Annotated in this window: 114 protein-coding genes and 1 riboswitch (2 of these 115 cut by a window edge); of the genes, 16 read left to right on the top strand and 98 right to left on the bottom strand. The window is 50.7% G+C overall.

Annotated elements, in window-relative coordinates:
* The 22 genes from AB9R92_RS12790 to AB9R92_RS12685 form a co-directional block, all read right to left on the bottom strand.
* Positions 1-1,023, bottom strand: partial view of a glycosyltransferase gene (locus AB9R92_RS12790; RefSeq protein WP_370669807.1) — the 5' portion only. It extends 78 nt beyond the left edge of the window; only the first 1,023 of its 1,101 coding nucleotides appear in the window; it begins with the start codon at positions 1,021-1,023; the stop codon falls past the left edge of the window.
* Positions 1,020-1,742, bottom strand: a complete 723-nt coding sequence (locus tag AB9R92_RS12785) for a WecB/TagA/CpsF family glycosyltransferase (RefSeq protein WP_370669806.1) — start codon at positions 1,740-1,742, stop codon at positions 1,020-1,022. The genes AB9R92_RS12790 and AB9R92_RS12785 overlap by 4 nt, the downstream gene beginning before the upstream one ends.
* 60 nt (positions 1,743-1,802) lie before the next feature.
* Positions 1,803-3,080 carry a nucleotide sugar dehydrogenase gene (locus AB9R92_RS12780; protein ID WP_370669805.1) on the bottom strand — a complete coding sequence of 426 codons (1,278 nt, stop codon included), beginning with the start codon at positions 3,078-3,080 and terminating at the stop codon, positions 1,803-1,805.
* A 766-nt stretch (positions 3,081-3,846) separates the two neighbouring features.
* Complete coding sequence (locus tag AB9R92_RS12775) at positions 3,847-5,268, bottom strand: alanine/glycine:cation symporter family protein (RefSeq protein WP_370669804.1); 1,422 nt, start codon at positions 5,266-5,268, stop codon at positions 3,847-3,849.
* Between the two features lie 95 nt (positions 5,269-5,363).
* A complete protein-coding gene (locus tag AB9R92_RS12770) occupies positions 5,364-6,455 on the bottom strand; it encodes an amidohydrolase (RefSeq protein WP_370669803.1) in 1,092 nt (363 codons plus the stop codon).
* Positions 6,456-6,554: 99 nt separating this feature from the next.
* Positions 6,555-8,168 carry a M20/M25/M40 family metallo-hydrolase gene (locus AB9R92_RS12765; RefSeq protein ID WP_370669802.1) on the bottom strand — a complete coding sequence of 538 codons (1,614 nt, stop codon included), beginning with the start codon at positions 8,166-8,168 and terminating at the stop codon, positions 6,555-6,557.
* Between the two features lie 42 nt (positions 8,169-8,210).
* Positions 8,211-9,125: a DMT family transporter gene (locus AB9R92_RS12760; protein ID WP_370669801.1), complete on the bottom strand. Its 915-nt coding sequence runs from the start codon at positions 9,123-9,125 to the stop codon at positions 8,211-8,213.
* A gap of 44 nt (positions 9,126-9,169) precedes the next feature.
* Positions 9,170-10,645, bottom strand: coding sequence for a sodium/pantothenate symporter (gene panF / locus AB9R92_RS12755; protein WP_370669800.1), 1,476 nt, complete (start codon positions 10,643-10,645; stop codon positions 9,170-9,172).
* The gene (locus tag AB9R92_RS12750) at positions 10,642-10,914 is read right to left on the bottom strand and encodes a YhdT family protein (RefSeq protein ID WP_370669799.1); all 273 of its coding nucleotides are present in this window, start codon (positions 10,912-10,914) and stop codon (positions 10,642-10,644) included. The genes panF and AB9R92_RS12750 overlap by 4 nt, the downstream gene beginning before the upstream one ends.
* Before the next feature lie 164 nt (positions 10,915-11,078).
* Entirely contained in the window at positions 11,079-12,386 is a 1,308-nt protein-coding gene (locus AB9R92_RS12745; RefSeq protein ID WP_370669798.1) for an efflux RND transporter periplasmic adaptor subunit, read from the bottom strand.
* Positions 12,383-12,997, bottom strand: a complete 615-nt coding sequence (locus AB9R92_RS12740; protein ID WP_370669797.1) for a hypothetical protein — start codon at positions 12,995-12,997, stop codon at positions 12,383-12,385. Before AB9R92_RS12740 ends, AB9R92_RS12745 begins: the two co-directional genes overlap by 4 nt.
* Before the next feature lie 1,276 nt (positions 12,998-14,273).
* Positions 14,274-14,504, bottom strand: a complete 231-nt coding sequence (locus tag AB9R92_RS12735; protein ID WP_058382988.1) for a DUF2187 family protein — start codon at positions 14,502-14,504, stop codon at positions 14,274-14,276.
* A 78-nt stretch (positions 14,505-14,582) separates the two neighbouring features.
* The gene (locus AB9R92_RS12730; protein ID WP_101191228.1) at positions 14,583-15,545 is read right to left on the bottom strand and encodes an ABC transporter ATP-binding protein; all 963 of its coding nucleotides are present in this window, start codon (positions 15,543-15,545) and stop codon (positions 14,583-14,585) included.
* Positions 15,542-16,480, bottom strand: coding sequence for a C40 family peptidase (locus AB9R92_RS12725; RefSeq protein ID WP_370669796.1), 939 nt, complete (start codon positions 16,478-16,480; stop codon positions 15,542-15,544). Before AB9R92_RS12725 ends, AB9R92_RS12730 begins: the two co-directional genes overlap by 4 nt.
* A 1-nt stretch (position 16,481) precedes the next feature.
* The gene (locus AB9R92_RS12720; protein ID WP_370669795.1) at positions 16,482-17,588 is read right to left on the bottom strand and encodes a dipeptide epimerase; all 1,107 of its coding nucleotides are present in this window, start codon (positions 17,586-17,588) and stop codon (positions 16,482-16,484) included.
* 1 nt (position 17,589) lies between these two features.
* Complete coding sequence (locus tag AB9R92_RS12715) at positions 17,590-18,513, bottom strand: S66 peptidase family protein (RefSeq protein ID WP_370669794.1); 924 nt, start codon at positions 18,511-18,513, stop codon at positions 17,590-17,592.
* Between the two features lie 138 nt (positions 18,514-18,651).
* On the bottom strand, positions 18,652-20,289 hold the full coding sequence (locus AB9R92_RS12710) for a peptide ABC transporter substrate-binding protein (RefSeq protein WP_370669793.1): 1,638 nt from the start codon (positions 20,287-20,289) through the stop codon (positions 18,652-18,654).
* A gap of 59 nt (positions 20,290-20,348) precedes the next feature.
* Positions 20,349-21,485 carry an ABC transporter ATP-binding protein gene (locus AB9R92_RS12705; RefSeq protein WP_370669792.1) on the bottom strand — a complete coding sequence of 379 codons (1,137 nt, stop codon included), beginning with the start codon at positions 21,483-21,485 and terminating at the stop codon, positions 20,349-20,351.
* Between the two features lie 4 nt (positions 21,486-21,489).
* On the bottom strand, positions 21,490-22,410 hold the full coding sequence (locus AB9R92_RS12700; RefSeq protein WP_370669791.1) for an ABC transporter permease: 921 nt from the start codon (positions 22,408-22,410) through the stop codon (positions 21,490-21,492).
* Positions 22,410-23,345 carry an ABC transporter permease gene (locus AB9R92_RS12695; protein WP_058382981.1) on the bottom strand — a complete coding sequence of 312 codons (936 nt, stop codon included), beginning with the start codon at positions 23,343-23,345 and terminating at the stop codon, positions 22,410-22,412. The genes AB9R92_RS12700 and AB9R92_RS12695 overlap by 1 nt, the downstream gene beginning before the upstream one ends.
* Positions 23,346-23,357: 12 nt before the next feature.
* On the bottom strand, positions 23,358-24,182 hold the full coding sequence (locus tag AB9R92_RS12690; protein WP_370669790.1) for a M55 family metallopeptidase: 825 nt from the start codon (positions 24,180-24,182) through the stop codon (positions 23,358-23,360).
* 733 nt (positions 24,183-24,915) lie between these two features.
* Positions 24,916-25,380 (bottom strand): hypothetical protein, encoded by a 465-nt coding sequence (locus AB9R92_RS12685; RefSeq protein WP_058382979.1) that lies wholly within the window; start codon positions 25,378-25,380, stop codon positions 24,916-24,918.
* A gap of 182 nt (positions 25,381-25,562) precedes the next feature.
* Between AB9R92_RS12685 and AB9R92_RS12680 the strand changes: the two genes are divergently transcribed.
* Entirely contained in the window at positions 25,563-27,095 is a 1,533-nt protein-coding gene (locus AB9R92_RS12680) for a hypothetical protein (protein WP_370669789.1), read from the top strand.
* A complete protein-coding gene (locus tag AB9R92_RS12675; RefSeq protein WP_370669788.1) occupies positions 27,092-29,815 on the top strand; it encodes a DEAD/DEAH box helicase in 2,724 nt (907 codons plus the stop codon). Before AB9R92_RS12680 ends, AB9R92_RS12675 begins: the two co-directional genes overlap by 4 nt.
* Positions 29,816-29,868: 53 nt before the next feature.
* On the opposite strand, the gene AB9R92_RS12670 is transcribed toward AB9R92_RS12675, so the two are convergent.
* Positions 29,869-30,012, bottom strand: a complete 144-nt coding sequence (locus tag AB9R92_RS12670) for a hypothetical protein (protein ID WP_167358041.1) — start codon at positions 30,010-30,012, stop codon at positions 29,869-29,871.
* 20 nt (positions 30,013-30,032) lie between these two features.
* Positions 30,033-30,443 carry a single-stranded DNA-binding protein gene (locus AB9R92_RS12665; RefSeq protein WP_370669787.1) on the bottom strand — a complete coding sequence of 137 codons (411 nt, stop codon included), beginning with the start codon at positions 30,441-30,443 and terminating at the stop codon, positions 30,033-30,035.
* 329 nt (positions 30,444-30,772) lie between these two features.
* On the opposite strand from AB9R92_RS12665, the gene AB9R92_RS12660 reads away from it, so the two are divergent.
* Positions 30,773-31,213, top strand: a complete 441-nt coding sequence (locus AB9R92_RS12660) for a YwpF family protein (RefSeq protein WP_370669786.1) — start codon at positions 30,773-30,775, stop codon at positions 31,211-31,213.
* Between the two features lie 55 nt (positions 31,214-31,268).
* Here the strand turns inward: AB9R92_RS12660 and fabZ are convergent, their stop codons facing one another.
* From fabZ to AB9R92_RS12495, 33 genes are all read right to left on the bottom strand, one after another.
* Complete coding sequence (fabZ, locus tag AB9R92_RS12655) at positions 31,269-31,706, bottom strand: 3-hydroxyacyl-ACP dehydratase FabZ (protein ID WP_101191249.1); 438 nt, start codon at positions 31,704-31,706, stop codon at positions 31,269-31,271.
* 58 nt (positions 31,707-31,764) lie between these two features.
* Positions 31,765-32,028 carry a DNA-directed RNA polymerase subunit beta gene (locus tag AB9R92_RS12650; protein WP_370669785.1) on the bottom strand — a complete coding sequence of 88 codons (264 nt, stop codon included), beginning with the start codon at positions 32,026-32,028 and terminating at the stop codon, positions 31,765-31,767.
* Positions 32,029-32,131: 103 nt separating this feature from the next.
* A complete protein-coding gene (mreB, locus tag AB9R92_RS12645) occupies positions 32,132-33,127 on the bottom strand; it encodes a rod shape-determining protein MreB (RefSeq protein ID WP_370669784.1) in 996 nt (331 codons plus the stop codon).
* 538 nt (positions 33,128-33,665) lie between these two features.
* Positions 33,666-34,964: a UDP-N-acetylglucosamine 1-carboxyvinyltransferase gene (gene murA, locus AB9R92_RS12640; RefSeq protein WP_370669783.1), complete on the bottom strand. Its 1,299-nt coding sequence runs from the start codon at positions 34,962-34,964 to the stop codon at positions 33,666-33,668.
* Positions 34,965-35,337: 373 nt separating this feature from the next.
* The gene (locus tag AB9R92_RS12635; RefSeq protein WP_211655005.1) at positions 35,338-35,571 is read right to left on the bottom strand and encodes a DUF1146 family protein; all 234 of its coding nucleotides are present in this window, start codon (positions 35,569-35,571) and stop codon (positions 35,338-35,340) included.
* A gap of 166 nt (positions 35,572-35,737) precedes the next feature.
* Complete coding sequence (locus AB9R92_RS12630; RefSeq protein WP_370669782.1) at positions 35,738-36,142, bottom strand: F0F1 ATP synthase subunit epsilon; 405 nt, start codon at positions 36,140-36,142, stop codon at positions 35,738-35,740.
* A gap of 24 nt (positions 36,143-36,166) precedes the next feature.
* On the bottom strand, positions 36,167-37,582 hold the full coding sequence (gene atpD / locus AB9R92_RS12625; RefSeq protein ID WP_370669781.1) for a F0F1 ATP synthase subunit beta: 1,416 nt from the start codon (positions 37,580-37,582) through the stop codon (positions 36,167-36,169).
* Positions 37,583-37,778: 196 nt separating this feature from the next.
* Positions 37,779-38,636: an ATP synthase F1 subunit gamma gene (gene atpG / locus AB9R92_RS12620; protein WP_370669780.1), complete on the bottom strand. Its 858-nt coding sequence runs from the start codon at positions 38,634-38,636 to the stop codon at positions 37,779-37,781.
* Between the two features lie 48 nt (positions 38,637-38,684).
* A complete protein-coding gene (gene atpA, locus AB9R92_RS12615) occupies positions 38,685-40,193 on the bottom strand; it encodes a F0F1 ATP synthase subunit alpha (protein ID WP_370669779.1) in 1,509 nt (502 codons plus the stop codon).
* 28 nt (positions 40,194-40,221) lie between these two features.
* Positions 40,222-40,752: a F0F1 ATP synthase subunit delta gene (locus AB9R92_RS12610; RefSeq protein ID WP_370669778.1), complete on the bottom strand. Its 531-nt coding sequence runs from the start codon at positions 40,750-40,752 to the stop codon at positions 40,222-40,224.
* Entirely contained in the window at positions 40,749-41,270 is a 522-nt protein-coding gene (gene atpF / locus AB9R92_RS12605; RefSeq protein ID WP_101191263.1) for a F0F1 ATP synthase subunit B, read from the bottom strand. The genes AB9R92_RS12610 and atpF overlap by 4 nt, the downstream gene beginning before the upstream one ends.
* A gap of 276 nt (positions 41,271-41,546) precedes the next feature.
* Positions 41,547-41,759 (bottom strand): F0F1 ATP synthase subunit C, encoded by a 213-nt coding sequence (gene atpE, locus AB9R92_RS12600; RefSeq protein ID WP_008433003.1) that lies wholly within the window; start codon positions 41,757-41,759, stop codon positions 41,547-41,549.
* Between the two features lie 58 nt (positions 41,760-41,817).
* Positions 41,818-42,528: a F0F1 ATP synthase subunit A gene (gene atpB, locus AB9R92_RS12595; protein WP_101191265.1), complete on the bottom strand. Its 711-nt coding sequence runs from the start codon at positions 42,526-42,528 to the stop codon at positions 41,818-41,820.
* A gap of 28 nt (positions 42,529-42,556) precedes the next feature.
* Positions 42,557-42,928 (bottom strand): ATP synthase subunit I, encoded by a 372-nt coding sequence (locus tag AB9R92_RS12590; RefSeq protein WP_058382964.1) that lies wholly within the window; start codon positions 42,926-42,928, stop codon positions 42,557-42,559.
* A 3-nt stretch (positions 42,929-42,931) separates the two neighbouring features.
* Complete coding sequence (locus tag AB9R92_RS12585) at positions 42,932-43,153, bottom strand: AtpZ/AtpI family protein (RefSeq protein WP_058382963.1); 222 nt, start codon at positions 43,151-43,153, stop codon at positions 42,932-42,934.
* Positions 43,154-43,774: 621 nt separating this feature from the next.
* Positions 43,775-44,893, bottom strand: a complete 1,119-nt coding sequence (gene wecB, locus AB9R92_RS12580; protein ID WP_370669777.1) for a non-hydrolyzing UDP-N-acetylglucosamine 2-epimerase — start codon at positions 44,891-44,893, stop codon at positions 43,775-43,777.
* Positions 44,894-44,912: 19 nt separating this feature from the next.
* On the bottom strand, positions 44,913-45,542 hold the full coding sequence (gene upp, locus AB9R92_RS12575) for a uracil phosphoribosyltransferase (RefSeq protein WP_058382961.1): 630 nt from the start codon (positions 45,540-45,542) through the stop codon (positions 44,913-44,915).
* A gap of 134 nt (positions 45,543-45,676) precedes the next feature.
* Positions 45,677-47,851 (bottom strand): bifunctional diguanylate cyclase/phosphodiesterase, encoded by a 2,175-nt coding sequence (locus tag AB9R92_RS12570; RefSeq protein ID WP_370669776.1) that lies wholly within the window; start codon positions 47,849-47,851, stop codon positions 45,677-45,679.
* A gap of 104 nt (positions 47,852-47,955) precedes the next feature.
* Positions 47,956-49,191 carry a serine hydroxymethyltransferase gene (locus tag AB9R92_RS12565; RefSeq protein ID WP_370669775.1) on the bottom strand — a complete coding sequence of 412 codons (1,236 nt, stop codon included), beginning with the start codon at positions 49,189-49,191 and terminating at the stop codon, positions 47,956-47,958.
* A complete protein-coding gene (locus AB9R92_RS12560) occupies positions 49,178-49,762 on the bottom strand; it encodes a TIGR01440 family protein (RefSeq protein WP_370669774.1) in 585 nt (194 codons plus the stop codon). The genes AB9R92_RS12565 and AB9R92_RS12560 overlap by 14 nt, the downstream gene beginning before the upstream one ends.
* A gap of 12 nt (positions 49,763-49,774) precedes the next feature.
* Positions 49,775-50,212: a ribose 5-phosphate isomerase B gene (gene rpiB / locus AB9R92_RS12555; RefSeq protein WP_370669773.1), complete on the bottom strand. Its 438-nt coding sequence runs from the start codon at positions 50,210-50,212 to the stop codon at positions 49,775-49,777.
* A gap of 198 nt (positions 50,213-50,410) precedes the next feature.
* Positions 50,411-50,845 (bottom strand): low molecular weight protein arginine phosphatase, encoded by a 435-nt coding sequence (locus AB9R92_RS12550; RefSeq protein WP_370669772.1) that lies wholly within the window; start codon positions 50,843-50,845, stop codon positions 50,411-50,413.
* An 859-nt stretch (positions 50,846-51,704) separates the two neighbouring features.
* The gene (locus AB9R92_RS12545) at positions 51,705-52,694 is read right to left on the bottom strand and encodes an L-threonylcarbamoyladenylate synthase (protein WP_370669771.1); all 990 of its coding nucleotides are present in this window, start codon (positions 52,692-52,694) and stop codon (positions 51,705-51,707) included.
* A gap of 88 nt (positions 52,695-52,782) precedes the next feature.
* On the bottom strand, positions 52,783-53,658 hold the full coding sequence (gene prmC / locus AB9R92_RS12540; protein WP_370669770.1) for a peptide chain release factor N(5)-glutamine methyltransferase: 876 nt from the start codon (positions 53,656-53,658) through the stop codon (positions 52,783-52,785).
* Positions 53,645-54,724, bottom strand: coding sequence for a peptide chain release factor 1 (gene prfA, locus AB9R92_RS12535; protein ID WP_370669769.1), 1,080 nt, complete (start codon positions 54,722-54,724; stop codon positions 53,645-53,647). Before prfA ends, prmC begins: the two co-directional genes overlap by 14 nt.
* A 280-nt stretch (positions 54,725-55,004) precedes the next feature.
* The gene (locus tag AB9R92_RS12530) at positions 55,005-55,598 is read right to left on the bottom strand and encodes a thymidine kinase (RefSeq protein ID WP_370669768.1); all 594 of its coding nucleotides are present in this window, start codon (positions 55,596-55,598) and stop codon (positions 55,005-55,007) included.
* Between the two features lie 153 nt (positions 55,599-55,751).
* Positions 55,752-55,967: a 50S ribosomal protein L31 gene (rpmE, locus tag AB9R92_RS12525; RefSeq protein WP_058382951.1), complete on the bottom strand. Its 216-nt coding sequence runs from the start codon at positions 55,965-55,967 to the stop codon at positions 55,752-55,754.
* 150 nt (positions 55,968-56,117) lie between these two features.
* Positions 56,118-57,401 carry a transcription termination factor Rho gene (rho, locus tag AB9R92_RS12520; protein WP_370669767.1) on the bottom strand — a complete coding sequence of 428 codons (1,284 nt, stop codon included), beginning with the start codon at positions 57,399-57,401 and terminating at the stop codon, positions 56,118-56,120.
* A 116-nt stretch (positions 57,402-57,517) separates the two neighbouring features.
* On the bottom strand, positions 57,518-58,483 hold the full coding sequence (gene glpX, locus AB9R92_RS12515; protein ID WP_370669766.1) for a class II fructose-bisphosphatase: 966 nt from the start codon (positions 58,481-58,483) through the stop codon (positions 57,518-57,520).
* A gap of 73 nt (positions 58,484-58,556) precedes the next feature.
* On the bottom strand, positions 58,557-59,855 hold the full coding sequence (locus AB9R92_RS12510) for a UDP-N-acetylglucosamine 1-carboxyvinyltransferase (RefSeq protein WP_370669765.1): 1,299 nt from the start codon (positions 59,853-59,855) through the stop codon (positions 58,557-58,559).
* Between the two features lie 26 nt (positions 59,856-59,881).
* Positions 59,882-60,532, bottom strand: coding sequence for a fructose-6-phosphate aldolase (gene fsa / locus AB9R92_RS12505; protein WP_370669764.1), 651 nt, complete (start codon positions 60,530-60,532; stop codon positions 59,882-59,884).
* Positions 60,533-60,589: 57 nt separating this feature from the next.
* Positions 60,590-61,453, bottom strand: a complete 864-nt coding sequence (locus AB9R92_RS12500; RefSeq protein ID WP_370669763.1) for a class II fructose-bisphosphate aldolase — start codon at positions 61,451-61,453, stop codon at positions 60,590-60,592.
* An 87-nt stretch (positions 61,454-61,540) separates the two neighbouring features.
* Positions 61,541-61,900 carry a response regulator gene (locus AB9R92_RS12495; RefSeq protein ID WP_370669762.1) on the bottom strand — a complete coding sequence of 120 codons (360 nt, stop codon included), beginning with the start codon at positions 61,898-61,900 and terminating at the stop codon, positions 61,541-61,543.
* 69 nt (positions 61,901-61,969) lie between these two features.
* Here AB9R92_RS12495 and AB9R92_RS12490 point away from each other — a divergent pair, with 69 nt between their 5' ends.
* The gene (locus AB9R92_RS12490; RefSeq protein WP_370669761.1) at positions 61,970-62,455 is read left to right on the top strand and encodes a DUF2529 family protein; all 486 of its coding nucleotides are present in this window, start codon (positions 61,970-61,972) and stop codon (positions 62,453-62,455) included.
* Positions 62,456-62,547: 92 nt separating this feature from the next.
* Here AB9R92_RS12490 and AB9R92_RS12485 read toward each other — a convergent pair whose 3' ends face one another.
* The 28 genes from AB9R92_RS12485 to AB9R92_RS12350 all read right to left on the bottom strand — a co-directional run bounded on the left by AB9R92_RS12485 (position 62,548) and on the right by AB9R92_RS12350 (position 92,404).
* Positions 62,548-64,146, bottom strand: a complete 1,599-nt coding sequence (locus AB9R92_RS12485; RefSeq protein ID WP_370669760.1) for a CTP synthase — start codon at positions 64,144-64,146, stop codon at positions 62,548-62,550.
* Between the two features lie 278 nt (positions 64,147-64,424).
* Entirely contained in the window at positions 64,425-65,027 is a 603-nt protein-coding gene (gene rpoE / locus AB9R92_RS12480; protein WP_370669759.1) for a DNA-directed RNA polymerase subunit delta, read from the bottom strand.
* Positions 65,028-65,088: 61 nt separating this feature from the next.
* Positions 65,089-65,262 (bottom strand): hypothetical protein, encoded by a 174-nt coding sequence (locus tag AB9R92_RS12475; protein WP_370669758.1) that lies wholly within the window; start codon positions 65,260-65,262, stop codon positions 65,089-65,091.
* An 894-nt stretch (positions 65,263-66,156) separates the two neighbouring features.
* Entirely contained in the window at positions 66,157-69,408 is a 3,252-nt protein-coding gene (gene icmF / locus AB9R92_RS12470; protein WP_370669757.1) for a fused isobutyryl-CoA mutase/GTPase IcmF, read from the bottom strand.
* Positions 69,409-69,413: 5 nt separating this feature from the next.
* The gene (locus tag AB9R92_RS12465; protein ID WP_370669756.1) at positions 69,414-70,055 is read right to left on the bottom strand and encodes a TetR/AcrR family transcriptional regulator; all 642 of its coding nucleotides are present in this window, start codon (positions 70,053-70,055) and stop codon (positions 69,414-69,416) included.
* Positions 70,056-70,070: 15 nt separating this feature from the next.
* The gene (locus AB9R92_RS12460; RefSeq protein ID WP_370669755.1) at positions 70,071-71,210 is read right to left on the bottom strand and encodes an acyl-CoA dehydrogenase; all 1,140 of its coding nucleotides are present in this window, start codon (positions 71,208-71,210) and stop codon (positions 70,071-70,073) included.
* 17 nt (positions 71,211-71,227) lie between these two features.
* A complete protein-coding gene (locus tag AB9R92_RS12455; RefSeq protein WP_370669754.1) occupies positions 71,228-72,364 on the bottom strand; it encodes an acyl-CoA dehydrogenase in 1,137 nt (378 codons plus the stop codon).
* An 18-nt stretch (positions 72,365-72,382) separates the two neighbouring features.
* Entirely contained in the window at positions 72,383-73,234 is an 852-nt protein-coding gene (locus AB9R92_RS12450; protein WP_370669753.1) for a 3-hydroxybutyryl-CoA dehydrogenase, read from the bottom strand.
* 2 nt (positions 73,235-73,236) lie between these two features.
* Positions 73,237-74,430: an acetyl-CoA C-acetyltransferase gene (locus AB9R92_RS12445; protein ID WP_370669752.1), complete on the bottom strand. Its 1,194-nt coding sequence runs from the start codon at positions 74,428-74,430 to the stop codon at positions 73,237-73,239.
* A gap of 198 nt (positions 74,431-74,628) precedes the next feature.
* Positions 74,629-76,770, bottom strand: a complete 2,142-nt coding sequence (locus tag AB9R92_RS12440; RefSeq protein WP_370669751.1) for a (Fe-S)-binding protein — start codon at positions 76,768-76,770, stop codon at positions 74,629-74,631.
* Positions 76,771-77,070: 300 nt separating this feature from the next.
* Entirely contained in the window at positions 77,071-77,748 is a 678-nt protein-coding gene (locus AB9R92_RS12435; RefSeq protein ID WP_370669750.1) for an alpha-ribazole-5-phosphate synthase, read from the bottom strand.
* Positions 77,745-78,218, bottom strand: coding sequence for an ECF transporter S component (locus AB9R92_RS12430; RefSeq protein ID WP_370669749.1), 474 nt, complete (start codon positions 78,216-78,218; stop codon positions 77,745-77,747). Before AB9R92_RS12430 ends, AB9R92_RS12435 begins: the two co-directional genes overlap by 4 nt.
* 2 nt (positions 78,219-78,220) lie before the next feature.
* Positions 78,221-78,811 carry a cob(I)yrinic acid a,c-diamide adenosyltransferase gene (locus AB9R92_RS12425; RefSeq protein ID WP_370669748.1) on the bottom strand — a complete coding sequence of 197 codons (591 nt, stop codon included), beginning with the start codon at positions 78,809-78,811 and terminating at the stop codon, positions 78,221-78,223.
* Positions 78,783-79,202, bottom strand: coding sequence for a bifunctional adenosylcobinamide kinase/adenosylcobinamide-phosphate guanylyltransferase (locus tag AB9R92_RS12420; protein ID WP_370669747.1), 420 nt, complete (start codon positions 79,200-79,202; stop codon positions 78,783-78,785). The genes AB9R92_RS12425 and AB9R92_RS12420 overlap by 29 nt, the downstream gene beginning before the upstream one ends.
* A complete protein-coding gene (locus tag AB9R92_RS12415) occupies positions 79,154-79,738 on the bottom strand; it encodes a histidine phosphatase family protein (RefSeq protein WP_370669746.1) in 585 nt (194 codons plus the stop codon). The genes AB9R92_RS12420 and AB9R92_RS12415 overlap by 49 nt, the downstream gene beginning before the upstream one ends.
* Entirely contained in the window at positions 79,711-80,481 is a 771-nt protein-coding gene (gene cobS / locus AB9R92_RS12410) for an adenosylcobinamide-GDP ribazoletransferase (RefSeq protein ID WP_370669745.1), read from the bottom strand. Before cobS ends, AB9R92_RS12415 begins: the two co-directional genes overlap by 28 nt.
* An 11-nt stretch (positions 80,482-80,492) precedes the next feature.
* Positions 80,493-81,041 (bottom strand): bifunctional adenosylcobinamide kinase/adenosylcobinamide-phosphate guanylyltransferase, encoded by a 549-nt coding sequence (locus tag AB9R92_RS12405; RefSeq protein ID WP_370669744.1) that lies wholly within the window; start codon positions 81,039-81,041, stop codon positions 80,493-80,495.
* The gene (locus AB9R92_RS12400) at positions 81,023-82,099 is read right to left on the bottom strand and encodes a pyridoxal phosphate-dependent aminotransferase (protein WP_370669743.1); all 1,077 of its coding nucleotides are present in this window, start codon (positions 82,097-82,099) and stop codon (positions 81,023-81,025) included. Before AB9R92_RS12400 ends, AB9R92_RS12405 begins: the two co-directional genes overlap by 19 nt.
* The gene (gene cbiB / locus AB9R92_RS12395) at positions 82,086-83,039 is read right to left on the bottom strand and encodes an adenosylcobinamide-phosphate synthase CbiB (RefSeq protein ID WP_370669742.1); all 954 of its coding nucleotides are present in this window, start codon (positions 83,037-83,039) and stop codon (positions 82,086-82,088) included. Before cbiB ends, AB9R92_RS12400 begins: the two co-directional genes overlap by 14 nt.
* Entirely contained in the window at positions 83,036-84,496 is a 1,461-nt protein-coding gene (locus AB9R92_RS12390) for an adenosylcobinamide amidohydrolase (protein WP_370669741.1), read from the bottom strand. Before AB9R92_RS12390 ends, cbiB begins: the two co-directional genes overlap by 4 nt.
* Complete coding sequence (locus AB9R92_RS12385) at positions 84,497-85,489, bottom strand: FecCD family ABC transporter permease (protein ID WP_370669740.1); 993 nt, start codon at positions 85,487-85,489, stop codon at positions 84,497-84,499. It lies immediately after the preceding gene.
* Positions 85,482-86,459: an ABC transporter substrate-binding protein gene (locus AB9R92_RS12380; protein WP_370669739.1), complete on the bottom strand. Its 978-nt coding sequence runs from the start codon at positions 86,457-86,459 to the stop codon at positions 85,482-85,484. Before AB9R92_RS12380 ends, AB9R92_RS12385 begins: the two co-directional genes overlap by 8 nt.
* Positions 86,460-86,643: 184 nt before the next feature.
* On the bottom strand, positions 86,644-86,910 hold the full coding sequence (locus tag AB9R92_RS12375) for a hypothetical protein (protein WP_370669738.1): 267 nt from the start codon (positions 86,908-86,910) through the stop codon (positions 86,644-86,646).
* 89 nt (positions 86,911-86,999) lie between these two features.
* Positions 87,000-87,183, bottom strand: a riboswitch (cobalamin riboswitch).
* A 44-nt stretch (positions 87,184-87,227) separates the two neighbouring features.
* Positions 87,228-88,889: an arginine--tRNA ligase gene (gene argS, locus AB9R92_RS12370; protein WP_370669737.1), complete on the bottom strand. Its 1,662-nt coding sequence runs from the start codon at positions 88,887-88,889 to the stop codon at positions 87,228-87,230.
* Complete coding sequence (locus AB9R92_RS12365; protein WP_370669736.1) at positions 88,886-89,296, bottom strand: YwiB family protein; 411 nt, start codon at positions 89,294-89,296, stop codon at positions 88,886-88,888. The genes argS and AB9R92_RS12365 overlap by 4 nt, the downstream gene beginning before the upstream one ends.
* Positions 89,297-89,753: 457 nt before the next feature.
* The gene (gene speB, locus AB9R92_RS12360; protein WP_370669735.1) at positions 89,754-90,626 is read right to left on the bottom strand and encodes an agmatinase; all 873 of its coding nucleotides are present in this window, start codon (positions 90,624-90,626) and stop codon (positions 89,754-89,756) included.
* 1 nt (position 90,627) lies between these two features.
* Complete coding sequence (gene speE / locus AB9R92_RS12355; RefSeq protein WP_211655052.1) at positions 90,628-91,461, bottom strand: spermidine synthase; 834 nt, start codon at positions 91,459-91,461, stop codon at positions 90,628-90,630.
* A gap of 427 nt (positions 91,462-91,888) precedes the next feature.
* The gene (locus AB9R92_RS12350; protein WP_370669734.1) at positions 91,889-92,404 is read right to left on the bottom strand and encodes a YwhD family protein; all 516 of its coding nucleotides are present in this window, start codon (positions 92,402-92,404) and stop codon (positions 91,889-91,891) included.
* Positions 92,405-92,468: 64 nt separating this feature from the next.
* Between AB9R92_RS12350 and AB9R92_RS12345 the strand changes: the two genes are divergently transcribed.
* Positions 92,469-92,654 (top strand): 2-hydroxymuconate tautomerase, encoded by a 186-nt coding sequence (locus AB9R92_RS12345; protein WP_274843321.1) that lies wholly within the window; start codon positions 92,469-92,471, stop codon positions 92,652-92,654.
* 51 nt (positions 92,655-92,705) lie between these two features.
* On the opposite strand, the gene AB9R92_RS12340 is transcribed toward AB9R92_RS12345, so the two are convergent.
* From AB9R92_RS12340 to lipL, 3 genes are read right to left on the bottom strand one after another with little or no spacing between them, the layout of a single operon-like run.
* On the bottom strand, positions 92,706-93,212 hold the full coding sequence (locus AB9R92_RS12340; RefSeq protein ID WP_370669733.1) for a YwgA family protein: 507 nt from the start codon (positions 93,210-93,212) through the stop codon (positions 92,706-92,708).
* Positions 93,213-94,517 carry an HD domain-containing protein gene (locus AB9R92_RS12335; RefSeq protein WP_370669732.1) on the bottom strand — a complete coding sequence of 435 codons (1,305 nt, stop codon included), beginning with the start codon at positions 94,515-94,517 and terminating at the stop codon, positions 93,213-93,215.
* 48 nt (positions 94,518-94,565) lie between these two features.
* On the bottom strand, positions 94,566-95,387 hold the full coding sequence (gene lipL, locus AB9R92_RS12330) for an octanoyl-[GcvH]:protein N-octanoyltransferase (protein WP_370669731.1): 822 nt from the start codon (positions 95,385-95,387) through the stop codon (positions 94,566-94,568).
* A 172-nt stretch (positions 95,388-95,559) separates the two neighbouring features.
* On the opposite strand from lipL, the gene hemQ reads away from it, so the two are divergent.
* Positions 95,560-96,309, top strand: a complete 750-nt coding sequence (gene hemQ / locus AB9R92_RS12325; protein ID WP_370669730.1) for a hydrogen peroxide-dependent heme synthase — start codon at positions 95,560-95,562, stop codon at positions 96,307-96,309.
* A 166-nt stretch (positions 96,310-96,475) separates the two neighbouring features.
* On the top strand, positions 96,476-97,498 hold the full coding sequence (locus AB9R92_RS12320) for a beta-carotene 15,15'-monooxygenase (RefSeq protein ID WP_370669729.1): 1,023 nt from the start codon (positions 96,476-96,478) through the stop codon (positions 97,496-97,498).
* 72 nt (positions 97,499-97,570) lie between these two features.
* On the opposite strand, the gene AB9R92_RS12315 is transcribed toward AB9R92_RS12320, so the two are convergent.
* The 4 genes from AB9R92_RS12315 to AB9R92_RS12300 form a co-directional block, all read right to left on the bottom strand.
* On the bottom strand, positions 97,571-98,662 hold the full coding sequence (locus AB9R92_RS12315; protein WP_370669728.1) for an acyltransferase: 1,092 nt from the start codon (positions 98,660-98,662) through the stop codon (positions 97,571-97,573).
* 186 nt (positions 98,663-98,848) lie between these two features.
* Positions 98,849-99,226, bottom strand: a complete 378-nt coding sequence (locus AB9R92_RS12310; RefSeq protein WP_370669727.1) for a DUF423 domain-containing protein — start codon at positions 99,224-99,226, stop codon at positions 98,849-98,851.
* Between the two features lie 20 nt (positions 99,227-99,246).
* Entirely contained in the window at positions 99,247-99,513 is a 267-nt protein-coding gene (locus tag AB9R92_RS12305; RefSeq protein ID WP_370669726.1) for a YwdI family protein, read from the bottom strand.
* A gap of 59 nt (positions 99,514-99,572) precedes the next feature.
* Positions 99,573-100,247, bottom strand: a complete 675-nt coding sequence (locus tag AB9R92_RS12300; protein ID WP_370669725.1) for a uracil-DNA glycosylase — start codon at positions 100,245-100,247, stop codon at positions 99,573-99,575.
* Between the two features lie 130 nt (positions 100,248-100,377).
* Between AB9R92_RS12300 and AB9R92_RS12295 the strand changes: the two genes are divergently transcribed.
* Positions 100,378-100,632, top strand: coding sequence for a hypothetical protein (locus tag AB9R92_RS12295; RefSeq protein ID WP_370669724.1), 255 nt, complete (start codon positions 100,378-100,380; stop codon positions 100,630-100,632).
* A 60-nt stretch (positions 100,633-100,692) separates the two neighbouring features.
* The gene (gene pdxK, locus AB9R92_RS12290) at positions 100,693-101,526 is read left to right on the top strand and encodes a pyridoxine/pyridoxal/pyridoxamine kinase (RefSeq protein WP_370669723.1); all 834 of its coding nucleotides are present in this window, start codon (positions 100,693-100,695) and stop codon (positions 101,524-101,526) included.
* Positions 101,527-101,642: 116 nt separating this feature from the next.
* On the opposite strand, the gene AB9R92_RS12285 is transcribed toward pdxK, so the two are convergent.
* Together AB9R92_RS12285 and AB9R92_RS12280 are read right to left on the bottom strand one after the other, a co-directional pair.
* Positions 101,643-102,653, bottom strand: coding sequence for an ABC transporter permease (locus AB9R92_RS12285; RefSeq protein WP_370669722.1), 1,011 nt, complete (start codon positions 102,651-102,653; stop codon positions 101,643-101,645).
* Positions 102,654-103,517 (bottom strand): ABC transporter permease subunit, encoded by an 864-nt coding sequence (locus tag AB9R92_RS12280; protein WP_370669721.1) that lies wholly within the window; start codon positions 103,515-103,517, stop codon positions 102,654-102,656. It abuts the gene before it with no gap.
* A 134-nt stretch (positions 103,518-103,651) separates the two neighbouring features.
* Here AB9R92_RS12280 and AB9R92_RS12275 point away from each other — a divergent pair, with 134 nt between their 5' ends.
* From AB9R92_RS12275 to AB9R92_RS12265, 3 genes are all read left to right on the top strand, one after another.
* On the top strand, positions 103,652-104,002 hold the full coding sequence (locus AB9R92_RS12275; protein ID WP_370669720.1) for a YojF family protein: 351 nt from the start codon (positions 103,652-103,654) through the stop codon (positions 104,000-104,002).
* Positions 104,003-104,014: 12 nt separating this feature from the next.
* A complete protein-coding gene (bshB2, locus tag AB9R92_RS12270) occupies positions 104,015-104,695 on the top strand; it encodes a bacillithiol biosynthesis deacetylase BshB2 (RefSeq protein ID WP_370669719.1) in 681 nt (226 codons plus the stop codon).
* A 277-nt stretch (positions 104,696-104,972) separates the two neighbouring features.
* Positions 104,973-106,325, top strand: a complete 1,353-nt coding sequence (locus tag AB9R92_RS12265) for a YjiH family protein (protein ID WP_370669718.1) — start codon at positions 104,973-104,975, stop codon at positions 106,323-106,325.
* A 53-nt stretch (positions 106,326-106,378) separates the two neighbouring features.
* On the opposite strand, the gene AB9R92_RS12260 is transcribed toward AB9R92_RS12265, so the two are convergent.
* Entirely contained in the window at positions 106,379-107,323 is a 945-nt protein-coding gene (locus tag AB9R92_RS12260) for an L-threonine 3-dehydrogenase (RefSeq protein WP_370669717.1), read from the bottom strand.
* 240 nt (positions 107,324-107,563) lie between these two features.
* On the opposite strand from AB9R92_RS12260, the gene AB9R92_RS12255 reads away from it, so the two are divergent.
* Genes AB9R92_RS12255 through AB9R92_RS12245 form a run of 3 tightly spaced genes read left to right on the top strand, consistent with a single transcriptional unit; the run spans position 107,564 to position 109,851 of the window.
* A complete protein-coding gene (locus AB9R92_RS12255) occupies positions 107,564-108,382 on the top strand; it encodes an amino acid ABC transporter substrate-binding protein (protein ID WP_370669716.1) in 819 nt (272 codons plus the stop codon).
* A complete protein-coding gene (locus tag AB9R92_RS12250) occupies positions 108,369-109,070 on the top strand; it encodes an amino acid ABC transporter permease (protein WP_370669715.1) in 702 nt (233 codons plus the stop codon). Before AB9R92_RS12255 ends, AB9R92_RS12250 begins: the two co-directional genes overlap by 14 nt.
* 31 nt (positions 109,071-109,101) lie before the next feature.
* Positions 109,102-109,851, top strand: a complete 750-nt coding sequence (locus AB9R92_RS12245) for an amino acid ABC transporter ATP-binding protein (RefSeq protein WP_370669714.1) — start codon at positions 109,102-109,104, stop codon at positions 109,849-109,851.
* Positions 109,852-109,896: 45 nt separating this feature from the next.
* Here AB9R92_RS12245 and AB9R92_RS12240 read toward each other — a convergent pair whose 3' ends face one another.
* Entirely contained in the window at positions 109,897-111,309 is a 1,413-nt protein-coding gene (locus AB9R92_RS12240; RefSeq protein ID WP_370669713.1) for a YfcC family protein, read from the bottom strand.
* Positions 111,306-112,430 carry a mandelate racemase/muconate lactonizing enzyme family protein gene (locus tag AB9R92_RS12235; RefSeq protein ID WP_370669712.1) on the bottom strand — a complete coding sequence of 375 codons (1,125 nt, stop codon included), beginning with the start codon at positions 112,428-112,430 and terminating at the stop codon, positions 111,306-111,308. The genes AB9R92_RS12240 and AB9R92_RS12235 overlap by 4 nt, the downstream gene beginning before the upstream one ends.
* A 149-nt stretch (positions 112,431-112,579) precedes the next feature.
* Here AB9R92_RS12235 and AB9R92_RS12230 point away from each other — a divergent pair, with 149 nt between their 5' ends.
* Positions 112,580-113,779 carry a M20 metallopeptidase family protein gene (locus tag AB9R92_RS12230; RefSeq protein ID WP_370669711.1) on the top strand — a complete coding sequence of 400 codons (1,200 nt, stop codon included), beginning with the start codon at positions 112,580-112,582 and terminating at the stop codon, positions 113,777-113,779.
* Positions 113,780-114,844: 1,065 nt separating this feature from the next.
* On the opposite strand, the gene AB9R92_RS12225 is transcribed toward AB9R92_RS12230, so the two are convergent.
* A protein-coding gene (locus tag AB9R92_RS12225; protein ID WP_370669710.1) for a glycine C-acetyltransferase crosses the window boundary here: on the bottom strand, positions 114,845-115,343 show its 3' portion. The gene runs 692 nt beyond the window's last position; 499 of the gene's 1,191 nt are visible here — the last part of the coding sequence; the start codon falls outside the window, past its right edge — the gene reads right to left on this strand; it ends in the stop codon at positions 114,845-114,847.

Genomic DNA, 115,343 nt, shown 5'->3' with positions numbered 1-115,343 from the left:
AAAGATGCGAAGCATGCTTCCCATCTCTTGGGTATCCGCATCGAGCGCTTTTTCCATGACGTGTTTGAGTGCATCAGAACGCCCCGGTTCAACGATCCATCCGGTTTTCCCGGGATCAACAAGCGCTGGCACGCCGCCGACATTGGTCGCGATTACTGGCGTTGCCATATCCGCGGATTCCAACAGCACGAGTGGAAAGCTTTCGCTATGCGAAGTCAGTAACGACACATCCGCTGCATACAATAATTGATCCACGTCATTCCGCGCTCCCAAAAATTGAACTCGCTCCGAGACGCCGAGTGCCGCTGCCTGTTCTGTTAATTTTTCGCGCAGGCTGCCTTCACCAATGACCCAAAGTTTACAAGGCCGGTCAATCTGGGCGAAAGCGTCAAGCAAGATATCATGCCCTTTGACAGGATGGAGCCGGGCGACAATTGCAAAGACGAATTCATCTTCTCCAGTATCAAGTGACTGGCGGATGGCGTGCTTATCGAAGTCCGGCAAGGTGTCATGGAAATTGATGCCGTTGAACACCGGGGTGATTTTCTTCCGTTCGACACCCATTTTGACGAGCATATCCTTGAAATTCTCCGAGACGGCAAACAAATGGTCCGCACGGCGCATCGCCCGCTGGTTCAAAATGGTGAATACTTTGGCAAGCGGCTTCGGCTGATGGAGAAAATCGAGTGTCGGATCGCTGTGAACCGTGATGAACCACGGCATCCCCAGTTTTTTGTAGACCGAATCGATCAGAAAATTGGCACGTGCCCCGTGGGAATGAACGATAGTGAATCCGCCCTTTTTCAAGACCATCAAAATTTTTCTGGGAGCCGACCGGTCGAGACGGCTGTTTTGTTGGACGACCGTCACTGGAATCCCGGCTTTTCTCGCATCTTCCGCAAACGCGCCTTCTGTCAACAACAGCAACTCTGCTTCTACGGGAGAGTTGGTCAATAGCTGCAATAGATGCTTTTTCGAGCCGCCCGTCTCTCCCCCGCTGATCACATGAAGTACTTTCATCATTGTTTTCCGCCCTTATCGCGCACGGCTTTGATGAGAAATTGCGGAAGCGCCATTTGGCGTTTGATGCGCGAAGGCTGGCTGGCAAGACGGTAGAGCCATTCGGTCCCGGTGTTCAAGAACAATTTTGGCGCACGTTTGACATTGCCGCTGTAGACGTCGAAACTGCCGCCGACACCCTGGAAGATGTTGACGTCCAACCGCTCCATGTTTTCGCGGATGAACAGTTCCTGTTTCGGGCTGCCGAGCGCGACAAATAAGATCTGGGGTTTTGCTTCATTGATGGCCTGGATGATTCTTTCGGGATCTTTTTCATAGCCGTCGAGCGTCCCGGCAACGATGAGATTCGGGTATTTCGCTTGGATGTTTTGGGCCGCCAGTTCCACCGTCGCTTTTTTCGCCCCGTACATGAAAATGCGGTGGCCGTGTTTATTCGCGAGCTGAAGCAGCGCATCCATCATGCCGATTCCCGTGACCCGTTCACGGATTTCGCCGCCGCGCATGCGGGATGCGATTTTAATGCCGACTCCGTCCGGAATCTGGTAGGTCGATTCATTCAACAAGGTCCGGAGCGCAGGGTCTTTTGAAGCCATCATCACTTTTTCAGGATTGATGGCGACGATGCGCGATTTACGTCCCACTTCGATATCGGTTTGGATTTTATCCAGCAATTGCTGTTCGGTCTCTTTATTGACCGTGACGCCTAAGATTTCTTCTTTCATGTAGTTCGTGCCTCCATGCAAAACCGCATTTCCAATAGCTTGAAAATGCGGCCGTTTATTTTATTTCTTGGGATTGCCTTTGCCGTCGCCGAGACGGTAAACCGTGAATCCAGCCTCTTCGTAGGCTTCACGGCTGATGGCATTTTTCGTGTCGAAAATAGCTTTATGGCGCATCGTACCGCCAAGGTTTTTCGGATTGTATTCCTTGAATGCTTTATGGTCGGTCAAGATGACGATCAAGTCTGCGCCTTCGACCGCTTCATCGTAGGATTGCGTCTGGAACGGCGCTTTGTTTTCTTTGACATGCGGGTCAAAGGAAGAAATGCGCAGGTTTTTCGCTTTCAAGCGCTCCAGCACTTCCATCGACGGGCTCTCGCGGATATCGTCGATATTGCCTTTAAAGGCCAAACCGAAGACAGCGACTTTCGCATCGGCCACGTCTTTCAGGATGTCGTCGATTTTGTCTGCCGTGTACTGCGGCATGCCGTCGTTCGTATTGCGCGACAGGTGGATGATCTGCGAAAGATCCTTCTCTTTTTCAACCAAGAACCATGGATCGACTGCGATGCAATGCCCGCCAACACCTGGCCCTGGCAAGTGGATATTGACCCGCGGGTGGTGGTTGGCGAGACGGATGGCTTCCCAAGCATCGACACCGACGTTATCGGAGATTTTCGCGATTTCATTGGCGAATGCGATGTTGACGTCGCGGTATGTGTTTTCCATGACTTTGACCATTTCAGCAGTGGTTGCATCTGTCAAAATGAATTCGCCTTTAACGAATGATTCGTAATAAACTTGCGTGCGCTTTGAAGATTCCTCGTTGATGCCGCCGATGATGCGGTCATTTTTCACGAGTTCTTCGAAGACTTTCCCTGGAATGACGCGCTCCGGGGAATGCGAAACAAACAGTTCTGTCCCGATTTCCAAATTGCTTTTCACGAGGATCGGCATCATGACATCAAGTACAGTACGCGGTGGTACGGTCGATTCCAAGACGACCAAATCGCCCTTTTTCAGGAATGGCACGATCGATTCTGTCGCTGCACGGATGTAGTCCATGTTGGCAGTTTTGTCTTCCGCAATCGGAGACGGCACGGCGATGATAAACATGTCTGCTTCTGCAGGTTTTGTCGAAACCGAGAAAGTGCCTTTTTCCAATGCTTTGTTCAAATAATCTTGAAGAAACGGTTCTTCAATGTGGATTTGGCCGCTAGACAGCATGTCCACCGCTCTTTGATTGACGTCCACGCCATGAACCTCATAACCATGGTTTGCGAACATGACCGCTGTCGGCAAGCCGATATATCCTAATCCAACTACACAGATTTTTTCCATTTCGTTAATTCTCCTCAATCGCCAGTAATTTTTTATCTCCTGCTTTGCAAGCAGAGATTTGGTTCAATAGTTTTGCTAAATAAGTTGAACTAATACGTTGTCTTTAAGACTTCATTGCATACGATATTCCGCAAAACAGCTGAAAAGCTTTGCTCAACTCTCACGCTGTTCGAGCATCGCAAACGAATTAATTTAGCTACGCTTCACTAATTCGCTTCCTGGGGGCTTACGCTGAACTAATTCGGGCTTACTGCCCGAATGGATTTCAGCACTTCGTCGAAACGGAGTTGGAAAGCCCCCTCCGTTTCTGCTCCCCAAGGAGTCTGCGCTATTTTGCTCCATATCTATTGATATAATCCAGATATTAAGAGTGCAAGGCAGCGAAGGGCAAAGATGTGCTCCCACATCGCTGCGCTACTGCGTCGCAAACGAATCGTGTCAAGCACGATTCGCTTCCTGCGGGAGCAGTGACGGAGCATCGCGACGGAGCGACATGAGTCTTGAGACCCCACAGGAAGCGCAGCGACCGAGGAGGCTCAAGCCATGCCCGCGGAAAGCGTCTGCCTGTAACGATTGCATCGCTCTCTTTGACTGATTCATTTTTTGTTCAACTCACATATTATCAATAGTTCATTCTACCATAGCATGGCCTTAGGCAGAAATCGTTTTGGTGTATTTTTCATTACGGTTTCGTTACAGGACGCAAGGCAGCCCGGCGGGGTTCCCAAAGAAAAACCTCTTCCGCTGATGCGGAAGAGGCTAGAAGTTATTCGTCGTGACGATGTGCTTCTTCTCCCCAGCATTCCGTGTTTTTCAGGCCAGGTAAATTTTTCGCATAGAACACGGGATTCTTGCCGGCTTTCCTTTGCCCCATATAATCGTCGAGGACGCGGAAGGCAATCTTCCCGAGCAATGCGATGACGACCAGGTTGATGACCGCCATCATGCCCATGAACAAATCAGCCATGTTCCAGACGAGCTGGACTTGCGCGATCGAACCGAACATGACCATTGCAAGCACGCCGAAACGGTAAGCCGTCAGCCACATGCTGTGGGCATTGATGAACTCGATATTCGTTTCGCCGTAATAATAGTTCCCGACGATCGAACTGAAAGCGAAGAATGTGATCGCCACTGCCAGGAAATACGGTGCCCATGCGCCAACGTGCATATCGAGCGATGCCTGTGTCAGAAGGATCCCTTCCTGTTCGCTTGTGCGGTACAAGTCCGCCAGAATGATGACGAACGCAGTCGCCGAACAGATGATGATGGTGTCAAAAAACACCCCAAGGCTTTGGACAAGCCCTTGCTTTGCGGGATGCGATACGTTCGCAGAAGCGGCAGCGTTCGGAACAGAACCCATGCCGGCTTCGTTCGAGAACAAGCCCCGGCGTATCCCTTGCATGATAGCTGCGCCAATACCGCCGCCGACAACTTCCTCAAGCCCAAATGCATTTTGGATGATCAGGGTGAAGACCGCCGGGATTTCGGTAAAGTTCAAAATGGATATGTACAGCACGACGAGTAAATAGGCAGTCGCCATGACCGGCACGACCACTTGCGTCACGTGTGCAATGCGGCGAACGCCGCCGAAGATGACGATTGCTGCCAATACGACCAAGCTTGCGCCAACGACCCAGTTCGGGATATTAAAAACATCGCCGACCGATTGGGCAATCGTGTTTGATTGCACCGAGTTGAAGATGAAGCCGAATGCGAGTGTTAGGAGAATGGCGAAAATGATCCCAAGTTTCCGTGTGCCGAGCGCTTTCTCCATGTAATACGCCGGCCCGCCTCGGAATTGCTCACCGTCTTTGATTTTGTAGACTTGGGCGAGCGTGCTTTCGATGAATGCCGTCGCCATCCCGATGAGGGCAACGACCCACATCCAGAACACGGCGCCCGGCCCGCCGATGGCAATCGCCAAGGCAACGCCGGTAATATTTCCGGTCCCGACGCGTGATGCGGTCGAGATCGTGAATGCCTGGAACGCCGAGACCCCGCCTGTGCCGTCTTTCTTTTCCGCGATGACACGGAACATTTCACCAAATAAACGCACTTGCACAAAGCGTGTGCGGATGGTGAAGTAAAGCCCTAAACCGAGCAGGAGCCCGATCAATATGTATGTCCAAAGTAAGTTATTGCCTTCGTCGACGATCCACGTCAACCCATTAAAAATCGCATCCATCTTGATGACCCCTTTGAAATTCTATTGTATAAACCATTGTTCCATACCCTTAAACATGGGTATGGAAACAAAAAGATTCAGCTGTGGCAAGGCATTCATGCCAGTCGCAGCGTTTCCGCCAACACGCGTGCACCGATGTCGAGCGCTTCCCGGTTGAACTTCATGTCCGGATGATGCAGCCCCGGCGTTAAGTCAGCTCCAATCCCGACCATCGCCGCTTTCAGGCTCGGCTGCTTGATTGTGTAGAAATGGAAATCATCCGCACCGGTCGTCTGGATCGGATCCGCGAAAGCTTCTTCTCCGAGTACATTGCGGATTGCCCGCGCGGCAATTTCCATCGCCTCGTCCGATACTTCAGCAGCCGGCGTGTAATCGTCCCATTTCAAGTCGATTTTGACGCCGTGAAGCGCGGCGATCGCCCGCAAGCCTTCTTCGAGGCGAACTTTCATCGTGTCCATCAAGGCATTGGACTGTGAGCGTACATCCAGCGCGAATGTGGCGCTTCCCGGAATGATGTTCAAGCTTTCCCCGCCGGTCTGGATATTCGTCAGTTTAGCCGAATAGGATTCGAATGGCGAGAAATAAATCGTTTTCACGAATTGATGGATCGCCGCGATGACATCGATGGCATTTTTCCCTTGATGCGGCCGCGCACCGTGCGCATCTTCCCCTGTGATCTTGCCTTTCAGGAAAATGCCTGACCCGTGATGAAGCGCCGGCGTCACCTTGCCGAACGGCAGCTCTTCTTGTGGGCGCAAATGGACACCGAACAGATGCGTCACGCCTTCTAACGCACCACGTTCAATCATTGCAAGCGACCCGTTGCCCTGCTCCTCGGCCGGCTGGAAAATAAAGCGGATGCGCTTATTCAAGGATTCGTCTTTCAAGCGCAGGAGCGCTCCGAGCACCATTGACATATTGGCATCGTGGCCGCAGGAATGATTGGCTTGTACTTTGCCGTTCACTTCCTGCCATAAGGCATCGATATCCGCACGGACGGCGATCACTTCTTCCCCTTTGCCGATCTCTGCGAACAAGCCCGTGACATCATCGAATGTCCGGTACTTCACCCCGAGCTCTTCCATGATTTGCGCGAGCTTCTTCGTCGTCTCGACTTCCTTGAAGCTGACTTCTGGATGCGCATGGAAATGATCAAAATAAGTTTCGGCCTGTTGCTTGAATTCCATAAAAGATCCGCTCCTTTACATTTTTCATCTTGTTGAATTGTACCTTTCTTCTCCATCCAAAACAAACCGGATTGTGAGAAGCGATTTCATTTCACAATACTAATCCGCTTGTTTTGCGATGTGCAAAATCAAGCTTGCGATGATTTCCGGAATTTCCTCGAATGCATTTTTGATATGGAGCCGTTCGGTGCGTTTATGCGGATCTTTGCCAAAGGGACCGATGTTCAAAACAGGCGCCTGGAGCTGCTGCATGGCTTGGAACGGTATGCTGTAGGGATCGCCGTAAACCGGCGTGTTGTCCTCGTAGCTGACCCAGCCGCTCGAGGTGTCCTGGTAATTGACATAGCTGAGATCAGAAATGCCGTTGAAGAAATGGACTTGCTCGAGCTCCAAACCGAAACGGTCGAAGGCATTTTGCGTGACGTGTGCCACACACTCTTCGATGAACGGGTCTTCGCTTGAATTGACCGCCGGGTAATAAGGCGGCGCAAATAACAAGACGATGCCCGGCGTCAACTCCTGGCAATTGAGCAGCAGGATGTCCGCAATATGGAATGATTTATCGCGGACGTCGCGTTCCGGGTCCATCAAGGTGTCGCGAATCAATTGATTGATATAATCGATCCCGAATTTCTTTTTGGCGTATTCCACCAATTCTTCGTAACGGATGACGCGGATCTCATCAAACCGCGGTGCCATGCCGACATTTTCGCACAATGCATGGTAATCTTTCATGCATTCCGCAGCGGACTCCTTCGCCAAGCCCTCAAAAATATCCATGATGTCTTCTGCATTTCTATCCATGGTGAAGACGTTGTAGAGCGCTTTGGTGCGATAAGGCGTCTGGACCGAGTATTCCGCTTTCATATCCCCTTGCGTCAGGGTTACCGGAAGCGGTGTCTCTTCTCCGTGAACGGTCTCGGAAAATGCCGGATTCCATTCCATTTTCCGCGTCAAATACGTGGAGAGGTAGCTTGAGGTCATGCCGGCAAGCGGCTCGCCTGCATGCGTTTCCTTTCCGTAGAACAAGGCGCTTGGCATGATTTTCCCGATCGACCCGGTGTAGATGTAGTGTGATTCATCGCCTGGCGATTTTGCGAATACCGGCTCGCCGTTCAAAAACAATACATACTCCAAGCCGTATTGGCGTTCGAGATCGAGCAGCTTCGATACGCCGTAGCGCATGCCTGCCGAGTTGATTTCCTCGTCCGGCACTGACATCAACAGGATGTTGATCGGCCAATCTTCAAGACTTGCCCGTTCGATCAGCGCCATATGGATCGCCAGCCCCGACTTCATGTCCATGATGCCGCGGCCGAATAAATAGTCGCCCGACGCAAGATCGGCCTGCACCTCCGGCTTGAATTCGCTTTTGATATTTTGGAAAGCCTTCTCCAGTTCCGCCGGTTGATAGGCGAGCGGCGCCAAATCCCCGTATTCATGCACGGCCACCGTATCGAAATGGCTGAGCAGCACAACGGTTCGAGAGGCTTGTTCATGCTTGTACAAAGCCGTCAAATAACGCCGCTCCCAATTGACTTCTCCCAATGACACAAGTTCCGGGTGATTGCGGAAATATGCCATTTCCATTAACTTGGCTTTTAATCGTTCAGGGAACTTCACTTCCCCTTCTGTCAGCCCTTGTGATTCCCAGCCGACCAATTGTTCCGTCAACTGGCGCAATTGTTCGGGTGTACCCCATAAACCTGTCATCATATATTCTCCTTTCGCTATTCCACTATAGAAAAAAACGGCTCATACGGGGAGCCGTTTCTTGCGTTTCCGGAGCAAATCCTCCGCTGCCCCTGATCCGAAGATCACGCCGATGACAATGAGCACCAGGCCGACCAAATGACCCGGCGTAATCGTTTCACCGAGAATGAGGCTTGCTGCCACGAGCGAAAACAGCGTATTCAAATTCATGAAAATTGCCGCTTTCGTCGGTCCCGCTTGGCCGATCGAGTAATTGTAAAGCATATGCCCCACCGCTGTCCCGAGCATGCCCGAAAAGAAGAAGGCGAGCCAGAACGATGACGGAACATCCCGAAATGCTGCGATTTCTCCCGGTTCCTGGATGAGCGCGATGATGAATAACACGGTCGCCCCCGTCACGAGCATATACCCGGTCAGCAGGCGCGGATCGAGTGAACGCGCCGCATTTGCTATGACGATATAACTGAAGACTTGTGCCAGAATGGAGATGAAAACCAACACATCCCCGATGCTCATGCCAGCCGCCGAGTCGCCTCCGACCATTACCGTGGTGGCGACGCCGGCAAAACCGATGAATACCCCGAGCCATTGCAGCCTAGACGGTACATTGCGCATGATCAGCGAGACGAGAACCGCCGTCAGCATCGGCCCGGTCCCGAGAATCAACCCGGCGTTCGTCCCAGAAGTGATCGCCAAGCCTTGTGACAGGAAATAATGATGCGCCACTACATTCAGCAAAGCCCCGAGCAATATGTATTTCCAATCGCTGCGCTTTGGCCAGCGCATCATGCCGAGCGATGCCAAAATGATTAATACCGTGACGCCCGCAAGCAAGATCCGAAACGCCGTCAGCGTGACCGGATCGACAAATTCCAATAAATACTTGACCGCCGCGAGGTTGAATCCCCAAACGACCATGACCGATGTTAAGATGCCGTAAACTTTCCATGGAGTCAAAAGTGCAGCCCTTCTTTCCCTTATTCCAGATATAACCCTTTATTTTACGCTTGTTTTTCGTTTCTGTATAGAACGGCGTGATAATCATACGCCTTTCTTTTGATCAGCAAGCTGAAGGCGATATAGGCGATGAGCGACAGGACGACCGGCAAAGTAACCGTATGGACGCCAAATAAATTGCCGTTTTCGATGTTGTAGAAATGAAGTGCGATATAGCTCGCGATCCCTGTCGCCATGCTCGCGACCGCCCCGTATTTATTGCCCCATTTCCAGTAAAGCCCGAGGACGATGGGCCAGATAAACGCCGCTTCCAGGCCGCCGAACGCGAATAAATTCAGGAAAATCAGCAATTCGGGCGGGTCGAGCGCCAGCAAGAAGACGATGATGCCGAGAATTCCGGTAACACCGAATGACATGCGCTTGACCGTTTTGAGGCTGGCATCCGGTTTCACGTAATTCAAATAGACATCTTTGACAATCGATGAACTGACAAGGAGCAAAAGTGAATCGACCGTCGACATGATCGCCGCCATCGGAGCTGCCAGGACAATTCCCGCCACCCAAGGCGGCAAGGTTTCCAGTGCGATGAGCGGGATGACTTTGTCGCCGACTTCGATTCCTGGAAGGATTGGGCGCGCGAACACGCCGATCAAATGCATATTGAGCATGATGAAGCCTGTGACCACCGTTCCGATGATAAGCGCACGGTGCATCGAGCGTGCATTCTTATAGGACATCGCACGTACCGCGATTTGCGGCAAACCGACGACGCCGACACCGACCAGAATCCAGAACGACGATACGTAAGCGGCGCTGAGATTGCCTTCCGCTCCGTACGGCGTGACCAAATTCGGGTTTTCATTGATGAGATCCTGCATAATGTTCGAGATTCCGCCGCCCGAAATGATGACGGCAATGAGCAGGACGAGTGTGCCGATGAGCATGACCGCCCCCTGGACCGCATCGGTCAAAGCGACAGCGCGGAAACCGCCGATCGTCACATAGACGAGTACGCTTATGGCAAACAGGAACAGCGCCGATTGATAGCTGAGCCCGGTCAAGGACTCGATGAGCCGCGCGCCGCCGATCCACTGGGCCGCCATTGCGGAAAACAGGAAGATGATGATGCTAAGCGCGGACAAAAGGACAACGGCTGTGCTATTGTAGCGGGCTTTCAGAAAATCGATCATCGTCACCGCGTTATAGCGCCGCGCCATGATGGCATATTTCTTCCCGAGAATCATCAAGACGAAATAACCGGTGACCACTTGTGTCATCGCAAGCAACACCCAGCCGAAGCCCATCGTATACGCTGTCCCGGGCCCTCCGAGAAAACTGGAGGCGCTGCCGTATGTCGCGACCATGGTCATCGCCAGGACAAAACCGCCAAGCTCACGCCCCCCCAGAAAATAATCGCTGATAAAGTTCGAAGAGCCGGCCAGCTTCTTGCTTGACCAATAGCCGATGAAAAAAATGATGATCAAAAATGCGATCATGGGAATGAGGACTGAATAGTTCATCGGCTGTCCTCCTGTTGTTCATCAAATGGCACATCGACGAAGAAAAATTTGACGACGACCGTGACGAGCACAACCATGACCAGGAAACCGACGATGCAGCTATAGAAAAACCAATCGGGCAATCCGAGTATGTATGTGTATTCTGTGACCGGGCGATTGCCGAGCCCGTAGGCGAAAGCGAACCACCAGATGAAATTGAAGAGCGCAAGGCCAAGGCCGATCCAGGCTTCCCGATGCGCGACGCGGAAGCGCCAGTCTGTTTCTTTCATGGATATCCCACTCCGATCAATGGCTGTAATGTGTTGTGTCTATCGTACACCAATGGCGTTTGTAAATTAAGGGGCAGTTTCGGTGCGTCCAGGGACATAGTGAATGCTTGGGGGGTCAGTGTTTGATTCCAAAAAAAACCTCCGGAAATTCCCGGAGGTTTTACTCAGCGTGCCAATAGATATTCGACATAGGCACGCCAGTCCGTATTCTTCGCGTAATTAAAGTCTGGAGTACGGCTAGGGAACGGCATGAAGAGCTTCGGCCTTCCCGGATAGTCGTGAAGCTTTTCTTCATTGATGGTGATGTCCCCTGCCTCCAGGCCGCTTGCGAGAACGACACGGCCTTGTTGGGTGAAGGCGATTTCGACAGGGACAGCATTCGGGCGGCCGTCAATATTCAAAGTATAGGCAGTGCCCGTCGTGTCATCATCGTCATAAACCCAAGCGTCGCGCAAAGCGATTGCGTCTTGCGCTTCATCCAAGGTGATTTCAGCATTGACGTTGCTGCCATAAGGCATCGTGTCCTGCAACGGCGTTTCAGGCGCAATGCGCACTTCGTAAAAGGCGATTGGGTTGTTCTGTTCGATGCGGCCGAGATCCCGGTATGCTTCGAACCACTTGGATTTTTCTGCCGGAATTTCAGAAACGCTGCGGACCGTTCCAGGAATCGCGCCTTCAATGCCCGGCGCCTGGATGAATACGCGGTCTGCTTGTTCGACTTCGTGCCATTCGTCTTCCAATAGATACGTAACGAATTCGCGTTCATTATTGTAAATCTCGATGCTGAGCGGAGCGGTGTCGCGGTTGATGCTTGCGACCGTTCCTTCGACCGGGCTGATGAGCGCCGGATTTTCCTGGCTTTGCGCGAGCTGTGCTTCCACGACCGCCAGTTCAGAATCGATGGCTGCCAGACGTTGCTGGGCTTGCGCGATGCCGGAAGCATACGAGCCGTCTTCCGGCACTTCCACGCCGACCGAGACGTTGACGTCCATGCGCAGTTCCTGTTCCATATCTTCTCCAAGTCCTGGATAGCTGGAGCTGTTATTGGAGTCTTCGGATACACTGCTGTCTTGTGATGCGCGCGCTTGCGTCAACTCCTGCAACGTGGACTGGACTTCACTGCGTTCTGTTTGAAGCGCACTTTGTTCCGACTGCCAAATGGCGCGCTGGTCTTCCGATTCGCTTTCGTTCAAACGCGCCAGTTCAGCGCCTGCCGTTACGGCATCGCCTTCTTTGACGAGCCATTGCTCAAGCGCTTCATGGTCCTGGACGTAGATTTCCATCGTATCCTGCGGCGCGGTCAATGCTTCTTTCGGCAAAGTTTCGGTGTATGTATGGGTGTACGCCTGTTCATATTCGCTGACATACAGTTCTTTTGAAATGATGCTCTTCTCACCGAACAGCAACAGGAAGTTCGAGGTCAAAAAGGCAACGATGGCAATGGATAAGCCGATAAAGAAAAAGCGGTTCATAGGATCGGCCCCCCTTGCATAAAGTCACGGATCATTTCGTTGACCGGAATCTGGCTGAACAACGCAACGAACAATGCCGAAATCACATGGATAACGATCAGCGAAAGCAGGATGATTTTGGGCGAGACACGCGAAAAACTTTTGATGAAACGGTATTGAATCGCGATGATCAATGATGTGAATAAAGTCAATTGGTTAAAGAAATAAATCAAGTAGCTGTTTTCCAAAAATGTCGCGGCGATCGGCCCTAATGAAAACGGCGAAAAAGCCATCGTGTAGCCGTTCCAGGCGAATATGCCGAAAATCAAGCCTTTTTCCAGCACCAACAATGCCGTTACGTAAGCTTGCATGACGATCATCGCTTTCCACGGGATGCCGATGATCCGGCCGTACAGATATGCGGCGATGTAGAGATGGAAGCTTAAATACAGGCCGCCCCACAGCAAGGTGCCGACAAGCGAAGTCCAACGCGCGAGTGTATAGCCGTCAAACATGCCTGCCGCAAGGAGCGGCGTCAAGGATCCCGTGTTCATGCCCCATATTTCCGGCAAGGCAAACACGATCAGGCCGAGCACAAGAATAACGGCCAGCCGCTTATTGATTTGCCTCATTTCGGTGTGTCGCAAATTATGTATGAGTTGGCCTTGGTTCAGGAAGAAATGCCAAAATTTAAAATCAGATATCATGCGTCTAAGTCCTTTCAGGCAAATGGCGTTCTGCTTAGTTTTACTTTACCAAAAAACCATACGCTTTGAAACGAATTCCCTGCCACAATTTTCAATATTTGGTGGCTTTGAGACGAATGGCATAGGATTGTGGTGAATTTCAAATTAGTAAAGGGCGAAGTAATGAAAAAGAAGTGATTGGAAAAGAAGTGATTGGAAAAGCTTCCGCTTTTCGACTGCGTTGCAGGGGGCTGCTTGGGGCTCGCAGGATGCGAGTCATGCAGCTGATGCGACAGGACGTCGCGTTTTCAGCTGCCCGGGTATAGGGCGGGTGCCCGGCCAACGTGCCAAAGAGCGCGGCACGTTTGTCTCGCCAGCCCGCGCGGTCCCACAGGCGTCAGCCCCCTTCCACTCCGTCTCTAGTTTTAGAGGAGAAGAAAACTTCTTCTTTCCCCTCATTATTATATGTGAAATTGCGTCCTGTATTATAGCCTGTATCTTTTTGAACAAAGACAATGCGATGGTGTGTGCTAATTCACCACAAGCTTTTCGAATCAAACAGTACAGCACCAGACGTTGCGTTCCAGGAAGCGATTCCCCCACTAGCCGGCAACTAGTTACAGAAGCGGATTCAACTAATCACACCTCTCTCAATGAAATCTCACAGCCGCCGGCGCCAAGGGTGAGCCGACGCAGTAAGACAGGTGCTCTTCCTGGCTTACTGCCAAAGGCCAACCCAAGCAAGGCAGCGAATATTACCAAGAAGAACAAATAGAACATCGCAACAATTCCACAAGCAAACCCTCGCTATCTCATTGCACACTAGACTCGGGAAGCGATTCCCCCGCTAGCCGGCAACTAGTTACAGAAGTTGAACAACTTTAACAGTTATCGTCCAACGAAATCTCCCAGCCGCCCAGCGCCAAGGGTGAGCCGATGCCGAGGATAAAAAGTTAATTCGAGCATCACATTAAGCACTTTGCTCCCACATCTGCTATGCAGATGCGTCGCAAATGAAATGACTCAACTTCCTTTCGCCATTTCATTGGCTTATGGCAAGAGGCCAACCTAAAGCATGGCGGCGACTATTGATGTGAAAAATAATGAGAACATCGAAATGATTACACACCTAAACTCTCACTAATATTTCCACATACAAACACTCACTAACTATGTAATTTCTACAAAATGAAAAAACCTCCGCGGCTGCGGAGGTTTCGTTTTATTGATCTGCGACAATCTTGTATTTCTTATGTGAAATTACGGTCATGTTGGAAGCAGCGCCGATTTCCTTGGCGTCTTCTGGCGAGATCTCGACGATCACCGAGTTGTCCATAATTTTGAAGATGGTTCCGTTAACGTCGACGCCGTTGCGGGTGAATGAAATCCATTCGCCGATTTTGCGGGCCGCTACAAATTCAGATACTTCTTTTTCATGGGGTTGAAATGCCATAGTTATCCACGCCTCTCTATAATGAAAACATTATCTTTTTATTATAGCATAAATTTATGGTAATTTCACCTGTTTCACTTACTCATACAAATGACAGGCGACGTAATGGCCGGGCTCTTTTTCCTGCCACGCCGGCTTTTTCTCCGCGCAGATACTCATCGCATGCGGGCAGCGCGTCCGGAACACACAGCCGCTCGGCGGATCGATCGGGCTTGGCAATTCGCCTTCCAAAATGACGCGTTCGCGGGCTTCTTCGATATCCGGGTCCGGGATCGGAATCGCAGACAGCAGCGCTTCCGTATAAGGATGAAGCGGCTTCTCATACAGCTGGTCGGCCGTCGTCAATTCCACCATATGCCCGAGGTACATGACGCCGATGCGGTCTGATATGTATTTGACCATGCTTAGGTCATGGGCGATGAACAAATACGTCAAGCCCTTTTCCTTCTGCAGTTTCTGCAGGAGCATGACGACTTGCGCTTGGACCGATACATCGAGTGCCGAGATCGGTTCATCCGCAATGATGAAATCCGGGTCGAGCGACAAGGCGCGCGCGATGCCGATGCGCTGTCTTTGCCCGCCGGAGAATTCATGCGGATAGCGGTTGGCATGGTCGCGGTTCAACCCGACATCTTCCAGCAATTGATGAACACGCGCCTGCAATTCCTTTTTATTCTTATAAAGCCCGTGGACTTGCATCGGCTCGGCGATGATCTCGAAAACAGTCGAACGCGGGTTGAGCGACGCGTACGGGTCCTGGAAAATCATTTGCATATTGCGCAAATAATCGAAGCGGTCCTTATCGGACATTTTGTGGATATCGACGCCATCGTATTCGACTTTTCCGTCGGTCGAACTGTATAAGCCCATGATGGTGCGCCCGGCTGTCGATTTGCCGCAGCCCGACTCTCCCACGAGCCCAAAGGTTTCGCCGCGCTTGATATCAAATGAAATGCCGTCGACGGCTTTTAGAGTCGTGTCTTTGCCGAGATCGAAATGGCGCTTGAGTTCCTGTACGGACAATAAAGTTTCGTTCGTCATGTTGTTTCCTCCTGTGTAAATCTGCGGACGGCACACAATTCCTTGTCATAGACCGTGCCTTCGAGACGGGTGATTTCAATGGCTTTGCCGGATGTCGGCGAATGGATCATCATGCCATTGCCGTAGTAGATGCCGACGTGATGAAGTTTACCCAATCCTTCTTCGTAGGCGAAAAACAATAGATCGCCTACTTGCCAGGCATCGGGATCGAGGCGGTCGACTTCCGCTCCTTCTGTCGACTGGTCCCCTGCGTCGCGTGATATGTAGTGGCCGTTCGCTTTCAGCATATGATGGGAAAATCCCGAACAGTCATATCCGAAGCTCGACATGCCGCCCCAGAAATACTGCAATCCCAAAAATCGTTCTGCCGCGTTTGCGATCGACTGGCCGTTCCCGAGTGGAATCTGTTCAGGCGCCGGGATGAGCTGCACGTGTTCTGCTTTGAGATAAGCATCGCCGTCTGGTGTGTGGACGTGGACATGGGTTTCGTCTGCATCTGTGACCGGCAGCAAACTGTTGAATGGCAGCTGGGCGACCGGCCGGTGGTCTGGTGTCCATAATTGCGCTTTATCGTGGGATACTCGCGCATAGCTTCGATCCGCAAAAGAGTCGATTTCTTTCAGATGTGCTAACGGCAACCATCCGGGATAGCCGCGCTCATCTTTATGGGACGGCTGCCAAAGTGCAATGATTTTTGCCCACGTGCCGTCGATTTCTTCTATTAGAACAGGCTCCCCGTAAAGCAGCTGCGTTTGAAGGCGGTTGCTTAAAGTGAGGTCCTTCGTTTGTTGCTGATCCATCGCTTCACGCCATTTATTGATGTCCGGCGTGTCTGCGACGCCGTGTGCGTCCACTTCCCGTACTTTTTCGGGATGGGTCCAGACGCTCGTCACCGGAACGCGGCAAACCCATGTCGTCGATTGTGTCTGTGCCATATTATCCTCTCCGTTCACGTAAAGTTTCCAGGAAACGCCCTGCATCGATGCCAAGTCCCGGCTGATCTGAAAAGCGGATGGCGTTGCCGCTGTACTGGATGCCGCCTGGCAAGAGGTCCTCTTTCAGCATAAGCGGCGCATCAAAATCAAAACGCGTCACATTCGGCTGGCTCGCCGCAAAATGAGCTGCCGCAGACAGGCCGAGTTTCGTTTCGATCATGCTGCCCGTCATGCACGGCACACCGAAAGTCTCGGCAAGTGCATTGATTTTCAATGCGCGGTGAATGCCGCCCGCTTTCATCAATTTGATATTGATCAAGTCTGCTGCGCGCAATTCCAACACGCGTCTCGCGTCAACCGGTGAAAAGACGCTCTCATCCGCCATGATTGGCGTCAAGGTGCGGTCGGTAACGAATTTCAAGCCTTCGATGTCATTTGCCGGCACTGGCTGCTCGATCAACTCGATACCAAATCCGGCGTCTTCCATCTGATTGATGATGCGCACCGCCGCTTTTGGGTCCCATCCTTGATTGGCGTCCAGGCGCAGCGTGACTTTATCGCCAACTCGCTTGCGGATCGCCTGGATTCTTTTGAAATCGTTCTCTGCCTGGTCGATGCCGACTTTTATTTTCAGGACCGTAAAGCCATCTTGTTCGTAGTCTTCGGCATCTTGTGCCATCTCTTCCGGGGAATTTACCGAAACCGTGTAATCGGTCTCGATCGATTCACGGTAGCCGCCGAGAAACTGGGTCAAGGGCAGCCCGGCTTGCTGGGCGATCAATTCATAGAGCGCCATATCGACCGCCGCTTTGGCACTGGTATTGCCGACGAGCGTTTTGTGAAGCTTATTGAAAAGCTGTTCACCGCGCCTCACGTCCATCCCGATTAAGCCGGCGCCAATCAACTGAATTGCCTTTTCAATCCCGTCCAGCGTATCGCCCGTAATGACATGTGTCGGCGGCGCTTCGCCAAAACCGGAGCGGCCGTCTTGTGTCGTCAAATGGACAATGATGGCTTCGGCAGCTTCCACGGTCCGGAGCGCTGTCTTGAACGGCTTTTTTAAAGGAACGGCTATCCGGTATGTCTCGATAGACGCTAAAACGGGCATCTTACTCGACCCCCGGCAAGATGGTCAAAGTTTTCGCGTTGGCATCGAGACGGGCTTTCACGCCGAGCGGCACAGAAAAATGCGGTTCGCAATGGCCGATTTTGAAACCTTTGACGACTGGCACGTCCATGTCTTTGAAATAATCATCCAATACTTGTGCGAGCGTCCATGATTGTTCCGGCTTTTTCGGCTCAGCATTTTTGAAATCCCCGACCACGATACCGGCCACTTGCTCGAACTTGCGTGCCATTTTCAGCTGATTCAGCATTTCATCCACTTGATACGGCTCTTCTCCCGTGTCTTCGATCAGCAAAATCTTATCTTTCGTGTCGATTTCGAACTTCGTCCCAAGCGTCCCGCGGATCAAGGATAGATTGCCCCCTACCAGTTCGCCGTCTGCCATGCCGCCGGCTAAGGTTTCCAGTTCAGAAATGGTTTCGTCGTAATGCAATTCGAAGGGCTGGAACATCTGGCCGAACATCCGGCCGCTGCGTTCATGGAATTCCGGTTTTCCGACATCCGATGCCAGCATCGGCCCGTGGAAAGTCACTAGTTCTGCATACATGCCAATCGCATTATGTAAAAATGTCACATCTGAGTAGCCCCAGAAAATCTTCGGGTTTTCTTTGATCATCGCGTAGTCGATTCGGTCCGCATAGCGTGCGGCGCCGTATCCTCCACCAGCGCAAATGATGCCTTTTACTTCCGGGTCTTCGAACATGGCATGCAAATCCGCCAAACGTTCGTCATCCGTTCCCGCAAGATAGCCGTTTTTTGCTTCGACCGATTTGCCCATTTTTACTTTTAATCCTAATTCTTCTAAGAAAGGCAAAGCCTTTTTTAAATTTTCCAAGTTCGGCGGGCTGGATGGCGAGATGATGCCCACCGTATCCCCTTTTTGCAATCGTTTTGGCATTGTGCGCATATTGCTCACTCCTCTAGTTTTCTGTTCTTCACTCATTAAAACTACCAGTTTTCCTCAGTGAAAAACAGAAAAGCGCGGCGCCTGGCCGCGCTTCTGTTTTTTCATGTGATCATGTCCATTGAATGGGCGTGATCGCTTTTAGTTTTTATCCGCTGCTTTGAGGTCTAGGTATCCTACCGGATGACGGAGGATGCCTTCGACGCCTTCTTTTTGCAGCTGGACTTGGTTATAGAAATGGATCGGGAAGATCGGCATTTCGTCCATTAGGATTTTTTCTGCTTCGATGAGCATTTCCCAGCGTGCTGCAGAGTCTGTTTCTGCTTTTGCGTCAGCGATGAGCTTATCGAATTCTTCGTTAGACCATTGTGTGCGGTTCATGGACGAATCCGTGACGAAGCTTTCGAGTGCGTTGACTGGGTCCGCATAGTCGTGCAGGAATGAACTGCGTGACAATTGGTATTTGAATTCTTTTTGCTCTGTCAAGAACACGCTCGCTTCGACGTTTTGAAGTTCAACGTCTACATCCAAAGCGGTCTTGAATTGATCCTGCAATGTTTCAGCAATGTTCTGGTGCGATTCGCTTGTTGAGTAAGTAATGGTGACTGGCGGCAATTCATCCCAGCCTTCTTCTTCCATGCCTTCTTCAAGCAATTGCTTCGCTTTGTCCGCGTCGAATTTCACCAATTCGCCCGCTTCATCGCGGAATTCCTGGCCATTCGGCCCTTCAAATCCGTAAGATACGAAACCGTATGCCGGTTTTTCATCATTTTTAGTAACGTACTGGACGATATCGTCCTGGTTTACCGCATAAGCGAATGCTTGGCGGACTTTTTTATTCGTGAATGGCTCTTCTTCTACATTGTAACGGTAGAAATAAGTACCAGCCTGATCAATTACACTAAGTTCCGGAGAATCCTGCAATTGTTCGGACATTTCAGCTGGCACGCTCGATACGTCCAGTTCACCTGCTTCATACATTTGGTATTCTGTATTCGGGTCATTGACCATTGCCCAGTGGACTTTATCCAATTTCACGTTTTCAGCATCCCAATACTCTTCGTTCTTCTCAAAGACGAACTCTTCGTCATGGCTCCAAGAAGCCAATTTGAACGGCCCGTTGCCAACGAAGCTATCTGCTTCTGTGTGCCAGTCCGGGTTTTCTGTAGCTGTCGCTTCGTGAATTGGGAAGAAGCTTGGGTTTGTGATGATGTTCAAGAATGCTTCTGTCGGTTCTGTCAATTTCACTACAAACGTCTTGTCGTCTTCTGCAGAAATCGCCACATCTTCTACAGCGCCTTCTCCGTTGTTATACGCTTCCGCTCCTTCGATGAAGTAAGCAAGGAAAGCTGCCGGTGAAGCTGTTTCTGGATCTAGCATGTGCTGCCAAGCGAAAACGAAGTCGCCGGCTGTGACCGGTTCGCCGTTCGACCAGTTGGCGTCTTCACGGATATTGAATGTGTACGTCAAACCATCTTCTGAGATGTCGATCGATTCAGCTGTCGCTTCGGCCGGCTGAGATGATTCATCCAAACGTGTCAAACCTTCCATTAAGTTGTTCAACGCGCTCCATGATACGGCGTTAAAGCCGATTGATGGGTCGAATGAAGTCGGTTCTTCCGCGTTATTCATAAACAATGTTTTTTCCCCGCCGGAATCAGCAGTGCCTTCTTCGCCTGAATCGCTGCTTGTGTCTTCTCCCGCGTCTTCGCTTGCTGTACAAGCTGCGAGAACGAACACGAACATCGCCATCAGAAACAATACGAGCCATTTCTTCATGTGTTTTCCCCCTAGTGTTTTCTTTTTATGTGAATGCGCAAATGCGCCCCCAGCCAAAATTATCTTGCAAAAGCCTGTTCTTCGATCAATTTTTGAGCCCTAGGATCCTGCAGCCAGCAATCCACTTTATGGGTCTCGGATAAAGTGGTCACTTCCGGATAGACATTCGTACAGACGTCCATCGAAAACGGGCAGCGCGCGGCGAATGGGCAGCCGGTCGGCGGTGCGAATAGATCGGGCGGCGTGCCGTCGATTGGCTTGAGTTCTCCTCCAGCCAAGTCGAGCCGTGGTACTGAATTCAATAAGCCCTTTGTGTACGGATGCTGCGGATCATAGAAAATCTCGCGCTTGTCACCGGTTTCAATCACTTTGCCGGCGTACATGACGGCGATGCGGTCGGCGATTTTTGCGACAACGCCGAGGTCGTGCGTGATCAAGATGATCGATACGCCGGTTTTCGCTTGGATCTCTTCGAATAATTCCAGAATCTGCGCTTGGATCGTCACATCGAGCGCGGTCGTCGGTTCATCGGCAATCAATAATTCCGGCTCGCAGATCAAGGCGATCGCGATGACGATGCGCTGGCGCATGCCTCCCGAGAATTGGTGCGGGTATTGTTTGAGCCGCTCATCCGGATTCGGGATGCCGACCAGCTTGAGCATATCGATGGCCCGTTCTTTCGCTTGTGACTTGCTCAAGTTCTTGTGCTGCTTAACGCCTTCTGTCAATTGCTCGCCGATGGTCAAAGTCGGATTGAGCGCCGTCATCGGATCCTGGAAAATCATCGAGATATCAACGCCTTGAATTTTGCGCATTTCTTTCTTCGATAGTTTGGTGAGGTCCTGTGTTTTGAAATGAACGCCCTTGGAGCTGATTTTGCCTGGTGGCTGCTGGATCAAGCCCATGATGGCGTTGGAGGTCACTGATTTACCACAGCCTGACTCCCCGACAATCGCCAAAGTTTCCCCTTTATACAAATCGAAGTTGACGCCGCGCACGGCCTGTACCGTTCCGCCGTATGTATTGAAGGTCACGTGCAGGTCCTGTACGGAGAGGATTTTCTCGTCAGTGACGGTCTTGCGCTTTTTCGGTTTTACAATCTTGCCGCGTTTGCCGGTATGGTCGAGCGCGTCTATTTCCGCCCCGTCTTCCAGGCGGGTCCGCGCCAACTCTTCAGCTATCTGCTTTCCAGTCATTTCTTCACTTCCTCATCTTCGGATCGAGTGCATCCTGCAGCCCGTCTCCAAGTACGTTAAATGCGAACATCGTCAATGAAATAAATAATGCCGGGAAGAACAAGCGCCACCAGTCCCCGGTAATGATGACCGGCAATGCATCGTTCGCCATGACGCCCCAACTCGCAAACGGCGCCTGAATCCCAAGGCCGAGGAAGCTCAAGAACGCTTCTGCGAAAATCGCACTCGGCACCGTCAAAGTCATTTGCACGATGATCGGCCCCATCGAGTTCGGGATCAAGTTCTTGCGGATAATGCGCGGCGTCTTCGCCCCGAACGATTTCGAAGCCGTGACGAATTCATAATTTTTCACTTGCAGCACCTGTCCCCGGACAATTCGGGCCATGCCGACCCAGCCGGTGATGGTGAGCGCGAGGATGATCGTCCATAAAGACGGCCCCATCACGACGAGCAGCAAGATCACGACGAGCAAATATGGCAAGCCGTAAAGGATTTCGATAATGCGCATCATGATGCCGTCGGTTTTGCCGCCTTTGTAGCCGGCGATGCCGCCGTAGACGATGCCGATGACAAAATCGATCAATGCGGCCATCAAGCCGACAAACAAGGAAATGCGTGCGCCGTACCACGTGCGGGTAAAGACGTCGCGCCCTGCTTCATCGGTGCCGAACCAATGCGTCGCGCTCGGCGGCTGGTTTTGGTTCGGCAAGTCTTGTGTGGTGACGGAATGCGGCGAGAAAACTGGGCCGAATACCGCCATCACAGCGAGCAGTGCCAGGAAGATCAACCCAAGCATCGCCAGTTTGTTTTGTTTCAGCCTGCGCCAGGCGTCTTTCCAATAGGAAAGCGACGGGCGCACGACGGCTTCTTTTTCATCCCCACTGTTTTCAGTTGGGCGGAACCATTCATCACGGACCTGCGTCATCACACGTCACCTTCTTTCTTGTGGAGCTTGATGCGCGGATCTAAAATGCCATAGACGATGTCGACCAAAAACAGCATGAAAATCAAGAACGCACTATAGAACACCGTGGTGCCCATGATGACTGGATAATCGCGGTTGTTGATCGAATCGACAAAGTATTTGCCCATTCCGGGAATCGCGAAAATCTTCTCGATTACAAAAGTCCCGGTCAAAATGCCGGCAAGCAAAGTGCCCATGATCGTCACGACCGGCATCAAGGCATTGCGGAGCGCATGCCGCAAAACGATGCGCATCGGCTTGATGCCTTTTGCGCGCGCCATCTTAATGTAATCCTGCGTCAACACTTCGAGCATGCTCGAGCGCGTCAAGCGGGCAATGATTGCCATCGGGCCCGTTGCCAAAGCCAGCACCGGCAGCACCATATGCATCGGGCTGGTCCAAGTCGCCGGCGGGAACAGGTTCCAGTTGACCGCGAGCTGCTGGATCAGCACCGTGGCGAGCACAAAGTTCGGGATCGAGATCCCGACGACCGCAAAGGCCATCGCTGCGTAATCGATCATTTTATTGTGCCGCAGCGCAGCCATCGTCCCGAGTATGATTCCGGAGACGACCGCCACGAGAATGGTGATGATCCCAAGTTCGAAGGAAATCGGGAAGCCCCTCGCCAACAATTCGTTAACGGTGCGGTTCGGGTCTTTGATCGACGGCCCGAAATCGAACGTGACGATCGATTGCATATAACTCAAGTATTGGATATGTAGAGGCTGGTCGAGCTTGTAGAAACGCTCCAGATTCGCCTGCACCGTCTCGTTCGTATTGCGGTCGCTTTCAAGCGGCGAACCCGGAACGGCGTGCATGAGGAAAAACGTCAATGTCGCGATAATGAAAATTGTCACGAGCATCATCAAAAATCGTTTGAATATGTATTTGCCCATTGTTTCTTCCCCCTAACAGAACTTCGCTTGCATCGCCAGTTCTGTCATGACCAGCATGGCGCGATAAGCTTCGAGTATAGTTTGTGCTTCGTAGCGGACGATTGTCGTGCCTTCTTCAATGCGTGTGCCGGGCATCATCGCTGCCAGCTCCGCTTCTCCGTAATTGGTGAATTCCATGCGAAGTGTCGGTTGCTCCGGTGGCACGAGCGGTTTTACGCGCTCTTTGTGGTGGATCGCTTCCTGCGTTTTCTCGCGCAGCAGCCGCTGCGCTTTTTTTGGATGCAGTGTTTTCACTGCAGAACGCGTCAAGGTCTCTTTGACCGCGACAGTCGTCACGCCCGGGATGAGTGCTTCCGCTTCCCTGCACGCGCAGTCATCTCCCGCGACCAGCAGGACAGGGACGCCGTGATAACCTGCGACGTACGCATTGAAGCCAAGTTCACCGACTTCGACATCGTCAATCCACATCGACCGGACGCCGAAAATCATGGCATGCGACATGACGCCTTTCTGGCCCGCGCGCGCATGATAACCTACGAAAAAGGCACCCGCAAAGCTATCGTCCAGGCCTTCGACCATCGAAAAGGCCTTGACGCCCCCCGTGATGAGTTCCGCTTCTTCGTGAAGGTCCTCGGCAATCAAATTGTTCATCTTGGAATGGGAATCGTTGACGAGAAACGCTTCCGCGCCAGCATCGAACGCCCCGTGGATGATGGCATTGGCGTCGCCTGTCATAAGGCGGCGTCCCCTTTCATAATTCGCTTCTTTTGAATCCACATATGTATAATCCGGAAGTGCCGTCACGCCTTCCATGTCCATCGATAAGTAAAATTTCATGCTGCGTATTTCCCCTTTGTTTGTCTAATTCGGAATATTTTTGAAACTTTATATGTACTAATGTAGCAATATTGTAAGAATATTTCAATATAATTTTTTATTCGTAATGCTTTATTTCTTATGCAATTGTTTATCGAGCGAACACCCGAATTCCTTGTTTTCATGCTTCTTCGCCCGTTTTCATGCATATGCATCGCATGAAATTGGTTTTGAATTTTTTCTAGCAGATAGGTAATTCCACGCCAAGCGATTTTTCTTCCGATACCCATTCATCCTCTCCTCAGAAATAGGGTGTTAATTCTGCAGAAAAGGAAAGGTCTTTTTCTATTTATTTTAATTTTTAGAATATTTGGTAATTTAGTCTCATGCATTTTCTTCCAGCCCCTTATACACTGTAAACAAGTTATAAATAGTTCAACCGAACACTATAACTGGCAAACAGGGTTTCCCAACAATCAGAGAAGGAGCGGATCATCATGAATAATTTTGACAAAGTACTGGAGATGCAATGGGGAGATCTTGCGCTGGGCGTGACGGGTTCTGCAGTTGTAATTTTGGCGCTCAATTATTTCATGCTCATGTAGAAAGGAGCACCATATGATATCCGGACATACGTAAAAGCCCTTTTCCGATAGGCGGAAAAGGGCTTTTTGCATGTTTCTTTCCATATAAAAACGCCTGCTCTCAAATTCCCGGGCAGACGTTTCTTATCCATAGGCTGTTGTATGCTTCATCATAGACCTCCATCGAGTAATTGTTTTTGCTGGGACAGCAGCTTCTCAAACAGTTCCTTATCCCCCGCGGCTAATGCCTGGTCGATCATGCGGTTGAAGTTTTCCTGTTCAAGGAACTGGATTGCTTCGGTCGCTTCTTTCTTTGTTTGTTCATTCACTTCGATCAATTCCGCCCTTTCTTCCTTCAATATGCTCTGAAGGTGTGTATGGATATCCGAGACCAGCAGCAATTGGTAGAGCGGCAAACGGATAAAGCGGTTTCCTTTTTGGAATACAAAGACCTCGGACAGGTTTTCCACTTGGAACGTATTCAAGTTGACGATGATTTCCTTTCCTTCGACAGGGATGAAATGAAACACTTCATCATCCTTCAGGATTGAAAAGTATTGATAAGCGAACACAAACTTGATGCGGTGCCCTTCTCTCTTTGTATAAAACGGCTTCATCAATTTGACATGCAACATCTGACTCCCCTCCTTATATTTCAGAATATTCTGCTTACAAGAATCATACCATAAATTGGTCGAAACGAATAGAAATAAGTATGGATAAACAATCGCATTTCCGCTTCTTTTTCCTTCTTCGTTTACTGTATTGCCACAAATGCGTATAATAGAAGGAAATGTTTTTATTTGGGGCGATGCAGATGGCTACAGTTTTATCCTTAGCGAAACAATACGAAGACACGATCCACAATTATATGGCTGCTATCGATAAGTCGCTTCACCCTACGCGTGCGCTGGATGAGGAAATGGTTCGAAAAGCAGTCTTTTTAGTGCGCCACGACGGCGTGCAGATCCATTCCTTCAATGAAGAACGGCTGTTGCTCGAAGCGAGCGTAAAAGATGCCCATACGGTGAAAGTGGTGCTCAATTTCGGGAAACTCACCGCTGTATGCGCTTGCCCGCAGGAAAAAAACTGCCGCCACCGTTTGGCGGTCATTTTTTCGCTCTACCAGAAAATCGACTCACTTTCCGAATGGGTCGCGAAATGGCGTGATAAGGAGAATGAGAAATTGTCGACATTGACGAACAAACGCTCACCCGATCAATGGGAAGCACTGATCCGCAGCACGTGGCGCGAACCGATCAACGATTACGTCACGCGCAATTATTTCTATTTTGAGCAATTATACGAAGGGCGCTTAAAAAACGCCTTGTCCTTCATGCCAATCGAGCGTGAATGGAAAACTTTATATAAAACCTATGCCCATTTGATTTCATTGACAGAAGTATGGGAGACGTTCAGCGCCGGGACAAAAGAAGTGCATCACTCTTTCTTTAAAACCTGGTTTGCGGACGAATTGCATGCACTCCGTGATATGCTGGGCCAATTGCGCGGCTTGCACCGCACGTTCGAATCGGACGCTTTCTTCACCCATTTGCGTGAATTGGTCCGTGAATTCGCGGAAACGAACGATGATTCGTTTTCGGAACGCTTTGAAATCTACCAGCTGTTCTGGACCGAATTGTTCATCAGCAGGCGCGAACGGTTGAGCGGGCTCGAGGAATTCCGCCGCCCAGACGAACGGGTCAAGGCATTTTTCGCCTTGCTCCTTGAAAACGAGGTCTCTCCTGGGGATATTTCGCCAGGCGCTGCAGCAGACTGGGTGAAACTTGCCGTACTCGCTGAAGAAGAAGGGCATCAGCAAGGGCTTTCTGCGATATTGATGGCCATCAAGCCGCATGTCCGGACATTCCTGTTTGACGGATTGTTTACGCAGTACCGCCACCATTATGTCCGCGTATTGAGCCGCTTGTATTCACTCATCGATTTGACCGAAAAAGATTGGGAAGATCTGTTTACGCAGTTCGGCCATTACGGCTTGCCTGCCTATTCCGCTTACCTTGTCGAAAAAGGCATGTACAAGCAATGGGCAGAGCTTCACCAACTGCACAATTCCCCTTTGTATTTTGCGGAAGAATGCGGGTTGAAGGAAGTGCATAACGCCGCCCCTGATTTCGCGCTGCCGCTGTACCACCGCTATGCATTGCAGCATCTCGAGGAACGCAGCCGGACCAGCTATAAACAGGCAGTCCGTGTTTGGAAGAAAATGAAAGCCGCATGCAAAAAAAGCGGGCAGATGCCATTTTGGAACGATTACATGAATGAAATCCAACAGCGCTACAAACGCTTGCGCGCACTCCAGGAAGAGATCGAGAAAGGAAAGCTGTTATGAATCAATTCCAAACCGAAGGAAGCCGTACGTATTATTTAAAAATAGACCAGTCGGACGTGTTCCGGCTTCAGGCTTATAACGACAGCGGCAACCGGATCCCTCCGGAAATCTGGTCGCCATTCCTGTTTTTCGCAGACAAGGACAGCTTTTTCGGCATGAACGTTCAAACGGATGGCTTGGACCTGTTATTGACCCCCGCCGATTTTGTCCGTTTGTTCCAGCAGGCCCCCCATCATTACGTTCAGTTTTCAGGGCGCCGCCTGCAAGACGAAGCTTGGCTGAAACTTGCGCGACGCGTCGCCGATTCCTTAAACGATTCGGCCTTGTGGCAACATGTCCAAGTCGACGACGGCGTCATTTCCATCGATTCGGCATATGGCGACGCGGAAATCCGCTCGTTCTTGACCGATACGATTCAGCATCAGCTGCGCCAAAAAGGGCTCACTTCCGCCCAGCTGCCCTATATTTTGCATTTCGTTGAACATGCCGGCTGGGACGGGCTCGAACCCGCGGATGATTATGTGCTCGCGATGCAATTGACCGAACCGGACGATAGCGGCTTGTGGGCTTTCCGGACAGCGCTTCGCACTAAACGCGGCAGCGCGTATTGGACGCCTTCGAAACGCCGTGAAGACGAAGTGATCGAAAAAGTGCTGCCTGAAAAATGGCGCGCCCATGCGCGTGACATCCAGGAGCGCCAAAGCTTGATTCTCAGCTTATGCCCTTCTGTCGACCGCTATGAAGCGGACCGGATGTATATCGCCCGCTGGACCGACGCGGAAGTGTTGAACTTCCTCCGCAACGATGCCGACTTGTTGCAGGCGTTCGGCGTGGAAGTGTCGATTCCTTCCTGGCTGCAAGCCGTCCAGGAATCGAAAGTGCGCGTTAAAGCAAACGTCACTTCGCCGGCGAAAAAAGCATCGGTCGTCGGCTTGGACCAAATCATCAGCTTTGACTGGAAGTTCTCGCTCAATGGCGTTGAGTTGAGCATGCAGGATTTCGAGCAGCTGGTGACGGAAAACCGCGAGTTCATCCGCGTCGGCAACGAATGGGTGCGCGTTGACTCGAATCTGTTGATGCAGCTGCGCCAGATGATCGAGGAAGCGGAAGACGCCGATTGGACGCTGAAAGACATGCTGTTCCATAATGTGCCGGACGTCATGCTTGAAGAACCGGGCGAAGAAGACGATCCGCTCGTCGAGTTCCATTTGAATAAGTCCTTGAAAATCCTGCTCGATAAATTGCTCGATAAACGCGACTTGCCGGAAACGCCATTGCCCGAGAACTTAATGACCGAATTGCGCCCTTACCAGAAGACCGGCTTTGATTATTTAACCTTCATGCGCGAAGAAGGCTTCGGTTTGTGCCTGGCGGATGATATGGGGCTCGGCAAGACGGTGCAATTGATTGCTTATTTGCTTCACGTGCACAGCGAAAAGCCGAAACAGCCCTCGCTCATCATTTGCCCGACCTCGGTCCTCGGCAACTGGCAAAAGGAATTGGAGCGTTTCGCGCCTGATTTAAAAGTGGCGACGCATTACGGAAGCAGCCGCCCGAAAGGCCAGGCCTTTTTGGACTCGCTAGCGGTTGAACAGCCGGACGTCGTGCTGTCGACGTACGGCATCGCTTCGTCCGACAGCGTAGAAATCCAATCCATCACGTGGACGAGCATCACGCTCGACGAAGCACAAAACATCAAGAATATGTATACGAAACAATCACGGACCATCCGCAAGTTCAAAGGGCAGCATCACATCGCGCTGACTGGGACGCCGATCGAGAACCGCTTGTCTGAACTGTGGTCGATCTTCGATTTCATCAATAAAGGCTACCTGTACCGCATCAAGCAGTTCCAGGAAGCCTTTATGGTGCCGATTGAGCGGGATGATTCCGAACAGGCGAAAGAAAAGCTGCGGCAGCGCATTCAGCCATTCTTGCTTCGCCGGACGAAAAAAGATCCCGAACTTCAGCTCAACTTACCGGAAAAGCTGGAGCAATTGGAATATTGCCCACTTACGCCGGAGCAAGCCGCGCTGTACGAGGGGCTTGTCCAGGATACGGTGCAGAAGATGGGGACGCTCACAGGCTTCGAGAAAAAAGGCCTCGTCCTGAAAATGCTCAGCAAGCTGAAACAGCTGTGCAATCACCCGTCCCTTTATTTGAAAGAGCCGTATACGACCGCAGACGAGTTATTGCCCCGCTCCCAGAAACTTGAGCGTATCGTGACACTTGCGGGGGAAATCGCGGAACGCGGGGAGCAGTGCTTGATCTTTACGCAGTACATCGGGATGGGCCATCTGCTGCAGCAGGCGCTGAATGAATTATACGGGCATGAAGTGCCGTTCTTGACCGGCCATATGCCGAAACATCAGCGTGATTCACTTGTCGCTGCATTCCAGAATGGCGAATTCCCGATATTCATCCTATCCTTGAAAGCCGGTGGGACCGGGCTCAACTTGACGGCCGCTACGCATGTGTTGCATGCGGACCGCTGGTGGAACCCGGCTGTGGAAAACCAGGCGACCGACCGGGCATACCGCATCGGCCAGACGCAGTTCGTCCACGTCCATAAATTTGTGACGATCGGGACGATCGAGGAAAAAATCGATTCACTGCTTACACAGAAGCAGTCGATGTCGGACCAGTTTATCCAATCCAGCCAATGGATGACGGACCTGTCCGATGACGAACTGAAAGAATTGTTCACTTATAGCTTCTAAAAAATCCGGCCAGGACCCCACCTGGACGGATTTTTTCTTTTGGACAGCGACGATCAGTTTTTCTCGCCTGTGGCGAAGACCCGTTTCAGTTCTGACAGCTCCCGCTCCGCTTCAATCATGCGCTGATGAAGCGAAGCGGTCAGTTTGATCAATTGCTCCATATGGACTTCCAATTGGAGCTGAAGTTCTTTCGGCATTCTACTTGCCTCCTTATGCATCAACTGTTCACCTGCTCAGTTTCGGGCGGCTGGAAATCGAATTCCGCATTAAGGTCCGTTTCCGTCCGCTTGGGGATGAGATCATCTGAGGGCTTTCGTTTATCGAGGAAACGTACTTGGTCGCCGATCACTTCCGTTACATAGACACGGGTGCCATCTTCCTTATCGTAGTGGCGGGATTGAATTCTTCCCGTAATGGCGACTTGCGAGCCTTTCATGCAATACTTGGCGACGTTTTGGGCTGTCCGGCCCCAAGTGGAGCAAAGGACATAATCGCTTTCGATTTCACCACGCTGATTCCTGTAGTTGCGGGAAATGGCCACGACGAAGGTAGTATGTACGCGCCCTTCCCCGAGTACCCGCATCGACGGGTCTTTCGTTAATCGTCCTACAATGCCTACTTGATTCATTGATTTCACCCCTTGCCGTACAGGCCGATTCAGCTGCTGGCATATTCGCCGGGTTGCTGTCCTGCCGGTAATGAAAGCATACTAAGACCGCCATTTCCTTGGCAATGTGGGAAATTGCGAATTTGAAAGGATTTCGGGCATCATTTGCCGGATTCCGGAAAAAGCGAAAAAAATTTTCAGCCTTTCCGTTTCGTGAAATCTAGCATTCCTCCAACAGCTGGCTTTTATGCAAAATCGCATTTTGTTGCAATGCATTTTTTTCCATAGACATTCGCCCGGCATTTTTCACTATGCTATACTGAAACAAAGCTTTATCTGGAGGGAATTGCATGAAAACCTTTAAAATGCTGTCGCTCGCCGTTGTAGACGGGGACCAACTCGTAGATTACCCACTCCATGACGGCCTGATCATCAACCAGGAAAATTCACAGCGTTCCTGGGTGCTCGAGATGCTGGTGGACCAAAAGCACGAAGCGATTTTTCTCGACATGAAACAACAGGGCAAGGTATACGATGTCAAAGTCGTCATTTCCTATCCAGGCAATGAACCGGCCACTTTCGAAGTGATCATCCATGCCGTCAAACCGATCGGCGATCACGTCTCTGTGCTGATGAAAGGCACCTTGAAACGAGCACGCCGCAAATACGCCGAGACTTTACTGTCAGAGCTGTTAGAAGACGGGCTTGAAGGACAGGAATTGCTCGACCGTTTTGAAACGGACATGCGGGAACGCCCCGTATTGCGCAAAGACGAAAGCAAATCCACATAATAAAACAGCCTCCCGCGGCCGAATCGGCTGCAGGAGGCTGTTTTGTTTTTTCATGTTATTTTTCCTGGACCGGCCCAAGCGCGAACAGGATATCGCATTCACAAGCGATTTCGCCGTCTACTGTCGCAATGGCATGGCCTTTGCCCATGGAACCGCGCAGGCGCGTCAATTCCACTTCCAGGCGCAATTGATCACCTGGCGTGACTTGTCGCTTAAAGCGGCAGTTATCGATGCCTGTGAAAAAGGCTAGGCGGCCTTTGTTTTCTTCCATCTGAAGAACAGCGGCTGCACCGACCTGTGCCAGTGCTTCAACGATCAAGACGCCCGGCATGACCGGGTACCCCGGAAAATGGCCGTTAAAGAAATCCTCATTGGCGGTGACGTTTTTCAGCCCGACCGCTTTTTTCCCCGCTTCGATTTCAACGATCCGATCGACCATCAAAAATGGATAACGGTGAGGCAAGATTGCCTGTACTTGTTCTGTCGTCAACATAATTTCCATTCCCTTCTGCACTTTCTGCATGTGTCCATCAGGCTTTATCGCTTCCTGATCAAGTGACACCGCGCATGATATCAAAGATGTGCTGCCACGTTTCCCATTTCAATGCATCTCCTGCATTGCCGTCTCCAATGACGCCGTATCCAACCATGGCGCCCAGTGCTGCCATCACAACAAGGAGCGCGACAACAAGAAGGATGCGCAGCCAGATTGGAAACAGGCGGATTTGCACCCAGCGTGTTTTCTTTTCCGGCTTGCCGTTTTGCGTATTCGCTTTATCCGGCTCGGTGAAGCCGCTTTTTCGTGATTGTGCCATTGCTATGTCAACCTTTCTTCTTTAAATGCCCAATGCCCTGCAAGATTCTTCACTAACTGCCATTATACTAAAAAGCCTGGGCTGTGGAACAAAAAATTGAATTTTATCTCCTCGAACGGAAAATATCCTGTTTCGCTTCAAGCATCGTTCCGGTTCCAAGAACGACGCATTCTTTCGGATGTTCCGCAATGGCGACCGGGATGCCGAGACGTTCCGATAGCAGACGGTCCAATCCACCAAGCAATGCGCCTCCGCCGGTCAACACGCCGCCACGGTCGATGATATCCGCTGCGAGTTCGGGAGGCGTTTGTTCAAGCACCGTCCGCACGCCTTCTGCCACCAGCTCGACAGATTCGCGCAAGGCTTCCGTGATTTCCTGGGCTTTCAATGTGATTGTCCGTGGATAGCCTGTCAGCATATCCCGTCCCCGGATATCCATCGTGGCTTCCTGGTCGCCGCTGAGCGTCCCGAATTCCACTTTCAGCTTTTCAGCTGTCCGTTCCCCGATCAGCAATTTGTATTTCCTCTTGATGTAATGGAGGATGTCCAAGTCGAAATGATCGCCGGCCACTTTCAAAGTTTCGCTTTTGACGATTTCGCCCATCGACAAAACCGCAATATCGGAAGTCCCGCCCCCGATATCGATGACGAGGCTCGCATCCGCTTGGTAAATATCAAGTCCAGCTCCGATAGCGGCCACTTTCGGCTCCACTTCAACATAAACTTTCCTTGCACCCGCTTTTTCCGCCACTTCACGAATCGCTTTTTGTTCGATGCTCGTGATATTCGCTGGGCAGCAGATGAGGATGCGCGGCTTCATCATGAACCCTTTCAGTTTCAATACTTGGATAAAGTGCTTGAGCATCAGTTCCGTAATATCGAAATCATGGATGACGCCGTCTTTTAAGGGGCGGACCACCACAATATGCTGGGGTGTGCGCCCCATCATCTTTTGCGCTTCCACTCCGGCGGCGATCAGTTCATTGGATTTTTTGTCGACTGCGACAACCGACGGCTCATTTAAAATGATGCCTTTGCCTTTTACATAGATCAGCACATTGGCTGTACCGAGATCGATGCCTATATCTTTCGAAAACATTGCGCCGTCCCCTTTCTCTGTTCTGCGATGTTGAGTGGAATTCAGTTTTTTAAACAACACAATAATACAAATATTGTGTATCAGATGGATAGCCATGAATGAAAGAGTGGAAGGCGGCGAAGGGCAAAGATGTGCTCCCACATCGCTGCGCTACTGCGTCGCAAACGAATCGTGTCAGGCACGATTCACTTCCTGCGGGAGCAGTGACGGAGCGACGCGAGCTGAAGACCCTGGACTGAGCGCAAGGAGGGAAGCGGCTGAAGCCGTGCCCTGGCAGCTGGCAACAAGACGTCCTGTCGCGCCAGCTGCATGACCCACATCATGTGGGCCCGAAAGCGTCCGCCTGGAGCGATTTCACCACTCTACTTCACTCTTTCTAATACTTTAATTCAATTCGTCTAGTTAAAATCTTATCATAATCCTGCAACGGCTGACAAAATTCTCCGAAAATACTTTCAGCTCGTTTTTCTACAAAAAAAGCCTACCGCTCAATTGTGCGGCAGGCTTTTGATCTTATGAAGTATGAGTCCTGATGAATTTAAACCATTTGCTCTTCTTTTACTTCGCTTGTTTCAGTCGATACGCGCTCAATGTCGGCACCGAGAGCTTCTAGCTTCAAGTGGAAATCAACATATCCGCGGTCTAGATGGTACAGTTCATGTACGCGTGTGATCCCTTCAGCAGCCAGTCCAGCCAAGATCAACGCAGCAGCTGCGCGAAGGTCTGTTGCTGATACTTGCGCGCCCTGTAATTTAGAAGGGCCTTCCATGATGACTGAACGGCCTTCAATCTTGACGGATGCATTCATGCGGCGGAATTCTTCCACGTGCATAAAGCGGTTTTCAAAAACCGTTTCAGTCAAGATGCCGCTGCCTTGTGCCGTCAGCATCAATGACATCATCTGCGATTGCATATCTGTCGGGAAACCTGGGTGTGGCATGGTCTTGATATCAATTGAACGGAGCGGACGTGTCGAACGAACCCGCAAGCCTTCATCCGTTTCTTGAATGTCGACGCCCATTTCACCCATTTTCGAGATCAATGCAGCCATATGTTCCGGCACTGCGTTTTCAATGATAACATCGCCTTCTGTGATGGCAGCTGCCACCATGAATGTCCCAGCTTCTACACGGTCCGGAATGATTGAGTGATGCGATCCGTGAAGTGTTTCGACACCTTCGATACGCATTGTGTCAGTACCGGCACCTTTGACGTTTCCGCCCATTTCGTTAATATAGTTCGCGAGGTCCACGATTTCCGGTTCTTTTGCTGCGTTTTCGATAATCGTTACCCCGTCTGCAAGAGCTGCGGCTGACATGATGTTCTCTGTCGCACCGACACTTGGGAAGTCGAGGTAGATTTTAGCGCCGCGTAAACGGCCATCCGTTTTCGCTTCGACGAAGCCGTTTCCGAACGTGATGTTCGCTCCCATTGCTTCAAAGCCTTTTAGGTGCTGGTCAATCGGACGGGATCCGATGGCACAGCCGCCTGGCAAAGCGACACGGGCAAATCCGTTGCGCGCAAGTACCGGCCCCATGACCAGGATCGACGCACGCATTTTGCGGACGTATTCGAACTGTGCTTCACTTGATAATGTTGAAGATGCGTCGATGTGCATCTCGTTTTTCTCCGGGAAATACTCGACTTCAACATTCAAGCTTCTCAATACTTCCTGAATAGTGTAGACGTCCGCAAGATTTGGCACTTCCGTAATGAAGCTTTTGCCTTCACTTGCAAGAAGTGCGCCTGCCAATACCGGAAGTACTGCATTCTTCGCTCCTTCTACTCGTACTTTCCCTGTTAATTTTTTTCCGCCTTTAACGATGATATGATCCAAAGCAAAGCCCTCCATATGTTTAATAGTCCCTAATTTATACAGCTCTCATGTATATTTTCTCATTTAATAATCTCTGTAGTTTATGGTAAAAAAAAATGAAAACCTTATCTATAGTACCTTGTTTTTTGATAAGAAACAAGCATTATAAGGTTTTCCTATCAAAAACTCAATATGCCCCAAATTGTTCGTATGCATAGGTATTTTTATGTCCGTCGCGAAAAAAGAAATATTACAAAATGATTACAGTTAATTGTTTCCCCACTTCAATAGAAATAAACCCCTAAACAGTGGATATTTCCCGGGAAATAGTAAATCATTGCCGATTTGCCATAGGAACGGCATGCGCCAGCATTACCATGGCAAATCGGCAATGCTAAAATAAGTAGGGCAATTGTCTGGACCATGCCGAGATTTCCAAAAAGAAGTTGGAAACGGCCGTCCCGATTACAATACTTAAGAATATGTATAGGATCTGCGCCTGCAGTACATGGTGTTTAGCTATCCATTTATCGAACATCACAGCCCGCAATGCATAAAATGAAACGCCGGTAAAAAAGATGTGGCTAATGATTGAAATCAATGCTTGCTGCCCGATGTATAATTCCACTCCGTACTCTCCTTTCATCTCATATCTTATTTGTTGAAACCCCTGCTGTTAGTATAGCTGAAAACTTTTCAAATGGCATAAAACTTCATGAGTTTTTCGTGAAATTTTCCCCATTATCCAATAAAAAAACGGACAGAAGCGAATTGCTTCCGTCCGTCCCGTGTTATTAAATGTTACCCTCATAAACGTTGATACGATTCATCGCACGTTTTAACGCCAATTCCGCGCGTTTGTAGTCGATCTCATCTTTTCTTGCCTGAAGAAGTGCTTCGGCACGTTTTGCAGATTCCTGCGCACGCGCCAAGTCGATCTCAGTCGCACGTTCTGCTGATTGAGCGAGAATCGTCACTTTTTCAGGGCGGATTTCAAGGAACCCACCGCTTACAGCGACCAATTCCGTCGAGTTTTCTTTCTTTAACCGGACTGCGCCGATTCCAAGAGGAGCTACTGTCGGAATGTGACCAGGCAAAACGCCCATCTCACCGGTTGCTGTAACTGCAATCACCATAGAAACTTCTGAATCGTATACTGGGCCGTCGGGAGTGACAATATTGACTGTAATGGTCTTCATTTTTTTCCCTCCTGGTCCCTGATTTTAGACTTGTACGCCCATGCCTTTGGCTTTTTCGATAACTTCTTCGATGCGGCCGACTAGGCGGAAAGCATCTTCCGGAAGGTGATCGTATTTGCCTGCAAGGATTTCCTGGAAGCCTTTGATCGTTTCCTGAACTGGAACATACGAGCCTTTTTGGCCAGTGAACTGTTCAGCAACGTGGAAGTTTTGAGACAAGAAGTTTTGGACACGGCGTGCACGGTTAACCGTCAGCTTGTCCTCATCGCTCAATTCGTCCATACCAAGGATCGCAATGATATCCTGAAGCTCTCTGTAACGCTGCAAAGTTTCTTGAACCTGACGTGACACACCGTAGTGTTCTGCGCCAACGATTTCAGGAGACAATGCGCGGGAAGTAGAAGCCAGTGGATCCACCGCTGGGTAAATACCCATTTCAGAAAGTTTACGCTCAAGGTTAGTTGTTGCATCAAGGTGGGCAAACGTTGTTGCGGGAGCCGGATCCGTATAGTCATCGGCTGGAACATAGATTGCCTGGATCGATGTTACAGAACCAGCGCTTGTTGTTGTGATACGCTCTTGCAATTGACCCATTTCAGTCGCAAGTGTCGGCTGGTAACCAACCGCTGAAGGCATACGGCCAAGAAGGGCGGATACTTCAGAACCTGCTTGCGTGAAGCGGAAAATGTTGTCGATGAACAAAAGAACGTCTGCGCCTTGCTCATCACGGAAGTATTCAGCCATTGTCAAACCAGTCAGAGCGACACGCATACGTGCGCCAGGCGGCTCGTTCATCTGGCCGAAGACCATTGAAGTTTTCTTGATAACGCCGGATTCGCTCATCTCGTGGAACAAGTCGTTTCCTTCGCGTGTACGCTCACCAACACCGGCGAATACGGAAAGACCGCCGTGCTCTTGTGCGATGTTGTTGATCAATTCCTGGATCAAAACAGTTTTACCTACACCGGCACCACCGAAGAGGCCGATTTTACCGCCTTTGATGTAAGGGGCAAGCAAGTCAACAACTTTGATACCAGTTTCAAGAATTTCAACTTCTGTGGAAAGGTGCTCAAACGTAGGAGCCGAACGGTGAATCGGGTCGCGGCGTTCTGTTGTTGGGATTTCCTCACCCAAGTCGATTACTTCCCCAAGTACGTTGAATACCCGGCCAAGTGTAACATCTCCGACAGGAACAGAAATTGCTCTGCCCAAGTCGGTTACTGCTGAACCGCGCTGCAATCCGTCAGTGGATTCCATTGCGATGGTACGAACTGTGTCGTCGCCAAGGTGCAAAGCTACTTCAAGAGTCAAAGTAGTTTGAGCTTGATTGGGACGATCAATATTAACGGTTAGGGCGTTGTAGATCGCTGGAAGCTGTCCGTTGGAAAACTTAACGTCTACAACCGGACCCATAACCTGAAGAACGTGTCCTGTGTTCATGCTGTTCCCTCCTGTCTTACTTTTATTGAACCTATTTAAAGCTCGAGCGGCTTTATCGGCCGCTTCCGCTTTTCTTATTGTCTAGTTGCAGCGGCCTGCCTCTCGGGTCGTAAGCCAATTTCCCTGTGCGGCTGAAAAGCGCCGCTTCGGGAACTCGTCTTACGCCTGTCGAGGCATAACGGCCGCTTCCGCTTTTCTACTCTAAAGCCGCAGCTCCGCCGACGATCTCAGTGATTTCCTGAGTGATCGCAGCTTGGCGTGCACGGTTGTAGACAAGCGTCAGATCGTCGATCAATTCTGATGCGTTGTCGGTTGCGCTCTTCATTGCTGTCATGGAAGCAGCATGCTCACTTGCTTTGCCGTCCAGCAAGGCTCCAAAGATCAAGCTTTCCGCGTATTGTGGAAGAAGAACTTCCAGAATCGCTTCCGCTGATGGGTCGAACTCGTAAGAAGCAGTCGATCCTGTTGGCTGAATGTCAGTCAACGGCAGCACTTTCTTTTCGGTAACCTCCTGGGAGATGGCAGAAACATAATGGTTATAGTACATATAAACTTCGTCATACGTACCATCTGCGAACATACCAACAGCTTTGCGCGTTATTTCCTTGATATCCGCAAACGCTGGGTGGTCCGGAAGCCCGATTGAGCTTTCGATGATGTTATAGCCTTTCTTCGCGAAGAAGTCACGGCCTTTCCGCCCGACGCTGAGGATAACAAATTCGTCGCTTGACGCATGGCGCTCGTTGATTTTAGCCATCACAGTACGCAAGATGTTACTGTTATAGCCCCCAACAAGTCCACGGTCAGAGGTAATTACCAAATATGCCGTTTTCTTAACAGGGCGTGCCATCATCATAGGATTGGACACGTCGCTGGAACCGGCTGCGATCGAAGCGACCACATCCTGGATCTTTTCCATATATGGAACGAAAGCTTTCGCGCTCGTTTCTGCTTTGTTCAATTTAGAAGCGGAAACCATCTGCATCGCTTTCGTGATTTGGCTTGTTTTCTTGGTTGACGTAATTCGTGTTTTTATATCGCGTAAAGATGCCACTGGTATTTCACCACCTTGTTATTTTTTCTTCCGATCCTGCCAGGGAGCTTATTCTGATTTCGCGAATGTGTGCTTGAATTCGTTGATTGCTGCGCCGAATTCGTCGTCAGATGGCAATCCCTGAGTTGAGCGGATGGTATCCAAAACATTTGTGTGGTTTGTATCCAACCAGCTAGTCAATTCAGCTTCGAAACGAGTGATGTCTTGTACAGGGATATCGTCGAGGAATCCACGAGTCAATGCGTAGAAGATAACTACTTGTTTTTCAACTTTAATCGGGCTGTTCAAGTCCTGCTTGAGAACTTCAACTGTGCGTTTACCGCGCTCAAGTTTTGCAGCTGTCGCTGGGTCAAGGTCGGAGCCGAATTGTGAGAATGACTCCAATTCACGGTAAGCTGCCAAGTCAAGACGCAATGTACCGGCTACTTTCTTCATCGCTTTGATCTGTGCTGAACCACCTACACGGGATACAGAAAGACCGGCGTTGATCGCTGGGCGAACACCCGCGAAGAAGAGATCCGATTGAAGGAAGATCTGGCCATCCGTAATCGAGATTACGTTTGTCGGAATGTATGAAGAAATATCGCCTGCTTGCGTTTCAACGAACGGCAAAGCAGTGATTGAACCTGCACCAAGTGTTTCGTTCAATTTCGCTGCGCGCTCAAGAAGGCGTGAGTGAAGGTAGAATACGTCACCTGGGTAAGCTTCACGGCCTGGAGGACGACGAAGCAAGAGTGAAAGTTCACGGTAAGCGGAAGCTTGTTTTGTCAAATCATCGTAGACGATCAAAACGTGCTTGCCGTCGAACATGAAGTCTTCAGCCATTGAAATACCGGCATAAGGAGCCAAGTATAGAAGTGGGGCTGGTTGTGAAGCAGATGCTGTAACGACGATCGTGTAGTCAAGCGCTCCGTTTTTGCGGAACGTTTCAACAACGTTACGTACAGTCGATTCTTTTTGGCCGATTGCTACGTAAATACAGATCATGTCTTGGTCAGCTTGGTTCAAGATTGTATCGATTGCGACAGATGTTTTACCAGTCTGGCGGTCACCGATGATCAATTCGCGCTGCCCACGGCCGATCGGCACAAGAGCATCGATTGCTTTAATACCCGTTTGAAGCGGTTCGTGCACGGATTTACGTGCCATAACGCCTTGTGCTGGGCTTTCGATAGGACGGGATTTAGTCGTGTTGATCGGTCCAAGACCATCAACCGGCTGTCCCAGTGGATTGACTACGCGTCCGATAAGTTCTTCCCCTACCGGTACTTCCATAATACGGCCAGTTCGACGTACTTCATCGCCTTCTTTGATGTCTGCGAATGGCCCAAGGATGATGATACCAACGTTGTTGGCTTCCAAGTTTTGTGCCATACCCATTACACCATTAGAGAATTCTACAAGTTCTCCAGCCATGATGTTGTCGAGGCCATGAGCGCGAGCGATACCGTCACCAATCGTGATGACTGTACCGACTTCGTCAACTTTCATCTCTGATTGATAGTTTTCAATCTGTTGCTTAATCAGATTGCTGATTTCTTCAGCTTTGATGCTCATGTATTTCACCCTCTCATAATTTCATAAATTAGCCGATCAATTGACGCTGCAGGCGTGCAAGTTTCGTGCTGACGCTGCTGTCAAAGATGCGGTTTCCGATTTGAAGGCGCAATCCACCGATCAATGATGGGTCGATTACGTTCTCAATCCGTAAAGAATTCTTGCCGATGCTTTTCGCGAAAGCCGTCGAAAGCGATGCCGTTTCTTCTTCCGTCAATGGACGAGTCGAATAAACGGTTGCATCTTCAATTCCCTGCTCTTCGTTCGAAAGCTTGATATAGCTTTGAGTCATATCACTGACTTCGTTCATGCGTCTGCGCTCACCCAACATTTGAAGTGTATTCAAGACGTATGTGTTAACGCCTTGGAACACTTCGTTGATGAGGTTTGTGCGCTTTTCAGCTGACAGTTTCGGTGAAACGATCAATTGGTAAAGTTCAGGAGTCAACTTGAAAACTTTACGTACTTCACGGAGATCCTGTTCGATTTCCAAAGTCACATTGTGTTCTTTGGCTACCTGGAATAATGCCGATGCGTAGCGCTCAGCGACTTGGCTCATTGCACTTCGCCTGCCTTCGCAATCGTTTCGTTAATCAACTGACGGTTGTCTTCCTCAGAGATTTCCTTATCCAATACTCTAGTAGCTGCCAACAAGGACAGAGCGACAACTTCTTCGCGAACTGCTGCGATCGCTTTTTCGCGTTCGTTAGCAATTTCTGCCACTGCGGATTCTTTCATGCGGGCAGATTCTGCACGCGCTGTCGTAATGATTTCCTCACGAGAAACTTCGCCTTGTTTCTTGGCATTTTCAACGATTTCCTGCGCTTGGTTGCGGGCATCCTTCAAGAGGTTGCGCTGCTCATCAAGCATTTGCTGTGATTCCTGACGGCTTTTTTCAGCAGTTTCGATCTCACTTGCGATCAGATCTTCACGCTGCTGCATAACGCCCATCAATGGACCCCAAGCAAATTTCTTCAACAGGGCCATTAGGAGCAAAAAGATGACCAATGTTGCGATGATGTCTCCAATATTCAAAAACTCCCCGGTTGCACCGAGTACGAGGTGATCAAAAAACACGATTGTTTCACTCCCTTCAAGAGCCTAAAATACTTTTTCTTCTATTATATATACTGCTTAAAATCGTTAGATGTGCTGTCGAAATCCAAAATGCATCATACAAGCATAAATGGCGAAAAACATGCCGGAGCACTCTCGCCATTTAGCTTTTCAGTAATAAGTTGCTGTGCCTAGCTCTTCGGGACATAAGTCAAGCCAACTGTGGGGCAAAGAACGCCACTTCGCTGGTTCGCCTTATGCCTGTCGGAGCTGAACAGGCATTTTCGCTTTTCTTTATTAACGGTTCATTACGATGAACGCGATAACTACGGCGATGATCGGCAATGCCTCGACCAAAGCTACACCGATGAACATTGTTGTTTGAAGAACGCCGCGTGCTTCTGGCTGGCGAGCGATACCTTCAACTGTTTTTGAAACGATAAGTCCGTTACCGATACCTGCACCTAGTGCTGCTAATCCTACTGCAATTGCTGCTGCTAATAAACCCATTTTAAAATGTCCTCCTCAGGATGATTGTTTTTTTGTTTTGCCCGAAGGCAGTTTATACTCAATGGTCTTCGCTGACTTTATGCGATAAATAAACCATCGTTAACATAACGAAAATGAACGCCTGGATAGCCCCGATAAAGATCGAGAACCCTTGCCATGCCATCATCGGCAAGATCGCGCTTGCGAATCCAAGAATACTTGCTGAAGCAAGCCCTGCCAACAACGTAAGCAAGATCTCACCAGCGTAGATGTTACCGTAAAGACGCAGACCGAGTGTCAGCGTATTTGCGAATTCCTCAATGATTTTAAGCGGGAACAAGAACGGCATCGGTTTCAGGAAATCTGAACTGTAGCCTTTCAAGCCTTTCAGCTTAATACCATAATAATGGCTCAAGATGATGATTGTTGCAGCCAATGTCATTGTCACGACTGGATCCGCTGTTGGTGATTTCCACCAAAGGTCTCCGTTGACGACAACAGCAAATGGGAGCCCGAGCATGTTCGAAACGAAGATGAACATGATCAGCGTAATTCCAAGAACATGGAATCGTCCGCCATCCCGCCAGTCCATATTGCTTTTAATGATTCCTTTGACAAAGTCCATGACCCATTCCATGAAGTTCTGCATGCCTGTCGGCTTCAGCTTCAAGTTGCGGGTAGCGAAGAACGCGATAAGGAAAACAATAAGAGCGGCTACAAGCAGCATCATAACGTTCGATAGGTTGAACCAAATTCCGAACACCTCGAGCATTGGAGCGCCATGATCCACGATAAATTCACCTCTCTTTCCACTTTCTTTAATGGTGTTTCATGTGATAAACGATCCGCTCCACCAAAAGGAGACCATAAGGGATCATCAACCCGATTACCGCACTGACCAAGTGTATATGCTCAGCGAACAAAATAGCGATCGCCACAACGGCTACACCTGATGCGAACCGTAATGCCGTTCCGAGAGAACGGACTTTTGAGCCTTCTGCCACCGCCCGGTCAAATTTTTCCATTCTCCGGACCAGGATCCACATATTATAAATGCCGAACAGAGATCCGACGATTAAGCCAGCGAACACTTCCGGATAAGGAGTGACTCCCCACCCTAAAACGAACACGGCGAGGATGAAATACATCAGCCTCTTCAATCTTTTATAGATCTCTTGAAGTCCATCCATTTTTTACATGTCTCCTGATTCGAATTTTCGGACGGTCTGAAGCATCGCCCAAACCCCGGCACTCAGGCCAACGAGCAGGCAGATGATCAAAAAGAGCGGGGCGGTTCCGAATTGCTCATCAAGCCACATCCCTGTAAAGACTCCGATTAGTACGGACCCGACAAGTTGCGAGAGAATGACGGAATAAATCGCCATTGCTTGTAAGGGACTTTTTTTCGGGTGCATGATAAACCCCTCGAAATTCATAATGATTTGACATTCACGCCCATAAAAAGAGCAGTCGCATCCGGCTTTCAATAGCACATCCATTATGTATGAAAACCCTCTCATGCAGACCCTTTGTAAGCATACAATAGGGGTAAAATCATGTCAATTACATGTAGTGAAAAACTTCACAAGCAAAAACCCGCCGACATATGATTGACAAATTTGTTACAAGAAAAGCGAGAGCGGCCGTTCTGGCTCGACAGGCGCAAGACGAGTTCCCGAAGCGGCGCTTTTCAGCCGCACAGGGAAATTGGCTTGCGACCCGAGAGCCAGGCCGCTCGAGCTAGACACCAAGAAAAGCGGAGACAGCCGAATGGAGGCTAAGCTAAGTGCGCGACGTCCTGTCGCAACGCTTAGCTGACTCACATCCTGTGAGCCCTCGACAGGCGCAAGACGAGTTCCCGAAGCGGCGCTTTTCAGCCGTACAGGGAAATTGGCTTGCGACCCGAGAGCCAGGCCGCTCGAGCTAGACACCAAGAAAAGCGGAGGCAGCCGAGTGGAAGCTAAGCTAAGAACGCGACGTCCTGTCGCAACGCTTAGCTAACCCACATCCTGCGTGCTCTCTCCTCCCCTGTCTCCTTACAGCTCGCCGAAATACTTGTGCAAAGCTTCCACGATCCGCTGGGATGCTTTTCCGTCGCCGTATGGGTTCGATGCTTGAGACATCGCTTCATAGGCAGATGCATCCGTCAGCAATTCCTTACCGAGGCGGTAAATCGTTTCTTCGTCCGTGCCGGCAAGTTTCAACGTACCGGCATCGATCCCTTCTGGGCGCTCCGTCGTATCGCGCAACACCAAAACAGGCTTTCCGAGAGACGGTGCTTCTTCTTGCACCCCGCCTGAATCAGTCAAGATGAAATAAGATTGTGCAGCGAAGTTATGGAAATCCAATACTTCGAGCGGCTCGATCAAATGGATGCGCGGGTCGCGCCCGAGCACTTCATCTGCCACTTCCCGTACAGCTGGATTCATGTGGACCGGATAGACCACCTGGATATCCTCATGCTCTTCGGTCAAGCGCTTGATCGCACGGAACATATTGCGCATCGGTTCGCCGAGGTTTTCACGGCGATGGGCGGTCAATAGAATCATGCGGTCGCTGCCGATTTTATCGAGCACCGGATGATGGTAATTTTCGCGTACCGTCGTCTGTAAGGCATCGATTGCCGTATTGCCCGTAATATAGATGGTTTCTTCTTTTTTATTCTCATCACGCAAGTTCTGCGCGGACTTCTCGGTCGGCGCAAAATGGATGTCCGCCATGACACCCGTCAATTGACGGTTCATCTCTTCCGGGAAAGGAGAGTACTTATTGTGGGTCCGGAGCCCAGCTTCTACGTGACCAATCGAAATCTGGTTATACAAAGCAGCTAAACTGGCCGCGAATGTCGTGGTCGTATCCCCGTGGACCAGCACGATATCGGGTTTCGCTTCTTTCATCACATCATCCAAGCCTTGCATGGCCCGCACGGTGACATCGCTCAAGCTTTGGCGGTTTTTCATGATGTTCAAATCAAAATCGGGGGTGATGCCGAATGTTTCGAGCACTTGGTCAAGCATTTGGCGATGCTGTGCGGTCACAGTCACAAGCGGTTCGATTGTCTCTGGATGCTTCTGCAATTCCAGCACAAGAGGCGCCATTTTAATCGCTTCCGGCCGTGTACCGAAAATCGTCATCACTTTCCATTTTTTCGTCACTTCTGATCAACCCGCTTTCTTATTTTGTTCCGAACAAGCGATCTCCGGCATCGCCGAGGCCAGGCACGATATAGCCTTTCTCGTTGAGCTTCTCATCGAGTGCCGCGATATAGATATCGACATCCGGATGTGCTTTTTGCAAAGCTTCCACACCTTCTGGAGCTGCGATAATGCACATGAACTTGATTTTCGTTGCGCCGCGCTTTTTCAACGAGTTGACCGCTTCAATCGCGGAGCCGCCTGTTGCGAGCATCGGATCGACCACGATCAATTCACGTTCAGAGACATCTGAAGGCATTTTGAAATAATATTCCACTGGCTGCAAAGTTTCCGGGTCGCGGTACAAGCCGATATGGCCGACCTTTGCCGCTGGAATCAATTTCAAGACGCCATCAACCATTCCGATTCCTGCACGCAAAATTGGCACGATGCCCAATTTCTTCCCAGCCAATACGTTTGATTTGGCGACTTGCACCGGCGTTTCCACGTCGATTTCCTGAAGCGGAAGCTCGCGTGTAATTTCAAAGGCCATTAGAGTTGAAATCTCGTCAACCAATTCACGGAATTCTTTTGTTCCAGTCGATTTGTCGCGGATATACGTCAGTTTGTGCTGAATAAGCGGATGATCAAAAACGAATACTTTTCCCACAGTGTATCTCTCCTTTTTCATACATTTTCCTAAACAGTATAACAGAAAACGAAAGGGATTAGAGCTTCACCCCCGCATTAGGATTATTCAGTCAACTTCCACACGCAAAATAAAAACCAGGGCAACCGCCCCGGTTAAAGTAGATGCGCTTCATCGATCGGCATCGGCCGATGGAACAAAAAGCCTTGTGCAATGGTGCAGCCCATCTCAAGCAATTGGGTCCTGTCCTCTTCTGTCTCGACGCCTTCGGCAACTGCCCGCAGCCCTAAATTGTCCGCCAGTTGGATGATGGTCCGGATGACGGCGCGCGTTCCGTGTTCATCCATATTGGACACGAAGGAACGGTCGATTTTAATTTCTTCGACAGGCAGCTTTTGGAGATAGCTGAGCGACGAATAACCTGTCCCGAAATCATCGATGGAAGTCGCAAAACCGTATTTTTTCAGCTGATCGAACACCGTGCCGGCCGTATCGATATCGACGACGCCGATGCGCTCGGTGATCTCGAGCTGAATCCATTTCGGATCCACGCCGAATTTGTTCGTTTCATCCACCAAATGCGGCACGAAGGAATGATGGAAGAAATGCTCAGCCGAAATATTGATCGCCACTTGGCGCAGCTTCAGATCCTGCTCCTGTCGTTTTTTCAGCCAAGCCAGCACTTGCTCGATGACATGTTGCTCCAGCTGGCGGATCTTGCCGTTCTTTTCTGCGGCCGGAATGAAGGTGGCAGGCGAAATATCCCCGAGCTCCGGTGATTTCCAGCGGGCCAGCGCCTCAAACCCGAGAATGTCCCGGCTTTCGAGCGACACTTTCGGCTGCAGGAAGACACTGATTTCTTTTCGTTTGAGTGCAGCAGTCAATGCATTGGCGACGCGCAAATCGCGCATCATTACTTCGTCTTGTTCATTTTCAAAATAACAGACCGCCTCGCCCACGCGCTCTTTCGCTTTCGATAACGCGCTGTCAGCACAGCGGACCAATTCTTCGGCGTTCTGCTGTGCCGGCGTGACAATCGCCACACCGACTTTGACAGTCAAAAACAAATCCATTTCGCCGATCGACACCGGCTCCCGCAGGCTGCTCAGAATATCCTCCAGAAATTCAGGCGCCCGCGTCAGGGGAATGGTGCTGTAGAGCGACAGTCTCGAATCGGAAAAACGCGCGACCAGTTTTTCCCGGGCGCCTCCTGCCAGCACGAGACGGCGGCCAAGCTCCCGGCACAAATCATTGCCTGCCCGGTGTCCATACTGGTCGCTGATTTTGATGAATTCGTCTGTCGAGATGAACGCGACAAACCCTTCTTTCCCGTCCTTCAACAGCTCTTTCAGCTCGGTGCGGAAATAGTGGCGGTTCGGCAGCCCTGATTCTTCATCAATATACGCAAGGCGAAGGATTTCTTCCTGCTGTCGTGAAAACTTCACTGCCAGTGACACGATCGAGGCGATTTCCTCCATAAAGACCAGGTCTTTTTCCGACGGTTTGTAGATGGCTGGGAAATAAATGCCGAATGTGCCGATTGCTTCTTCCTTGCCGTTAAAAATCGGCACGGACCAGATCGCTTTTATTCCAAACCGGTCGAGAACGTCTTGTTGGCCGCTTATAAGCGCATCCTGTGCTGCATTCTCCACTATGACCGGCTGCTGGCGCAAGTATGCCGCGCCGCAAGGGCTCGAATCAGCTGATACTTCCAAGCCGCGCATCCCTAAGGTGAATTCATCCGGCATCGATTTCGCCGCCCCCACCTGGAAACGCTTCGCCTCGTCCACCAATAGAACGGTGCAGCGTACACCGTCGAGGAAAAACGATTCGGCCGTTTCGCAAATGTTCTGCAGCAGCACCCCAAGCACATGCCCTTTTTCAATGCCCTTATACGTTTCTTTCTGCAAATCGATCAAAGTTTCCGCACGCCGGCGGTCGCTGATGTCCCGTTGCAGCATCAGCACATAGCGTAATGATTTTTCCGGAAACGCCAGTGGCTGGACCGTGATTTCGTTCCAGAAAGGCGTGCCGTCTTTTCGATAATTGACGATTTCAAAAACGCCGGGCTGTGCAGATGCCGTCGCCTCACGGATTTGCCTGCCAGTAGCGGCATCGGTTTTCGTTCCGTGGAGAAATTTACCGTTTCTGCCGATAACTTCCTCTTCGTTATAGCCGGTCATTTCAAAAAATGCTTCATTGGCATAAGCGATGGGATGTTCGGAAATTTCCGGGTTCACGACGACAAAACTCGTGTGGAATTCAAGCCCGAGACGGCGCAGCCAATCTATGATCACTTTTCGGTCTTCCTGGATTTCATATTGATGCATACGCGTCCCTCCCGATTTTTCTCGTTATGTATGGTGAAAAAAAGCCGCCAATGCATGCGGCGGCTTTATTCATTTCAATATTCATCTAAATAATCAACAACTTCTTATTTATACAAAGCGTGTGCAGCTGTCAACTTTGCTGTACGCTCAGCGGCTTCTTTCTTCACAGCTTCGTCTTCCGGGTTTTTCAATAGAAGCGCCATGATCGAAGCGATTTCCTTCATTTCTTCTTCTTTGAAGCCACGGGATGTGACAGCTGCTGTTCCGAGACGGATGCCGGATGTGACGAATGGGCTTTCCGGGTCGAACGGGATGGTGTTTTTATTGGTCGTGATGCCGACTTCATCCAACACATGTTCCGCGACTTTCCCCGTCAAGTTAAGTGAACGGAGATCGAGCAGCAATAAATGGTTGTCTGTTCCGCCGGAAACGATGTTGACGCCTTCAGCCGTTAAGCTATCGGCCAAGACATTTGCATTTTTGACGACTTGGTCGATGTAATCTTTGAATTCTGGCTGCTGGGCTTCGCCGAAAGCGACGGCTTTTGCCGCAATGACGTGCATCAACGGTCCGCCCTGGATGCCAGGAAAAATGATTTTGTCGATTTTCTTCGCAAATTCCTCTTTGCAAAGAATCAAGCCGCCGCGAGGGCCGCGCAATGTTTTATGGGTAGTGGAAGTAACAAAATGTGCATGAGGCACTGGGTTCGGATGCGCGCCTGTTGCGACAAGCCCTGCAATATGCGCCATGTCGACCATCAAGAGTGCACCGACTTCATCGGCGATTTCACGGAATTTCGCAAAATCCAATGTGCGGGAATAGGCACTGGCGCCGGCAACGATCATTTTCGGCTTGTGCTCAAGAGCTGCCTGGCGAACTGCTTCGTAATCAAGCAATTGCGTATCTTTATCGACGCCGTATTCAACGAAATTATACTGCATGCCGCTGAAGTTGACTTTGCTGCCGTGCGTCAAATGTCCGCCATGGTTCAAGTTCATGCCAAGGACAGTGTCGCCTTGTTCAAGCATCGCTGTATACACAGCCATGTTCGCCTGCGAACCGGAGTGCGGCTGGACGTTTGCATGCTCTGCGCCGAAAATCTCTTTCAAGCGGTCGCGTGCGATATTTTCCACTACATCTACAAATTCACAACCGCCGTAATAGCGTTTGCCCGGATAGCCTTCTGCGTATTTGTTGGTCAACACGGATCCTTGTGCATCCATAACTGCCTGGGATACAAAGTTTTCCGATGCGATCAACTCAATATTCGCTTCTTGACGTTCTTTTTCCGCGTTCATTGCTTCATATACTGCCTGATCCTGCGCCTTAATCAATTCCATCTGTCTTTCCCTCCCGTGATTGAAGTACCTGGCGATCATAGCTCGCACGGACACCGCCGATCAATTTCGGACGTGTCGTCGCACTTGATACAATCGCTTCCCCTATTAGTTTAACAGAAGTCCGCACCGGAACGGCGACTCTTTTTAAATGCATGCCGATCATCGTCTGCCCGATGTCCACTCCGGCGTGGGCAGCAATTTCCTCGACGACGACCGGGTCAGTCATATTCATGAAGGCGTAAGCACTCATCGACCCGCCAGCTTTTGCTACCGGCACCACCGATACCGGCTCGAGGCCGTAGCGTTCGGCAGCTGCCCGCTCAATCGTCAGCGCGCGGTTAATATGCTCACAGCCTTGAAATGCCAGAAACACCCCGTGCCGTTCCGCAAACAAGCGCAGCGGTTCGAACAGGCTTTCTGCAATATCAAGCCCGCCGCCTGTGCCGATGCGCTCGCCGGCCACTTCAGAAGTCGAACAGCCGACGACAAATAGTTGGCCTTCCTTGAATGCAATTTGTTGCTCCAATTCGCTGAGAACCTCTTCAAGCTGCAACTGCCATAAGCTTTGCATGCTTACTCCTCCTTAGTTTTCGAGTGCGCTGATTTTCTGGACGCGGTTTTCATGGCGGCCGCCTTCAAAATCAGTCGTCAGCCATGTTTTCGCAATTTCTCTCGCTAACCCTGGCCCGATGACACGCTCGCCCATTGCCAAGACATTCGAATCGTTATGCTCACGCGTCGCTTTCGCACTGAATACATCGTGTACGAGTGCGCAGCGGATGCCTTTTACTTTGTTCGCGGAAATCGACATGCCGATTCCAGTCCCGCAGATCAAGATGCCTTTATCGAATTCTCCGCTTGCCACACCTTCCGCTACCGGCTGTGCATAATCCGGATAGTCGACAGAGTCATCCGTTTGCGGCCCAAAGTCATTGTATTCAATCCCCATCTCATTCAATAGGTTGACAATCTCCTTGCGCAGATTATTCCCGCCGTGGTCTGATGAAATTGCTATTCTCATAATTAACCCTCTTTTCGTTTTCGTTTAGCGGACAGTTCTCGAATCAGCTCCGCCGCTTTTATTTAATTCTAACATTTTTGAACAGTTTCATGTTACTTCCTCAAGCTCGGTTTCTGCAACTGAAACCTTCGCGTCCGGCAATCGAAAAGAGCTGCACCAAAGCACATGCGCGTTATGCTTTTGGTCAGCTCTTTCCATTTACGTAATGCCTAATTGCTTTGCCACCTTGTCGATCAATTGCTCCAGCTCTTGATACGTCTTGCGGTAATCCGCCAAGGAACCGCCGTAAGGATCGCTGACATCTTCAGTCGTCCCTTCCGCAAATTCTTTCACCGTGTGCAGTTTCGTCGCTACTTCTGGATAGTATTGCATGAGCGTCATCTTATGCGAATACGTCATCGTCAAAATCAGCTCCGCCCATTCCACATCACGCGGGTCCAGCGGCTTTGAAATATGGTCGAATTCGATGGATTGCTCGCTCAATACTTTTTGCGCATTGGCTGACAGCGGTGCTTGCCCTGCATAGATCCCTGCTGAGCGGGCTTCCAGTCCCTCGATGTTACGGGTATGCACAATCGCTTCCGCCATCGGGCTGCGGCACGTATTTCCCGTGCAGACGAATAAAATCTTCATCCAATCCCCCCTTATCCAAGCTTCTGTGTCGCCATCTTTTGCGTTCAGTGAACTCCTAAGATAGCGTGTGTCTACCTATTATTATACCGCATTTTATCAAGCTATTGTATGGATGCGGATTGGACTGGAAGGTGTAACAGTCATTGCGGAGAACTGGTCTTGAGAGTGAGATGGATTGTTCATTGATTTTTTCTTCGTGAAGCAACCGCCTCCCGCTTGGGGCGGGCCTCCCGCAATGAGCCAAGAAAAACGCTTGTCTCATGGCTTCGGCTCGCCCCTGTGCGCGGTTCGGCTTTTCGATTTCATTGGATGTTGCATGCGAAGAAGTGCCACTGTTGAGTATCTTCATCCGCTGGTTGTCGCTTCTTAGCTGGACTGGAGAGTGAAATGGATTGTTCGTTGATTATTTCATCGTGAAGCAGCCGCCTCCCGCTTGGGGCTGGCCTCCCGCAATGAGCCAAGAAGAACGCTTGTCTCATGGCTTCGGCTCGCCCTTGTGCGCGGTTCGGCTTTTAGATTTCATTGGATGTTGCGTCCGAAGACGTGTCACTATATTAGTTGTTTTCATCCGCTGGTGGGGACGCCTAGCTAGACTTGATAGTTATGAAGTTGCTGTGGCTATTCAATTTGAACTTACAAAGCTGAACAAAACTATTCAAACTAATTCCAGTGCCAAATGCATTTGATTTACTTTCTAAAACTAGAGATGAAGCGGAAAGGAGCCGACGCCTGAGGGACCGCGCGGGCTGGCGTGCCCTTGCAGCGCAATCTCCCCCCCTCTCCCTTATTTAAAACACCAAAAAAGCCACTGGAAAATTCCCAGTGGCTTGCATGCTGTCATTTAATTCACTTGCTTAAATCAGCTGAACCATTTATGGTCCGCTGCTTTTTCCAGGCGGTTCATCAGCGCAGCGTCTTCATTTTCCGGCAACACGCATGCCAGGATCAAATCGGCATCCGTCTGGTCGCATCTGCGCAGGCTATCGTATAACTTATCCACAGCGAGCGGGAAGCAATAATCCGCCGTCTCGAAATCTTCGCGGCTCAACACCGCAATTTTTTTCTTCTTGCCGTGGATATGATCGATCGCCTTTTCGATGAGCTTGCTGTTGTGCTCGATCAAATAAAGCGGCGCTTGTGGTGCATAATGGGCATATTTCATGCCGGGCGATTTCGGCGTATTGCCTTTTGTCTCGGAAGACAAACGGACCGTGCCGATCACTTCTTCCAATTGTTCTTTCGTCACTTGTCCAGGGCGCAGGATAACAGGCGGTGCACTCGTCATGTCGAGCACGGTCGATTCGATACCGACTTGAGTCGGGCCGCCGTCCAAAATGAGCGGAATCTTGCCCTTCATATCGAAATAGACATGCTCAGCCAAAGTCGGGCTCGGCTTTCCGCTCGTATTGGCGCTTGGTGCTGCGACCGGCTGTTTCAAGCGTTTCAACAGGTTCAATGCTGCGGGATGATTTGGGACACGGATGCCTACCGTCGGCAATCCAGCGGTTACATTAGAAGCAAAAGTATCCGGTTTCGCCTGCATGATCAAAGTCAGTGCCCCTGGCCAAAAAGCATCCATGCATTGCAAAGCTTTTTCCGGAACCTCTTCGACATACTCCAAGGCGGTCTCTTTGGAATCCACGTGAACGATCAAGGGATTGTCGGTTGGGCGGCCTTTCGCTGCGAAGATTTTATCGACAGCGGTCGCGTTCATCGCATCCGCGCCGAGGCCATAAACGGTTTCGGTCGGAAATGCAACGACTTCTCCCCCGCGAATATAATCCACAGCTTGTGCATAACTTTCATCGTTATTCACATGTTCATCCACAAGAATTGTTTTTGTTTCCACCTAAACATCTCCAGTACAATAAGGTTTTGGCGACAATATCCACATTTTGTGGATAACACCCCTTAACATCAGGTGATTTGTGCACAAATTACTCTAAAATACAAAATACCATGCGGTCGTGTTTGTTGATATCTTTTTTGCAATAGACGCGTGCTTCAGGCAAGGCTTTTTGGAACATTTGCGTTACGGCGGCGCCTTGGCTGCTGCCGATTTCAAGCCCGATGATGCCTGGGCGGCTGACCAATTCCGGCACTTGCTCTGCCAATGTTTCGTAAGCCGCAAGCCCGTCACGGTCAGCGAATAACGCTCCATGCGGCTCGAATTCACGAACGGTATCAGACAAGCCCGGTGCTTCGTGATGCGCGATGTACGGCGGGTTGGACAAGATGATATCCCATTTTCTCCCCGCAAGCGGCGCTGCCAAGTCCCCTTTTGTGAAATGGACATCCGCGCTCAAAGATTCAGCATTGCGTTCCGCCATGAACAAGGCTTCTTCGGAAATATCCGTCGCCATCACTTCCGCTTCCGGCAATTCGCATTTCAATGTGACCGCAATGACTCCGCTGCCTGTGCCGATATCCGCTGCCTGCACTTCTTTCGCGCCGAATAGCTCACGCTTCAGCTTCAAAGTTTCTTCAATCAGCTCTTCTGTTTCCGGACGCGGGATTAGAACGGCTGGCGATACTTGGAAGGTTCTGCCGTAAAATTGTTCAACGCCAGTCAAATGCTGGACTGGCACGCCTTCGACCAATTCTTCGACATTGGCCCAATAGGCTTCAAATTGGCGATCTTCGATTTTATCGCGCATTGCCGCGACCAAACCGGAGTAATCAACTCCGAGTTCATGCTGCAACAGAATGCGGGCCGGTGTTTCTTCACGGCCGTATTGCTTTAAATAGCTTGTCGCTTGCTCCAAGGCTTCATAGACAAATTCGACTGTCGTTAAGGTTTCAACTTTGTTCATTGTTCAAACTCTCCATCCTCGTTGATTGTTCATCGATCACCAGGGCGTCAACAATTTCATCCATCTTGCCTTGCAGGATTTGGTCCAGCTTCTGGATGGTCAATCCGATGCGATGGTCCGTCACTCGGTTTTGTGGGAAGTTGTAAGTGCGGATGCGCTCTGAACGGTCACCTGTACCGACAGCGGATTTGCGTACGGAATCATACTCAGCTTGTGCTTCTTGCTGGAACTTTTCATAGACGCGGGCACGCAGGACTTTCATGGCACTCGCTTTATTCTTGATCTGGGATTTCTCGTCTTGGCAGGTGACGACAATATTCGTCGGTAAATGCGTCAAGCGCACCGCCGACATCGTCGTATTGACCGATTGGCCCCCTGCACCGGATGATGCATAGGTATCGACGCGGATGTCGTTATCGTGGATATCGACTTCGACTTCTTCCACTTCCGGCAAACATGCGACCGTCGCTGTCGAAGTATGGATGCGTCCCCCGGACTCGGTTTCAGGGACACGTTGTACGCGATGGGCGCCGTTCTCGTATTTCAGCTTGGAATAAGCACCTTTACCGGTCACCATAAAGACCAATTCTTTAAAGCCGCCGATTTCCGTCGGGTTCGAGTCCAAGATCTGGACTTTCCATCCATTGGCTTCGGCAAAACGGGAATACATCTTGAACAGGTCGCCCGCGAACAAGGCTGCTTCATCGCCGCCTGCTGCACCGCGGATTTCCATGATGACGTTTTTGTCGTCGTTCGGGTCTTTTGGAATCAACAGAATGTGGAGGCGCTCTTCCAGTTCTTTTGAACGCCCTTCGAGTTCTGCGACTTCTTCTTTGACCATTTCACGCATATCCGCATCCATTTTTTCTTCAAACATGGCTTTTGAATCGGCCAGTTGCGTCTGGACGTCTTTGTATTCGCGGTAGGTTTCCACAGTTTCCTGCAGATCGGATTGTTCTTTGGAATAATCGCGCAGCTTATTGGTATCTTTGACAATATCCGGGTCACTCAACATTTCGTTGAGACGGTCGTATCTGTCTTCGACAGACTGTAAACGGTCAAACATTGTTTTCACCTCTAGTTTCTTCTATATAAAATCTATAATTATGTGCATAGGATTTCATTGTGCACGATATTCCGCGAAACAGCTGGCTTTCCGGGGGGCTTGCACTGAACTAATTCGGGCTAGCCGCCCGAATGGATTTCAGTACTTCGCTGCTCCCCCAGGAGTCTGCGCTATTTCGCTCCATATCTTTCCTCAAAAAAACACAACAAAAATTTAAGCGCATTGACTTCTCAAGGTCTGTGATTTGTTTATATAAACGCTTCTTCAAACTAATTGATGCTTATTCTGTAACCGTAACGCCGGCTGGGACTTCGTGGTGATGGCGGCAGCGCGGTTCGTAGGCTTCGGAAGCACCGACCAGGATGATCGGGTCATCCGAACCGGCAGGCTTGCCGTCGATCAGGCGCTGTGTGCGGCTTGCGGGAGATCCGCAGACCGTGCAGACAGCCTGCAATTTCGTCACTTGTTCCGCGATTGACAATAGGGACGGCATCGGACCGAACGGCTCGCCGCGGAAATCCTGGTCAAGTCCTGCGACAATTACACGGAAGCCGTGATCGGCCAGCTTTTGTACATGGTCGACGATTTCCATATCGAAGAATTGCGCTTCGTCGATGGCGATAATATCGAATTCATCCGTTATATATTCTTTCATTTCGCCCGAATGCCCGATCGGCAGCGCGATGACGGTGGTTCCGTTATGTGAGACGACCGCTTCCTCGCTGTAGCGGTTATCCAATTTCGGCTTGAATACCGCGATTTTTTGTTTGGCAAATTGTGCGCGGCGGATGCGGCGGATCAGCTCTTCCGATTTTCCGGAAAACATGCTGCCGCAAATCAACTCGACCCATCCGGTCTGTTTCATGACGTACATAGTGGAGACCCCTTTCAAACATTTACTGTTAATATCATACCAAAAACGATGGGTATGCCTATCATTTTTCTGCTATGTAATTGATTTTTTCCGTTCCTTGACGAAAAAAAATACCCATCCGGCGTTTTCGCGACGGACGGGTATAATAGTGACTTAGTTGTTGATTTCTTCTTTGAGGCCGTATTTTTTGTTGAAACGGTCTACGCGGCCATCTGCAGCTGCGAATTTTTGGCGTCCAGTATAGAATGGATGACATTCTGAGCAAAGCTCAACGTTGATGTTTTCCTTTACTGAACCTGTTTCGAATGAGTTGCCGCATGAGCAAGTCACTGTTGCTTTTTTGTACTCTGGGTGAATACCTGTTTTCATAATATTTTCTCCTCCCGCCCTGAACCATCTGGAACAGAGTTTAATCTATTTTGCCTATTGCCTTACACGGCTCGTTAGGCCGTATATGCAATAGTACTGTTTTGTTTCACTTTTATAATCATATCAAAATTTATAGGCTTTTGCAAGCAATCAAATCGTCTTTCGCGGAATGCGCGATGACTTGCCGTCTCTTGGCAATTGTCCGAAAAACTCTTCATTGGTTTTTGAGTGGCTGAGCTTTTTCATGAAGCGTTCGGTAAAGTCCGGCGAATCCGAGAACGTTTTGCGGATTGTCCATAGTTTATCAAGTTGTGCCGGATCCATCAACAATTCTTCCTTGCGTGTGCCCGACCGGCGGATGTCGAGCGCCGGGAAAATGCGGCGTTCGGCCAAGCTGCGGTCGAGGTGCAGTTCCATATTGCCAGTCCCCTTGAACTCTTCGTAGATCACTTCATCCATACGCGATCCCGTATCGACAAGTGCTGTCGCAAGAATCGTCAAGCTGCCGCCTTCTTCGATATTGCGCGCCGCCCCGAAAAAGCGTTTCGGGCGATGGAATGCGGCAGGGTCAATCCCGCCGGAAAGGGTGCGTCCGCTTGGCGGGATGACCAGATTATAAGCACGTGCAAGTCGCGTGATCGAATCCATCAAAATGACGACATCGCGCTTGTGTTCGACAAGGCGCATGGCGCGTTCGAGAACCAGCTCGGCTACTTTGACGTGGTTTTCAGGAACTTCATCGAAAGTCGAAGACACCACATCGGCGTCGACCGAGCGTTCGATATCCGTCACTTCTTCCGGCCGCTCATCGATCAATAGCACGATCAGTTCCGCTTCCGGATGATTGGTCGTCACGGCATTGGCGATTTCCTTCAACAGCATCGTCTTTCCGGCTTTTGGCGGTGCGACGATCAAGCCGCGCTGGCCGAAGCCGACCGGGGATACGAGATCCATGATGCGCGTCGATAAATGTTCAGGGCCGGTTTCAAGGCGGATATGGCGATCCGGATACAGCGGCGTCAGGCCTGGGAAATGGACACGTTCTTTTGCGACTTCCGGGTCTTCGCCGTTGACGGCCTCTACTTGGAGCAGCCCGAAATAACGTTCGTTTTCCTTTGGCGGGCGGACTTTTCCGGATACTTTATCACCGTTTCTCAGGTCGAATCGGCGAATCTGGGAAGCAGAAATATAGATGTCTTGTGAACTCGGGGAATAATTGATCGGGCGGAGAAACCCGAATCCTTCCGATTGGATGATTTCAAGGACGCCTTCCATGAAAAAGAAGCCTTCCTGTTCCGCACGGGTTTTCAGAATGGCGAAAATCAATTCTTTTTTCGTCAGTTTGCTGTAATTGTTCAGCTTGTATTCTTTTGCCAGGTTATAAAGCTCTTTGAGCGTCATATTTTCCAATGCGGAAATTGTCATCGTTGCCATCTAGTTGGACACCACACTTATCATTAGTTTCAAGATTTCTGGGGAATTTCTCTTGTTCTGGAGTCATTAAAGAAGGAGCCCGGCATAAAGCCGGACTCGGGTTTGGAGTATGGAAATCAATCTTTCATGACGAGATCCGGTTTTTTCTTGAGGCTGTGGCGCCCTTCGACAAAACGAACCGTGCCGGATTTCGCACGCATGACCAAGGTATGGCTTTCTGCGAAAGAACCTTTCAGCTGGACGCCGCGAAGAAGTTCTCCGTCAGTAATCCCTGTCGCTGCAAAGATGGCATCGTCGCCTTTGACCAAGTCATCCATCATCAACACTTTGTCGACTTCAAGGCCCATATCCAGGCAGCGCTGTCTTTCCTCGTCATCCTGGGGAACGAGCTTGCCTTGAAATTCCCCACCGAGGCATTTCAATCCGACTGCAGAAATGACCCCTTCCGGAGCTCCGCCTGTACCAAATAGGATGTCGACGCCCGTTTGGTCGAACGCTGTGTTGATGGCGCCGGCAATATCGCCGTCGTTGATCAATTTGATACGCGCTCCCGCTTCACGGATTTCCTTTATGATCTGTGCATGGCGCGGGCGGTCAAGGATCGTTGCAACTACGTCTTCGATGTCCTTGTTTTTCGCTTTGGCAACGGCACGCAAATTCTCGACGACCGGTGCATTGATGTCAATTTTGCCAACCGACTCGGGGCCGACCGCAATTTTGTCCATGTACATATCCGGTGCATTGAGTAGATTTCCGCGGTCTGCAATGGCCAATACGGCAATCGCATTCCAGCCACCGGCAGCGACAATGTTCGTGCCTTCCACCGGATCGACTGCAACGTCCACTTCAGGGCCGTCTCCTGAACCAAGCTCTTCACCAATGTAGAGCATCGGCGCTTCGTCCATTTCGCCTTCGCCGATGACGACCGTTCCGCGCATCGGAATCGTATCAAATACGGTGCGCATCGCTTCCGTTGCCGCATCGTCCGCTTCATTTTTCAAGCCGCGGCCCATCCATTTTGAAGAGGCGATTGCTGCCGCTTCTGTAATCCGCACTAATTCCATCGAAAGACTTCGTTCCATAATTCATTTTCCTCCGTTCAATCTTTGTATATGCCATCTATATTGTAGCATATATCTAAACGCCTTTAGCGAGTCAATTCACGTCAGAACTGAGGTCGGACTTCCCGCTGGCCACCGGGTCGATCGTTTCGCGGCGAATATCAGCGCCAAGGCCCCGCAGCTTTTCGATGATGTTCGAGTAGCCGCGTTCGATGTGATAGATCTCCCGCACTTCCGTTTCGCCTTCTGCAAGCAATCCGGCGATCACAAGTGCCGCGCCTGCACGCAGGTCAGATGCCACAACGGTCGCCGCATTCAACGGCGTCGGCCCGGTAATGATCGCGGCACGCCCTTCGACGCGCCCGACCGCGTTCATGCGGCGCAGCTCATCGATGTGCTTGAAGCGCGCCGAATAAATGGTATCGGTGATCATCGACGATCCATGCGCTTGCGTCATCAAGACCGAGAACGGCTGCTGCAGATCGGTCGCAAACCCTGGATAGACCAAAGTTTTCACGTCAATCGGCTGCAAGTTTTCGGTTTTCGGGATATGGATCGATTCTTCATCTTCCTGAACTTCGACGCCCATTTCACGGAGCTTCGCAGTCAAGGCTTCCATATGGAAGGGAATGACGTTATCGATCGTCACGCCGTCACCCGCAGCGGCAGCCATGATCATGAACGTGCCCGCTTCGATGCGGTCAGGAATGATTGTATGGTTGGTGCCGTGCAATTCATCCACGCCTTCGATGCGGATGACATTGGTGCCGGCGCCTTTGATTTTCGCACCCATATTGGTCAAAAGCGTCGCGACGTCGATGATTTCCGGCTCTTTCGCCGCGTTCTCGATGACCGTCTGCCCTTTCGCGCGCACGGCAGCGAGCATGATATTGATTGTTGCACCCACGCTGACGACATCGAGGTAGATTTTCGCACCGCGCAGTTCGTCGGCACGCAAATAAATCGCACCGTGCTCATTGGTCACTTTTGCACCAAGCGCTTCGAAGCCTTTAATATGTTGGTCGATCGGGCGCGGCCCGAGGAAACAGCCTCCCGGAAGGCCGATCGCAGCGTGCTTGAAGCGTCCTAGCATCGCGCCCATCATATAGTAGGAAGCCCGTAATTTCTTGACGTTGCCGTTTGGCAGCGGCATGTCGACCATTTCAGTCGGGTCGATTTGCATGACGCCATCTTCGAACGTAACGGAACCTCCAATTTCTTCCAAAATACTTTTCAATGTCCAAACATCGGAAATTTCCGGCAAACCTTCAATCGATACCGGCGAATTCGCCAAAATCGAAGCCGGAATCAGTGCCACGGCGCTGTTTTTAGCGCCGTTGACTTTAATTGTTCCGGATAGGCGGTTGCCGCCTTTTATTTTATAAACGTCCATTGTATTTCTCCTTTTCCCTGTCAGCCTTATTTCACAGAGCGGGTTTCCCAATCGGATAGGAATGCTTCGATGCCTTTATCCGTCAACGGATGCTTGAACATCATTTCAAGCACTTTCATCGGCATTGTGCCGATATGCGCGCCGTTAAGCGCCGCTTCCGTCACGTGCTGCGGATGGCGGATCGAAGCGGCAATGATTTCTGAATCGATGTCGTGGATTGCGAAAATCTCAGCAATCTGCGCAATCAAATCCATGCCGTTGTGCCCGATATCATCAAGGCGTCCAAGGAATGGGGAAACGTAAGCTGCTCCAGCACGTGCTGCCAGAAGCGCTTGGTTGGCGCTGAAGATCAATGTAACATTGACTTTTTTGCCTTCGCCGGCAAGAACCGCACATGCTTTCAAGCCTTCTGGTGTCATCGGCAACTTCACTGTGATGTTTGGCGCCAAGTCAGCTAGTTCACGGCCTTCTTTGATCATGCCTTCTGAATCCAGTGCGATGACTTCTCCGCTGATCGACCCGTCGACAAGGTCGGCGATTTCTTTCAAGCGGTCGTGGAACGAGACATCTTTCTCTTTTGCCACAAGCGATGGGTTCGTTGTGACGCCTGAGAGAATGCCCCAGGAATGTGCTTCTTTAATTTCGTCGAAGTTTGCTGTATCAATGAAAAATTTCATGTATGGTTTCCTCCTGTATGTGGAAAAAGAGACGGATTCGCCTCTCTTCCCATGTTTTTATGAATTTGCTTGTTGTGAACTTCCGAAATCGCGCATTTTGCCGATAACGGTCGCTTTAATGGCATCGCGTGCCGGCGTCAAGTATTTACGTGGATCGTAGACGTCTGGATCAGAGGCCAATTTTTCGCGGATTGCTTTCGATGCGGCAATTTGGCTTTCCGTGTTGACGTTGATCTTTGATGTGCCGAGGGATACAGCACGTTTGATATCTTTCACCGGAATGCCCGTTCCGCCGTGCAAGACAAGCGGCACGTCGCAAAGCTGTGAGATTTCTTCCATTTCAGCGAATCCGAGGTTCGGTTCGCCTTTATATGGCCCGTGGACCGAGCCGAGCGCTGGCGCCAGGCAATCGATGCCTGTCTGCTCGACAAGTGCTTGGCATTCTTTCGGGTCAGCATAGATGACGCCTTCTGCGATGACGTCATCTTCCTGGCCGCCGACTATGCCCAGTTCCGCTTCCACGGAAACGCCTTTAGCGTGAGCGTATTCAACCACTTTGCGCGTAATTTCAATGTTTTCTTCGAATGGGTGATGCGATGCATCGATCATCACTGACGTGAAACCTGCATCGATTGCTTCTTTGCATTTTTCAAAACTGGAACCATGATCTAGATGGATAGCGACCGGAACTGTAATATTGTAATCATGCATCAGGCCTTTCACCATATGTACAACAGTCGTGAATCCGCCCATATAGCGTGCTGCACCTTCTGAGACGCCGCAGATGACCGGGGATTTTTCTTCCTCCGCCGCTTGCAGGATCGCTTGCGTAAATTCCAGGTTGTTCAGGTTAAATTGCCCGATGGCATAACCTTCCTTCTTACCTTTTATCATCATATCTTTCATCGAAACCAATGGCATTACAATTCTTCCTCCTCAGCGTAGGCACAAGCCCAATATCTTTTTCACTATATCAAAAATGGCGCTGTTTCGCCACTCGGTGCCTGTTTAATCGTCAATCAGCTCGCGAACGGCATCGCGCAGTTCAAAAACATCGAAGGGTTTGGTGAAATAACGCATGACGCCCCAATTCATCGACTCTTCGATAACCCCCATTTCTCCGTAAGCTGTCATCATGATCACTTTACAATCGTGCTTGCGGCTCTTCAGCCGTTTCAATAGTTCAATGCCGTCCATCCCCGGCATCTTCATGTCCATCAGCATCATGTCGGGACATGTGTTTTCAGTGAGTTCCAACGCTTCTTTTCCGCTGCCCGCAATCAAGGTCTCGTACCCTTCCCTCTCGAATACTTCTTTCAATAACAGGCGGATGCCTTGTTGATCATCTACTATTAGAATCCTTTTCACATCAGCCACTCCTTCCCACCTTTTTCGAAGAGCAGCCCATCTGCTATACTCGATTTGAGGTGAACCCATTTGAAAATATTGACGACACAATTGACCGGCCTGTTCCAGCGCATCGGCAAAGAAGAGGAAGCGATCGAAGATACGGCACGTCTTCTCGCGCAAGCCGTCATCGGCGAAGGGCGCATCCATCTGGCGGCTTTCGGCGAACTCGAGGCTGTCGCTGCCGCCGCTTTGAACGGTCCAGAAACCCTTGAGTCGGCGGTTCGCTATGATCCATCTGCTGAACTGTCTACTGCTGACCGGGTGTGGATCCTAGCCCGCAAAGACGAAGGCGATTCCTTGGCCCAGGAATTGGGCGGACGCGCCATCCCGTTTGCGATGCTGACAGCGGAAAGCCATGGCAACGAAACGGCGGATGCCTTTCTCTCCATGAACATCGACAAGGGCTTGCTGCCGGACGAAGACGGCGGGCGCATCATGATTCCCCACGGGCTCGGCGCTTTGTATGTCTACCATGCGGTTAAGTTAACAATTGATGAAATGCTCTCGGATTGAAAAGCCACAAAAAAGCCTTCCCTAATGGGGAAGGCTTTTTCATCTGATCGATGCCTGCCTTCCAGGAAATGAAGCGGCTTTTCACAAGTTGATTACTGGTTGTCCAAAGAGGCGCGAACGAACTCGCGGAACAATGGCTGCGGACGGTTCGGGCGCGAGATGAATTCCGGGTGGAACTGGCAAGCGACGAACCAAGGATGGTCAGCGACTTCGATGATTTCAACAAGGCGGCCATCCGGGCTTGTGCCTGTGAATTTGAAGCCAGCTTTTTCGAACTGCTCGCGGTATTCATTGTTGAACTCGTAACGATGGCGGTGTCTTTCGTAAACGAGTTCTTCCCCGTATGCTTCATACGCTTTCGAAGTCTTATCGAGCTTCGCTGGGTACAAGCCAAGGCGCAATGTGCCGCCCAAATCTTCGATGTCTTTTTGCTCCGGCAGCAAGTCGATGACCGGGTACAAAGTTTTCGGGTCAAGTTCAGAAGAATGTGCGCCGTCCAAGTTCATGATGTTGCGTGCGAACTCTACAGAAGCAAGTTGCATGCCGAGGCAGATGCCGAAGAACGGCACTTGGTTTTCGCGCGCGTATTGCGTCGCAAGGACTTTACCTTCCACGCCACGATCGCCGAACCCGCCCGGCACTAAGATCCCGTCGCAATCCTTGAGCGTTTCCGCTACGTTTTCTGCGTTGACGTGCTCTGCGTTGATCCAGTCGACTTCAATATCTGAATCGAATGCGAAGCCGGCGTGCTTTAATGATTCCACAACAGAAATATAAGCATCCTGAAGTTCCACGTATTTGCCGACAAGGCCGATCTTCACGGATTTCTTCAAGGATTTCACTTTCTCGACGAGTTCGTTCCATTCGGTCATGTCAGCTTCTGGTGCTTCGATGCCGAAATGATCCAGGACGATTTGGTCCATGTGCTGCTCCTGCAAACGAAGCGGCATTTCATAAATGACGTCGACGTCGCGGGATTCGATGACTTCTTCGGATTTGATATCGCAGAACAACGCGATTTTATCTTTCATGTCCTGAGGCACTGGATATTCCGTGCGCACGACGATCAAGTTTGGCTGGATGCCGAGGCTGCGCAATTCTTTTACGCTGTGCTGCGTCGGTTTTGTTTTCATTTCTTTTGCAGCGCCGAGATAAGGAATCAATGTACAGTGGATGTACATAACTTCTTCGCGGCCGAGGTCCGAACGCATTTGGCGGATCGCTTCTAGGAATGGCAGCGATTCGATATCGCCGACCGTTCCGCCGATTTCCGTGATGACAACATCCGCTTGAGCTGTTTTCGCTGCACGCAGCAGGCGGTCTTTGATTTCATTTGTGATGTGCGGGATAACTTGAACCGTTCCGCCCAAATAATCGCCGCGGCGTTCTTTTTGGATGACCGTCGAGTAGACTTTCCCCGTCGTCACGTTCGAATACTTGTTCAAGTTAATGTCGATGAAGCGCTCATAATGGCCCAAGTCCAAATCCGTTTCCGCACCGTCATCGGTAACGAACACTTCGCCGTGCTGGTAAGGGCTCATCGTACCCGGGTCAATATTGATGTATGGGTCGAATTTTTGGATTGTGACGCTAAGTCCGCGGTTTTTCAGCAAGCGGCCAAGAGAAGCGGCTGTGATTCCTTTTCCTAACGATGAAACCACTCCACCTGTTACGAATATATACTTTGTCATGCTCTGTTTCCTCCTCGAGTAATGAAATAAAATGTGATTGTTCTACAACTTGCAGTCCCGAATCGTGTTCAGCAAGAAAAAGCTTCGGCCATCCATTAAAGCGGATGGCACGGGTCTTTGCCGCCAGGTCGGCAGCACTAAAAAAAATAAAAAGCGCCCCTCCTGCAAAGCGTGCAGGGGGAGCGCGTTAGCTATACGAATCATCTCTCCTATTTTAAGGAGCCCAGTAAAATCTTATCCTGTACAGCTGTTTCCGTCAAGGTGAAAAAAAGTTCAGACTACTTCAGCCCATCCTCTTCATCTTCCTCTTCGTCATCTTCCTCTTCGTCGATGATGTTGCCATCGAGGTCTTCTACGAGCACGCCGACATCTTCCACTTCGTCGACATCGTCATCATCATCTGTCGAATCGAAATCCAGATCAACGACCGGTGCTTTGACAGCCACTTCGTCATCATCGTCATCGTCGTCATCATCTGAAGAAACATCGCCATCGTCTTCGCCGAAATCTTCGAAGTCCAGTTCATCTTCCAACTCGAGATCCATATCGTCGAAGTCATCATCCGTTGATTTCGATTTCTTCTTCTTGCGTGCTTTGACCGTCGGTGCAGATTCTTCTTCAATCTGCTCAACCGGATACCATTCGCGAAGGCCCCAGCGGTTTTCGCCAAGGATCAAGAAGCGGCCATCAATGTTCATGTCAGTGTAATACTGCGCAAGATGAGACTTCATCTCTTCTTCGGAAAGCCCGATCAATCGTTGCAATTCCGCAACAAGCTCTAAAAAGGTTTTCGTTTCTTTGGTTTCTTCCAAAATGGCATATGTTAAGTCGACGAACGACTCTTCTAGCAATTCTTCTTTCGTTAATTCACGGATGTTCATTCGTGCACGTCCCTTCTTGTATCGTAACTCTATCCATTATATACAAAGTCCTTGCTGTCCGCTACCGGGATTTCTTTTTTCTGCGCATAAGCTGGTCCCACCCGAAGTAGAAAAAGTAGGCGGACAGGATTAAAAACGGTATTGAGCCGAGCGCTCTATTGTACAGTACAACAAGCAACACGACCGCTGCAATGATGATGGCGTAATGGGCAGCTTTGGGCATGGTGTCATCCATCTCTTTTCCTTAGAGTTTCAACTTCTTCCATTATACCGGACTTGCATCGCCAAATCGACCGAAGTGCCGGATGATTCCATTTGTTGCTATTGTGATGAATGAAATATGTCGAGCAGTGGAATGGTGGAGGAGATTTCGCTACAAGGGGCACGCTTGCCGAGGGGCGGGTGTTGAGCCAACGTGCTGTGCACGTTTGTCTCGCCAGCCCGCGCGGTCCCTCGGGCGTCGGCCCCTTTCCGCTACATCTCTATATGTAGAGTGGAAATGGAATTCATCTGTCATTGAAATTAGAATGAACAGTTTCGGACAGCTTTGTAATTGCATAAAGAATAACTAGTGAACCATCTTTTCCGCTATCAACTCTAACTAGGCGTCTTCACCAGCAGGCGAATACAATAAAAAAAGACGCGTCCTCGCATGCAACATCCAATGAAATCTAAAAGCCGAACCGCGTAAACGGGCGAGCCGGAGCAATGAGACGAACGTTCTTCTCGGCTCATTGCGGGAGGCCAGCCCCAAGCGGGAGGCGGTGATTTAATGATGAAATGAACAACGATCGACACATCTCGCTATCAAGTCCAACTAAGCGTCGCCACCAGCGGATGAAGACAATTAACAGCGACACTTCCTCGCATGCAAAGTATAGTGAAATCTATCAGCCGAACCGCGCACAAGGGTGAGCCGAAGCAATGAGGCAAGTGTCTTTCTTGGCTTATTGCGGGAGGCATGCCCCAAGCGGGAGGCGGCTATTTAAAGATGAAACAAACAGCGATCGACACATCTCGCTATCAAGTCCAATTAAGCAGTCGCCTTCAGTAGAATTAATGGATGACTATTTGCGCTAAAGCATCACAAAAAAATCCCCTCACCTGTTTCCAGGCAAGGGGATAGAGCTTACATATTTCTGCGATACTGGCCGCCTACTTCGTAAAGAGCTGAAGTGATCTGGCCAAGGCTTGCAACTTTGACGGTCTCCATCAGTTCCTCGAAGATATTGCCGCCTTCTTTCGCCACTTTCTTCAAGCGCTGCAACGCCTCGTCTGAAGGATTGCGTTCCTGGAACGCGCGCAAATTGTTAATTTGCGTTTCTTTTTCTTCTTTCGTGGCACGGGCGATTTCCATCGCGTTGATGTCATCGTCCGATTGCGGGTTCGGGTTCAAATAAGTGTTGACCCCGATGATCGGCAATTCGCCGGTATGCTTCTTCATTTCGTAATGCATGGACTCTTCCTGGATTTTGCCGCGCTGGTATTGCGTCTCCATCGCGCCAAGAACGCCGCCGCGGTCGTTGATGCGGTCGAATTCCGTCATGACGGCTTCTTCTACCAATTGCGTCAACTCTTCCACAACGAATGCACCTTGCAGCGGGTTTTCGTTTTTCGACAATCCATGCTCTTTCGTGATGATCATCTGGATGGCCATCGCGCGGCGCACCGATTCTTCTGTCGGCGTCGTGATCGCTTCATCGTATGCGTTCGTGTGGAGCGAGTTGCAGTTGTCCTGAAGCGCCATCAATGCCTGCAGAGTCGTACGGATATCGTTAAAGTCGATCTCCTGTGCGTGGAGGCTGCGGCCGGACGTTTGGACGTGGTATTTCAGTTTCTGGCTGCGTTCGTTCGCGCCGTATTTATCGCGCATGACGATTGCCCAAATGCGGCGTGCGACGCGCCCGATGACCGTGTATTCCGGGTCCAAACCGTTCGAGAAGAAGAACGACAAGTTCGGCGCGAAATCATCGATGTTCATGCCGCGGCTCAAATAATACTCGACGTAAGTGAAGCCGTTCGACAAAGTGAACGCCAATTGTGAAATCGGGTTCGCGCCCGCTTCCGCGATATGGTATCCCGAAATCGATACCGAGTAGTAATTGCGCACTTTGTGGTCGATAAAGTATTGCTGGATATCGCCCATCATGCGCAGCGCGAATTCCGTCGAGAAGATGCATGTGTTCTGCCCTTGGTCTTCTTTCAGGATATCCGCTTGAACCGTTCCGCGCACGACTTGCAAAGTGCCTTCACGCACTTCGGTGAATTCTTCGACCGTCAATGTGCGGCCGAGCTCTTCTTCACGTTTTTTCACTTGCTGGTCGATGGCCGTGTTCATGAACATTGCCAAAATGATCGGCGCCGGGCCGTTGATCGTCATCGAAACGGAAGTCGACGGCGCACACAAGTCAAATCCGTCATACAGTTTCTTCATATCTTCCAGTGTGCAGATGGAAACGCCCGATTCGCCGACCTTCCCGTAGATATCCGGACGGTGGTCTGGGTCTTCCCCGTACAATGTTACCGAGTCGAATGCAGTGGACAGGCGTTTCGCGTCGTCACCTTTTGACAAATAATGGAACCTTCTATTTGTGCGTTCCGGCGTGCCTTCTCCTGCAAACTGGCGTTTTGGGTCTTCACCTGCGCGTTTGAATGGGAACACGCCTGCCGTATACGGGAATGAACCCGGCACGTTTTCGGCATAGACCCAGCGCAAGATTTCCCCGTAATCCTTGAATTTCGGCAATGCGACTCTTGGCACTTTGATGCCGGACAAACTTTCTGTGCGCAGCAATGTGCGAAGTTCCTTGTCGCGGACTTTTGTGACCAACTCATCGCCTGCGTAATCTTCCTGAAGGGAATTCCAGTTATCGAGAATGCGTTTCGATTCAGCCGTCAACTCATCACGCACGCCTTGTGCGAGTGATTCCAAGGACTGGACGAGTGCATCGTCTGGCGCATTTTTTTGGACTTCTTCGATTGCGCCTTCGAGCTGGAACAAACGGCGCGCAAATCCGGCCTGCTCTGCGCTTCTCGCATGGTAGCCGCGGACCGCATCCGTGATTTCACGCAAATAATAGCGGCGGTCATTCGGGATGATGAGGTTTTCTTTTTGCGTTTTGGCAAATGCTTCATAGCTCGTTTCCCAGTCCATGCCGCATTTCTTATTGACAGTCGCGACGAGTGCAGCGAACAAGGCATTGGTGCCTTTGTCGTTGAACTGGCTTGCGATCGTCCCGTAAACCGGCATGTCGTCAAGGTCGTTCTCCCAGAGCAGATGGCTGCGCTGGTATTGTTTTTGAACTTGGCGCAATGCATCTTCCGATCCTTTGCGTTCGAATTTATTGATGACAATCAAATCGGCGTAATCGATCATGTCGATTTTTTCAAGCTGTGTCGGCGCACCGAATTCACTCGTCATGACATACATCGACACATCGGAAATACCGGCGATTTCAGCATCGCCTTGCCCGATGCCGCTCGTTTCCACAACGATTAGATCGAATCCTGCCGCTTTCACGACATCGAGGACATCGCCGATCGCTGCCGACAATTCTGTTCTGGACCCGCGCGTAGCGAGGCTTCTCATGAATACGCGTTTATTGAAAATGGCGTTCATGCGGATGCGGTCGCCAAGCAGCGCCCCGCCCGTTTTTTGTTTCGTTGGGTCGATCGACAGGATGGCGATTTTCTTGTCCGGAAGTTCAGTGAGGAAGCGGCGGATCAATTCATCCGTCAAGGAGCTTTTGCCGGCTCCGCCCGTTCCGGTAATCCCAAGAACCGGCGTGTTTTTCGTTTTTTCGCGGACCGCTTTCATCAAGTCGCCGGTATCGAGATTTCGTGTGTGCGCTTCTTCTGCCGTTGTGATGACGTTGGCAAGCGCTACCGGGTTTTCAGCAGTCAAATTCTCTAAGGAAACGTCTTCTTTTGCTGTGGAAAAATCGCATTCCTCAACGATTTCCGCAATCATGCCCTGCAAGCCCTTCTTGCGGCCGTCTTCTGGAGAGAAGATGCCGGCGATGCCGTAATCTTCGAGTTCACGGATTTCACGCGGCAAAATGACTCCGCCGCCGCCTCCGTAAATATGGATATGCCCTGCTCCGCGTTCTTGGAGCAAATCATGCATGTATTTGAAATATTCCACGTGGCCGCCTTGGTAAGAAGAAATGGCAATCCCTTGGACGTCTTCCTGGATCGCCGCATTGACGACTTCTTCAACCGAACGGTTATGGCCGAGGTGGATTACTTCGACGCCATTTGCCTGCAAAATCCGGCGCATGATATTGATCGATGCGTCGTGGCCATCGAACAGACTCGATGCCGTGACAAACCGGATATGGTGCTTTGGCTGATAAGTGGTGTTTTCTTGTATAGTAGCCATTATGGTCAAGCCCCCTGTATGGTGATTTTTTCCCCTGCCATCCCCTGCAGCAGAAACTTCGTTTGCATTTCGATAAATTCCCCAATGGTGTACTCATCCAGCGCCCAGCGCCTGAACGCCCACATTTGCCCTTGCACGAACAAATGATGGGAAGCCAGGACGATTTCTTTTTGCGACAGGGACAATTGCCCTGACGCGGCGCATTTCGATAGAAGCCGTTCGAACAAAGCCGTCATTTCGAGTTCTTTGTTCAGTACGTAACGCAGCGCGTCTTTCGGCAAGGATTTGGATTCCTGGTACATGACGACGAATTCGTCTTGCATATCGTCGATCAATGTATAGTATTGCTCGAGTGCTTTCACTAGTGTCTCAAGCGATCCTTCCTCCAAATCCAGCCGGTCGAGCCGGGCGTTGACTTCGTCGTAAATTGAGTCGCACACAAGATAAAGCACGTCTTCTTTCGTGCGGATGTATTCATACAATGTGCCGATGCTGAAGCCGGCTGCTTTTGCAATTTCTCTCGTCGTCGTCCGGTGAAAGCCCTTTTCCTTAAAAAGCGTGACAGCGCCGCGGATCATCTGTTCACGGCGCTTTTCAATCAGGCTTTCGTCTTTCACGGAGGACTGAATTTCACGCTTTTTCGTCATGGGCCGACCCTCCGTTTATTTCGTGACCATACGGGAAATGACCAAACGCTGGACTTCCTGTGTGCCTTCGTAGATTTGCGTGATTTTCGCATCGCGCATGAAACGCTCAACCGGGTAGTCTTTCGTATAGCCATAGCCACCGAAAACTTGAACCGCTTCTGTCGTCACTTTCATCGCTGTATCGCCAGCCATCAACTTCGCCATGGCGGATTCTTTGCTGTAGGACAATTTGTTCGACTCGAGCCATGCCGCCTGGTACGTCAACAGGCGTGACGCTTCGATCGACGTCGCCATGTCCGCAAGCTTGAAGGAAATCCCTTGGTTCGCTGCGATCGGCTTGCCGAATTGTTCGCGCTCTTTTGCGTAGTCGACTGCTGCGTCCATCGCGCCTTGTGCGATGCCGACAGCTTGTGCTGCGATGCCGTTGCGTCCGCCGTCAAGCGTCTGCATAGCGATCTTAAAGCCTTGGCCCAGTTCCCCAAGAACGTTTTCTTTCGGTACGCGGCAATTGTCGAAGATGATTTCAGTCGTCGGGCTTGAGCGGATCCCAAGTTTTTTCTCTTTCTTGCCGACTGAGAAGCCTTCGAAATCTTTCTCGACGATGAAGGCTGTCGTGCCTTTATGCTTCGAGTCTGGGTCTGTCACAGCGAAAACGACATAGATATCGGCAATGCCGCCGTTTGTAATGAAGATTTTCGACCCGTTCAAAATGTAATGGTCGCCGTCTTCTTTTGCGCTGGTTTTCATGCTTCCTGCATCTGACCCTGCAGATGGTTCAGTGAGTCCGTAAGCGCCGACTTTTGTGCCTTCAGCCATCGGGCGCAAGTATTTCTGCTTTTGCTCTTCGGTTCCGAATGTATAGACCGGCCATCCGGCAAGTGAGGTGTGGGCGGACAAGATAACGCCGACCGACCCGTCGACGCGGGACAACTCTTCAACCGCGATGCAGTAAGCCAAGTAGTCTGAACCGATGCCGCCGTACTCTTCTGGCCACGGAATGCCTGTCAGGCCGAGTTCCGCCATTTGATGGAAAATTTTCATATCGAAGCTTTCTTCTTCGTCGCGCTGTTCTGCTGTCGGCGCCACTTCGTTTTTCGCGAAGTCGCGGACCATTTTACGGATCATTTTATGTTCTTCGGATAGTTGAAAGTTCATTGTGTCATTTCCCCCAATTATTTTAGTAGTTGTTTGCTGATGACGATGCGCTGGATTTCACTCGTGCCTTCGTAAATTTCCGTGACTTTGGCGTCGCGGAACAAGCGTTCGACCGGGTAATCTTTCGTGTAGCCATAGCCGCCGTAAACTTGGATGGCTTCGGTCGTGATGTCCATCGCCGCTTTTGAAGCGAACAGCTTCGCCATCGACGATTCCTTATTGCACTCGATTCCTTTTGCGTACATATCCGCTGCATTGTAAACCAAAAGTTTAGCGGCTTCGACTTGAGTCGCCATATCGGCCAGTTTGAATCCGATGCCTTGCTGCTGGGCGATCGGTTTGCCGAATTGTTCGCGCTCTTTTGCATAAGCTACTGCGTAATCATAGGCAGCTTCTGCAATGCCTAAAGCTTGCGCTGCGATGCCGATGCGTCCGGCGTTCAAGTTCGCCATGGCGATCGAAAAGCCTTTGCCTTCTTCGCCGAGCAGGTTTTCAGCCGGTACTTCCATGTTCTCGAAGGTCAATTGCACGGTCCGTGAACCGTGAAGCCCCATTTTTCTTTCATCTTTCCCGACCACAAACCCGGGGAAATCTTTTTCCACGATAAAGGCGGAAATTCCGCGAGGGCCTGCTTCCGGATTGGTCGATGCGAACACGATGTATGTATCGGCTTCGCCACCATTGGTGATATAGACTTTCGAACCGTTCAAGATATACTGGCCGTCTTTTTTTACAGCACGCGTTTTCAGCGCTGCGGCATCAGATCCGGCAGATGGCTCCGTCAAACAGAAAGCGCCCAAATATTCGCCCGTCGCCAGTTTCGGCACGTATTTTGCGATTTGCTGTTCTGTCCCGAAGTTGATGATCGGGTTTGTGCCGACCGATGTATGAACCGACAGAATGACGCCTATGACGCCGCTCGCTTTGGACAGTTCATGTATGGCCGTGATGTAAGAAGTGAAATCCATTTCCGAACCGCCGTATTTTTCAGGTGCGGTGATGCCCATCAATCCGAGCCCGCCCATTTTCTTGATGATGTCCGTCGGGAATTCGCCTTCTTCCATGCGTTCGATAAAAGGCATGATTTCTTCTTTTGCAAAATCGCGCACCATATTGCGCATCATTAATTGTTCATCTGTAAAATGCAGGTCCATTACGGCTCCCCCTAAATCTTAGTTGTATTCGTAGAAACCGCGTCCGGTCTTTTTGCCGAGCCAGCCGGCTTTTACGTATTGTCGCAGGAGCGGGCTTGGACGGTATTTGCTGTCGCCGAATCCGTCGTGCAGCACTTCCATGATGTAGAGGCAGGTATCCAGGCCGATGAAATCAGCCAATTGAAGCGGCCCCATCGGATGGTTCATGCCGAGCTTCATCACTTCATCGATCGCTTCTTTTGTCGCGACGCCTTCTTGCAGCGTGAAAATCGCTTCATTGATCATCGGCATCAAAATGCGGTTCGAAACGAATCCAGGGAAATCGTTCACTTCGACAGGCGTTTTCGATAATTTCACCGTCATGTCTTCAACTGCCTGATACACTTCATCCGTTGTTGCAAGGCCGCGGATGATCTCGACCAATTTCATCACCGGTACCGGGTTCATGAAATGCATGCCGATGACTTGTTCCGGGCGGTTTGTCGCTGCCGCGATTTCCGTGATCGGAAGTGAAGATGTGTTCGATGCGAGAATGGCATGCTTTGGCGCCACTTCGTCCAAAGTCTTGAAAATCGTCGATTTGATCTCCATGTTTTCAACAGCGGCTTCAATGACGATGTCGACATCGTGCGCATCTTTCAAATCCAAAGAAGATTGGATGCGTCCGAGCACTTGTGATTTTTCGTCTTCGGTCATGCGCCCTTTTTCGACGTTGCGCGACAAGTTTTTTGTGATATTGGCGATGCCGCGTTCGTAGGCTTCTTGTTTCATATCGTTCAGTTTTACGTTAAATCCAGCTTGCGCGCAGACTTGCGCGATACCGGAGCCCATTTGGCCGGCTCCGATGACCATGACGTTTTGGATAGACATGTTTAATTTTCCCCTTTCGGTACTTCAATCATTACAGCGTCGCCTTGCCCGCCGCCTGAGCAGATGGCGGCAATCCCGATGCCGCCTCCGCGGCGTTTCAATTCGTAAGCTAGCGTCAAGATAATGCGTGCCCCGCTTGCGCCGATTGGGTGGCCAAGTGCGACGGATCCGCCGTTGACGTTGACTTTCTCTTCATCGAGCCCTGCAATTTTTGAACTTGCGAGCGCCACGGCAGCAAATGCCTCGTTGATTTCGAACAAGTCGATTTCTTCCAAAGACTTGCCGGTTTTCTTGAGTAATTCGTTGATGACGATTCCTGGCGTTTCCGGGAAGCGATGCGGCTCGACCGCGACTTCGGTGTGGGCGACTACATGAGCCAATACGGATTTCCCGTCTTTTTGGGCGCGTTCCTCGCTCATCAACACGAGTGCTGCCGCTCCGTCATTGATCCCTGGTGCGTTACCAGCCGTAATTGTGCCGTCTTTTCCGAATGCCGGGCGCAGTTTCGCCAACACTTCCGACGTTGTGCCTTCACGCGGCGCTTCATCCTGGTCGACAGTAATTGGATCGCCTTTTCGTTGAGGCACTTCCATTGCCGTGATTTCTCCTGAGAAATGATCGCGCGCTTTGATTGCGCGTTCATGGGAACGGGCTGCCCATTCGTCTTGACGTTCACGCGTCAATTCGAATTCTTCTGCCGTTGAGTTGCCGTATGTGCCCATATGCACTTTATCTGGGTGGAATGAACACGACAAGCCGTCATGGACCATGCCATCCACAACTTGCGAATCGCCCATGCGAAGGCCAAAACGTGCTTTCGGCAAATAATAAGGCGCATTCGACATCGATTCCATGCCGCCTGCGACGATTAATTCCTCGTCTCCCAAGCGGATGATTTGGTCGGCTAGTGTGACAGAACGCAAACCGGATGCACATACTTTATTAATCGTTTCAGATTTTACGTGATAGGGGATGCCGGCTTTTTTGGCTGCCTGGCGGGATGGGATTTGACCTTGCCCTGCCTGCAAGACATTGCCCATGATGACTTCTTGCACCTCTTCTGGATTTACTTCTGCACGCTTCAGTGCTTCTTTGATCGCCGCTGCCCCAAGGTCGCTTGCGGTGAATGAACTGAGTGCCCCGCCGAATTTCCCGAATGCTGTACGTGCCCCATCGATGATGACCGTTTTTGCCATTTACAATTCCTCCTCATATTTTGGAAACGTTTTCATAATAGCTAAAATTTTTTCAGCCTCATTCGGCTGGTTTTGCTTTTCTTGGTTGACTGAACGCTCGCTCGACTTGTTTACATAAGAAAAGGGAGTGTAGCACTCCCTTCTTTTTTCTCTATGCTGTTATTCTACTCAATTTTCTGTCAGTTGGCAAATCTATTATTATTGAACGATTTCCTCAACTGGCGGTGCGTCTTTTCCGAGAACTGCCATCTCAAGAAGCTCAGCGACATCGTATGTGCCGACTTGTTCTTCGACTTCTTTTGCTTTCGTTCCGTCTGACAGCATCGTCAAGCAGTACGGGCAGCCGGATGAAATCATGGTCGGGCTCACTTCAAGCGCCTGCTCAGTGCGGGCAACGTTGACGCGGTGTCCGGCATCTTCTTCCATCCACATCAAGCCGCCGCCGGCTCCACAGCACATGCCATCCTGGCGATTGCGGACCATTTCGACAAGTTCAACACCTTCGATCGCTTTCAGGATCTCACGCGGTGCATCGTAGACATCGTTGTAACGGCCGAGGTAGCAGGAATCGTGGAAAGTGATTTTCTCGTTCACCGCATGCTGCGGTTTCAATTTGCCTTGCTGGACAAGGTCAAAGAGCATTTCGGTGTGGTGATAGACTTCTGCTTCAAAGCCGAAATCCGGGTATTCATTTTTAAAGATATTGTAAGCATGCGGATCGATCGTCACAATTTTCGTCACGCCTGCTTTTTCAAATTCCTTAATATTGGCAGTCGCGAGTTCCTGGAACAGGAATTCGTTCCCGAGACGGCGCGGCGTATCGCCGGAGTTCTTTTCTTTATTGCCGAGAATCGCGAATTTGACGCCTGCTTCGTTCATCAAGCGCGCAAAGGAAAGCGCGATTTTTTGTGAACGGTTGTCGAATGAGCCCATTGAACCAACCCAGAACAAGTACTCGAACTCTTCGCCAGCTTTGCTGACTTCTTTTACCGTTGGAATTGAAATATCCGGTCGAGCGTCTCTCCAGTTTTCTTTTTCCTTGCGGTTCAAGCCCCATGGATTGCCTTGTTTTTCAATGTTGGTCATCGCGCGTTGTGCATCTTTATCCATCTTGCCTTCCGTCATGACAAGATAACGTCGAAGGTCGATGATTTTATCAACGTGTTCGTTCATGACCGGACATTGGTCTTCACAGTTGCGGCAAGTTGTACAAGCCCAGATTTCTTCTTCCGTGATGACGTCGCCGATCAAGCTCGGGCTGTAAAGTTCATCGATAGAGATGCCTTCAGCGCCGGCAGCCATCGCCAACTGGTTGCCTTGCGTATTGCTGAATGCCATCGCCGGCACCCACGGTTTTTTCTGGGTCATGACAGCACCCGTGTTTGTCAGGTTGTCGCGAAGTTTCGTGATCAGGTCCATCGGTGACAGCATTTTGCCGGTTCCGGTGGCCGGGCACATGTTCGTGCAGCGCCCACATTCTACACAAGCGTAGAAATCGATCATCTGGGCTTGCGTGAAATCGGTGATTTTCCCGACGCCGAATGTCGGCATGGCGTCTGGATCTTCTTCGTTTTCTTCTTCCATATCCTCAAAATTGATTGGCTTCAAGCGGCCGACATGATCCAAACGGTGGAACCATGTGTTGACCGGCCCGAAGATCAAGTGGGCATGCTTTGATTGCGGGACGTAGACTAAGAACGTCAACAAGAACAATAGATGCGCCCACCACATAATATAGAAGATGGTCGCTGCAGCAGTTTCCGGCAGCCAAGCGAATCCAGCTGCGATAACGCTTGCGACAGGTTCTGTCCAAGCACCTTCGTGGCCGTGCCAGATCATGCTCATGCCGTTCCCGACAAGAACCGTCACCATCAAGCCGCCGATGAAGATCAAGACAAGCCCTGATTTCCAGCCGCGCTTCAAACGGACCAGCTTTTCAATGTAGCGTCTATAGAACGCCCATACAACAGCGACCAGGATCGTCAAGGTCACGAATTCCTGGAACAATGTGAATGCCGGATACAATGGGCCAAGCGGTAAATGCGAATCCGGCGATAAGCCTTTGATGATGAAATCGATGGCACTTGCCTGAACAAGCAGGAAGCCATAGAAGAACATCACGTGTATGATGCCGCTCTTTTTATCTTTCAATAATTTCTTCTGGCCAAACACGTTGACCATTACTTTGCGGACCCGTTCATTGAAGTTTTCTTCGAAATCCACTTTTTTGCCGAGCTTGATGTAATCATAGCGCGACTTCAGCAAGTAGATGAACAAGTAAACAGCGTAAGCGGTTACAAGTATAAATAAAACCCAGTTAGCGATGAGCAAAAACTCCATCGTGTAGTCCCCCCTTGTTGAATGTGTAAATCCCCGATTCTTATCTAAAGTTTACGTGAACTGCGGCAGAATGTCGATACTATGTTCTAGTTTAAAAGTGAATGAGCATTCAGTCAATAGAAATCTACAGCACCGCCGAAATATAATTTCCAATTACTGATATTCCACGCGCCCTCACTGTATTCCTGCACGCCAAAACAATTGAAGTAACTATTTCCGGCATCGGCATAACTTTCATTATTCCCTTTACCAGCTGTTTTTCTCCAAAAAAAAATAGCCGCTGGATAGGCGGCTCATGAGCTATTCAATCAATTTGCGAAAATATTCTCCGAACAGGCGCTTTGCTTCCTGGACTTTGCTTGTTTGAACACCGACCAACAAGCAAGTCGCAGGGCCGCCTGATGCTTCTTCAGAAATCCCTTTAGCTAGCGGCACCTTGCGGCCAAACAGCTTTTCCGCTTCCTGTCCGATACCTTGGGATCCGATCGGCCAGATGCGTTCGATTTGATTGCGGTCGAGTGCGTTCTTTACGATCCGCAAATCGGCGATCCGCTCCGGATGATTGATGACCGCTTTTCCGACGATCGGTTCTCCGTAAATGAACCATTCAAGCTCATGCGGATCAGCAAGCTCGCGAAGCTTGCGCCCGATGATCGTCACCGCCAGCGCCGATTGCAGCGTCTCCATATTGCTCTCCGTGCTTCCTGACACCGGCGGCACCGGCACGTCGAGCTCGGAAAATAATTGCGTAATCCCCGAGACGTAGCGCGGCCAATGCATCTCCCCGCTGAAATTGTGGAGCAGGATGGCAGTTGCTTCTCCTCCAGCCGCCCATTGTTCCGCCAGTGCGACACGCGCGGCGAACTTTGCGGCGACTTCATCCAGGGCGTTTACGATGTCGTGCGGCTTCTCCCCGATTGCCGCGGAATTGTCCGTTGTGATGACCAGCCCGTCAACCATCAATTCGTTGCGCCTCAAGCCAATCTCCTCGCAGCTTCTGTAACAAATGGGGCGACAAGTGCAGCGGCTGCGGCGTTAATCGTTGCGGCCAGCAGCAATCCCGGGACGGAAGCATAGAAAAATGCAGGGGATAACAGGAAATAAAACGGCACGGCCGCCAACACGCCGTTTCCGATAATGAATGCGCCCCATTTCCACCCCGTCTTGCCGTTTCGATGCAGTTTCGCGAATAGCCAGACGACGGCAAACATTTCCAGCGCGATCAATAGATGAAACGGTCCGAGCGGCATGCCGCCGAACAAAGCCGATAACAGGTGGCCCGCCGCTGCGACAAAGCCGGCAAGCGGTGCTGTAAGGAACAGCGCGGCAACGAGCGCCGGCATGGCATCAAGTGCAATCGACGCAATGCCGAGCGGGATTTTTACCATGCCGCCAATTGCGGACAAGCTGATAAAAACAGCTGCCAGGGCAATCGTTTGCGTTTTCATTGTCATTCCTCCCGCTTTTTCGAACGCCCACCGTTCTTGAAAACTTTGGCGCTGCGCACATATTCATTGTCTGCTACATCCATGCGTGAATTGGCAACGCGCGCTGCCGCAAAAAGATAGTCGGACAACCGGTTCAAATAGCGCTGGATAACCGCTGGGAATTCTTCGCCAGCTTTCGCCAGGCTTACGGTCTGGCGCTCCGCACGCCGTGTGATTGTGCGTGCGATATGCAAAGTCGCTGCAGCGGGCGTGCCTCCCGGAAGGATGAAACGCTCGAGAAGCGGCGGCTCGTCCATCAACACATCGATGCGCCGTTCCAGCTGTTCGACCGATTCGTCATTGGTCTTGTATTGCGGCGTATTGCGGACATCCGCTAAATCGCCGCCGCAATCGAACAGTTCGTTTTGGATCGTCTGCAAATCTTCCAATAGATCGGCAAACACAGCACGATCAAGTTCTGTCATCGCTTTTCCGATAAATGAATTCACCTCATCGATCGTGCCGTATGCTTCCACGCGCGGATTGTCTTTATCCGTCCGCCCCCCGATCAACCCCGTCTGCCCTTTATCCCCGGTTTTCGTGTAAATATTCATCTCGACCATCTCCTTTGATTGTTTGTGGAATGCCGTACCAAATGCGTGTGATGTGCTGCGCTTTGCCGAATAAATATTGATAACTCCGGCCGGTGACATCGCGCCACTCGCGCTCAAGCGGATCGATTGGCACAATGCCGCGGCTGATGTCAGTCAAAATCCAGATGCGTTCACCCCCGCTTTCCGCAAGTTCGCGGATCGCCGCTAATATGTCCTGTTCTGGGCGCTTTTGTTCCAGCTGCTTGCGGATCCATCGCTCCAATCCCGCGATCACTGCGGGCTCACCCATCCCTGGAAGTTCGCCTTCGAGCCAAACACTTGATTCAAGCTTCATATTTTCTTTTACATACGCGCGTTTGCCGTTAAAGGCTCCGCCGAATACGATATGCATGGCTGGCCCTCCTTGTACGCCGACTTGCTCGCCCATGTGATGGTATAGCAATGCGCATGCGCTGCTTGCTGGGAAAAGAATTGCTGTCCGTTTGCTTTGGACAAAATGTAGCGGATTGGCCCGCCGTGAGTGACGACCGTAAAGTCTCCAGTTTCGGGAAAAGCTTTGATTGCCCGGTCGACCCGTTCGGCCAGTTGCTGAAAACTTTCCCCGTTTGGCGGCTGTATCGTCTCGGGGTCATCAATCCAATTGCGGTAGCGTTCATTGGATTGCAAATCGTCATACGTCCTTTTTTCCCAATCTCCAAAATTTAATTCCCGCCAATCGGCATTCGCTTTATAGTGGGCGTTCGGAAACAGGAGACGCGCCGTTTGCCGGCAGCGCAGCAAATCGCTGCCCCACACGAGACGGGTATTATGATCCACTTTTGCTTCGAACGGCAACACCGATTCATCGGTCCAGCCAATATACGCTTTTCCCACATTGCCGGCGGTCGGCGCGTGGCGGATCAGATGAAGAACAAAAGCATTCCCCATAACAACAGCTCCATTCCTTCCGCGTATGCCCCGAGCAAATCGCCCGTAACACCACCGAAATTCTTGTCACACCATTTCTTATAGGCAAATGTCGCAATGATTGCAGCTACCGAAAAGGAGAGTGCCACGGCCCATCCACAGAATATGAACAGCACGGCGAGAACAACCAGCGACCAGGCGGCCATTGCGGCCATAAGCGTTCTATAGTCGATCAAGCGCTGGAAATAAGCCGCTAACCCTTCTGTTTTTGCCGGCTTTGCAATGATCGATAAAACTGAGAGCCCCATCCGACTGACAACCGGGACAGCGGCCAGGGCAATCAGTGAAACAGACGGAATCAGTTCCGCAAGCACTATAATCTTTCCGACAATCGCAAAAACCAGCACCATTGCCCCGAATGCGCCAATCCGCGGGTCTCCCATGATTTCCAGGCGCTTGTCCTTGTTCTGGTATGAAAAATAAGCATCTCCGGTATCCGCCAGCCCATCCAGGTGCAGCCCCCCGGTTATTGCCCAAAATAATGAAGCCAGCAAAAACGCAATCATTAACGGGCCGATATCAGTGGTTTCTTGCATTAGCCAGATCACGGCTGAAGCCACTGCCGCCATCACTAATCCGACCACAGGCAACAAGCTGTACATGGCCGTCACTTGCGGCTTTTTCATCGGGATCTCTTTATGTACCGGAATGGATGAAAAGAATTGGAATGCGAGCAGCAAGCCCCCAAGCGTTTGATTCGCCATCCGCATCACCTTCACTTTCTTCGAATTGCAAGACCATTCTCCATTTCAATCGCATGGTCTGCACGGCTTGCGAGCCATTGGTGAATTTTTCCGAGCCATTCCTGATAGGTTTCATCGACAAGCGGTTCATCAAGCAATTCGTTGGAAACGACGGCAAAGTAAACGGCTTTCGCACAGATCGACTCAATGGTGTCTTTTAGCCCCTGCCATTTCTGCTCCATGCAGCCAGGCGTGTTGGCGCATAAACTGCCTTGTTCAAACCCTTCATAGAGTTCATTTGCTAGCCAAGTGGTGACGCAATCCCATAACACCGCGTCATTTTGTCGGATGAACGGCAACGCTTCGGATAATTGCTGGGGCTGTTCGATGGTCCACCAGCCGTCTTGTGCACGGTCTTTGCGGTGGCGTGCGATGCGTTCAGCCATTTCCGGGTCACGCGCGATACCGCTGGCAATATATACATTGCGCTCACCGTTCGCTTGGCGGACAAGCGTTTCGGCATAAGCGCTTTTGCCGCTGCGCACACCTCCAGATATGAACATTAATTTTCCTGGAACCATCGATCCATCTCCTTTCTCAGCCGTTCCATTGCTGAGGCGCTTTTCATGCCGATGCGAAACCATTTGCCGTCCATCCCTTTAAATGAATAGGTATGGCGCAAGACGATCCCCGCGTCTAGCATTGCACGGAAAAACGGTTCCGAACGCTCCGGATCGGGCAATTGAAAACAAAGAAAGTTGGCAGCTGAGGGCACGACTGGGCAGCCTATCGTCTCCAGAAAATCTTCCATTTTCGCGCGTTCACCAGAAGCCGCAGCAATTACGTGCTCCCGGTACAGCTCTTCGGAAAAACAGCGGGCACCGGCTGCGGCCGCTAAACCGTTGACATTCCAATGGGCCGACTCCCCTGTCAATTCCCGGATGACACCAGGCTCGGCAATGACGTAGCCGAGCCGAAGACCCGCAAGCGCATACATTTTGGTCATCGAACGGACGATGATTACATGCGCATACTGTTTCAACAGCGGAATGAACGAAGCACGTTCCCCGATAAAATCAATAAACGCTTCATCGATGACCAGCTCACACTTTCCTTTGCACAACGCGGCGATTTCTTCGAGTTCCGCCAAGCCCAACAAGCGCCCGGTCGGATTATGCGGATTGCACAAATAAAATGCATCGCAATTTGCCACCTGTTCTTTTACGTCTTCCAGTTGCAATTGCCAAGCGTTTCCTTTATTTAATTTTATTTCCAATATATGGATTAACTCGGATTCCAAGGTGCTCCGGTATTCAGAAAACGCCGGTTCCACCAGCATCACCCGTTTGCCTCGGTAGCGCTTTGCGAGCCACGTAAAAATTTCGGCTGCGCCGTTTCCAGCAGCAACCCGTTCTTTTTCGACACCGTGGTAGTCGGCCGCCGCTGTACGGAACGGTTCCGCTTGCGGGTCCGGGTACGAAGACAGCAAATCGAAAAAATCTGCCCAGTGCTCTCGCAAAAATTGTGGCGGGCCGAATGGATGGACATTTTCACTGAAATCGATCACTTCCGGAGGTGGCTTATGCCCCGCTTGTTCATAGAGGCGGTGTGGATTGGCTCCGTGTTCAGGCAATTTCAAGCACGATTCCCCCTATTGCAATCAGTGCGAAAAAACTGATTGCGGCAATATTCATCTGGCTGACTGCGCTTTTGATGTGTTTCGCTTCAAGTTTGACTAGCGGTTCGCCCATTTTAGCGCGGATCGATCGGACGCCGCCATAGGAATTGACGCCCCCAAGTTCGATGCCAAGCTGCACGGCCGTTGCCGCTTCCAGCCAGCCGCTGTTTGGGCTCGGATGTTTCCTGGCATCGCGCAGCCAGATCGACAGGCGTTGTTTCAAGGGCATGCCGCTTTCGTTTCGGGTGAATAATACGATCAACAAGCCGGTCACGCGGCTCGGCACGTAATTCAACACATCGTCGAATTTGGCAGAAGCAAAACCGAAATCACGGAATTCTTCGTTCTTGTAGCCGACCATCGAATCGCATGTATTGACCGCTTTGTAGATCCAAAGCCCCGGCGCGCCGAACACTAGCGCCCAAAACATCGGAGCGGTGATGCCATCGCTTGTATTTTCAGAAACCGTTTCGACAACGCCGCGGGTAATTTCGCTTTCTCCCAAAGTTTCCGTGTCGCGCCCGACAATCCACGACAGCTTGTTCCGGGCGAGCGCAAAATCGCCTTGGAGGAGCGGCGTATAGACATCTTCCGCTGCCTGCTTCAAGCTTTTCTGCGACAAGCCAGAAGCGATCAACAGCGCTTCGGCTAAAATTCCGATCGCCGGATGGATCGCATAGCCAACAGCAACGATAGCGATCGTAGCGGTTGCGACTATCGCCAATACAATCAAAAGCATGACAAAGCCGTTGCGAAACGCATGCCGTGGTACATTCATCCGTTTTTTTAACCCATCGACCAAGGTGCCGATCCAGCGAACAGGATGCGGCCATTCGGGCGGATCGCCGATTAGGCGGTCAAGCAATAGGCCGATGCCGATGGCCAGCACATGGTGGATCATGCTTTTTTCGCCTCGCGGTACAGGTGGATCGCTTCCACGGTACATTCGAAAACGCCCGTGCCGATCAGCTTCCCGACTTCCGTGATCGGGCCTGCATACGGCAGCGCTTCTCCTTGCTGCGTAGCGGCGACCAGGCAGCTATCGGTTGAGGTGCCCGTCGCGATCGTTCCGGTCAAGGGATCGATGACTTCTTCATGCTGCAAGGCTTTCGTTTTCGCTTCGGTCGCCGTGATCATCGCTTGGATGAAAGCTTCATCCGACAGAATGCCGTTGACCATGATCCACGTGTTGATCGTGCCGACGCGCTGTTCACGCGCCACTGCCTGCGACACATCGACGCCGTTTCCGACACCGGCCGTCACCGCTACGACGATGTTGCCGAAATCTGCTTTATATTCACGGACAATGGCATGCTCTGTTCGGACAGCGGTCATCATTGCCACGGTATCCGTCGCTTTCAACCCGCTGTCTTCGATATAATCGACCATTTCCTCGTAGCTATTGTCGATATTATAGCTGGCATCGACACGTCGATTGAGGAAATTGCGGAACCAGCCTGACCCCGCATTGACGACGGCAGACGAAACAGTTTTCAGCGGAAGCTGGCTTTGGTAAGCGACAAATTCCGGCGTCACGAGAAAATCTTCGGCTCTCACTTTCAGTCCCGCCGGTTTTCTGCGCACGCCCGGCAACAGTGTGATCTGCGGCTTCGGCAGCTCCGGATGAGGATGGTTGCTGACGCGTGTCTGATAGACAGACTCGACGTCATGCGTCCGGACGACTTCGTGAGGCTCCCCTTTTCGGACGATGCTTCCTTCGTCCATCAATAACAATTCGTCGCAATACATCGATGCCAGATTGATGTCATGGAAGATGGAGATGATCGTCAATTCTTTTTCGATTGCTTGTTTTTTGATGGTATCCAGCAATTCTTTCTGATGGTTGATGTCGAGATGATTGGTCGGCTCGTCCAGAAGCAGGACTGCTGCGTTTTGTGCTAGTGCCTGCGCCACGAAGACGCGCTGCTGCTCGCCGCCTGACATTTCCTCAAGCAATGTCGATTCGTAGTGGCTGATGTCCATGAGCTGCATCGCTTCCTGGACGGCCGCTTCATCTTCCGCGGACCAAGAGGAAAACCAGCCGCTTTGATGCGGATACCTGCCGAGAGAAACCGTTTCACGGACAGTGTGCGAAAAAGCATGCGCGTGAAGCTGCGGCAAGACTGCCATCTTGCGGGCAAGTTCCTTAGCGGGGAAATCGCCGACCGGCCGGCCGTCAACCCGCACAACGCCGGATGTCGGCTCCAAGACGCCGCTGATCAATTTCATCAAGGTGGATTTGCCGCTGCCATTCGGCCCGAGTATGCCGAGCATACGGCCTTTCTCAACACCAAATGATATGCGGTCGACGATTTTCTTGTCGCCGTAGCCGCCTGACAGGTTTTCAATTTGCAACATTTAAAGCCCTCCTCTGCGTTGCCGGAAAAAGATGAATGCAAAGACCGGCGCCCCGATAAACGCGGTGATAACGCCAATCGGCAATTCGGTCGGTGAAATGATCGTCCGTGCCACCAGGTCGCAAACGATCAAAAGTGCAGCTCCGTTGATGAACGATAAGGGCAGCACATGGCGGTGGTCAGAGCCCCAGACAAGGCGCGTCATATGCGGGACGACCAAGCCGACAAAACCGATTGTCCCGGAAACGGCAACTGCCGATCCGGTCAGGACCGATCCGCCGATCAAAATCGCCAGCTTGCTCCTTTTGACGTCCACGCCCAGATGCTGTGCACGTTCTTCCCCGAACAGCATCGCATTTAATTCCCGGCGGTAAAGCCATAAGACGAAGGAACCGACAAGCACAAACGGCAGCGCCATCTGGACATAGGGCCAACCGCGCATCGACACGCTGCCAAGCAGCCAGCCGATGATCTGCCGCAGTTCTTCCCCGGTCAATGCGATCATCAAAGACATGATCGACCCCAGGAATGAACTGAAGATGATGCCGGTCAAAATAACCGTTTCCATCTTCATCGAGCGGTCGACAAGCCGTGCAAAGCCCATGACGGCGAGCATCGTGATCAAAGCGCCGATCATGCTGATGACCGGCAATGTGAACAGACCGAGAAATGGGATGGAGATGCCGAAAAAAAGCGTCATCACGGCACCGACAGCGGCACCGGACGACACTCCCAAAGTATATGGATCAGCGAGCGGGTTTTTCAGCAAGCCTTGAAAAGCTGCGCCCGCAATCGCAAGTGCCGCACCGACCAGTCCCGCAAGCACCACACGCGGCATGCGGATATTCCATAAAATATTCGCCGCCGCTTCGTCCGAAGAAGGATTCCAGATAACCGCCGGTGAAATCGGCACCGTTCCGACCGTTACGCCAAGCACTACTGCCCCGCCCAATAACACCAGGGAGACCACGTAGGCGAGTACAGATTTACTCACCGAAGGTCTCCGGATAAATCACTTCTGCCAACGTCATCAAGCCTTCCGTCAAACGCGGGCCTGGGCGAGTGACGGTATCGGGATTCAGTTCATGAATGGCATCTTCCTGAACAGCCGTCACATCGGCATAACCGCTGCGCTCTTTAATCAGTTCAGCAGCATTTTCGATATAACCGCCTTCTGTCGTGATGATGATGTCAGGGTTTGCCGCAACGACTGCTTCCGAATCCATGCTGATCCAGCCTTCCTGCCCCCCTGCGACATTTTCCGCTTGAATCATTGTCAGCATTTCGTGGATGAACGTACCCGTGCCGGCTGTATAGAGTTCCGGTTCGCTGCCGATCTCCACGAAGACCGATTTGGATTCATCGACACCAGCCGCCAGTTCTTCAACTTCCGCGACTTGCGTTTCCATTTCCTCGATTAACCCGTCTGCTGCCTCCACTGCGCCTGACACTTGGCCGATAACGGAAATCGTTTCATATACTTCGTCAAATGTTTCTGCATTTTCCACGACAAAGACATTCAATCCGGCATCACGCAGCTGCTGATATCCTTCAGTTCCCATGCCGAGCCCTGATTCATGGGCCAAAACGACATCCGGCTGCAGGCTGATGATTTTTTCTACATTGAATTCCTGGCCGCCGATCTTTTCAAGATCCGCTGCTTCTTCCGGGTAATTGTCGAAATCCGAAACGCCAACCATTTTTTCGCCCAGCCCAAGTTCATAAGCGATTTCCGTATTGGAAGGAATCATCGAAACGAAAGATTCCGGTTCTTCTTCAATGACCACTTCATCGCCCATGGCGTCGACTAAGGTGACCGGAAATTCCGCTTCCGCTACTTCCGAAGGCGGTTCAGCCGGTGTTTCTACATCTTGATCTTCGACAGGCGCCGCACCGTCGCCGCATCCAGCCAGTACAATGGCGGCCATTCCTGCAGCTGTCCCAAATTTCCATCTATTTTTCATGTTTATTCCTCCTGATGTTTTGTATTTTCCCTACCAAGCGCTCGCTCGGGTCATAAGCAACACTCAGGCTGGGCGGCAAAGAGCGCCACTTCGCCGGATCGTCTTATGCCTGTCGGGGGCTCATAGGATGTGAGTCAGCTAAGCGTTGCGACAGGACGTCGCGCACTTAGCTTAGCTTCCGCTCTTAGATGCTTTCGCTTTTCTTATTGTCTAGCTCCAGCGGCCTGCCTCTCGGGTCGTAAGCCGACTGCCCTGTGCGGCTGAAAAACGCCACTTCGGGTATCCGTCTTACGCCTGTCGAGGCATAACGGCCGCTTCCACATTTCTTCTTGTCTAGTTCCAGTGCCCAACTCCTCGGGGTCATAAGCCATTCCGGCTGTGCGGCAAAGAGCGCCGCTTCGCCGGATCGTCTTATGCCTGTCGAATCTACACGGGCGCTTGCACATTTCATTAAAAAAATCCCCTGCAGTGAAACTGCGGGGGATTTACAGGACGGTTCGCAAAAAAGCTTGCGCGTCCGGCCTGTCCTCGCAAGCTTTCGGTTCGGTGTTCATGAAGGCAGGTCTCCTGGCTTGTGATCATCGCTCGCTGCGCCTTCCCGGAATTTCCAGTGGCTTTGTTGCAGTTCGCTCTCACATACAGTGGCGGGACCGCGCCGGAATCGCACCGGCTTCCCTTTTAACTCATGTTCTTAGACATAAGCACCTTCATGATTGCTATTCAGTTTATTTGATGACTCCATTATACACCGAAAGTTCTAATTGTCTTCTACATTTTTTCAGGTGCTTGGACGCCGACTGTCTTCAAGGCGTTTGCGAGTGTCGTCTTAACCCCTTCGATCAGGGCAAGGCGTGCACGCGTCAATTCTTCATTGCTGGCATCGAGTACTTTGTTGGCGTTATAGAAACTGTGGAAGTTCGAGGCCAATTCATGGATATACGTCGTGACGCGGTGAGGCGCACGGAGTTTTGCAGCGTCAGCAATCACTTGCGGGAAATCGCCGATTTTCTTCAGTACTTCGATTTCCTTTTCGTCCGTCAACAGCTCCAGATGGTCAATTGAAGCGGTGAAGTTTTGCTCCGCTGCCTGGCGCAAGATCGAGCAGATGCGCGCATGTGCGTACTGGGAATAATAAACAGGGTTTTCGTTGGACTGGGAAACGGCCAAGTCCAGGTCGAAATCCATATGCGAATCACCCGAGCGCATCGCAAAGAAATAACGGACAGCGTCAAGCCCTACCAATTCAACCAATTCGCGCATCGTGACGGCTTTGCCGGTACGTTTGCTCATTTTCATCTTTTCGCCGTCTTTATACAATTGCACCATTTGAATAATGCTCACTTCAAGCGTATCGCGGTCATAACCGAGCGCTTCGATCGCCGCTTTCATGCGCGGGATGTAGCCGTGATGGTCAGCTCCCCAAATATTGATGAGTTTGTCGAAGCCGCGCTGGATTTTATCTTCATGGTAAGCGATATCCGGCGTCAAATATGTGTACGTGCCGTCGTTTTTAATGAGCACGCGGTCTTTATCGTCGCCGAATGTCGTCGAGCGGAACCAAGTCGCGCCGTCTTCTTCGTAAATATGGCCGTTGTCCCGCAGTTTTTTCAAGGCTGCGTCGATCTTGCCGTTTTCGTAAAGGGAGGTTTCCGAATACCACACATCGAAATGGACACGGAAATCGGCCAAGTCTTTCTGCAGTTTCGCCAGCTCCACTTTCAAGCCGTGCTCACGGAATGCTTTATAACGCTCTTCTTTCGTCATGTGAAGGAATTTATCGCCGTGTTCTTTAACAAGATCAGCCGCGATATCGATAATATCTTGGCCGCGGTAGCCGTCTTCCGGCATGCTTTCGCCTTTGCCTAAAGCTTCAAAATAGCGCCCTTCAATCGACAAGGCCAAATTATTGATCTGGTTGCCGGCGTCATTGATGTAATATTCACGGGATACGTCATAGCCGGCCAGATCCAAAATATTGCACATGGAATCGCCGACAGAAGACCCGCGGGCATGCCCTAAGTGAAGATCACCAGTCGGGTTCGCGGAAACGAACTCAACTTGGATGCGCTGGCTGTTGCCCGAATTCGAGCGGCCATATTCCGCGCCTTGCTCAAGTACCGTCTTGATGACATCGTTCAAATAATCTTTTTTGATGATGATATTAATGAAGCCAGGGCCCGCGATATCGACTTTTTCGATATTCGCTGACTGTGTGTCCAAGTTTTCAACGATGGCTTCTGCGATTGCGCGCGGCGGCTTTTTCGCGAGGCGCGTCAGTTGCATCGCCACGTTTGTCGCATAGTCGCCGTTCGCTTTATCTCTCGGCGATTCCAATTGGACCTGGACCGTTTCTTCTGTGAGTCCCGCTTTTTGAACCGCTTCGGCAATCGCCTGTTTAATATTTTGCTGTACTTGTTCTACTGCGTTCATTTGGTTCCCTCCGTAAACTGTATTTCCATTTCGTATTCGCCGGCAAAATCGTTTCCGAGCGCTAAGTCATAGCGCACTTTGAAACGGCTTTCCGTCATGATCAGTTCATGCGCTTTGGTCGTCAGCATGAACGATTCTTCCCCATGGCGCAAATTGCCGGTCTGTTCCTTATCCAACAGGAACGGCAGGCGCATCTGCAAGCCTCCGCTGCGCATCACGACGGCATCTATTTCACCGAGTTTGACCGTTGTCCGGATATCGAGCTCGTCCTGCCGCTCCTCGTATTGCAGATAGCGGCGTCCGTTTTTCTCGGTCAAAACGCCTTCTGAACGCAGTTCCATCACTTGATCTTCGGCACCCGGCTGGCGGATGATCGTCGTCAATTTGATTTTCACCGATTTTTTCATATGCATCCGCCTTTCCGATTAATAATAACCTTTTCATTATAGCCCGACTGATGCCGTTTTTTCAATCTAATCCGAGCCGGCTCCTTCGATGCCCCTGCAAATAAAAAAAGGCTCTCTGTTGCCGCAATTTAGTTTTAGGCAAAAACAAAGCCGGCCTGTTAAATTCAGGCCGGCCTTGTTTTCGTTTATGGAACTGCCCTGTGCGGCAAAGGGCGCCGCTTCGGCCATCCGTCTTACGCCTGTCGAGGGCTCACAGGATGTGAGTCAGCTAAGCGTTGCGACAGGACGTCGCGCATTTAGCTTAGCTTCCGCTCTTAGACGCTTTCGCTTTTCTTATTGTCTAGCTGCAGCGCCCAGATTCTCGGGGTCATAAGCCATTCTGGCTGTGCGGCTGAAAAGCGCCGCTTCGCCAGACCGTCTTATGCCCGTCGAATCTACATGGGCGCTTGCGCTTTTCTTATTTAACCCACCCGAGGATCATTTCGCGGATGAGTTTGCTTGCTGTGTTGGCAGTTTGATCGGAATGATCGTACACCGGCGCGAGTTCGACGAGATCGAAGCCGACGACGTTGACGCCCGATGCGGCGATGGCATGGATCGATGCGAGCAGTTCACGCGATGTGATGCCGCCTGCGTCGACCGTTCCCGTACCCGGTGCATGTGCCGGGTCGAGTACGTCCAGATCAATTGTGATATAAACCGGACGTCCATCGAGTGTCGGCAGTACTTGTTTCAACGGCTCGAGCACTTCGAATTTGTATAGGTGCATGCCTTGCTCTTTCGCCCATTCGAATTCTTCTTTCATGCCTGAACGGATGCCGAACGAATAAACATTCTTCGGTCCGATGTGATCGGCAATTTTACGGATCGGCGTTGAGTGCGAATATTCTTCGCCTTCGTAGTTTTCACGAAGATCCGTATGCGCATCAAAATGGATGATGGCAAGGTCGTCATAGTGGCTCGCGACCGCTTTCATGACCGGCAAAGAGACCAAATGCTCGCCGCCCATGCCCATTGGGATTTTTCCATCCGCCAAAAGTGTGTGCACATACGTCTCGATTTCGAGAAGGGATTTTTCCGGATTGCCGAATGGCAACGGGATATCGCCTGCATCAAAGAATTTCACGTCTTCAAGTTCGCGGTCCAGGTACGGGCTGTATTCTTCCAGCCCGATCGACACTTCGCGGATTTTGTTCGGGCCAAAACGGGATCCCGGGCGGTAGCTGACGGTCCAGTCCATCGGCATGCCGTAAAGGACTGCTTTGGACTCTTCATAATTCGGGTGGCTTTTGATGAATACTTTTCCTGAATAAGTTTCGTCAAAACGCATCTTATTCACCCGTCAAATCTTTCACGAATTTCGGCAACACGAATGCCGCGTTGTGCAATTCCGGCGTGTAGTATTTTGTTTCGATGTCGTGGAAACGCTCAGCCGGCACTTCCAGTGGGTTGTATTTTTTTGAACCGATCGTGAACGACCACAACCCGCTTGGGTATGTCGGGATGTTTGCAAGGTATAATTTCGTGATCGGGAAAATTTCTTTAACGTCGCTTTGCACTTGCTTGATCAAGTCCGGCGTGAACCATGGGTTATCGGATTGTGCCACAAAGATGCCGTCTTCTTTCAAGGCTTTCGAGATGCCTGCATAGAAGCCTTTCGAGAACAAGTTCACTGCCGGACCGACCGGTTCAGTGGAATCGACCATGATGACGTCGAATTCGTTTTCCGATTCCGCGATGTGCATGAAGCCGTCGCCGACAATTACTTCAACACGCGCATCTTCCAAACCGGATGCGATCGATGGCAAAAATTTCTTCGAGTACTCGATGACTTTGCCGTCGATATCGACAAGCGTCGCTTTTTTCACGGACGGGTGCTTGAGGATTTCACGGATGACGCCGCCGTCTCCTCCGCCGACAACCAAGACGTTCTCCGGGTTCGGGTGAGTGAATAGCGGGACGTGCGCGACCATTTCGTGGTAGACAAATTCATCTTTTTCAGAGGTCATGACCATGCCGTCCAAGAACAGCATATTGCCCCATTCAGCTGTTTCAGCCATTTCTAAGTATTGGAAATCAGTTTGTTCTGTATGAAGCGTTTTATTGATTTTCATTGTAATGCCGAAGTTTTCGGTTTGTTTTTCGGTATACCAGAATCCTGCCATGTATAATCAAACTCCTTTATTTAATAGATTGAAATCACTTTACAAAGTATAAGTGTTTTCCGCAAAAGTGCAATACTCTTTTCCACCACTGTTCTTTACCCGATTTGGCGTGGACTATGCACGGCGAATGTGACCGACGCAGTGGTAAGACTTAGTCGAGATTGTGTTTCAATGCATACAAAAAAGGCTTTCTGCAAAGGGAATCGATTCCCTGCACAGAAAACCTTTTTGGCCTGATGGGCGCGGAGAAAGTGACATGAGGCATTGGGCTTGGGTTTGTCGCAATGGCTCATAGCACTTGCCCGCTATCAGGTGTCCTAGCTTTCTAGATGAAAAGCTGTACTCTCAGTTTACTTTCTTTTCGGCTTAACTTCAACTGCCTGAAGCACCGAATTTCAGGTTTCACATTTCGTTCAAGAATCCACTTTTATTGTGACAAGTCATTGTGCAATTGTTCGAGGCTGCGTTCCCACATTTCAGGATTATGGGTCTTCAAATAATCGGCGAGCACTTTTTTCGACGGTGCGTCCATATGGTCGACGATGATTTTCCGTTTCATCGACTTGTCCATCAAATTGACGTGGTCCGCCAAGATCTTATAGCCGCGGCGCTTTTCTCGGTTGACGACCATTTCACAAGCCGTGACGCCTGCATAATAAGGGCCCGCCGGATTGAAGTCGATGGTGATCCACACAAGCCAATAATCTTTTCCGCCCTCGGAGTCTTCGCGGTTGGTCGTGAATTTGATGCCGCGCTCCGTTTGGCTTCTTGCGTGCATCGCGCCGATATCGAGCACCGCGTCTTGTTCTTCGACGTCGATGATGAGCGGCGAGACGTTCTCAAGTGACAAGGATCCGATGCCATAGCCTTTATGCCCGTCTGTCGGGTCGTCTTTTATGATGGTGAATCCCAATTTCTTTTTGGGCTTTTCTTCATTTGCCATTTGTACAATTCCTCCATTCTGATATGATTAGCATAACATCCAATGAAAAGGAGCTGCATCCATTATGCCATACGTAACTGTCAAAATGCTCGAAGGCCGCACAGAAGAGCAAAAACGCGCACTCGTCGAAAAAGTAACAGCCGCTGTATCCGAAACAATCGATGCCCCGCCGGAGAAGGTCTTTGTGTTCCTTGAAGACTTGAAGAAAAGCGAATACGCGGTCAACGGCAAGCTATTGAACGACGAGTAGACAAAAACTCCCCGAGGGGAGTTTTTTTATGCTCAAATAAATGAGCTCAGTTTATGAAAGTTTCAATTGCTCGAGTTCGTCAAGAAAGCGATAGGCTTCTTCGACTTCAGTTTCGGTGAAGTTGAGCTTGCCTTTGACGCTATGTAATTTGGCAATTTGTTTGCCGCGCTCTAGATGGCCGAAATATAGAAGCGTTGAGGCCAGTTCCAGGAAACGCGCGCTTTTGGCATTGAGTAAAGCCGCCGCTTCGGGATTTTTCGGGATGGAAGCGCCAACAGCATTGCAAAATTCCATGCCTTCGTCCGTTACGGCGTATTTATACTGTACATAAGAACCTTTGTCTTCAAGCGATTCCGATAAAAAGCCCATATCGCATAATTCCTCGATACGCGCTGTCAATTCTTCCGAGTACGGCCCATAAATATGGAATTCGTATTTCTCCTTGAACGGGACATTGAGCTTTTTCATGATATAGACCATTTTCTGCAGTTTCTTGCGGCCGGTTACTCCTTCGGCCGTCGCGATAAAATCGACGATTCTTGCATGTTCTTGGAGCAACTAGATCCCTCCTTCTCTGAGCATCTCCAGGATTTGCTGCTTGATGGCTTTTTTCTTGCCATCGATGAGCAGTTCCGCTGGAAAATATAATTTATAGTCGGTTCGGCGTTTGCCGGAAATGGCATCGACAATCTGGGACAGCCTCGACAATTCCTTGATATCGCCGTTTGGCATCAATAACTGGATCGGCAGGCGCTCTTCCTCTTCCCCCGGGCGGTAGAAATCGTAAGGCAAATCGGAAGTCGAGTCGTCGATCAAATAATATTCCGGATCGATGCCCGCTTTCTTGAACAAAGCCGAAAGCTCCCCAAGCTTTTTATAATCTGTTCCGGGATCGAAATCGACATATTGGAATAGGCGGCGATTGACGAAACGGTCGCACAGGTCGGCGAGGACCGGGTCGCGTTCGTTTATCCACAACTGGAAGTAGGTCATCAAAACACCTTCATCGAGCGCCAAATAATCGGCAAGCGTGAAGCTGCGGTCGAAAAAGGCGAGAAAATGGGTCGGCGGCTGCTGGAATTCGTAGCCGCTTTCGCTCAATTCCTTGGCACGCTGCAAGATTTTCCGCAAGATGACTTCAGCGCTTCTCGCGACCGGATGGAAATACACTTGCCAGTACATCTGGTAGCGGCTCATGATATAGTCTTCGACCGCATGCATGCCGCTCGATTTGATGACGACTTGGTCATCGAGCGGCCGCATGACGCGCAAGATGCGCTCCATATCGAAATGGCCGTAGGAAACGCCTGTATAATACGCATCGCGCTGCAAATAATCCATCCGGTCGGCATCGATTTGGCTGGAAATGAGCGACACGACTTGTTTATTCGAATAGGTTTTGGCGATGACTTCCGCTACATGCGCCGGAAAATCAGCGGATACTTTACTCAAAATGCCATTAACTTCCGTATCGCCAGTCAATATCGCACGGGTGAATTCCTCGTGGTCAACATTGAATACTTTTTCAAATGAATGCGAAAACGGGCCATGCCCGAGATCATGAAGAAGCGCTGCACATAAGACCGTCAAGCGCTCGCTTTCGTCCCATTCCGGCCGGCCGTGGAAGACATCGTCCGAGATGCGCCGGACGATTTCATAGACGCCGAGCGAATGGCTGAAGCGGCTATGCTCCGCGCCGTGGAAGACGAGGTAGGATGTCCCGAGTTGTTTGATGCGGCGCAGGCGTTGGAATTCCTTCGAATTGACGAGGTCCCAAATCACCTGGTCGCGTACGTGGATATACCGGTGAACCGGATCTTTAAACACTTTTTCTTCAGCTAATTTCTGTGTCGCGTAGCTCACGGGCACTCCTCCTCGAATCGTACTGGTTATTTTACAGGAATCAAACGCTCATTCAAGCGTCCGTTCGAGCATTTTTTCATTGCGTTCAAGCACCCGTTTCAAATAAAACGAATACAACTCAAATTCATCTTCCTGAAGCGGCATCGGCGACGGCGAGCCGAGCAGCGCATGCAAATCGAGCACAACTTCAGGAACTGTGATGTCGCGGCCGAGCAGTTCGCTAAGCGACGCCATCACTTCCGGTTGGATCTCGGGATAGCTGAATTTCGTCTCTTCCCCTTGCTTGCCCGCTTCGTAAAACTCTCGGATCACTTCCGCCCGTTCCGCACCGCTTCCCTCGATGCACAAATATACTTGCACCGCGATACCGCGGCGGATGCGGCGCTGGGAGATGCCGGCGAATTTCTTGCCGCCGATACTCAGGTCATAGCTTCCGGGGCAATACGAACCGACGATTTCGTAGGCGTCAATCTCCGCTTCCGGGAACAACGCTTCGACGAGTTCGACCATCATATCGTAGCCTTGCGGAATGTCGATGGCGCCTTCTTTTTCCGACAGGACGATGGAAATGTTCAACACGCCAGAATCAAGAACAACGGCTAGGCCGCCGGAATTCCGGACGATTGCCTGGTAGCCATTGTCTTCTAGGACCGCCATCGCTTGTTCGATATGAGGCAAGCGATGGTCTTGGATGCCAAGGACGACCGTGTTGTCGTGTACCCAGGTCCGGACGGTCGGCGGGCTTTTTTGCGAGCCGACCAGTTCACATAGCGTGTCGTCCGCCGCAAACGATTCGAGCGCCGACCGTTTGCGCGCGCTCAAGGATTGGTCCCAAAAGCGCCATTTCTTGTCTTCCATAAATAAAGCCATGCTGTCATTCTCCTCTGTTAAGTTCACTCTTTTCAGTTTACCCTTTTCGGTGCAGGCTGAAAAGGCACTATGCCCATGTCGAATTGGTGACAGGCCGCATTCGGATAGGAACTTACGTCTTGCATATGATAAACTATGGAAGACAGATTCACATAAAAGGAGTGTTCTACTGATGAATGAAGCAGCAATCACATTAGACGGCTGGTACGTGCTCCACGATTTCCGTTCAATGGACTGGGTCGCGTGGAAAATGCTCGACGACAAAGAGCGCCAATTCGCAATCGACGAGTTCAATAATTTCATGGAAAAAGTTAACCAAGCGGACGAAAACAAAACGGGTGCCCACGCCCTTTATTCCATCATCGGCCAAAAAGCCGACCTCATGCTCATGCTGTTGCGTGAAACGATGGATGAATTGCGTGAGCTCGAAACCGAATACAATAAATTGACTTTGATCGCTTACACAGTCCCGACTTATTCTTACGTTTCTGTCGTGGAATTGTCGAACTACCTGTCAGGCGAAAGCAATGAAGACCCTTACCAAAACCCGCATGTCCGTTCGCGCCTGTACCCAGAGCTTCAACGCTCGCAGTACATCTGCTTCTACCCGATGGACAAGCGCCGCGAAGGCAACGACAACTGGTACATGCTGCCGATGCAGGAACGCAAAGACTTGATGCTGTCACACGGCAAAATCGGCCGCAGCTACGCAGGCAAAGTCAAACAGATCATTTCCGGCTCTGTCGGATTCGATGATTACGAATGGGGCGTTACGCTGTTTGCAGAAGACGTTCTCCAATTCAAGAAGCTTGTTTACGAAATGCGTTTCGATGAAGTCTCCGCACGCTACGGCGAATTCGGTTCGTTCTACGTCGGCACGATTCTCGACAAAGAAAAAACCGTGAAATTCCTCGAAGTCTAAATACAGCCATCATGCCGCTCCCCTTTACTGGGGAGCGGCATTTTTTCGTCTATGGAACCTCATTGGCAGTTCTTAAAAAAACTCTCATTTTTCTTGTTTTCGCCATACTTTCTGCGGCACTTTCAGCATCGATTGGGGTATATTAAAAGAAAAACGAGGTGTTTGTATGTTCGTGATGCGCCAGGCAAACTATGCAAAATGGGCTTTCGCTTTATTGCTTCTCGTGCTCCTCAGCAATTTCATGGTCTATCGTTCCCCTTTTTCCGCTGCCGTTATTCCCGATGACACATTTTGGCTCGTTGCCGGCTCTTTGTTCGATTTCGCTATCGTCGTGCCATTATTGCTGCTCGCTTCTTTTCGCCTGAACGCCAAACAATTGATCGGTTTCATCGCGGCCGGGCTGATTACGGCGCGCCTCATCATTCCTGCTCTTTATTTCGAACCGTTTGCCTTGCTGTTCTATTTCGGCGTCGCAATTGAAGTGCTCGTATTGGTAGCGGAATTGGCCTTGCTCGCCTTGTTGCTCATCCACATCCCTGGAATCCGGCGGTCCATGGCCGAACAAGCAGGCAGCCCGCTTTTCACCTTGTTTCCAGCCGTACACCGGAAAATCAAACCGAATCCATTCATTAACGTCCTGCTATCCGAAGCGCTCGCTTTCTACTACGCTTTCTTCACTTGGAAAAAACAGCCGATAGATGATCCGGCTGCCATCACACTTCATAAAAACACTAGCTCCATCGCATTCAACATCATGCTCATCCACGCCATCGTCATCGAAACCATCGGCATCCATTGGTGGTTCCATGATAAATCCGCTGTACTGTCGCTCGTCCTGCTCGCCTTGAATGTCTATAGCGTCATTTATTTCATTGGCGATATCCAAGCCACCCGCTTGAACCCCTTAACCGTTAAAAACGAAAACTTGCATGTATCGTTAGGGTTGAACAAAAGAATCAGCGTGCCGATCGACTCGATTAAGGCGGTGCGCTGGGGCGCAACACCCGAGGCCGACGCGCTGGCATTCGTCGCCAAAGATTTCGAGGAGCCTCATCCCGAAGTGGTAATCGACTTTAAAAGTCCCCAGCAAGCGGTACTGTTTTTCGGAAAGACACGGGCAGTCTCACAAATTGCGCTTAAAGTGGACGAGCCTGAAAAATTAAAGCAATTATTATCCTCAATAAAATGAACACAAAAAGTTGCCTGCATGATGCTGCAGGCAACTTTTTTAAGTAATTCACTTTTCTTAAAAAGGCGTGGGTCAAACTTCCGTCAAGCCTTTATTCCCACTCTCCGTGACCGGTTTGACCTTCTTGGCAGAAGGCACCGTCAAAACGACGCGGCCCAACGGCAACTTCTGGACGAGCATGATGATCCCGACCGTAATGGCCATCACCACTACATACCACACCGGAAACATCGAAAGCGTCCATGCGCCTTCCGGCAAATTGCGCTGGAGCATATTGATGACGAACGGGTGAATCAAGTAAACGCCCATCGACATCGCGCCAAGCTTTGAGGCTAGTGTATGAAGCAATGGGTTTCGTGCGACTTTCTCGGAAATCGACATGATGAACAAAATGAGGATCGGCAAATTGATGATATTGGAAACCCGGTTGGACCCTATGTAACGTCCCCATTCATATTCAACTGCCGCGAAATAGAGAATCAGCAGCACGCCGACGAATAAACCGACTCGCCATTTAAAGGCCCATTGCTTGGCTGTTTCCCAGTTATAAGCGAGAAAACCGCCGAAGATAAAGAAGAAAATCCATTTCGGCAAAAAGGCGCGCTGCTCCATAATCATCCCGATCAGGCCGTCAAATTGCGACGGGTCCATGTACTTCATCGCATACACGTGAACGATAGCCGATGCAGCCAGCGCGATAATCCAAGCCGCCTTGCCCTTGATCCATTGCAGCAAAGGGAAAACCAGATAGAATTGCAGCACAATGGAAATGAAATAAAGATGGGAATACGTCTCCCCAAACGCCACTTCAAACAAAAAGCGCTTAATCCCCGCATCCAACGGGTTTGCCCCGAAGACGATCCACAAATAAAACAAGTAAAAGGCCGTCCAGAACAGGAAGGGAACGACGATTTTCTGCAAACGCGAGGTGAAGAAGCGCTGGAAGAAAAATCCTCTGTTTTTCACTTGCAAAAACAACAGCAGCCCGCTGACGATAGCGAAAATCGGTGTGCCGAAACGGCTCGCCTGGTTGAGGAATAAAATGACGTCTTCCCACTCACCACGTTGGACATAATATAGTGCTGATACATGGACGAGCACGACCATCAGGCAGCCCACTGCCCGCATCACATGTATATCAAAAATATGCGCTTGCTGTTTCATCTATATCTACATCCTTGTCCGTTAATCAAACCTTATCCATTGTATGACTAGGCGTGATAGGGATACAACATATTTACAAAAACTTAACCTAATCCACTAAAATTTCCATTCTTCTGAGCAATGGAAATGTTCTCGCCCATATAAAAAGCTGCCTGCACGCCATGTGCAGGCAGCTTTACGTTTCTTTTATAGAGCTTTCACGGCAGCAAGGATGAGCATAACCCATCCCGCGATGAACGCGACGCCGCCGATTGGCGTAATGGCGCCAAGCACGCTGATGCCCGTCAAACTCAGGACATACAAGCTGCCTGAGAAAATCACGATGCCGGCAAGCATCAAATACCCGGCCCAATTCAGTGAACCGAGCGGGCCGATGAGCGCGGAGCTCATCAAAATGGCGACAGCGATCAAGCCGATTGAATGGAACATTTGGTATTGCACTGCTGTCTGCCAAGTATCCAAATATTTATCCGCTACGCGGCCTTCGAGCATGTGCGCCCCGAAAGCGCCTAAAGCGACGGCCAGCAGCCCATTGACCGCTCCCGCTATTAAGAAAAATTTCATTTGTGTCGTCCTCTTTCCATTTAGAATTCAAAAAGCGAATCGCCATTCGCCCCTTCTTCCTGAAGCCTCGTGGCGGCGGGAACCGATTGTGGCCGGTTTACCGTTTCCGTAGCGGCAAGCGGCATAGCGCGCGGTTTTTTCGGCGCTTTTATGTCGTCTTCGAGAAGCAGGTCGCACAAAGCGCGGATAGCGGCAAGGGATTCCCGGATCTTTTCGGGTTCGCCTTCCCGTGCGCGGGCTGTATGCTTATCGATTTCGTCCAAAATGCGTGTCGTTTCGATGCCCATGTGTCATGGCCCCTCTCGCTATTAGTCCCATCCAGTTTACCACGCGCCTGCCCGATTCGTCAGTCCAGGCAAAAATCAATCGGTTCTTCGCCGCGTGATTGTAACAGCTTGTTCACTTTTGAGAACGGCTTGCTGCCGAAAAATCCGCGATGTGCACTGAGTGGGCTTGGATGGGGCGCTTCGATGATGTCATGGCGTTCGGTGTCGATCAAACGTTTTTTCATCTGCGCCGGTTTGCCCCATAAAATGAAAATAACCGGCTCTTTCCGTGCCGACAATTTCCGGATCACTTCGTCCGTGAACCGCTCCCAGCCTTTTTTCTGATGCGAATGCGCTTGCCCTTTCCTTACCGTCAGGACGGTGTTGAGCATGAGCACGCCTTGGTCGGACCATTTCGTCAAAGTACCGTCCACCGGTTTCTTACAACCGATGTCGTCTTCAAGCTCTTTGAAGATATTGCGCAAGCTTGGCGGATGGGCGATGCCCGGCTGGACGGAAAAGCTCAAGCCATGCGCTTGATTCGGCCCGTGATAGGGGTCTTGCCCGAGGATGACCGCTTTGACGTCTCCGTACGCCGTATGCTCGAAAGCATTCCAAATATTTTCCTTTACCGGATAGATGGTTTCATGTGCGTATTGTTCTTTTAAGAACTCCCTCAATTCCCGGTAATAGCTTTTTTCAAATTCTTCTTCCAAAATTTCTTGCCAGTCATTGCTAAAAATTTGCTTCGTCATGGTATCTACTCCTTCGATGATTCACGTTTCTTTTCAATACCCGATCTTTCCCCCCCTAGTCGTCTCTGCCTGCAAGCGCTTCAATTCGCCACGCAGCCGTGTTACGATGGAGCAAAGGGGCGGTATACACATGGCAGACTGGCGGCAAAGAATTTCCGATATTTCCAGAACGAAAGGCGACAGTGCACCCGAAAGCGCCAAACGCGCCGGCATGGGCTGTCTGATCGGCTTGATTGTTCTAGCAGCCATTTTAACATTGGTGATGGCGGTTGGCCTATTCACAAGCGGCCATTGGGTCATTGGAGGCATTACGCTGTTGTTTTCTCTTGCTTCCATTGCGACAGTGCTGGCTTTGGCTTGGCCACACAGGCCCAAACCTTTGTAAATGACGCAAAATTTCTATAAAATTAGCTCAATGACTAAATAGCTTAAAGGAGATTGACTTATGACACTCAAAAAGACACTCACCATTGCAGGATCCGATACGTCCGGCGGCGCTGGCATCCAGGCCGACTTGAAGACGTTCCAGGAACATGGCACGTACGGCATGAACGCACTTACGGTCATCGTCACGATGGACCCGGACAACCATTGGAGCCACGGCATCCACCCGATTGCGCTCGATACGCTTGATGCCCAATTGAAAACAGCCTTCTCCACTGGAATCGACTCTTTGAAAACAGGCATGCTGCCGACTGTCGACATCATCGAAATGGCTGGCAAAGCCATCGAAGCATCCGGCATTACGGATGTGGTCATCGACCCAGTCATGGCTTGTAAAGGCGAAGACGAAGTGCTGTTCCCTGAAAACGTCGATGCCATGGTCAAATACTTGCTGCCGCACGCAAAAGTCGTGACACCGAACCTTGTGGAAGCTGGCCAATTATCAGGGCTCGGCACACTGCACACGGTTGAAGACCTGCAAAAAGCGGCGGAAAAGATCCATGCTCACGGAGCGAAATTCGTCGTCATCAAGGGCGGCAAGCAATTGAAGCACGAAAAAGCAGCCGACCTCCTGTATGACGGGGAAAAACATTACCTGTTGACGGCTGAGAAAACCGATACGACTTATAACCACGGCGCGGGCTGTACCTTCGCTGCGGCGATCACGGCTAATCTTGCTAACGGCCAATCGGTCAAAGATGCAGTCTACAACGCCAAAATCTTTGTCTCTACAGCGATTGCGCACGGCTGGAAGCTGAACGAATACGTTGGCCCTGTCATGCACGGGGCTGCGAATAAATTCCACAAAGCCGAAGTGGACGTTGTTGAACTGTAACTCAATAAGACACAAAAGGAGGGCGCCTGGGCGCCCTCCTTTTTATATTTTCGTGTTTCTGCCTTCATTGCTCCGGCCGAAACACTGCCCGTTGGTTATTGTTTAGGCATGCCGCTTCAGTCAGGGAAATCTTCATTTTTCAACCGCACCATTTTCTCCCGCAGCTGTTGCCGGTTCCATTCGACAAGCGGATCGTCTTGTGCGGATTGGCGGTTTTTTTCGATTTTCGGTTTTTTCGAACGCAGGTAGCCTTCCATCATCAACGATACCGAGAAAATGGCCAGCCCGATAAAGAGCACCGGCATAAGCGGCAGCCACGGCGCCCCTTGCAAATAGCGGAAAGTCGAACCGAATAGCCCTGCCCATTCATAGGAAATCGACATCGGCGGGTCTCCAAAAAGCGGGTCATAGCTAACTTTAGTGCCGCCGAGGAATAGATTCAGCAACCCGAGATGCGCAAGGATGATGAAAGTTTCCATCACTTGCTGGCCGTATAGAACAGCGATTTTCTCGCGCATTTGAGGATAGAGATGTTTGCGGATGATGCGAAAACGCCCGGCGCCGAGTGTCTTGGCGGCGAGTATGTATTCTTTGTCCCTGAGCAATGCCGCTTCATTGGCGACGAGGATCGACACAACCGGCACAGTCAATAGCGCCATCATCACCACTTGAATCGCGATGCGTTCCCACAGCGTGGTCGAAAACCCTTCCTCCGGCATCCACAATACCGGCGTCAGCACATAAGCCGCGAACAAGGTCAACGGAATATAATGCATCGAGTCCGCAAAACTTGATAGCCATTTGCGGTGCTTGTTCAAGTAAATTCCGAGTATATAACCGGCCGGCACAGCGATCAGCATGCGCAGAGCAGCCACGGCCAACGCGGCCAGAATGGTATATTTGGCGCCGAGCATCAATTTGCCGAGTAAATCATAGCCGTATTGGTCTGTCCCGAGCGGGTATTGCCAGCTTGGTGAAATAGGGGCCCCTTCCACCGCACGGCCGTTTTCCATCACATAATAGATTTGCCGCGGGACATTTCCCCAGATCCATTCATAGACAAAACTGCCGACGAGAAAAAAGGCCAATATGCTGAAGCCAATCACAAAATAAGGCTGTTTCCACATTTACGCCACCGCCTTTTTATGGCGGCGGGTAACGAAAAACCATTCGCCAAAGCTATACAGCAGGAACATCGGCAGGAAAAAGCTGAAAATCATGACCAAAAAGCCCATCGGATGCATATTGCTGCTGAGAAACAGCATGATGCCCGGAAGGTTGAACATCAATTCCAATACAAACAAGTTCGATAGCATAAACCACATCGTCTTTTTGGATTGGAAGAACACGCTGATGATCGCGTTGCGGAACATATGGACGAGCACGATGTACAGTTTCGAAAACCCGAGTGCGCGTGCCAACTCAACATACATTTGCCGCTCTTCTTCCTGGAACGTCAGCATCGACAGGCGGTATAGTTGAATCGTTGGCAGTACGGCGAGGCACAAGACCGGCAGCCAGTAGATGCGGTCATCCCCAACCACGGCGATTTTCGAAACCAAGAAGCCCGTCTGTTTGAAAAACACGATGACCAGTAGCTGCGCCAGCATGATGATCAGGAGATCCGGAATGGATTCCAAAAAATAAAGCGCCATCTTCACCCGTTCGCGCACTTTTTCAGGCAGCAGCATCGTCACGACCGTCAATGCCAACGAGATGGCAACCGCAGCGATCAAGGCCATAAATAAAATTTCAAGCGAATAGACGATATAAGCGAAGACATTCGGGAATAACGCCATCTCCTGCCCTGCCCTGAAATTGAAGAAAGTGATATCGCCGATCGGCCAAAGCCCTTCCAAAGTCGTTTGGATGGATTCGAAGTATGCTTGCCATCTCCACTCGCCCAAAAGCCATCCCGCAATCAGGATCGGCAAGCTGCCGGCCAAAATGATTCCGGCAATGGCCATCAAAATATTCAATAAAGCTTTCATGTTCCCCATCCTTTTTTGGAAAATTCTCTCTTTCCCATTCTATCATTATTCCGTATGCCTTAGAGCGTACTAATCGCATTCATCCGCAGAGTTCCTTATACTGATAGAATACCGATTTAATTAGGAGGAACACCATGGAACTAGTAGAAGTCAACCAACTCCAAGCGGCGATCGATTCATTCGTCGGCAAGGACGTCTACCTTCATCTGGAAACGACGAATGGCAGCTACGCAAGCCATTTCAATGAAGGCTTTTTCAATGCCGGGGCATTCATCCGCAATGTCGTCATCAACTTCGAACTGGGAAAAGTCGTCGGCGACAGCCCGCACCGTGTCGGGCTGAAACTCCCGCATGGCTGGGTCTACGCACAAGGCATCACCCATTTCGAAATCGATGAAGAAGGCCGCTTGCTGCTCGCCGGCCACGACGGAACCGGAAAATTGGCGGTGGCGCTGCAACTCAGCGAAACACCGTTCAGCTATTAAGGAGGAATTTTAATGACCATCCCGAATGAACGACATGTACTGGTCATCTTCCCCCACCCCGACGACGAAGCGTTCGGAGTGTCGGGAACGATCACGACCCATATCCAACAAGGAACGCCCGTTACATACGCCTGCTTGACGCTTGGCGAAATGGGCCGCAATCTCGGCAACCCGCCGTTTGCGACACGTGAATCCCTGCCTGCGATCCGCAAGAAAGAACTTCTTGCCTCCGCCGAAGCGATGGGCTTGACGGATCTTCGCATGATGGGCCTACGCGACAAGACTTTGGAATTTGAAGACGACGAAAAAATGGTGCGCATGATGGAAGAGTTGATCGAAGAAACCAATCCTTCCTTGATTATCACCTTCTATCCCGACTTCGCGGTGCACCCTGACCATGAGGCAACGGCGCGCGCTGTCGTTCGCGCTGTGCGGCGCATGGAAGACCGCCCGAAACTCCATTGCGTGGCATTTGCCAACAATACGCTGGATGTGCTCGGCGAGCCTGATATTGTCTACGATATCAAGCCTGTTCGCGAACATAAGATGAATTCGATGAAAGCCCACATCTCGCAAACTGCCTGGATGCTCGAGGAAATGGAGCATAAGCTGCAAAATGGCGATACTGAAACCGAGAACTGGCTAACCCTCGAACGCTTCTACGCTTACCGTTGGGACCAGGATTTCGAATAAGCCCTTGAATTGAATCCCGCCTCGCATGTCTCTTAGACACGCGGGCGGGATTTTCTCATTATGGAGCGTTGAAGAAGGTCGGGGGTCGGGGTCTATGATAGTCACCAATATTATCCATATGCAGCAATAAGATTTCTTTTTTAAAACTACTGTTATTTTCTGTTGTTTTCAGATAATATAAACATTACTAATGACAGCGGTTCCAAAGGGGAAAGTGTTGTATAATTAGTATACATTTCGTTTATTCATACATTAAAAAGAAAAGGGGAATACTATTTTGAAAAAGTTTTCAACTTCTACTTGGTTATTATTCTTGATTCCGTCTTTGTTGGGAATCCTTTTGTTCCTTATCCCCATCCCGACTGATGAAGGATGGAAAGTCACAATCGCTGTACTTGCGGACCTCATGGCTGGACAGATCGAATCGTTTGTCCCTTGGGTCGTCCTCGTCATTTTAGTGATTGCCGCAGCCGGCTCCTTGGCTTTTATCGGCAAAAAGGAAAACACTTCCGATACCGTCCCATTTTTCGAGAAATTATTCAACGTCAATTTATTTTGGACATTGACACGGGTTGTCGCTGCAGTTTTTGCTTTCATGGTGTTATTCCAAATCGGTCCTGAGCCTGTTTGGAATGAAAATACAGGCGGCTTGTTGTTATCAGGTAGCGGATTGCTTTCGTTCCTATTCACAATCTTCCTGTTTGCTGGACTGTTCTTGCCGCTGTTGATGAACTTTGGCTTGCTCGAATTTTTCGGCACCATGATGGTCAAGATCATGCGCCCGCTGTTCCGTCTTCCCGGCCGCTCTTCCATTGATGCGTTGGCCTCATGGGTCGGCGACGGCACAATCGGCGTCCTGCTCACGAGCAAGCAATACGAAGACAATAAGTATACGCAACGTGAAGCCGCGATTATCGGAACAACATTCTCTGTCGTTTCCATCACCTTTGCCATTGTCGTCATTGAAGAAATTGGCCTTGGTGCATATTTCCTTCCATATTACGGCACTGTTATTCTTGCTGGCGTTATCTTGGCACTCATCATGCCCCGCATCTACCCGCTTGCTCAGAAAAAGACGGAATTCATGGACGGCTCGCCGCAGGAATCCGTTTCTGAAGATGTACCGAATGGACAAGGCCTGGCATCACACGGTCTTGAAAAAGCACTCGAAAAGGCGAACCGCAACCGCTCTGTCGCCAACTTCTTCACGGATGGCATGAAGAATGTACTCGATATGTGGATCGGCGTAGCCCCTGTCGTCATGGCTTTTGGTACAATCGCGCTGATCCTCGCGGAATACACGTCCACCTTCGTCATTCTCGGCGCTCCGTTCGAACCGTACTTAAACCTTCTCGGCGTACCTGAAGCAGCAGAGGCTGCACAATTGATGGTCGTCGGTTTTGCGGATATGTTCTTGCCGGCCATTCTCGGTGCGGGCATCGAATCCGAAATGACACGTTTTGTTGTCGCGACCATGTCTGTGACGCAATTGATCTATATGTCTGAAGTCGGGGGCTTGTTGCTCGGCTCCAAGATCCCGGTCAATATTTTCGATTTGATTGTCGTCTTCCTTTTGCGCACAGTGATTGCTTTGCCAATCGTCGTCGGCGTCGCACATCTCTTGTTTTAATCCACCTATAACAAAAGGCGCTTTTTCCGGAATCCGGAAAAAGCGCCTTTTTATTATGCTTGCTGTAATTTTTGTTTCAGTTTTTCCAGCATGTCTGCCGTCATGGCATCCAAGTCATACTCTGTTTTAAAATTCCATTCGTCTTTTGCGGCACTGGCATCGATATTGTCCGGCCAGCTCGCTGCGATTGCCTGACGCGCAGGATCTACATCATAATTCAACTTGAAATCCGGGATATGCTTGCGAATCGATGCCGCAATCTCTTCAGGTTCAAAGCTCATCGCCGTGACATTGAATGCATTGCGGTGGACGAGCTTATCCGCATCGGCTTCCATCAAGTCGACAATCGCCTGAAGCGCATCCGGCATGTACATCATGTCCATACGGGTGCCTTGCGCAATATAGGAAGTGTAGCTGCCTTTCTCGATTGCCTGGTAATAGATATCCACAGCGTAGTCGGTCGTTCCGCCGCCTGGAGGCGCAACGTTGGAGATCAAGCCAGGGAAACGGAGGCCGCGCGTATCGACCCCGAATTTCGTAAAGTAATAATCACATAGCAATTCCCCTGCTACTTTATTGACGCCGTACATCGTCGTCGGGCGTTGAAGGGTGTCTTGTGGAGTGTCGTTTTTCGGCGTCGAGGGGCCAAACGCACCGATGGAACTCGGCGTGAAAAATTGCATATCGAGTTCACGGGCTGCTTCAAGGGCATTGACCAAGCCGCCCATATTCAAGTTCCATGCCAGCAGCGGCTTTTCTTCCGCAGTCGCAGACAATAAAGCGGCCATGTGGATCATCGTGTCGGCATTGAAGTCACGCGCTAACGTGAGCATGCGTTCTGCGTCCGTCACGTCCAAGATTTCGAAAGGCCCGTCCTGGTTATCCGATGGCCGGATATCAGTTGCCAATACATTTTCCGCACCATATGTTTCGCGCAATTTACCTACCAGTTCTGAGCCGATTTGCCCTAAAGCTCCTGTCACCATGATTCGTTTCATTTTTCAAGCACTCCTTTTCTACAAAACATTTGTCCGCTCTAAAAAAACATTTTTATCTTTCAAAATGCTTTCATATCAAGCTTTTCGTTAGAGTCATTATAAATTGTTCTCTTTAAAAAAACAATGGCTTTCACTTATTTTAACCAGCCGATTAAACCTACTATACAGGTAAGCTTTATTGTGCTTAAATAGAACCACAACGCCATGAAGGCAATAATTTAACGAAATGGGGAACCATCAATGAAGAAACAATGGGCATTTCTGCCGATCGGTGCAGCGGCATTATTCCTTGCAGCTTGCGGATCTTCCGACAACGCAGACAACACAGAATCAGGCAGCAGCACAGAAGGCGAAACGGACTTGCTCGCTGAAATCCAGGAAGAAGGAACTTTGGTCATCGGCACGGAAGGAACATACCCTCCCTTCACGTTCCATGACGATAGCGGAGAATTGACAGGATTTGACGTGGAAATCGCACGCGAAGTCGCGGAACGCCTCGGCGTCGAAGCTGAATTCCTCGAAACGCAATGGGACGCCATGTTTGCCGGGCTCGACGCTGAGCGTTTTGATATGGTCGCCAACCAAGTCGGCATTAATGAAGAGCGCCAGGAAAGCTACGACTTCTCGGATCCATACATCACTTCGACGGCAGTTCTCGTCGTGGCTGAGGGCAACGACGAAATCCAAAGTTTCGATGATTTGGAAGGCAAGCTCTCGGCGCAGTCATTGACCAGCAACTATGCCGAAACGGCGACTTCTTACGGGGCAGAACTCGAAGGCGTCGAAGGCTTTAACCAGGCAATCGAGTTACTGGTATCAGGACGCGTCGATGCAACAGTCAATGACAATTTGACAGTCCTTGATTTCCAGAACCAGCGTCCGGATGCGGGCATTAAAGTCGTCGATGAATCCGGCGATGCGGCGCAAAGCGCGTTATTGTTCAGAAAAGGCAATGACACGCTCGTCGAAGCAGCAAATGAGGCACTTGCTGGAATGATCGAAGACGGCACATACGAAGAAATCTCCAATAAGTGGTTCGGCGAAAATGTACTTGAATAGTATTTTCTCAAACCCTGAACGGTTGGAGCGGCTCGGCGACATCGCCCAGTCCTCCTTCCTGCCTTTGATCGAAGCGGCTGTGCAATTCACCTTGCCGCTTTCGGTCATTTCTTTTATCCTCGGGCTATTCCTGGCAGTGATCACGGCGCTTGCCCGCATCTCCACCGTCCGGATTCTGCAATGGATTGCGCGCGTCTACGTCTCGATCATCCGGGGAACGCCGCTGCTTGTCCAATTGTTCATCCTGTTTTACGGCTTGCCGACGGTCGGCGTTACCATCGACCCCTTCCCGGCCGCTGTCATCGGATTTTCCTTGAATGTCGGTGCCTATGCTTCGGAAGTCATCCGTGCAGCGATCTTGTCGATTCCCAAAGGCCAATGGGAAGCAGCCGATACCATCGGCATGTCCTATTCCCAAACTCTGCGCCGCGTGATCTTGCCTCAAGCATCGCGCGTCTCGGTGCCGCCGCTCTCCAATACCTTTATCAGCCTGGTCAAGGATACGTCTCTTGCCGCGTTGATCCTGGTGACGGAAATGTTCCGTGTCGCCCAGCAAATCGCTGCGACCAATTACGAATTCCTGCTTCTTTACGGACAGGCGGCATTGATCTATTGGATTATTTGTTTCTTGCTGTCACTCGTCCAAGGGCGCTTGGAAAACCGCTTTGACCGTTATGTATCCCGTTAAATCCAGATCGATCCATAGATAGGAGTTTATTATGATTTCAATTAAAAATTTGCATAAGAGCTTCGGCGAGCTGGAAGTGCTGAAAGGCATCGATCTCGACGTCGAAAAAGGGCAAACGATCGTCGTCATCGGCCCTTCCGGTTCAGGAAAGACCACCTTTCTCCGCTGCCTCAATATTCTGGAGAAGCCTAGCGATGGGACTGTGGAAATCGGCGGGCTTGTGGCTGATTTTTCGAAACCGATGTCCAAAAAACAGATCATGGCCTTCCGCAAGCAATCAGCGATGGTGTTTCAGCATTACAACCTGTTTCCCCACATGACGGCGCTTGAAAATATTTTGGAAGGGCCTGTGACCGTCCAGAAAAAAGACAAAGCGCAGGCGAAAGAAAAAGCCCTGGCATTGCTTGAGAAAGTCGGGCTGTCGGACAAAGCCGATTCGTATCCGCACCAGCTGTCAGGCGGCCAGCAACAGCGCGTTGGCATCGCCCGCGCGCTCGCGCTCGAACCAAAAGTCATGCTGTTCGATGAACCAACTTCCGCACTCGACCCGGAACTTGTCGGGGAAGTGCTGCAAGTCATGAAAGACTTGGCGCAAGAAGGCATGACGATGGTCGTTGTCACCCATGAAATGCGTTTTGCAAAAGGCGCTGCTGATGAAGTCTTGTTCATGGACAGCGGACGCGTTGTCGAACGCGGGACACCGGACGAGGTGTTCAATCGGCCTCAGGAAGAACGCACGAAACGCTTCTTGAATTTAATTCAAGACACGGATGTCATTTAAACCAAGAAAATCCCCAGTGCATTTAGCACCGGGGATTTTTTGTATTCATGAAACGCCGATTAAGACAGCGATGACGAGTGCGACGAGCGCAATCACCAACCAGCCGACAACCAGTTTCCAGACAAATTTCACCCATTTCTCATAAGGGATTCCGGCTACCGCCAAATAACCCATTAACGCAGCGGATGTCGGGATGATGGAATTGGTGATGCCGTCTCCGTATTGATATGCGAGCACTGCGACTTGGCGCTCGATGGATAATAGATCCGACAGGGGTGTCATGATCGGCATCGTCGTTGCCGCCTGGCCGCTTCCAGAAGGGATGAAGAAGTTGATGACGACTTGTGTGAAGAACATGCCAATGACGGTCAAAGCATTCGGCAAGCCGCTGATGACGCTCGACAAGCCGTGGATCATCGTATCCATAATGACGCCTTGCTCCATGATGACCAGAATCGCGCGGGCAAACCCGACGATCAAGGCACCGAAGACGACCAGTTTCATGCCATCGACAAAGGCGTCGAACATACGGTTGACACCCAAGTTCCCGACGAGCCCTGCCGCAAAGCCGATGATGACGAACGAGGCCGCAAGTTCCGTCAAATACCAGCCCCATTCAAATACACCGTACACATTGATTCCAAGGCCGACTGCAAGAAACACGAAGACCATGCCGTGGCGCCAGTTGAACGCACCGAGGGCGTCCGCCTGGTCTTTTGTCGAGGATTTCTGGGCGCGTTTCTCAATTTCATAGATAACGCTTTGCGTCGGGTCTTTTTTCACTTTCGCCGCATAGCGCATGACGTACCAGATGGCGAAACTGAGGAAGAAGATATATGCACCGAAGCGGAAGCCAATCCCTGAGAAAATCTGCAATTCCGCAATGCCTTGTGCAATCCCGACAGTGAACGGATTGAGCATGCCGCCGATAAAGCCGGATGCCGCACCGAGTGACACCATCGCGGTTCCCGTCATAGCGTCAAAACCGATTGCCCGTGCGACCGCAATGCCGATCGGCACGAAAATGATGACTTCCTCCGCCATTCCGATTGTGGCACCGAGTACCGAAAACAGGATCATGATGATCGGGATGAGCAGCTTTTCACGCTTCTCGAGCCGATCGACTACTTTGGCGATTCCGGATTCGATCGCCCCTGTTGCCCGGATGATGCCGAATGCGCCGCCGACCAGGAAAATGTAGAAGATGATGCTGGAAGCTTCGGACATCCCTGTTGGAATCGCTTTGAACAATTCGAAGAATCCGACCGGACTCTGCTCCACTTCCGCAAAGGAGTTGTCGATGACGACCGTGCGCCCGTCCACTTCCTCCCGCTCGTATTGACCTGCGGGAATCAAATATGATGCGACCATCGCCGCGATCATGATCAAAAATAAAATTGCGTATGTATGCGGAATCCTGCCTCCGCTTTTTTTAAGCTTTTCGGGTTTTGCGGTCATGCACGATCGCCTCCCACCGTACAAGATGTGACCGTCAATTTCTTCAGCTTCTCCGGATCGACTTCAATACCGAGCCCCGGCTTGCCGCTCAAGAGTACATGCGGATGCTCGTACTTCAAGTCGCCGATTTCTTCACTGAATAATAGCGGCCCTGTCAATTCCGTGCTTTCGATATTGATCCGCGACATTGCGGCATGATAGCCGGCGCTTGATGCAACCGACGATTCGACCATCGAGCCGATTTGGCACAGCATGCCCGCGGCTTCTGCGGTTTTCGCCATTTGCACCGCATGGAAAATCCCGCCGCATTTCATCAACTTGATGTTGATGACATCGGCTGCATCAAGACGGATGATCTCGAGTAAATCTTCCATCGATTGCACCGTCTCGTCCGCCATGATCGGCACCGCAGTTTTTTGGCGCACTTCCGCCAAGCCGCGAATGTCGCCCATGCGGATCGGCTGTTCGACCCAGCTGAGCCCAGCCGATTCCAGCTGACGGATCGCCGAAACAGCGGTCCCGACCGATTTCCAGCCCTGGTTGACATCCACACGGATCGGGACAGTAGCCCCCACTTCCTTGCGCACAGCCAGAATCCGTTCCACGTCCAATTGGGCATTGTCTGCCCCGACTTTCAATTTCAACGACCCGTATCCTGCTTCAACGGCATGTTTCGCTTTTTGTGCCATGATTTCAGGCGATTCGATGCTCAAGACGCGCGGATAGGATAAATGCTCTTTTGATTGCCCGCCAAGCAGGTTATAGACCGGCTGACCGGAAGCTTTGCCCATCAAGTCGTAGCAAGCGATATCAACCGCCGCTTTCGCTGCCGGGTTGCCCGCCAAAATCCCGTTCATCTTATGATGGATTGCTTCAATATCGAACGGGTTCATGCCGATTACGGCCGGCAGGAATAATTCCTTCAGCACTTCGTAGCTCGCCGTGAAATATTCGCCCGTTACATGCTCATCCGGCACCGCCTCTCCGTAACCGACCAAACCGTTATCCGTTTCCAATTCGAGAATCAAAGACGGCATATCCGGATAAGTCGCATAAGAGATAATGAATGGTTCGTGCAAAGGAAAGCGCACTGCATGCAATCGTGCTTGAGTGATTTTCATAATGAAGCCCCCATTTATAAGTAGTATTGTATGATTATACTACAAAAACTTTTGCAATAGCGTAATAATTTTGATGCTTCCTCGAATTCAGCGTATAATGGCGTCAGTGTGTTTGTAAAAATTATTAAGGATGAAGGAGTTTATTATTGATGAGCTTATTAAAACAAACCGATACATTGATCGATTCATTGCAAACGGAAATGGTGGATGTCCGCCGCCATCTCCATATGCACCCCGAGCTGTCCCATCAGGAAGTGGAAACGCCCGCTTATATCGCAGAGCGCTTAGAGGAAATGGGTGTCGAAGTGCGCCGCGGTGTTGGCGGGCGAGGTGTCGTCGGAACGATCCGCGGCGGCAAACCCGGCAAGACGATCGCGTTCCGCGCTGACTTTGACGCGCTTCCGATCGACGACCAAAAGGGCGTTTCCTACAAATCAACGATTCCAGGCGTCATGCACGCCTGTGGCCATGATGGCCATACCGCCGGATTGATCGGCTTCGCGAAAGCGATGACGGCGATTAAAGAGGACCTGCCCGGCACGATTGTGCTGATTCACCAATTCGGTGAAGAATTGTCCCCAGGCGGCGCGCGCTCGATGATCGAAGACGGCTGCCTCGACGGCGTCGACCTCGTATTCGGCGCGCATCTCCAAAGCAAGATGGAATCCGGCAAAGTGTATCTTCGCGATGGCTACCTGCAAGCTTCTGAAGACGCCATCAAAATCAATGTCTACGGCTCCGGTACCCACGGCGCCGAACCGCATACCGGCATCGACCCAATCCTTGCCGCGAGCCACATCATGGTTGCCCTGCAATCGGTCGTCAGCCGCAATGCCGACCCGCTGAAAGAACTCGTCGTGTCGATCGGGAAATTCCATGCGGGTGATGCCGACAACGTCATCCCGAGCAAAGCCGTCATGGAAGGCACCATCCGCGTATTCGATCCGGAACTGCGCAAGCTCGCCAGCGAACGCGTGCGCGGAGTCGCTGAAAATGTCGCCGCTGCCATGGGCGCACGTGCTGAAGTGATTGTCGAAACCGGCTATGATTCGCTGTGGAACCACCCGGAAGCGGCAGAAATCGTCCGCACGTCCGCACGCCCTGTCGTCGGCGAAGACAATGTCATCGACATCGACCCAATCATGCCGGTCGAGGATTTTGCGTACTACACACAAGTGAAACCGGGCGCGTACTTCTTTATCGGTGCCAAAATGGCAGACGAAACGCTCGTCTATCCGCACCATCACGAAAATTTCGATTTCAATGAAGACGCGATGAATACGGCCGCAAAAGTGTTTGCCTCTATCTATTTCAACGCCCAGCAAGCAGAAACCGATTCTGCCGAATAATAAAGCAAATCCCCCTTCATGAACGCTGGAGGGGGATTTTATTGTAAGCTAACCGAAACAAACTGCTAGTGAGACAAGTGAGCGAGATGGATTGTTCATTGTTTATTTCATCTTTTGGCAACCGCCTCCCGCTTGGGGCTGGCCTCCCGCAATGAGCCAAAAAGAGCAATTGTCTCATTGTTCCGGCTCGCCCATGTGCGCGGTTCGGCTTTTCGATTTCATTGGATGTTGTGTGCAAAGAAGTGTCGCTGTTAATTGTCTTCATCCGATTGTGGGGGGCGCTTAGCTGGACTTGAGAGCGAGATGTCTTGTTCATTGTTTGTTGTTTCATCTTTTGGCAACCGCCTCCCGCTTGGGACTGGCCACCCGCCAGGAGCCAAGAAGAGCACTTGTCTCATTGCTTCGGCTCGCCCTTGTGCGCGGTTCGGTTTTTCGATTTCATTGGATGTTGTGTGCAAAGAAGTGTCGCTGTTAATTGTTTTCTTCCGATTGTGGGGGGGCGCTTAGCTGGACTTGAGAGCGAGATGTGTTGTTCATTGTTTGTTGTTTCATCTTGTGGTAACCGCCTCCCGCTTTGGGCAGGCCTTCCGCAATGAGCCAAGAAGAACGCTTGTCTCATTGCTTCGGCTCGCCCGTGAGCGCGGTTCGGCTTTTAGATTTCATTGAAGATTATGTGCGAAGAATTGTCACTGTTAATTGTCTTCATCCGCTCGTGGGGACGCTTAGCTAGACTTGATGGTTATGAAACTATCCAATTTGGACTTGCGAAGCAGAACAAAATTATTTGCACTAAGTCCAGTGCCAAATGTATTTCATTTCCTCTCTCAAATTAGAGATGGAGCGGAAAGGGGCGAATGGATGGCGAGGGGAAGCCGAGTCCATTCATTTGCGACGCATCTGCTTGCAACTGTTTTTTTGCTATGCTCGAACGCAGTGAGAGTTGAGTACTAACATTTAGCCCTCCGGAAAGCGTCCCCTTGCAGCGCAATCTCCACTCCTCGCATTTCCTATTCATAAGCGCAAAGAAAAAACCCGCACAACTCAATGAGCTGTGCGGGTGTCGTATTACTTGATGACATTCAGTTCTTTGCCGACTTTTGCGTAGATTTCGATCGCTTCGTCGAGCATTTCTTTCGTATGTGCCGCTGTTGGCATATTGCGCACACGGCCCGTGCCGCGTGGGACCGTCGGGAAGACGATCGATTTCGCGTAGACGCCTTCTTCGAACAAGCGTTTCGAGAACTGCTGCGTCAATTTCTCGTCGCCGATGATGCACGGCGTGATCGGTGTGGCAGAATCGCCGATATCGAAGCCAAGCTCTTTCAAGCCTTTTTTCAAATAATCGCCGTTATCCCAAAGCTTGTCGTGAAGTTCTGTCGAATCGATGATCTTTTGGACAGCAGCCGTGGTTGCTGCGACGTCCCCTGGCGTTACCGCTGTCGAGAACAAGAACGGACGGGAGCGCACGCGCAGCCAGTCGATCAGGTTTTTCTTACCGGCCACATAGCCGCCGACAACGCCGACTGCTTTCGAGAGCGTCCCCATCTGCATATCCACTTCTTTT

Source organism: Planococcus sp. SSTMD024, from assembly GCF_041320495.1.
In the GTDB taxonomy this organism is placed as follows: Bacteria; Bacillota; Bacilli; order Bacillales_A; family Planococcaceae; genus Planococcus.
The sequence above is the reverse complement of the archived record's forward strand: the minus strand, read 5'-3'. Positions and strand labels throughout refer to the sequence as shown.

What these genes read in the sequence shown, in the direction of transcription:
- panF (WP_370669800.1), bottom strand. Translation starts at nt 10,645, where the DNA reads ATGAACTATTCAGTCCTCATTCCCATGATCGCATTTTTGATCATCATT.
- AB9R92_RS12500 (WP_370669763.1), bottom strand. Translation starts at nt 61,453, where the DNA reads ATGCCATTGGTTTCGATGAAAGATATGATGATAAAAGGTAAGAAGGAA.
- AB9R92_RS12375 (WP_370669738.1), bottom strand. Translation starts at nt 86,910, where the DNA reads ATGAAATGTGCAAGCGCCCGTGTAGATTCGACAGGCATAAGACGATCC.
- AB9R92_RS12725 (WP_370669796.1), bottom strand. Translation starts at nt 16,480, where the DNA reads ATGGCACAGACACAATCGACGACATGGGTTTGCCGCGTTCCGGTGACG.
- AB9R92_RS12780 (WP_370669805.1), bottom strand. Translation starts at nt 3,080, where the DNA reads ATGGAAAAAATCTGTGTAGTTGGATTAGGATATATCGGCTTGCCGACA.
- AB9R92_RS12460 (WP_370669755.1), bottom strand. Translation starts at nt 71,210, where the DNA reads ATGAACTTTCAACTATCCGAAGAACATAAAATGATCCGTAAAATGGTC.
- AB9R92_RS12680 (WP_370669789.1), top strand. Translation starts at nt 25,563, where the DNA reads ATGGCTACAGTTTTATCCTTAGCGAAACAATACGAAGACACGATCCAC.
- AB9R92_RS12675 (WP_370669788.1), top strand. Translation starts at nt 27,092, where the DNA reads ATGAATCAATTCCAAACCGAAGGAAGCCGTACGTATTATTTAAAAATA.
- AB9R92_RS12230 (WP_370669711.1), top strand. Translation starts at nt 112,580, where the DNA reads ATGAGCTTATTAAAACAAACCGATACATTGATCGATTCATTGCAAACG.
- fabZ (WP_101191249.1), bottom strand. Translation starts at nt 31,706, where the DNA reads ATGTTGACGACAGAACAAGTACAGGCAATCTTGCCTCACCGTTATCCA.
- mreB (WP_370669784.1), bottom strand. Translation starts at nt 33,127, where the DNA reads ATGTTTTCGAAAGATATAGGCATCGATCTCGGTACAGCCAATGTGCTG.
- hemQ (WP_370669730.1), top strand. Translation starts at nt 95,560, where the DNA reads ATGAATGAAGCAGCAATCACATTAGACGGCTGGTACGTGCTCCACGAT.
- AB9R92_RS12570 (WP_370669776.1), bottom strand. Translation starts at nt 47,851, where the DNA reads ATGCATCAATATGAAATCCAGGAAGACCGAAAAGTGATCATAGATTGG.
- AB9R92_RS12685 (WP_058382979.1), bottom strand. Translation starts at nt 25,380, where the DNA reads ATGTTGCATGTCAAATTGATGAAGCCGTTTTATACAAAGAGAGAAGGG.
- AB9R92_RS12485 (WP_370669760.1), bottom strand. Translation starts at nt 64,146, where the DNA reads ATGACAAAGTATATATTCGTAACAGGTGGAGTGGTTTCATCGTTAGGA.
- AB9R92_RS12235 (WP_370669712.1), bottom strand. Translation starts at nt 112,430, where the DNA reads ATGAAAATCACTCAAGCACGATTGCATGCAGTGCGCTTTCCTTTGCAC.
- speE (WP_211655052.1), bottom strand. Translation starts at nt 91,461, where the DNA reads ATGGCAGGATTCTGGTATACCGAAAAACAAACCGAAAACTTCGGCATT.
- AB9R92_RS12695 (WP_058382981.1), bottom strand. Translation starts at nt 23,345, where the DNA reads ATGGGCAAATACATATTCAAACGATTTTTGATGATGCTCGTGACAATT.
- AB9R92_RS12250 (WP_370669715.1), top strand. Translation starts at nt 108,369, where the DNA reads ATGTACTTGAATAGTATTTTCTCAAACCCTGAACGGTTGGAGCGGCTC.
- AB9R92_RS12455 (WP_370669754.1), bottom strand. Translation starts at nt 72,364, where the DNA reads ATGGACCTGCATTTTACAGATGAACAATTAATGATGCGCAATATGGTG.
- atpD (WP_370669781.1), bottom strand. Translation starts at nt 37,582, where the DNA reads ATGAACACAGGACACGTTCTTCAGGTTATGGGTCCGGTTGTAGACGTT.
- lipL (WP_370669731.1), bottom strand. Translation starts at nt 95,387, where the DNA reads ATGGCTTTATTTATGGAAGACAAGAAATGGCGCTTTTGGGACCAATCC.
- glpX (WP_370669766.1), bottom strand. Translation starts at nt 58,483, where the DNA reads ATGGAACGAAGTCTTTCGATGGAATTAGTGCGGATTACAGAAGCGGCA.
- AB9R92_RS12445 (WP_370669752.1), bottom strand. Translation starts at nt 74,430, where the DNA reads ATGGCAAAAACGGTCATCATCGATGGGGCACGTACAGCATTCGGGAAA.
- atpA (WP_370669779.1), bottom strand. Translation starts at nt 40,193, where the DNA reads ATGAGCATCAAAGCTGAAGAAATCAGCAATCTGATTAAGCAACAGATT.
- AB9R92_RS12765 (WP_370669802.1), bottom strand. Translation starts at nt 8,168, where the DNA reads ATGACAGGTTTATGGGGTACACCCGAACAATTGCGCCAGTTGACGGAA.
- AB9R92_RS12475 (WP_370669758.1), bottom strand. Translation starts at nt 65,262, where the DNA reads ATGGATGACACCATGCCCAAAGCTGCCCATTACGCCATCATCATTGCA.
- AB9R92_RS12465 (WP_370669756.1), bottom strand. Translation starts at nt 70,055, where the DNA reads ATGACGAAAAAGCGTGAAATTCAGTCCTCCGTGAAAGACGAAAGCCTG.
- rpiB (WP_370669773.1), bottom strand. Translation starts at nt 50,212, where the DNA reads ATGAGAATAGCAATTTCATCAGACCACGGCGGGAATAATCTGCGCAAG.
- AB9R92_RS12345 (WP_274843321.1), top strand. Translation starts at nt 92,469, where the DNA reads ATGCCATACGTAACTGTCAAAATGCTCGAAGGCCGCACAGAAGAGCAA.
- AB9R92_RS12390 (WP_370669741.1), bottom strand. Translation starts at nt 84,496, where the DNA reads ATGTTGCAAATTGAAAACCTGTCAGGCGGCTACGGCGACAAGAAAATC.
- AB9R92_RS12660 (WP_370669786.1), top strand. Translation starts at nt 30,773, where the DNA reads ATGAAAACCTTTAAAATGCTGTCGCTCGCCGTTGTAGACGGGGACCAA.
- rho (WP_370669767.1), bottom strand. Translation starts at nt 57,401, where the DNA reads ATGGCAACGATGACAATTTCCGCATTGGAAAATATGACGCTCAAAGAG.
- AB9R92_RS12650 (WP_370669785.1), bottom strand. Translation starts at nt 32,028, where the DNA reads ATGGCACAATCACGAAAAAGCGGCTTCACCGAGCCGGATAAAGCGAAT.
- AB9R92_RS12285 (WP_370669722.1), bottom strand. Translation starts at nt 102,653, where the DNA reads ATGTGGAAACAGCCTTATTTTGTGATTGGCTTCAGCATATTGGCCTTT.
- prfA (WP_370669769.1), bottom strand. Translation starts at nt 54,724, where the DNA reads ATGTTTGACCGTTTACAGTCTGTCGAAGACAGATACGACCGTCTCAAC.
- AB9R92_RS12295 (WP_370669724.1), top strand. Translation starts at nt 100,378, where the DNA reads ATGGCAGACTGGCGGCAAAGAATTTCCGATATTTCCAGAACGAAAGGC.
- AB9R92_RS12315 (WP_370669728.1), bottom strand. Translation starts at nt 98,662, where the DNA reads ATGAAACAGCAAGCGCATATTTTTGATATACATGTGATGCGGGCAGTG.
- AB9R92_RS12425 (WP_370669748.1), bottom strand. Translation starts at nt 78,811, where the DNA reads ATGAATATTTACACGAAAACCGGGGATAAAGGGCAGACGGGGTTGATC.
- AB9R92_RS12690 (WP_370669790.1), bottom strand. Translation starts at nt 24,182, where the DNA reads ATGAAATTTTACTTATCGATGGACATGGAAGGCGTGACGGCACTTCCG.
- fsa (WP_370669764.1), bottom strand. Translation starts at nt 60,532, where the DNA reads ATGAAATTTTTCATTGATACAGCAAACTTCGACGAAATTAAAGAAGCA.
- AB9R92_RS12350 (WP_370669734.1), bottom strand. Translation starts at nt 92,404, where the DNA reads ATGGCAAATGAAGAAAAGCCCAAAAAGAAATTGGGATTCACCATCATA.
- AB9R92_RS12245 (WP_370669714.1), top strand. Translation starts at nt 109,102, where the DNA reads ATGATTTCAATTAAAAATTTGCATAAGAGCTTCGGCGAGCTGGAAGTG.
- AB9R92_RS12530 (WP_370669768.1), bottom strand. Translation starts at nt 55,598, where the DNA reads ATGTACGTCATGAAACAGACCGGATGGGTCGAGTTGATTTGCGGCAGC.
- AB9R92_RS12310 (WP_370669727.1), bottom strand. Translation starts at nt 99,226, where the DNA reads ATGAAATTTTTCTTAATAGCGGGAGCGGTCAATGGGCTGCTGGCCGTC.
- AB9R92_RS12240 (WP_370669713.1), bottom strand. Translation starts at nt 111,309, where the DNA reads ATGACCGCAAAACCCGAAAAGCTTAAAAAAAGCGGAGGCAGGATTCCG.
- AB9R92_RS12775 (WP_370669804.1), bottom strand. Translation starts at nt 5,268, where the DNA reads ATGGATGCGATTTTTAATGGGTTGACGTGGATCGTCGACGAAGGCAAT.
- AB9R92_RS12450 (WP_370669753.1), bottom strand. Translation starts at nt 73,234, where the DNA reads ATGTCTATCCAAAACGTCATGGTCATCGGAGCCGGCCAAATGGGCTCC.
- AB9R92_RS12260 (WP_370669717.1), bottom strand. Translation starts at nt 107,323, where the DNA reads ATGAAACGAATCATGGTGACAGGAGCTTTAGGGCAAATCGGCTCAGAA.
- cbiB (WP_370669742.1), bottom strand. Translation starts at nt 83,039, where the DNA reads ATGATCCACCATGTGCTGGCCATCGGCATCGGCCTATTGCTTGACCGC.
- argS (WP_370669737.1), bottom strand. Translation starts at nt 88,889, where the DNA reads ATGAACGCAGTAGAACAAGTACAGCAAAATATTAAACAGGCGATTGCC.
- AB9R92_RS12770 (WP_370669803.1), bottom strand. Translation starts at nt 6,455, where the DNA reads ATGGAATTCAAGCAACAGGCCGAAACTTATTTTGATCATTTCCATGCG.
- AB9R92_RS12255 (WP_370669716.1), top strand. Translation starts at nt 107,564, where the DNA reads ATGAAGAAACAATGGGCATTTCTGCCGATCGGTGCAGCGGCATTATTC.
- AB9R92_RS12560 (WP_370669774.1), bottom strand. Translation starts at nt 49,762, where the DNA reads ATGCAAAGCTTATGGCAGTTGCAGCTTGAAGAGGTTCTCAGCGAATTG.
- AB9R92_RS12565 (WP_370669775.1), bottom strand. Translation starts at nt 49,191, where the DNA reads ATGGAATTGATTAAGGCGCAGGATCAGGCAGTATATGAAGCAATGAAC.
- AB9R92_RS12440 (WP_370669751.1), bottom strand. Translation starts at nt 76,770, where the DNA reads ATGGAGTTTTTGCTCATCGCTAACTGGGTTTTATTTATACTTGTAACC.
- AB9R92_RS12705 (WP_370669792.1), bottom strand. Translation starts at nt 21,485, where the DNA reads ATGACTGGAAAGCAGATAGCTGAAGAGTTGGCGCGGACCCGCCTGGAA.
- AB9R92_RS12550 (WP_370669772.1), bottom strand. Translation starts at nt 50,845, where the DNA reads ATGAAGATTTTATTCGTCTGCACGGGAAATACGTGCCGCAGCCCGATG.
- bshB2 (WP_370669719.1), top strand. Translation starts at nt 104,015, where the DNA reads ATGACCATCCCGAATGAACGACATGTACTGGTCATCTTCCCCCACCCC.
- AB9R92_RS12670 (WP_167358041.1), bottom strand. Translation starts at nt 30,012, where the DNA reads ATGCCGAAAGAACTTCAGCTCCAATTGGAAGTCCATATGGAGCAATTG.
- AB9R92_RS12735 (WP_058382988.1), bottom strand. Translation starts at nt 14,504, where the DNA reads ATGGCATTTCAACCCCATGAAAAAGAAGTATCTGAATTTGTAGCGGCC.
- AB9R92_RS12750 (WP_370669799.1), bottom strand. Translation starts at nt 10,914, where the DNA reads ATGAAAGAAACAGACTGGCGCTTCCGCGTCGCGCATCGGGAAGCCTGG.
- AB9R92_RS12710 (WP_370669793.1), bottom strand. Translation starts at nt 20,289, where the DNA reads ATGAAGAAATGGCTCGTATTGTTTCTGATGGCGATGTTCGTGTTCGTT.
- AB9R92_RS12740 (WP_370669797.1), bottom strand. Translation starts at nt 12,997, where the DNA reads ATGAGGCAAATCAATAAGCGGCTGGCCGTTATTCTTGTGCTCGGCCTG.
- rpmE (WP_058382951.1), bottom strand. Translation starts at nt 55,967, where the DNA reads ATGAAAACAGGTATTCACCCAGAGTACAAAAAAGCAACAGTGACTTGC.
- speB (WP_370669735.1), bottom strand. Translation starts at nt 90,626, where the DNA reads ATGCGTTTTGACGAAACTTATTCAGGAAAAGTATTCATCAAAAGCCAC.
- pdxK (WP_370669723.1), top strand. Translation starts at nt 100,693, where the DNA reads ATGACACTCAAAAAGACACTCACCATTGCAGGATCCGATACGTCCGGC.
- AB9R92_RS12590 (WP_058382964.1), bottom strand. Translation starts at nt 42,928, where the DNA reads ATGGATGGACTTCAAGAGATCTATAAAAGATTGAAGAGGCTGATGTAT.
- AB9R92_RS12280 (WP_370669721.1), bottom strand. Translation starts at nt 103,517, where the DNA reads ATGAAAGCTTTATTGAATATTTTGATGGCCATTGCCGGAATCATTTTG.
- atpE (WP_008433003.1), bottom strand. Translation starts at nt 41,759, where the DNA reads ATGGGTTTATTAGCAGCAGCAATTGCAGTAGGATTAGCAGCACTAGGT.
- AB9R92_RS12365 (WP_370669736.1), bottom strand. Translation starts at nt 89,296, where the DNA reads ATGAAAAAATCGGTGAAAATCAAATTGACGACGATCATCCGCCAGCCG.
- AB9R92_RS12610 (WP_370669778.1), bottom strand. Translation starts at nt 40,752, where the DNA reads ATGAGCCAAGTCGCTGAGCGCTACGCATCGGCATTATTCCAGGTAGCC.
- AB9R92_RS12785 (WP_370669806.1), bottom strand. Translation starts at nt 1,742, where the DNA reads ATGAAAGAAGAAATCTTAGGCGTCACGGTCAATAAAGAGACCGAACAG.
- AB9R92_RS12275 (WP_370669720.1), top strand. Translation starts at nt 103,652, where the DNA reads ATGGAACTAGTAGAAGTCAACCAACTCCAAGCGGCGATCGATTCATTC.
- icmF (WP_370669757.1), bottom strand. Translation starts at nt 69,408, where the DNA reads ATGGCTACTATACAAGAAAACACCACTTATCAGCCAAAGCACCATATC.
- AB9R92_RS12630 (WP_370669782.1), bottom strand. Translation starts at nt 36,142, where the DNA reads ATGAAGACCATTACAGTCAATATTGTCACTCCCGACGGCCCAGTATAC.
- AB9R92_RS12720 (WP_370669795.1), bottom strand. Translation starts at nt 17,588, where the DNA reads ATGCCCGTTTTAGCGTCTATCGAGACATACCGGATAGCCGTTCCTTTA.
- AB9R92_RS12300 (WP_370669725.1), bottom strand. Translation starts at nt 100,247, where the DNA reads ATGACGAAGCAAATTTTTAGCAATGACTGGCAAGAAATTTTGGAAGAA.
- AB9R92_RS12730 (WP_101191228.1), bottom strand. Translation starts at nt 15,545, where the DNA reads ATGACGAACGAAACTTTATTGTCCGTACAGGAACTCAAGCGCCATTTC.
- AB9R92_RS12430 (WP_370669749.1), bottom strand. Translation starts at nt 78,218, where the DNA reads ATGAAAACGCAAACGATTGCCCTGGCAGCTGTTTTTATCAGCTTGTCC.
- AB9R92_RS12585 (WP_058382963.1), bottom strand. Translation starts at nt 43,153, where the DNA reads ATGCACCCGAAAAAAAGTCCCTTACAAGCAATGGCGATTTATTCCGTC.
- AB9R92_RS12665 (WP_370669787.1), bottom strand. Translation starts at nt 30,443, where the DNA reads ATGAATCAAGTAGGCATTGTAGGACGATTAACGAAAGACCCGTCGATG.
- AB9R92_RS12405 (WP_370669744.1), bottom strand. Translation starts at nt 81,041, where the DNA reads ATGGTTCCAGGAAAATTAATGTTCATATCTGGAGGTGTGCGCAGCGGC.
- AB9R92_RS12745 (WP_370669798.1), bottom strand. Translation starts at nt 12,386, where the DNA reads ATGAACCGCTTTTTCTTTATCGGCTTATCCATTGCCATCGTTGCCTTT.
- AB9R92_RS12380 (WP_370669739.1), bottom strand. Translation starts at nt 86,459, where the DNA reads ATGAAAAATAGATGGAAATTTGGGACAGCTGCAGGAATGGCCGCCATT.
- AB9R92_RS12305 (WP_370669726.1), bottom strand. Translation starts at nt 99,513, where the DNA reads ATGGGCATCGAAACGACACGCATTTTGGACGAAATCGATAAGCATACA.
- AB9R92_RS12420 (WP_370669747.1), bottom strand. Translation starts at nt 79,202, where the DNA reads ATGCATATCGTATTCGGCGGAGCCTTTAACGGCAAACGCGCGTATGTA.
- AB9R92_RS12510 (WP_370669765.1), bottom strand. Translation starts at nt 59,855, where the DNA reads ATGGACGTTTATAAAATAAAAGGCGGCAACCGCCTATCCGGAACAATT.
- AB9R92_RS12415 (WP_370669746.1), bottom strand. Translation starts at nt 79,738, where the DNA reads ATGGGGAATGCTTTTGTTCTTCATCTGATCCGCCACGCGCCGACCGCC.
- AB9R92_RS12700 (WP_370669791.1), bottom strand. Translation starts at nt 22,410, where the DNA reads ATGACGCAGGTCCGTGATGAATGGTTCCGCCCAACTGAAAACAGTGGG.
- rpoE (WP_370669759.1), bottom strand. Translation starts at nt 65,027, where the DNA reads ATGAACATCCGTGAATTAACGAAAGAAGAATTGCTAGAAGAGTCGTTC.
- cobS (WP_370669745.1), bottom strand. Translation starts at nt 80,481, where the DNA reads ATGGCGAATCAAACGCTTGGGGGCTTGCTGCTCGCATTCCAATTCTTT.
- prmC (WP_370669770.1), bottom strand. Translation starts at nt 53,658, where the DNA reads ATGAACAAAGTTGAAACCTTAACGACAGTCGAATTTGTCTATGAAGCC.
- AB9R92_RS12715 (WP_370669794.1), bottom strand. Translation starts at nt 18,513, where the DNA reads ATGCGCACAATGCCAAAACGATTGCAAAAAGGGGATACGGTGGGCATC.
- AB9R92_RS12320 (WP_370669729.1), top strand. Translation starts at nt 96,476, where the DNA reads ATGTTCGTGATGCGCCAGGCAAACTATGCAAAATGGGCTTTCGCTTTA.